The organism is Mycobacterium simulans (genome assembly GCF_900232995.1).
Taxonomy (GTDB): domain Bacteria; phylum Actinomycetota; class Actinomycetes; order Mycobacteriales; family Mycobacteriaceae; genus Mycobacterium; species Mycobacterium simulans.
In genome coordinates this window covers 1-110,632 of sequence record NZ_OCVX01000005.1, presented here as the reverse complement: position 1 = coordinate 110,632, position 110,632 = coordinate 1, and the positions used below count along the sequence as shown (strand labels likewise).

Genomic DNA, 110,632 nt, shown 5'->3' with positions numbered 1-110,632 from the left:
GGCCGGGCGAGTTCGGCATATTACTGACCGCTGACCTCCAGGACGGCGGCCAACTCGATCAGTTTCGCCTCGTGCTTGTTGGCGTGATGCTGGCAGAACAGAAGCTCGGCTCCGGAAGGCAGCTTTGCCCGCACCCGCGCCGCCGCACCGCAGCGGTCGCAGCGGTCTGCTCTGGTCAGCTCGGGACCGGTCAGAGTTGCGTTCATGGCTTCTCCGTTCTGGCGTGTGTTCAACTCTGTCAGACGCTCAGGGTTTTCGCCTTGTTCCCCGACCGTTATCGGGTGTGTCGTTTCTCACGCGTCTTCGACTGGAAAGTCCGGCATCCTGGCTACGATGTGCGCGACTTCAGACGTCTTGGTGCATTTGTGTGGGATCCAGGATTGGTCGCGTGCGCGCCGTCGCGGCGGGATCCTGCCCGAGGCCGGGGACGAGTTCATCCACCTGTCCACGCCCGCGCAAGTACATCTGCCGGCCAACCGGCTCTACCGCGGCCGCGGTGACCTGGTTCGGCTGGACATCGATCCGACGGCGCTTGACTCACCTGTGCGTTGGGAGCCGGGGGTGCCAACGGATCCAGACTCGATGCTGTTTCCACATCTGTACGGCCCGCTGCCGGTGCGTGCTGTGATCCGGGTCGTTGCCTACCCACCGGCGGCTGATGGCACCTTCCCGCCGGTCTACCCAAGCTCCCTATGACCCTAGGTAGGCGTCGGCTTCGATCTCCACCAATAGTTCGGGAGCGATCAGTGCCGAAACCTCGACCATGGTGGCCACCGGACGGATGTCGCCGAAGATCTCTGCGTGCAGGTCACCGACCTCACGCCAGCGTGAAATGTCGGTCACGTAGATACGGGTCCGGACCACGTCGGCAAGTGTGGCGCCCGCCTGTTGAAGCGCAATCTCGATGCGGCGCAAAGCATCTCGAGTCTGAGCGGCGAGGGTGTCGCCGCTGCCGGTCGTTCCGGCTACCGCCACCTGGGGGCCGACACGAACCGCGCGCGAGTAACCGACGGCCGATTCGAAGTCGGATTCGGACGAGACGTTGTGACGGCTGGCTGGCATGCGGTCACACTAGGCCAGCGCGGCCGGCGGCGCGCCAGCCGATCGGTGAGCTCAGTCCAGGTAGTCGCGCAATACCTGGGAACGGCTGGGGTGGCGCAACTTCGACATCGTCTTGGACTCGATCTGACGGATGCGCTCGCGGGTAACGCCGTAGACCTGGCCGATCTCGTCGAGGGTACGAGGTTGGCCGTCGGTGAGACCGAACCGCAGCCGTACTACGCCGGCCTCCCGCTCGGACAGCGTGTCCAGCACGGACTGCAGCTGGTCCTGCAGCAACGTGAATGACACCGCGTCCACGGCGACCACCGCTTCGCTGTCTTCGATGAAGTCACCGAGCTGGCTGTCGCCCTCGTCGCCGATGGTCTGGTCCAGCGAGATCGGCTCGCGGGCGTACTGCTGGATCTCCAGCACCTTCTCCGGCGTGATGTCCATTTCCTTGGCCAGCTCCTCAGGCGTGGGCTCGCGGCCCAGATCCTGCAGCAACTCGCGTTGAATGCGGCCCAGCTTGTTGATCACCTCGACCATGTGCACCGGAATGCGGATAGTGCGGGCCTGATCGGCCATGGCCCGCGTGATGGCCTGGCGAATCCACCACGTGGCGTAGGTGGAGAACTTGTAGCCCTTGGTGTAGTCGAATTTCTCGACCGCGCGGATCAGGCCCAGGTTCCCTTCCTGGATCAGGTCGAGGAACGCCATGCCGCGGCCGGTGTAGCGCTTGGCCAGCGAAACCACCAGCCGCAGATTGGCCTCCAGCAGATGGTTCTTGGCGCGATCGCCGTCGCGACAAATCCACATCATGTCGCGGCGCTGGGCGGCGGGCAGCTTCTCGCCGCGATCGCTCAACTCGCTCATCAACTGGGTCGCATAGAGACCGGCCTCGATCCGCTTGGCCAGCTCAACCTCTTCCTCGGCGTTGAGCAGCGCCACCTTGCCGATCTGCTTCAGGTAGGCGCGAACCGAGTCGGCGGACGCAGTCAGCTCGGCGTCCTTGCGCGCCTGACGCAACGCTTCGGACTCGTCTTCGTCCCAAACGAAATCCCCGGAGGCCTTGTCCTTTTCGGAAGGCTCGGCGATTTCCTCTTCCTCCTCGGCGGCAGCCTCGCCGGCCCCGCCAGCCGAGGCGGTCTCGACGTCGTCGCCGTCGTCGGCCTCACCCGCGTCGAGGTCGGCGTCCTCGGCGTCGGGCGCTACGTCCTCGAGGTCATCGAGACTGAGGTCGGCGGCATCGATGTCGAGCTCGTCACCGGGCTCGACATCGATGTCTGGTTCGATCTCGAGGTCCTCGGCGACGTCCAGGGCGGCGTCGGCATCCGTCGCGGTCTCTTCCGCGGAATCCTTGGGCGCCGCTGCTTTTGTCGCGCGGGCCGAGGGTGCCTTTGCCGCGGCCTTGGCCGAACTGCGGGTCTTCTTCGGGGCGTCGGCGGTCGCGGTGTCTTCAGAAGTGGACTTACCGGCCCGGGCTGTCTTGGTCGCCCGCTTTGTCGGGGCAGAGCCATTGGCGGCCTTCGCTGGCGTCCGCTTCGCGGGGGCCTTGGCCGGAGACTTGGTGGCGGTGCGTTTCACCGCTTCGTCGGTCGCCGGGCTTGCCTTGGTCGCTGCCACATACACCCCTTCGGTTGGACTCACTTCCGGTGGGTTTGGGCATGCTTGACCGAAAGTGTCTGCTATGTCGAATGTCGGCGTTGATATCAGCGTGAATACTCGCGCGCTATCGGTTGGGCGGCCGCCGACGACCATTGTAACTTCACTGGGCACTTATACCGGCCGAGCGGGCAAAATTCAGTGCGTCACGTCTGCCGCGGAAGCCATGGCCGCGCCGACTATCCCGGCCGTGTTTTGCAATGCGGCGGGAACCACCGGGGTGCGGTTTTCCAGCAGCGGAACCCATTTGTCGGCCTTGCGGCTGATGCCGCCGCCGGCAATGAACAGGTCCGGCCAAATGGCGTTTTCAATGGCGCGGAGTACGCGTGTCACCTGTTTGGCCCACTTCTGATAGCTCCAGTCGTAGCGGTCTTTGACCGATGACGCTGCGCGTTGCTCGGCCTCCTTGCCGCCGACCTCGAGATGACCCAACTCGGTGTTAGGTATCAACGTCCCGTTGTGGATCAACGCCGATCCGATCCCGGTTCCGAACGTGAGCAGCACGACCAAGCCAGTGTTGTCCCTGCCGGCGCCGTAGCGTTCTTCGGCCAGCCCGGCCGCATCGGCGTCATTGAGAATCGTCACCTGCTGGTCGTCCAACTCGGCGCTGATGACGTCGCGCGCGTTGGTCCCGATCCAGGACTTGTCTACGTTGGCCGCTGTCTGGACGATGCCGTGGGTAACGACGCCGGGATAGGTCACCCCGAGTGGTCCCGTCCATCCGAACCCATGCACGACCTCGGCGATGGTCTTGGCGACCGCCGACGGGGTGGCCGGCTGGGGGGTCAGCAGCTTGAGCCGGTCACCGATCAACTCTCCGGTGTCCAGGTCGACGATGCCGCCCTTGATGCCACTGCCGCCGACGTCAATGCCGAACCCTCGGCGCTGCGGCGTGCCGTTCCCGGGCTCGGTGCTGGTCATCGAAGCTCCTCGGCGAGATTGTGGTGTCCGCTCACCTTAAGCCGTGTGATGCGATAGGCCTGTGACACCACCCCACAATGACCCCGCGGCGTTGCGCTCGGTGGCGGAAACCCTTGCGGCGGAGGCAGCTGCGTTCGTGCGGTCTCGACGCGCCGAGGTGCTCGGCGCGGATACCGACACTGGCTGGATGCGAACCAAGACCACCCCTACCGATCCGGTGACGGTGGTAGACACCGAGACCGAACGGCTGCTGCGTGATCGGTTGGCTCAGCTTCGGCCCGGTGATCCGATCTTGGGGGAGGAGGGTGGCGGGCCCGCCGATTTGGGGGCCAGCTCTGCCGAAGCGGTCACCTGGGTGCTTGACCCCATCGACGGCACGGTGAATTTCGTCTACGGCATCCCGGCGTATTCGGTGTCGATTGGGGCTCAGGTTGGTGGCGTGTCAATGGCCGGCGCGGTCGCCGACGTCGTCGCCGGCAAAGTGTATTCGGCGGCGAGCGGCCTGGGAGCACACGTCACCGACGAGCAGGGCACACACGCGTTGCGCTGCAACGGCGTCGACGATCTGTCGTTGGCGTTGCTGGGCACCGGCTTTGGGTACTCCCCGCAGCGCCGCACTACGCAGGCTGCGCTGTTGGCCCGGATGCTGCCGGTGGTGCGCGATGTGCGTCGCATCGGTTCAGCGGCGTTGGACTTGTGCATGGTCGCGTCCGGCCAGCTGGATGCCTACTACGAACACGGGCTGCAGGTATGGGATTGCGCGGCAGGTGCGTTGATAGCGGCCGAGGCGGGAGCCCGGGTTGTGTTGCCCGCGCAGAATGTGACCGGCGCGCCAGTGGTGGTCGCGGCTGCGCCGGGTATCGCCGATGAGTTGTTGGCGGCCCTAGCGCGCTTTGACGGCCTGGAACCCATCCCGGACTGAGCCGTCAGCAGCTGTTGGCGTGGATCTTTGCCAGGAGCGCGTGATCTGCTGGCTCGGTGGCACCGGGGCGCAGCGTGGCGAGCACGGCGTCGATGTTGTCGCTATGCGCCAGGGAGGTGAATTCGGTGCCGAGCGCGAGGTCGACGGAGTCGTCGGCGCGGCTGTCGTGGAAGAGCTCGGTGCACGGCGCAACCAGCCATACCGCGGCCGCGGTGGCTTGCCCCGCAGTGCCGAAGCGGATTTGGCCCTGGCAGGTCAGCCTGGTGCCGGCATAGATCGGGTCATTGGCCGATGTCGGCTGGGCGAAGCCGAGATCCTGCAGCGCGCCGGCGATGTCGGCGGCCTGACCGCCGCGGCCGCTGGCGTTGAGGACCCGCACCCTGGTATCGCTGAGTTGGGCCGGTGCGACGTCGGTCATTTCACTGCGTGACACTTGCTCACCGAGCGTGGTCGGGCCCGACCCCGCCGTTTGCGGGGGTGGGTTGCATACTGCGGCTTCGCGAACATCCACCGGTCGCGACAGTGCGACTGTCCACACCACACCCGTCACCACCACCAGGAACACCACCACAACGATGGCGGGACGGGGATTGCGGCGCCGAAATGGCCGACCGTGCTTGTCAAAGGCGGTACCCTCGGTGATTTGTGCGACCACAGGTGCACTCTAGTGCGCCGACGATGCGTGCCGGTACGGCACGTTGAGGAGGCGGACCGTCAGGCTAAGTGCGCCGACGATGCGTGCCGGTACGGCACGTTGAGGAGGCGGACCATTGGGCTGGGTCGCACGCCAAACGCACCGTTTAGGGCCAAACACAAGGGTCAATCCAGTGGTGTGACGCAAATCACACCGGAATCGCGCGGGATACGGGCACGAATCGTTTGGTGGATGCGTTCGACGCTGGTACAAAGCGTTGCTTGAACTTACGAGGGCATGTGAGGGGACAAGACAATGCCTACCGACTATGACGCTCCGCGGCGTACCGAGACTGACGATGTCTCAGAGGACTCGCTGGAGGAGCTCAAAGCACGACGGAACGAGGCGGCGTCGTCGGTGGTCGACGTCGACGAGTCGGAATCCGCAGAATCGTTTGAACTGCCTGGGGCCGACTTGTCCGGCGAAGAGCTGTCGGTGCGCGTCATTCCTAAGCAGGCTGACGAGTTCACTTGCTCGAGCTGCTTCCTGGTGCAACACCGCAGCCGGCTGGCCAGCGAGAAGAACGGCGTGATGATCTGTACCGACTGCGCGGCCTGATAGCCGCACTCAGCTGCGCAATGCCGACAGCACCCGCTCCGGGTGACGGCAGCTCACCAGCCAGTACGGCGTCGGGTCGTCGGGGTCGTCGAGGACCAGCAGAATCATCGGCCCGACCCACGCTCGATGCAGGACGAAGGCGGCCGGGTCGAGCTGGCGGCCCAGCGCTGCGGACTTGGCGGTCCGGGCGATTTTGGCGGAGCGAGCGATGACCGCGATGGGAAGATGCGCATCCGCAGCCCAGATCTGGACACCGCTGGGGCCGTCGGTGACCCGGATTTCGATCCTGCCCAGCCATAACAGCGTCCCGGCCGCGACGCTGAACAACGTGGCGAACGGTACCCAGTTGGGTAGGGCGGGCACTCCCTGGTTGACTTCGACCGCGATGAGTGCCGCCAACGCGAAGCCCAGTGGCCACCACCACCAAGGCACCCACAGTCGCTCGCGATATCGCACACTGTGCGGCGCGACGCGGGTACCGGACACCCGGTCAAGGGTAATCTGTGGCCCCGTGTCGACCACTCTGGCCATTGTCCGGCTCGACCCCGGGCTTCCGTTGCCCAGCCGCGCTCATGACGGCGACGCTGGCGTAGACCTCTACAGCGCCGAAGACATCGAGCTGGCACCGGGGCAGCGCGCCCTGGTGCGGACGGGTGTTGCGGTAGCCATCCCGTTTGGCATGGTTGGGCTGGTTCATCCGCGCTCGGGGTTGGCGTCGCGTGTCGGACTTTCGATCGTCAACAGCCCGGGCACCATCGACGCGGGCTATCGTGGCGAGATCAAGGTCGCGCTGATCAACCTCGACTCTGCCACGCCGATCGTGGTGCATCGCGGCGACCGTATCGCCCAATTGTTGGTGCAGCGGGTCGAGTTGGTTGAGCTGGTTGAAGTCTCGTCGTTCGACGAGGCCGGACTGGCGCAGACATCCCGTGGCGACGGTGGTCACGGTTCCTCCGGCGGACATGCGAGTTTGTGACGACCGGGCGACGATGCAGAGCGAAGCGATGAGGAGGAGCGGCGCTCATGGCGGCATTCGGTAGACGCACGCGCAAAGACGACAACGACAACGGTCCCGGCGAGTCAGTAGAAGCCGAGGTCGAGGCCCAAGCCGCCGCAGACGGCGCCGACGAGGAACTTCAGGGCCCGTTCGACATCGAGGACTTCGACGACCCCAAGGACGCCGAACTCGCACGACTCGATCTGGGTTCGGTGCTGATTCCCATGCCGGCGGCGGGCCAGGTCCAGGTTGAGCTGACCGAGACCGGGGTGCCCAGCGCGGTGTGGGTGGTCACGCCAAACGGTCGGTTCACGATCGCGGCCTACGCGGCGCCCAAGACCACCGGCCTGTGGCGCGAGGTGGCCAGCGAACTCGCCGACTCGTTGCGCAAGGACTCGGCCCAGGTCTCGATCAAGGACGGCCCGTGGGGCCGGGAAGTGATCGGCACCGCTTCCGGCGTGGTGCGCTTCATCGGCGTCGACGGCTACCGCTGGATGATCCGGTGCGTCGTCAACGGCCCGCACGAGACCATCGATGCGCTGACCACCGAGGCGCGAGAGGCGTTGGCGGACACCGTGGTTCGCCGCGGGGATACGCCGCTGCCGGTTCGGACGCCGCTGCCCGTGCAGTTGCCCGAGCCGATGGTGGAGCAGCTGCGACAGGCCGCTGCCGCCCAGCAGGCCTCTGAAGCAGGATCTGCACAAGCCTCCGCGCAACAATCTGGCGAGCCGGTGGCACGCCGCGGTGCCGAGGGATCGGCCATGCAGCAGTTGCGCAGTACAACCGGCGGCTAAGGCACCTCGGCGAGAGCGGCCAGGCACGCGGCGCCCAACGCGGCAGCGTCGGCGCCGATCTCGTGCAGCGTCACCGTCCTCAGCCCGGCCCGCGGTGCTGCGCTCACCCACTCGATACCGACCTGTAGCGGATGAACCGGATCGTCGACCGCGGCGGCCACCCCCAGCGGTGTGGCCAGCCGGGCCAGCTCGGCGCGGCTGGGTGCCACGTAGGCGGCCGCTTCTTCCATTGCTTCGGGCAAGTGCGGCCATTGGGCCCGCCACGATCGTGTCAGCTCCGCGGCCAGCCAGGGCGGGCTGGACGCCCGCATTTGCGCCGTCGTCGCCGCTAAACCATCGCAGCGCAACCGCAATGCCGTATACCGCGCGGCGTGTGCCGCCGGTGCCGATCCGGGCTGTCCGGTCCAGGCCGGCAGTGCGGCCAGGACGGCGACTGCCAGATCGGGATGGGCAAGCGCCCATGTGGCGGCCACCGCGGCTCCGATCGAGACACCGCCGACGCCTATGGGGCCGCTACGCGCGGCGTCATCCAGGGCAGTCAGATAGCTGTCGATCAATTGCTCCGGCTGTGGGGGAGGTGTCACCGGTACCGCGCCGACCTCGCGCAAGGGCCCGGAAAAGGCCCGACAGACGTAGTCGTCGTCGGAGCCGGTTCCAGGCAACAACACGGTCGTGACGCCGCGCAAATCGACAACCACCCACTGATAGTGCCGGGCATCCACAAGTGCCCCCAAATCAGCGGTTTGGTCCGCTGGCGTCTGGGAACCAACAGGTCTACGGTGACCGTTGGCATAGATGGACAAGCTTTTCTTGCGTAACGACGGTGAAGTGTCAGGAGAGGCCATGCGGGCCCAAGGTTATTTGCGCCGGCTCACCCGTCGATTGACGGAGGATCCGGAGCAACGCGACGTCGAGGAATTGTCCGAGGAGGTCGCCAATACCGGCGCGCAGCGCGCGATCGATTGTCATCGTGGCCAGGAGGTCACGATGGTGGGCACGCTGCGCAGTGTGGAGACCAACGGCAAGGGTTGCTCGGGTGGTGTTCGTGCCGAATTGTTCGACGGCAGCGACACCGTCACGCTCGTTTGGCTTGGTCAGCGCCGGATACCGGGTATCGACTCGGGTCGTACGCTGCGGGTTCGTGGCCGGCTAGGCAAGCTGGAAAACGGCACCAAGGCCATCTACAACCCGCATTACGAAATTGAGCGGTGACGATTCCCGCTTTTGGGCCCAGCGGTTAGGGCCCGGCGGTATCTCGTGAGCACTAACCGCGTCAGCGCCGAGCGCCTGCTGGCACAGGCCGGCGGGGTGAGTGGCCTCATCTATTCGTCACTCCCGGTCGTGACCTTTGTGATTGCGTCCAGCGTCGCTGGCTTGCTGGCGGCGATCGGGTCCGCCGTGGGTGTGGCCACCTTGGTATTGCTTTGGCGGCTGATTCGGCGGGAGTCGACGCAGCCGGCGGTTGCCGGCTTCTTCGGGGTCGCGGTGTGTGCGCTGATCGCATACCTGGTGGGCCAGTCCAAGGGCTATTTCCTGCTGGGTATCTGGATGTCGCTGTTCTGGGCGGTCGTTTTCGCCGTGTCGGTCGTGATCCGCCGGCCGGTGGTCGGTTACCTCTGGAGCTGGGCTAGCGGGCGTGATCGCAGCTGGCGGGATGTGGCCCGGGCGGTCTACGCGTTCGACGTCGCCACGCTGAGCTGGACGCTGGTATTCGCGGCCCGGTTCGTAGTCCAGCGGCTGCTCTACGACGCCAACATGACCGGTTGGCTGGGGGTGGCGCGGATCGGGATGGGCTGGCCGTTGACGGTGCTAGCAGCGCTGGTGACGTATGCGGCCATCAAGGCTGCCCTGCGTGCCATGCCAGCCGCTGCAGATACCGATCTCAGTCGCGAGTAGTTCCGACGACTCGGAAGTCTCGCGGCGGTACGATCAATCGCCATCAGATGCGTGTATGCATCATATGCGTTGACTAATCGTATACGTTCATATATCGTATGCATCAACGTATCGTATTACGCAGGCTGCGGCCAATGACGTCTGTGCGGTTTTGCGAGCCGCTGCGCGAATCCGCGGCTCATGGGGTTCCGATGTCGGCGCCGGCAACCCGCAACGAGATTGGTGCCGGCCGGATTGGCCAGGGACGACGGCATTAACTCGGCGCCCCAAACTTTCGAGGAGATGTTTCCGAATGGCGTTCACTACAGACTTGACAGCGACGGTCATGGCGGGGTGCTTGGTCGCGGCCACCGGCGGTGCATGCAGCACGTCCACCGCGGCTGTCAGGCCAACCACCGCGGATCCGATCGCATTGGTCACGATCACCCAGCCAGAATTGTTACGGGATTTCGTCGCCGAGCAGGACCCGATGGGCGTCGTAACAAACGGGGTGTACACCTTCCTTCGGCAGCCAACGACCAGCGGCGTGGCCATCACTGGATATCGGAGCGAGGTGGCGGCAGACGGCACAACCTCCAAGATCGCCACATTCGCGTACAACCCGGCCGCCGGCACGTACAGCAGGGTCCCCTACCGAGAGTTGGTGTGGTCACCCAGGCAGGCAACGTGGGTGGAAATCGACCCTATCGAGACGCTGTCACCCGGACCCACCGGGAGTCGCGGTTGGCCCACGGTCAAGAGCGTCGCCGAGTTCGGGACCAGCTATTACACCTTCAGCTACGACGACCTTGGCGGGCAAGCGCTGCAGGATGGATTGGAGGCGGGGTTCGCCGAGGGGGTAGCTCTTCCGCAGAGCGTGCAGGCCGGGAAGTTCAGCCCGGGCGCGCGGGTCTACCTGAGGACCGAGACGACCGTCGACCCTTTCTACACCATTCATCGGGTCAAGATCGGGAACACCGGGACCGAGCACCTACTGCCCGTTTACGCCTGCGGCAAGCCGTCGTCAGAGTGTCGGACGCCAGCCACCAGTCTTGTGATGGCTGACCAGCAAGGCGGGCAGTTCACCAATTTTGCCGGCACCGTACGACTTGAGTTGGGCGGCGATGGGCACGCAAGGCTGCGGCCAGTTGAAACCCCTGATATGTCGTTCGCCAACCTGACCTATCGCATCGCCGAGACGGACGGGCCCAAACGCATCACCTTCCAGGCGTCCACTCCCGACGACGCTGACAAGTTCGGCAAGGCAATCGGTATCACGCTGGATCGCTTTGCATTGTTCGAGTACGACGGTCTGGTGACGATCGGATTCGCCGAACCCGCCAACAGCACAACCACCACAATCGGCGGTTATAACCGGATTGCCGCCAACGATTTGCTCACTCAGTGGACACCACCGCTGCCGGCGATGCTGTCCTAATTTCGCCGCTGCGGTTAGCTGCTGGGGAGCAACAGCCGGCTCAGTTCCTCTTCCGCCTCGGCGACGGCTACGAAGAGCAACTCGTCGCCACCCTCCAGTGGTTCATCGCCTTCCGGCACGATGACACGTGGCCCGCGCAGGATTGTCACCAGCACGGCATCGCGCGGCAGTTGCAGTTTGCGCACCGGCTTGCCGCCCCAGGGCGTGTCGTCGGGCAGGGTGATCTCGACCAGGTTGGCCTGACCTCGTCGGAACTCCATCAGACGCACTAGGTCGCCGACGGCCACCGCCTCCTCGATCAGGGAGGCGAGCATGCGTGGGGTAGATACCGCCACGTCCACCCCCCAGGCGTCGGTGAACAGCCACTCGTTGCGTGGATCGTTGACCCGCGCCACGACCCGTGGCACCGCGAACTCGGTCTTGGCCAGCAGGCTGAGCACTACGTTGACTTTGTCATCACCGGTGGCGGCGACCACGACGTCGAAGTCCTCGAGATGTGTCGACTCCAGCAGGCTCAGCTCGCAGGCATCGCCCAGTCGCCAATGCGCGGCGGGCATGGCATCGGGGTCAAGGTGGTCGGGGTTGCGCTCGATGAGGGTGACCTCGTGCCCGTTCTCCAACAGCTCGCGGGTCACCGAGCGGCCGACGGCCCCGGCCCCAGCCACAGCGACCTTCATTTGCGGCGCTCCTCAACCCCGGCTGCGCCGGCGTCTTCGTCGTCGCGCTTCATTTGCCTCCGATCTCGAAGTCCTCACTGGGCGGCAAGGCCGCGATAGCCACCGCCTCGGCGGCCCGCCCGGAGATGGCGGCTACGTAGACCTGATCACCGGCCTGCAGGACCGTCTTGGGTTCGGGCAAGATGCCGGTGCCGAACCGGATGAGGAATGCCACCCGGGCGCCGGTGGCCTGCTCCAAATCAGTAGCCCGGTGCCCGACCCAATCCTCGTGCAAGACGACCTGGGCGACGGCGACGGTTCCCGTCGGATCCCGCCATTTGGCGGTCTCGGTCTCCTGGGTCAGCGCGTTGAGCAGTCGATCGGTGGTCCAGGGCACTGTTGCAATCGTTGGGATTCCGAGGCGCTCATAGACCTCGGCGCGTTTGGCGTCGTAGATGCGTGCGACGACGCGCCGTACACCAAAGGTCTCCCGGGCCAGCCGTGCCGAGATGATGTTGGAGTTGTCACCGGAGGACACCGCGGCAAACGCGTCGGCCTCCTCGATGCCTGCTCGCAAGAGCACATCGCGGTCGAACCCCTGGCCCAGCACCCGCTCCCCGGCGAACTCCGGGCTGAGCCGATTGAAGGCCGTGCTGTCGCGGTCGATAACCGCGACATCATGACCTATCCGGGACAGCCCGTCGGCCACCGAAGATCCGACCCGGCCGCACCCCATCACAACCACCCGCACTTGAGGTCCTCTCGGCTGTGTCCTGTGCGTCGTACTCTCGCGTAGGGAACGCTACCGCCAAAGCCACGTGGGCTTACTCTTGGCTCTCGTGTCCAAACTTTCAACCGCCGCGCGCCGGCTGCTTATCGGCAGGCCATTTCGCAGCGACCGGCTCAGCCACACGCTGTTGCCCAAGCGGATCGCCCTGCCGGTATTCGCCTCAGACGCGATGTCGTCGGTCGCGTACGCCCCGGAGGAGATCTTCCTGGTGCTCTCGGTGGCCGGCCTGGCTGCTTACTCGATGGCGCCGTGGATAGGCCTGGCGGTCGCCGCGGTCCTGCTCGTCGTGGTGTCCAGCTACCGCCAGAACGTGCACGCTTACCCGTCCGGCGGCGGCGACTATGAAGTTGTCACCACCAATCTCGGAGCCAACGCCGGCCTCGTTGTGGCGAGCGCGCTTATGGTGGATTACGTTCTCACCGTTGCGGTTTCGATATCGTCGGCGATGTCGAACATCGGCTCGGCGATCCCGTTCGTGTACGACCACAAAGTGTTGTTCGCGGTTGGTGCGATCGTGCTGATCATGGCGATGAACCTGCGCGGGGTCCGGGAATCCGGACTGGCCTTCGCCATCCCGACCTACGCATTCATCATCGGAATCGGTGCCATGCTCGGCTGGGGGCTGTTCCGGATGTTCGTGTTGGGCAACCAGCTACGTGCCGAATCCGCCGGTTTCGAAATGCACGCCGAACACGGCAAGGTCCTCGGTTTCGCGCTGGTGTTCCTGGTGGCGCGCTCGTTCTCCTCCGGGTGCGCGGCGCTGACCGGTGTCGAGGCCATCAGCAACGGAGTGCCGGCGTTCGAGAAGCCCAAGTCGCGCAACGCGGCAACGACGCTGTTAATGCTGGGCATCATCGCGGTGAGCATGTTCATGGGCATGATCCTGCTGGCCGTGGAGACCGGGGCCCAAGTCGTCGATGATCCCGACACACAGCTGTCCGGTGCTCCGCCGGGCTATCAACAGAAGACGCTGGTAGCGCAGCTGGCACAGGCCGTTTTCGGTGGCTTTCACCTCGGGTTCCTGCTGGTCGCCGGGGTCACCGCGCTCATCCTGGTATTGGCCGCTAACACTGCGTTCAACGGTTTCCCGGTGCTCGGCTCGGTCTTGGCGCAGCACAGCTACCTACCGCGGCAACTGCACACCCGTGGTGACCGGCTGGCGTTCTCCAACGGGATCCTGTTCCTGTCGGTGGCGGCCATCGCGGCGGTTGTCGCGTTCCGAGCCGAGCTCACCGCGCTGATCCAGCTGTACATCGTCGGCGGGTTCATTTCGTTCACGCTCAGTCAGATAGGCATGGTGCGGCACTGGACCAGGCTGTTGCGCACCGAAACCGATCCGTCGGCGCGGGCCAAAATGTTTCGCTCGCGGGTGGTCAACACGATTGGTTTCATTGCCACCGGCGCGGTGTTGTTGGTGGTGATGGTCACCAAGTTTCTAGCCGGGGCGTGGATCGCCATCGTCGCGATGGGGGCCCTGTTCCTGCTCATGAAGGCGATTCGGCGCCACTACGACGGGGTGAGTCGGGAACTGGCTGAGCAAGCCGCCGCCCACGACAACGAGGTCGTGCTGCCCAGCCGCAATCACGCCTTGGTGCTGGTGTCGAAGTTGCATCTACCGACGCTTCGCGCCGTGGCCTATGCGCGAGCGACCCGCCCCGATGCGCTCGAAGCCATCACGGTCAACGTCGATGACGCGGAAACCCGCGAGCTGGTGCACCAGTGGGAGGAAAGCGATATCACCGTCCCGCTGAAGGTCATCGCGTCCCCGTACCGCGAGATCACCCGTCCGGTGCTTGATTACGTCAAACGCGTGAGCAAGGAGTCACCGCGCACCGTTGTGACGGTGTTCATCCCGGAGTACGTGGTGGGCCGCTGGTGGGAACAGTTGCTGCACAACCAAAGTGCGCTGCGGCTCAAGACCCGGCTGCTGTTTATGCCCGGAGTCATGGTGACTTCGGTTCCCTGGCAATTGACTTCGTCGGAGCGGATCAGTGCGTTGCAACCGCATGTGGCTCCCGGTGACGCGCGTCGAGGCATCTTCGATTGACCCGCGCCGGCGACGATGCAGAGCGAAGCGATGAGGAGGAGCGGCGCCAGTGACCCGCGCCGGCGACGATGCAGAGCGAAGCGATGAGGAGGAGCGGCGCCAGTGACCCGCGCCGGGCGCCCGCATCCGCTTGCAGGGAGCTGACGTTGGTTACCGGTGCCCCCGCGAACGGCGGCAGCTGCGTGGCGCACCATGAAGGCCGGGTGGTCTTCGTCCGCTATGCGTTGCCCGGTGAGCGGGTGCGGGTGCGGGTCACCGCGGACCACGGTTCGTATTGGCATGCAATGGCTTTCGAGGTAGTTGACGCCTCGCCCCATCGAGTCGAATCGCTGTGTCCGATCGCCGGAGTGGACGGCGCCGGGTGTTGTGATCTGGCCTTCGCCGACCCGCAAGCGGCCCGGGAGCTCAAGGCGCAAGTCGTGGCCAACCAGCTGCAGCGGCTCGGCGGGTACAGCTGGCGTGGTGAAGCGCAACCGCTTTCGGATGCTGGCCCAACGGGTTGGCGCACCCGGGTCGGCCTCGACGTGGGGGCGGACTGCCGTCCCGGCTTTCACCGCTATCACAGCAACGATCTGGTGACCGACCTGCGCTGCGGGCAGTTGCCCGCCGGCATGCTGGACGGGCTTGCGGCGTCCGACTGGCCGCCGGGCGCTCACCTGCACGTGGCCGTCGACGACGACGGACAGCGACATGTGGCGCGTACCGTGCGGCAGCGCCCTCGCAAAAGGACCAGCAACGCGACCACGGTGGTGGAGGGCGCCTATCACGCGGTGCAGCGGGTGGGCCGTCGCACCTGGCAGGTGCCGGTGACGGCTTTCTGGCAGGCGCACCGCGACGCCGCGGTTGTCTACAGCAGGCTTGTCGCCGACTGGGCGCAACCGGCGGCCGGCATGACTGCCTGGGATTTGTACGGTGGCGCAGGGGTTTTCGCCGCAGTGCTAGGTGAGGCGGTGGGGGAGTCCGGGCGAGTGCTCACTGTCGACACTTCGCGCGGGGCCTCGGGGGCCGCACGTGCCGCGCTGGCAGATCTGCCGCAAGTGGAGGTGGTCACCGATTCGGTGCGGCGCGCGCTGTCGGCGCAACAAGCCGGCGCCTCGGGAGCTGATGTGGCGGTGCTGGACCCGCCGCGGTCGGGGGCCGGGCGCGACGTGATCGGCTTACTCGCCGCCGCGGGCGTACCGCGGGTGATCCATATCGGTTGTGAGGCAGCGTCTTTCGCTCGCGATATCGGTCTCTACCTCGGCCACGGCTACGCCGTCGAGAAGATCATGGTGTTCGATGCCTTCCCGCTGACGCATCACGCCGAATGCGTAGCCCTGTTGAGGCGCCGCTGACCCGCTGACGCTAACGACGTGATTGCTCCTGCCAGCGCTCCAGCAGTGCGGGGATCTCGTCGAGTAAGAACGTGTAGAAGTCGCGCATCTGGGTGAGGCGGTGTCGGGCCAGGCTGTCGTCGTCGGTCGCGGCGATGCCGGCATTGGCGGCCGCCAGCACCGCCGAGGTCGCGTGGTTCTGGGTGGTGTACTGAATCGCCCACGCGTCGTCGCGCAACCGGTAGTGGTCGCGGCGACTGCCGGGAGCGGGCACTCGCTCGACCAGGCCCACCGAGGTGAGCATCCTGATGGCGCCCGAGATTGCGCCCGAGCTGGCTTGAAGCTGGTCGGCCAGCTCACCCATGGTCATCGTGGGCTTCTCGGTGAACAGCAACGCGGAAAGTACACGGGCGGTCATGCGCTGCATACCGTGGTCGGCGAGCACCAGGGCGAGCTGCTCGGCGACCTCTTGCTGGCGCATGGCGGTCATATACGCAATCTTAACGGTCAGAGTCTTCAAAGATCTCTGAAACTTTAGTAGTCTTTGGGTCGGCGCTCCGGGAAGACTGGTCGGAACCAGGTATTGGCATTCGCGCGGTGACGACCGGTGGCCCGGCGCACGGCGCTCGCCCGGAAAGGGACGGCGCGAGTTATGACGACGCTCAACCATGCCGCCGCATCGGCGTGTGTCGGGACCGAGGTGATCCGCGTGCGCGGGCTCACCTTCAGCTACCCGAAGGCAACCCAGCCGGCTGTGCGCGGCATGGACTTCACCGTCGGACGAGGCGAAATCTTCGGGTTTCTCGGCCCCAGCGGCGCGGGCAAGTCCACGACACAGAAGCTTCTCATCGGCCTGCTGCGCGACCACGGCGGCGAGGCCGCGGTGTGGGGCAGAGAGCCGTTGGACTGGGGACCTGATTACTACGAACGCATCGGGGTTTCGTTCGAGCTGCCCAACCACTACCAGAAGCTCACCGGGTATGAGAACCTGCGCTTCTTCGCGTCGCTGTACGCCGGCGCGACGGCGGACCCGATGCAGCTGCTGGACGCCGTAGGTCTCGCCGATGCCGCCCACATCCGAGTGGGCAAGTACTCCAAGGGAATGCAGATGCGGCTGACCTTCGCCAGGTCGTTGATCAACAACCCGGAGCTGCTATTCCTCGACGAACCCACCTCCGGGCTGGACCCGGTGAACGCCCGCAAGATCAAAGACATCGTCCTGAACCTGAAGGCGCAGGGCCGCACGGTCTTTCTCACCACGCACGACATGTCCACCGCCGACGAACTGTGCGACCGGGTGGCGTTCGTCGTTGACGGGAGGATCGTCGCGCTGGACGCCCCCACCGAACTGAAGGTCGCGCGGAGCCGGCGGCGAGTGCGGGTGGAATACCGGGGCGACGACGGCCGCCTCGAGAGCAGCGAGTTCGCCATGGATGGGCTGGCCGACGACCCGGCGTTCCATTCGGTGCTGCGAAACCACCACGTCGAGACCATCCACAGCCGGGAGGCGAGTCTCGACGACGTCTTTGTCGAGGTCACGGGGAGGCGGCTGACATGACCCGATTGGCACGGGCGCTGCTGCTCGAGCTGACGCTGCAGGTGCGGCAGAAGTTCCTGCATGCCGCCGTTTTCTCCGGACTGATCTGGCTGGCCGTGCTGCTGCCGATGCCGGCCGGCCTGCGCCCGGTCGCCGAGCCCTACGTCCTCGTCGGTGATATCGCGATCATCGGCTTCTTCTTCGTGGGCGGGACCGTGTTCTTCGAGAAGCAAGAGCGCACGATCGGCGCGATCGTGTCTACGCCGCTGCGGTTCTGGGAGTACCTGTCCGCGAAAATGACTGTGCTGCTGGCGATCTCGCTGTTCGTCGCGGTGGTTCTGGCCACCGTCGTGCATGGGTTTGATTACCATCTGATGCCGCTGGTGGCCGGGGTCATGCTCGGCACGCTGCTGATGCTGCTGGTGGGCTTCATCAGCTCGTTGCCGTTCGCCTCGGTGACCGATTGGTTCCTTTCGGCGACCATCCCGCTCACGATCATGCTGGTGCCGCCGATCGTGTACTACTCCGGCCTGTGGCCCAACCCGGTGCTGTACGTCATCCCCACCCAGGGGCCGCTGCTGTTGCTCGGTGCGGCATTCGATCAGGTGAGCCTGGCGCCATGGCAACTCGGGTACGCGGTCGGCTATCCGATTCTGTGCACGGCTGGGTTGTGGCGGGCGGCCAAGGCGCTGTTCGGTCGCTACGTCATCGAAAGGTCGGGTGTCCTATGAGGGCGATATCGGGCCTTGCAAGCCCACGGGCGTTGGTTGCATTCGGCCGCAACGACATTCGCGGCACATACCGCGATCCGCTGCTGGTCATGCTCGTCGTCGCGCCGGTCATCTGGACCACCGGAGTCGCGCTGTTGACACCGATGTTCACCGAGATGCTGGCCGAGCGTTATGGATTCGACCTGGTCCCGTATTACCCGCTGGTTCTCACCGCGTTCCTCTTGCTGACCAGCGTCATCATCGCCGGTGGGCTGGCGGCGTTCTTGGTGCTGGATGAGGTGGATGCGGGCACCTTGACGGCGCTCCGGGTCACCCCGGTGCCGCTGTCGGTCTTTTTCGGCTATCGCGCCGCAACGGTGATAATCGTGACCACGGTGTATGTCGTCGCGACGATGTCGCTGAGCGGGATCCTCGAACCGGGCCTGGTGGGTTCACTGATCCCCATCGGCCTATTGGCCGGACTGTCGGCGGTGGTGACCCTGCTGCTCATTATTGCGGTGGCAAGCAACAAGATTCAGGGTCTGGCTATGGTCCGCGCCTTAGGCATGCTCATCGCCGGGCTGCCCTGCATGCCGTGGTTCATTCACTCCGGCTGGAACCTCGCGTTTGGCGTCTTGCCGCCCTACTGGGCTGCCAAGGCATTCTGGGTCGCTAGCGATCACGGCACCTGGTGGCCGTATCTCGTCGTGGGTGCCGTCTACAACCTGGCCATCGCCTGGCCGCTGTTTCGCCGCTTCCAGGCCAAGCGCACGTGAGCGCTGGCCCTCAGCCCAACACGAAATACCGCAGCCACAAGTAGATGGCCGACAGCGCGATCGAGACCGCGGTCACCACAATGCCTTTGCGGGTGAATTCCCAGAATGAGATGGGAGTGCCTGCGCGCCGGGCGATTCCAAGCATGACGACATTGGCACTGGCTCCGACCGCGGTTAGGTTGCCGCCGAAGTCGGCGCCCAGCGCCAGCGCCCACCACAGCGTGTTCGGGTGGACCTCGCCCGGCATGACGGTGATCAGTTCGGTGACGATCGGAGTCATTGTGGCGACATAGGGGATGTTGTCGATGATGCCGGACACCGGCGCGGAGATGCCGAGGATCAGGGATACCGTCAGCAGTTCGTTGCCGTCGGTCAGGTCGATGGCCGCCCGCGCCAGCTTGTCGACGACGCCGGTCTTCACCAGAGCCCCGACCATGATGAACAACCCGGCGAAGAACAGCAGGGTGTCCCACTCGACGTTCGAGAGGTATTCCGACCGTTTCAGTCCCGAGATCATGATGAGGATGCCGGCGCCGAGCAACGCCACCACGGACGGCTGGACGTGCAGCACCGGATGGGCGACGAAGGCCACGAAGACCAGTAGCAGTACGACGCCACACTTGATGAGCAGCCGGGGGTCGCGGATGGCTTCGCGTTCGTCTAGCGACATGACGTCGTCGACCCGGTCAGACTCGACCGTGATGGAACCGAACAACCACGGCAGCAGGGCGACGAAAGCAACCAATACGACGAGCACGATCGGCGCCATGTGGATGAGGAAGTCGTTGAACGTCAATCCCGCTCGGCTGGCGATGATGATGTTGGGCGGATCCCCAACCAATGTCGCCGCGCCGCCGATGTTGGACGCGAAAACCTCGGCCATGAGAAACGGACCCGCGTTGATCGCCAGGCGGTCACACACCAACAGTGTCACCGGTGCGATCAGCAACACCGTCGTGACGTTGTCCAGCATGGCCGACCCGAAGGCCATGACCAATACCAACAGGATCATGATGCGCCGCGGGGAGGCGTTCGCGCGTTTGACGGCCCAGATCGCGACGTACTCGAAGACGCCGGTATGCCGTAGCACGCTGACGATGATCATCATGCCCAGCAGCAGAAAGATGACGTCCCAGTCGACTCCGGTCTCGGCCGAGTAGAACGCGTCGTGGGAGCCGACGACCTTTATGCCGAGCATGATGCCCGCTCCCGCCAGGGCTACCAGCGTCTTGCTGATCCGGTCGCTGGCGATAAGCGCATAGGCGACCACGAATACCGCTACGGCGACGACGCTCATCGGCTGTCCTCCGGATCTTCCTCGCTAGCGTCAGACGAATACGAAGTAGCGCACCCAGAGATAGATCGCCGCCAGCACGAGGGACATCGTGGTGACCACGATGCCCTTGCGGGTGAATTCCCAAAATGAGATGGGATTATCCGACCTCATCGCGGCGCCCAGGATGACGACGTTGGCGCTGGCCCCGATGGCAGTGAGGTTGCCGCCGAAATCGGTACCGAGGGCGAGTGCCCACCACAGCACGTCCGGATTGCTGTGGTCCACGAGGGCCGGAATCAAGTTCGCGACGATCGGTGCCATGGTGGCGGCATAGGGAACGTTGTTGACGATCCCGCTGACCACCAACGACGCGGCCAGGATCACCATGGTCGCCAACAAGGTGTTGCCGCGTGTTGCCGTCACGGCCAGTTCCGCGACCCGCTCGACGACACCCGTCTTCACCAGAGCGCCGACCATGACGAACAGGCCGGCGAAGAACAGCAACGTGTCCCACTCGACGCTAGAGAGGTAGTCGGAGTGCTCCAGCCGGGAGACGACGACCAAGATGCCGGCACCGATCAACGCGACCATGGACGGCTTCATATGAATCGCCGAGTTGGCGATGAAGGCGGCGAACACCGCCACCAGCACCACCCCGCACGTGATCAGCAGCCGGTGATCGCGAATGGCCTCTTTCTCCTCCAGCGACATGACGTCGGCCACTCGTGCGGGATCGGCGTCGAATGCACCGGGAAAGAGACGCGGGAGCATCAGGATGAACACCGCGATCACGATGATCACGATCGGCGCCAGGTTGATGAGGAAGTCGTTGAAGGTCAGGCCGCCCTTGCTGGCGATGATGATGTTGGGCGGGTCGCCGACCAATGTCGCGGTGCCGCCGATATTCGATGCGAATGCTTCGGCCATCAAGAACGGCACCGGGTTGATCGCCAGCCGGTCACATACCAGCAGCGTTACCGGTGCGATCAGCAGGACCGTGGTGACGTTGTCCAGTAGGGCCGACGCGACCGCGGTCACCAGTACCAACAGGATCATGATGCGCAGCGGCGAGCCGCGGGCCCGCTTGGCGGCCCAGATCGCGACGTATTCGAACACGCCAGTCTGGCGCAGCACGCTGACGATGATCATCATGCCGAGCAGCAAAAAGATGACGTCCCAATCGACCCCGGTTTCGTGGGAGTAGAAGACGTCATCGGAATCGATGATCGGCAGGGTGACCACGATCGCCGCGCCCGCGAGCGCTATGAGCGTCTTGTTCACCCGGTCGCTGGCAATCAGCGCGTATGCCACCACGAATATGGACAGCGCGACGACACTCATGCAGTTACCTGTGTTCTCGCGCGCAGACTGGGTATTTCCGAGGCCGTCGAGGTCAAGACGTCAGTGCCGCCGCAAGCAGGCGCGACGCGGTGACCATCCCGAGCAACCGTCCACTCTTGACCACCGCGATGAGGGGGCTTCGCGACCGGGCCATGAGTGCGGCCACCTCGATGATGGTGTCGTCGGCGTTAGCCGGCGGAACGTCCACCAAGTGGTCCGGCAACACGTCGCGGACCTTCTTGCCGCTCAACTTTTCCGCGCAGCGGTCGGCCATCGATTCGTTGAGCACACCGGCCAGCGAGGGATCATCCTGCACGTAGCGGGGCACGACGAATCGCACGACCTGGGAGGCAGGTAGCACGGCGTACGGCTTTCCTGACGCGTCGGTGACCAAAAGCCCGGGCAACTGGTGCTCGGCGAGCATCCGGGCCGCGTCGAGTGCGTTTGAATCGATGCTGACGACCGGAAACTCCTCGGCCATTTGCTCGGCGCGCATGTGTTGACCATACGACGCAATAGGGGGTGCAGTGCGGCCGACACCAACCTTCATATCGAACTCCGGGGTCGCAGGACAAATACGCCGACCAGGCTTCCCGGCTCTCCGGGCAACGAGGCTACCAAACGCCGCGCCCAGTCATCGCGGAGGTCGTTGCCACGAATCCGGGATGAGCTTGCGGTTGCTGCGTAGACTAGCGGGATGCTGGAACAGATCCGCGGACCCGCTGATCTGCAGCACCTTTCCCAACAGCAACTCAAGGACCTGGCTGCTGAGATCCGTGAGTTCCTGATCCACAAGGTTGCCGCCACCGGGGGACACCTGGGTCCGAACCTGGGCGTCGTCGAATTGACGTTAGCGCTACATCGCGTCTTCGACTCGCCACATGATCCGATCATCTTCGACACCGGCCACCAGGCCTATGTCCACAAGATGTTGACCGGCCGCTGCCAGGACTTCGAAAGCCTGCGTAAAAAGGGCGGACTGTCGGGCTATCCGTCCCGCGCCGAGAGCGAACACGATTGGGTGGAGTCGAGTCACGCCAGCGCGGCGTTGTCCTACGCAGACGGGCTGGCCAAGGCCTTCGAGTTGACCGGGCACCGCAACCGGCATGTGGTCGCGGTCGTCGGCGACGGCGCGCTCACCGGCGGCATGTGCTGGGAGGCGCTGAACAACATTGCGGCCTCGCACCGGCCGGTGATCATCGTGGTCAACGACAACGGCCGCAGCTACGCGCCGACGATCGGGGGCGTCGCCAACCATCTGGCCACGCTGCGGTTGCAGCCGGCGTACGAGAAGGTTTTAGAAAAAGGCCGCAACGCAATGCGCGCTATGCCGCTGGTAGGCGAGGTGTGTTACCAGTTCATGCACAGCGTCAAAGCCGGCCTCAAGGACTCCCTGTCACCGCAGCTGCTGTTCACCGACCTGGGTTTGAAGTATGTCGGCCCGGTCGACGGGCACGACGAACGCGCGGTGGAGGTCGCGCTGCGCAGCGCCCGCGGCTTCAGGGGCCCGGTGATCGTGCACGTCGTCACCCGCAAAGGGATGGGTTACCCGCCGGCCGAGGCCGACGAGGCCGAACAGATGCACTCTTGCGGCGTGATCGATCCGGCGACCGGGCAGGCCGCGAAGGTACCCGGCCCGGGCTGGACGGCAACGTTTTCCGATGCGCTCATCAGCTACGGCCAAAAGCGCCGCGACATCGTGGCCATCACCGCGGCCATGCCCGGACCTACCGGACTGACGGCGTTCGGGCAGCGCTTCCCCGATCGGCTGTTCGACGTCGGCATCGCCGAACAGCATGCGATGACGTCGGCGGCCGGACTGGCGATGGGCGGGATGCACCCCGTCGTGGCGATCTATTCGACGTTCCTGAACCGGGCCTTCGACCAGATCATGATGGATGTGGCGCTGCACAAGCTGCCCGTCACCATGGTGCTGGACCGGGCCGGCATCACCGGTTCGGACGGGCCGAGCCACAACGGCATGTGGGATCTGTCGATGCTTGGGATCGTGCCGGGCATCCGGGTGGCCGCCCCCAGGGATGCCACCCGGTTGCGTGACGAACTCGGTGAGGCGCTCGACATCGACGACGGGCCGACGGCGCTAAGATTCCCCAAAGGCGATGTGGGCGAAGATATTCCGGCACTGGAGCGGCTCGGGTTGGGCGTCTCGGGTGTCGACGTGCTGGCGGTGCCGGCCAGTGGCCTGAACCACGATGTGCTGCTGGTAGCGGTCGGCGCGTTCGCGTCGATGGCGTTGGCGGTGGCCAAACGGCTGCACAACCAGGGGATCGGTGTGACCGTGATCGACCCACGGTGGGTGTTACCGGTCTCCGACAGTGTTCGCGAACTGGCAGCACAGCACAAGCTGCTGGTGACGCTGGAGGACAACGGGGTGGCCGGCGGTGTGGGTTCGGCGGTGTCGGCGGCCCTGCGGCGAGCGGAAGTCGATACGCCCTGCCGCGATGTCGGACTACCGCAGGAATTCTATGAGCATGCGTCCCGGGGCGAGGTGCTCGCCGATCTGGGACTCACCGACCAGGACGTGGCCCGCCGCATCACCGGTTGGGTTGTCGCACTTGGTAATTCGCTTACCGAACCGCAGATCAGCGAGCGGCTCGACTAGCTGTGAGTCGACGGCTCGGTCCTGTCCGTGATCGAATGCCTCAGTGATATTCACCGTCGGCACTACGCACCGGCCCGCGACCGACCTCGGCTATCTGCTGCACAAGCATCCTGGGCGCGCGCAGTCGATGGACGTTAACAGCGGAACCGCGCACGTCTTTTATCCAGAGGCGAGTGACGAGCGGTGCACCGCCGCAGTGTTGCTCGAGGTCGACCCGGTCAGGCTGGTCAAAGGTCGCCGCGATGATGCGTTCGCGCTCGCGCAGTATGTAAATGACCGACCTTACGTCGCATCCAGCCTGCTTGCGGTCGCAGTACAGCGGCTGTTTCGCACCGCGATGGCCGGTCGTTGCGACGCGCGTCCAGACCTTGTGACGCAACCCATTCCGCTGCAGCTACACCTGTCCGCGCTGCCCTGCCGCGGCGGTGCCGACCTGGCTCGCCAGTTGTTTGAGCCGCTGGGATGGCGGGTGGGCCCAACGCCGGTACCGCTGGACCCCGAGCTGCCGGAGTGGGGCGACGCACCCTACGTCGACTTGAAGCTCACCGGAAGCCAACTGTTGTCCGACGCACTCAACCAGGTCTACGTCCTGCTGCCAGTCCTTGACGACGCCAAGCACTATTGGGTCGGCCCGGACGAAGTAGACAAGCTGATCCGCGCCGGCGCCGGCTGGCTTGCCGGGCATCCGGCCAGGAATCTGATCAGCCGGCGCTACCTGGCGCATCAGCGCCAGCTGACAGCGGCGGCGATGGAGCGCCTCGCCGACCTCGACGACGCGCCGGTGGAACAGCTGGACAACGCGGTTGAGCCAACCGCCCAACGGCCCCTCGCGGCGGAGCGGTGCCGGGTTGTGCTTGACGTTTTGCGAGCGGCTGGGGCATCTCGCGTCGCTGACCTGGGCTGTGGTGACGGGCGGCTGGTGCGTGACCTGCTCGCCGACCCTTCGTTCGCGCTCATCATCGGCGCGGACGTCTCGGCGACGGCACTCGCCTATGCCGAACGGCGGCTCAACGTCGCCGAGATGTCGCAGCGCCAGTCGTCGCGGCTGCGGCTGTTCCAGTCGTCGCTGACGTATCGGGACGAGCGGCTGGCCGGGCTTGACGCCGCAGTGCTGATGGAGGTCATCGAGCACGTCGACCCGCCCCGGCTGCCCGCGCTGGCCCGGTCCGTGTTCGGTGCGGCCCGGCCCGGCCTGGTGCTGGTGACGACGCCGAACGCCGAGCACAACGTGCGGTTCGCGGGTCTGGCTCACGGCGCGTTTCGGCATCCCGATCACCGGTTCGAGTGGACCCGACCGGAGTTCCGGTCGTGGGCTTCGGGGGTGGCTTCGGCCTATGGGTACGGCGTGCGGTTCCTGCCGGTCGGCGACGACGACCCCGAGGTCGGGCCCCCTACTCAGCTCGCCGTATTCGATCGTGAGGCGGCATGACGACCCTGGCGGTCCCGGAGCTCTCGCTGGTGGTGCTGATCGGTGTCAGCGGTTCGGGCAAATCGACGTTCGCGCGGGCGCATTTCAAGCCGACCGAAGTGCTGTCGAGTGACTTCTGCCGCGGGCTGGTGTGCGACGACCAGAACGATCAGGCCGCGTCCAAGGACGCTTTCGAGGTGCTGCACTTCATCGCCGGCAAGCGGCTCGCCGCGGGCCGGCTGACGGTGGTGGACGCCACGAACGTTCAACCTGAGGCGCGCAAAGAGTTGGTTGCCCTGGCCCGCGCCCACGACGTGCTGCCGGTCGCCATCGTTCTTGATCTGCCCGAGTCGGTGTGCGTCGCACGCAATGCCGCCCGACCCGAGCGCGATTTCGGCGGCCGCGTGGTGGCACGCCAGCGCCAGCAGCTGCGACGCGGCCTGCGCGGCCTCAAGCGCGAGGGATTCCGGGCCGTGCACGTGCTGGACGGTGTGGAGGCCGTCGCCGCCGTGACTGGGATCGAGCGGACTCGTCTGTTCAACGACCTGCGGCACGAGACTGGGCCATTCGACATCATCGGGGACGTGCATGGTTGCCGGGCCGAGCTGGAAAGCCTGTTGTCGACCCTCGGCTACAAGTTGTCGCGGGATGCTCAGGGCGGCGCGGTCGATGCTGTGTGTCCCGACCGTCGGGCGGTGTTCGTCGGCGACCTGGTGGACCGCGGCCCGGATACACCAGGCGTGCTGCGGCTGGTAATGGGGATGGTCAACTCCGGCAACGCCTTCTGCGTGCCCGGCAACCACGAGGACAAGCTGCTGCGCGCGCTGCGTGGCCGTGACGTGAAGATCAGCCACGGGCTGGCCGAGTCGCTGGCGCAGCTCGCCGCGGAAACGGCGGAGTTCCGGGCGGCGGTGGAATCTTTTCTGGACGGCCTGATTTCGCACTACGTGTTTGATCACGGCCGACTGGTGGTGTCGCACGCGGGTTTGGTCGAGAGGATGCACGGGCGCGGCTCGGCGCGGGTTCGGGCGTTCTGTTTGTACGGCGAAACGACCGGTGAAACCGATGAATACGGGTTGCCGGTGCGCTACCCATGGGCGGACAACTACCGCGGCCGTGCGCTGGTCGTCTACGGCCATACGCCGACGCCAAAACCCGAGTGGGTGAACAACACCATCTGCATCGACACTGGATGTGTGTTCGGCGGCTCGTTGACCGCACTGCGCTACCCCGAGCGCGAGGTGGTCTCGGTGCCGGCTGCACGCGAGTACTATGTGCCGGCGAAGCCGTTGACCAACGTAGCTGCGCCACAACGTGATTCGGATATGCTGGACATCCGCGACGTCACCGGTCGCCGGGTGATCGAAACCGGAGGACACGGCCGAGTCAGTGTAAGGGCCGACCACGCGGCCGCGGCCCTCGAGATAATTAGCCGGTTCGCTGTCGATCCGCGGTGGCTGATCTACCTGCCGCCGACGATGAGCCCAGTAGCGACGTCAGCGTGTCCTGGTCTGCTCGAGCATCCCGCCGAAGCGTTCGGGGCCTACCGAGGCGTGGGCGTGACTGACGTTGTGTGCGAGGAAAAGCACATGGGGTCACGGGCTGTGCTGCTCGTTTGCCGGGACTCGGCGGTGCCGCATTTCGGGATCGACGGCGCGGGGGCGGTGTGGACGCGCACCGGTCGGTCGTTCTTCCCGACCGAGTTAACGTCAGCTCTGCTGGACCGCCTGCGCAGTGCCGTCGCAAACGCGGGTCTATTCGAGGAGCTCGATGCGTCTTGGGTGCTGCTGGACGCCGAGCTGCTGCCCTGGAGCGCCAAGGCGGGCGAACTGCTGCGCGACCGGTACGCGGCCGTCGGTGCCGCGGCGCGAGCCTCGTTGCCGGTGGCAGCATTGGCGCTGTCACAGGCCGTAGACCGAGGCATCGACGTCGGCGCCCTGCTGGAACGCACCCGGGCTAGGGCGGAGACCGCCGATCGGTTCACGGCAGCCTATCGCCGATACTGCTGGCCTACCCGGGGACTAGATGGTGTCCAGGTGGCACCATTCCAGCTGCTCGCATCGGGTGACGGAAGCGGCGGGGGCGGGGCGACGTACCAGGATCGACCGCACGCCTGGCACCTCGAAGTCGCCGACCGGCTGGTGGCGGCTGACGACCGGCTGGTAGCTCCAACACGGCGGCTATTCGTCGACATTGACGACGAATCCTCGGTGTCGGACGGGGTGCGGTGGTGGGAGCAACTCACCGCGGCCGGTGGTGAGGGAATGGTGGTCAAGCCGGCGGCAAACCTGGTGCGGACCGCAAAAGGATTGGTGCAGCCCGGGCTGAAGGTGCGTGGCCGCGAATACCTGCGGATCATCTACGGGCCGGACTACACCGAACCCGCCAACCTGGAGCGACTGCGGCAACGCAACCTCGGCGCCAAGCGCTCGATCGCACTGCGCGAGTACGCCCTGGGCCTCGAAGCACTCGAACGCGTCGCCCGAGGCGAACCGCTGTGGCGCGTCCACGAGTGCGTGTTCGCGGTTCTTGCACTTGAGTCGGAACCCGTCGACCCCCGCCTCTAGTCGCCCTGTGGCTGCACCGCCGCGGCCAGAACCCGAACCACCAGTTCTCGTTGCCACGCCCGCGCCTGGCCGGCGCACAAGAAGTCGTCGATAGCACTGACCGCGTCTGGCGAGCGTTTCGGGGCGCCGTCCCAGTCCCAGCACAGCCGTCGCACCAGGTCGGGTGAGACCAGGTTCTCCGTCGGAACCCCCACCCGTTGGGACACCTCCGCCAGCGCCGCACGCGCCGCGTCCAGCCGGGTGGCCGCCTCGGGCTTGCGTCTGCTCCACCGCGCCGGCGGCGGCGGACCATTCGGCGGTTCCGTCACCTCCGGCGGATCTTGGCTTTGCCGCGCCGTTTCCAGTGCCGCCAACCACATCGCTGCGCTGCGGCGCTGGTTACGCCCGCCGAACACCGGCAACGCGACCAGGTCGTCGACCGACTTCGGGTCGGCGATGGCGGCGTCGATGATGGCCGAGTCCGGCAGGATGCGTCGAGGCGCGATGTCGCGTCGCTGGGCGATACGGTCACGCGTGGTCCACAACTCGCGAACCGCCGCCAGGCCCCTCCGGTCATTGACACGATGGATGCCCGATGTTCGCCGCCATCGGTCCGGCCGGGCTGCCGCTGGGGTGGCCGTCCGGAGATGTTCGAATTCCTCTGTGGCCCAGTCGGTTTTGCCTTGCTCGGCGAGCACCCCGGAGATCGCCGGGCGCAGTTCGATGAGTAGTTCCACATCGAGTGCCGCGTAGTTGAGCCAGGCCGACGGCAGCGGGCGTTTGGACCAGTCGGCCGCGCCGTGGCCCTTGGCCAACCCCAGGCCCAGCAGCCGCTGGACCATGGTCGCCAGGTTCACGCGCTCGAATCCGGCCAGGCGTCCGGCCAGCTCGGTGTCGTACAGCGCGGACGGCTGCAGGCCGACTTCGGCCAGGCACGGCAGATCCTGATCCGCGGAATGCAGAATCCATTCATCTTTGCTGAGGACCTCGGCGATGGGCTGCAGCACGGTCAGCGGGTCACCGCCGTGGCTGACCGGATCGATGAGCACGGTGCCGGCGCCGGCCCGCCGGATTTGGATCAGGTAGGCCCGGTTGGAGTAGCGGAAACCAGACGCCCGCTCGGCATCCACCGCGAATGGTCCATGGCCGCGGTCCAGCAGTGCCGCGGCGGCCGTGATCTGCTTGGCGGTGACCGAAAGTTCCGGCATCCCGTCGGCGGGGTGGAGCAATGGGACGGGCTCGGGCTGGCTGCTGCCCGCCGGCTCATTCTCCGGCATAGACAGCTCGGGATACATATCAGGCGCGTGACCGCGAGCCCAGGTCGGTGACCCCGGCCGGCGGCAAGCCCGCGGCGTGCTCCAGGACATCGCAGAACGCCTCTACGTGACCACCCACATCGGGGGTGGTGGCCGTCCACGACGCCCGTAGCTCCAACTGGTGGGCCCGCGGCGGACCGGAGATGTCGCCGTAGCGCACCGAGGTGGTGGCGGTGACGGTGCCTCCCAGGGCGGTCATCTGTTCGGTGCGCGTTTCCAGCGCCTCGACCAGCCAACTCCACGCCACCTCCGGCAGCAGCGGGTCGATCGCCTCGTGCGAGTCCAGGTCCGCCTGGACGTAGGCGACCAGGCGGATGGTGCCGTCCCAAGCGTCCGAGCCCTCGGGGTCGTACAGCAGGATCAACCGGCCGAATGCGTCGCCTTCGGATCGTTCGGGGACGATGTCGAGGTCGGGATGCTTGATCTCGGCGCCTAACGCGTAGCTGTACGGCGCCAGTCGCTGGGGTGGGCGAATGGGGCCGAGCTCGATTTCCGGTCGCACGGTGACGGCGTTCATTGCGGCTACCGCCTCGCGGAATGGTTCCGGTTCTGTTGAGGTCATGAGCGCCGCTCCTCCGCCTCGCTTCGCTCTGCATCGTCGCCAGCGCGGGTCACAAATTTCGACGTTAGACCTATCGCCCGACACGCGTCATCAGGCGCGCCGAATTGCGTTGAGTGCCGATCGCAAGCGCGGCGCTGGCGCCGGGCGCGGCGGGTCGGCACCATCGGGCTCAGCTGTCCTGGCCGCCAACAAAGCGCGCGGGCCGCTTCTCGCGATGGGCGGCTAGACCTTCGCGCACGTCGGGACCGCTGAACCCGATGAATTCCAGGCCAAGCGAGGTTTCGAAGGTGGGCCCGAACATGCGGTACCAGTGGTTCAGGCTGCGCTTTGTCCAGCGGATCGCGGTTTGGGCGCCCTGCGCCAGATTATCGGCCAGCCGCGTTGCGGTGGGGAGTACCTCGTCGTCGTCGACGCAGGTAGAGACCAACCCGATGCGCTCGGCTTCTTCGCCGGACAGCGGCTCGCAGGTGAGCAGGTAGTACTTGGCCTTGGCCATGCCCACCAGCAGCGGCCAGCAGATCGCGGCGTGATCACCCGCGGCCACCCCGAGTTTGGTGTGCCCGTCGATGATTTTCGCGCTGCGGCCCGCCACCGAGATGTCGGCGAGCAACGCCACCACCAAACCCGCGCCCACGGCGGGGCCCCTGATGGCTGACACCAGCGGTTTGTCGAAATTGACCAGGTTGAGCACCAGATCGCGAGCCTCACGCAAGATGCGAATCCGGCCCTTGAAGCCGCCCATGGTTTCGTCGATCAGGTCAAAGCTGCCGCCGGAGGAAAATGCTTTGCCTTCACCGCGGACCAGGACCACCCGCACGTCCGGGTCGCGGTCGATCACCGGCCAGATGTCGGCGAGGTCGCGATGCATCTGCGGACCGACCGAATTCAGCCCGGGCGCGTCCAGGATCAAATTCAGCACACCGTTGTCCTGAGGCTCACAGCGGAGGCTTGGGAAGTCGTCGTAAGTGACTGGCATCGGGTCGATGTTACGGGGTCGGTACGTGGCAGCATTGAGTTCGATGAGTACCCGTCGCGACCTTCCGCAGTCGCCATATCTGGCTGCGGTCGCCGGTCGCAAACCCAGCAGGGTGCCGGTGTGGTTCATGCGGCAGGCCGGCCGGTCGTTGCCCGAATACCGGGCGCTGCGCGAACGCCACACCATGCTGGCGGCCTGCTTCCAGCCGGAAGTGGCTTGCGAGATCACCCTGCAACCGATACGCCGCTACGAAGTCGATGCCGCGATCCTGTTCTCCGACATCGTGGTACCGCTGCGCGCGGCGGGCATCGATTTGGACATCGTCGCCGACGTCGGACCGGTGATCGCCGACCCGGTGCGGACGAACGCCGATATTGACGCGATGAAACCCCTTGACCCGCAAGCGATTCAGCCCGTGCTAGAGGCGGTTTCGTTGTTGATCGATGCGCTGGGTGAAGTCCCGCTGATCGGATTCGCCGGCGCGCCATTCACGCTGGCGTCCTACCTGGTCGAGGGGGGACCAAGCCGCCACCATCCCCGTACCAAAGCGATGATGCTGGCCGAGCCGGCGAGCTGGCACGCGCTGATGACCAAGCTGACCGACCTGACCATCGCGTTTCTGCACGGCCAGATCCACGCCGGGGTGGACGCCATTCAAGTGTTCGACTCGTGGGCGGGAACGCTGTCGCTTGCCGACTACCGACAGTACGTGCTGCCGCACATCGCGCGGGTCTTTGGCGCGCTGGCCGAATACGGCGTGCCGATGACACATTTCGGGGTGGGGACGGCCGAACTGCTGGGTGCGATGTCGGAAGCACTAAAGCCAGCGACAGCCACCGTCGTCGGCGTGGATTGGCGTAGCACGCTGACCGATGCCGCCGCCAGGGTGGTGCCCGGCACGGCGCTGCAGGGCAACCTCGATCCGGTTGTGGTCCTGGCGGGCTGGCCGGTGGTGGAACGTGCGGCACGCACCGTCGTCGACGACGGACGCCGCGCCGTCGACGCTGGCGCGGCGGGCCACGTCTTCAACCTCGGCCACGGGGTGCTGCCGGAGACCGATCCCGGCGTGCTGGCCGAGCTGGTGTCGCTGGTCCATTCGTTATGACGTCTCGCTCGTATTGCGTTGTTGGCGGCGGGATTTCGGGGCTGACGGCGGCGTATCGGTTGCGCGTGGCCGCCGGTGATGACGCGACGATCACGTTGTTCGATCCCGGCGACCGGCTCGGCGGGGTATTGCGCACCGAGCGGGTTGGCGGACGGCTCACGGACGTGGGCGCGGAAGCGTTCGTGCTCCGCCGACCCGAGGTCCCCGCGTTGCTGGCCGATCTGGGGTTATCGGGGCGTCAGCTGGGCACCACCGGCGCCCGCCCGCTGATCTACAGCCAGCGGGAATTGCACCCGCTGCCGTCGGACACGGTGGTCGGAATCCCGTCGTCGTCGACGTCGATGGCGGGGCTGGTCGACGATGCGACGCTGGCGCGTATCGACGCCGAACCAGGCCGCCCATTCGGCTGGCAACCGGGCAGCGATCCCGCGGTGGCCGAGTTGGTGGCCGACCGGTTCGGTAAGCAGGTAGTGGCCCGGTCGGTTGATCCGCTGTTGGGCGGGGTGTACGCGGGCTCGGCGGCGACGATCGGGCTGCGCGCGGCGGCCCCGACGGTGGCCGCGGCCCTGGATCGGGGGGCCGCGTGCTTGACCGACGCGGTGCGCCAGGGGTTGCCGCCGAGTACCGGTGCGCCGGTGTTCGGCGCGCTGGACGGCGGCTACCAGGTGTTGCTCGACGAGCTCGTCCGGCGTAGCCGCCTGGAGTGGGTGCGGGCGGCGGTAACGAAGGTTGAACCCGGTTGGCTGGTGCACGACGCCACCGGTGCCCGCCGGCACGCCGATGCGGTGATCCTGGCGATCCCGGCGCCGCGGGTGACCCGCCTGGTGGACGGCCTAGCGCCGCGCACCTTCGCCGCCGCGAGCCGGGTCGTGAGCGCCTCGTCGGCGGTGGTGGCGCTCGCGGTGCCGCGCGAGACCCCGTTTCCGGAGTGCTCGGGTGTGCTGGTGGCCAGCGGGGAGTCGTTGCACGCCAAGGCGATCACCTTGTCGTCGCGCAAGTGGGGTATGCGGGGCGACACCCAGCTGTTGCGCCTGTCGTTCGGGCGGTTCGGTGATGCCCCCGAAATTTCAGCTGTTCGCGCGTCTGACGACGAGCTGCGGGCATGGGCGGTGGACGACCTGGCGACCGTGTTCGGTGTGGCCGTCGAGCCGATCGACATCCGGGTACAGCGCTGGATCGAAGCGATGCCGCAGTACGGTCCCGGCCACGCCGATCTGGTCGCCGAGGTGCGCGCCGGGCTACCGCCGGGCCTCGCCGTCGCCGGCAGCTACCTCGACGGAATTGGCGTACCTGCCTGTATCGGGGCGGCCGGTAGGGCGGTGGCGACCGTGGCACCATAGGTTTCATGGCCAAACTCGACTATGACGCCCTGAACTCGACGCTTCGCTATCTGATGTTCTCGGTGTTCTCGGTGCGGGCCGGAGCGCTCGGCGACGAGCGCGGCGCTGTGATCGACGATGCGGCCACGTTTTTCAAGCGGCAAGAGGAACGCGGCGTCGTGGTGCGCGGCCTCTACGACGTCGCGGGCCTGCGCGCGGATGCCGACTTCATGATCTGGACCCACGCCGAGCGTGTCGAAGCGCTGCAGGCCACCTACGCCGACTTCCGGCGCACCACCACCCTGGGGCGGGCTTGCTCGCCCGTGTGGAGCAGTGTGGCCCTGCACCGGCCGGCCGAGTTCAACAAGAGCCACATCCCGGCGTTTCTGGCCGGTGAAGAGCCCGGCGCCTACGTCTGCGTGTACCCGTTTGTGCGGTCCTACGAGTGGTACCTGCTGCCCGACGAGGAACGCCGCCGCATGCTCGCCGAACACGGTATGGCGGCCCGCGAATACAAAGACGTCCGGGCCAACACGGTGCCGGCGTTCGCGCTCGGCGACTACGAGTGGATCCTGGCCTTCGAGGCCCCGGAACTGGACCGCATCGTCGACCTGATGCGGGAACTGCGGGCCACCGACGCCCGCCGGCATACCCGTGCTGAGACGCCGTTTTTCACCGGGCCGCGGGTGCCGGTGGAGCAGTTGGTGAGTTCGCTGCCATGACCCAATTTGACCCGGGCGATCCGACCCGTTTCGAGGAGATGTATCGCGACGAGCGGCTGTCTTACGGGTTGCCCTCCGCCACGCCGTGGGACATCGGCGGCCCCCAGCCGGTGGTCCAGCAGCTAGTCGCGCTGGGCGCGATCCGAGGCGAGGTGCTCGACCCAGGTACTGGGCCGGGGCACCACGCGATCTACTACGCATCCAAGGGCTATTCGGCCACCGGCGTCGACGGATCGGCGGGGGCTATCGAACGCGCCCAAGCCAACGCGCAGAAAGCCGGCGTCTCGGTGGACTTCCAGGTGGCCGACGCGACCAAGCTGGACGGGCTGGACGGCCGGTTCGACACCGTCGTCGACTGCGCCTTCTACCACACCTTCAGCACCGAGCCCGAGCTACAGAAGTCCTACGTGCAGGCGCTGCGGCGGGCTACCAAGCCGGGAGCGCGGCTCTACATGTTCGAGTTCGGCGCACACAACGTCAACGGGTTCAGCATGCCGCGGTCGTTGTCTGAGGACGACTTTCGTCAGGTGCTCCCGCTGGGCGGCTGGGAGATCACCTACCTGGGACCGACCACCTACCAGATCAATATGAGCGTCGAGACATTCGAGATGATGGCCGCGCGAAATCCAGACATGGCCGATCGGGTGCAGTCCGTGCTGGAACGGTTCCGGGCGATGGAACCGTGGCTGGTCAACGGTCGGGTGCACGCCCCGTTTTGGGAAGTGCACGCTACCCGGGTGGATTGAGTTTCGCCGAAGCTGTAATTCTGCAGACAAAGTGCGAGTAGACACCTGCAGAATTACAGGCTCGGCGCTACACGCTGCCGGGGACCAGTCGCAGCGAAATGGAGTTGATGCAGTAGCGCTTGTCGGTTGGCGTGGGGTAGCCCTCACCCTCGAACACGTGGCCCAGGTGGCTGTCGCAGTTCGCGCACAACACCTCGGTGCGCTTCACGCCCAGCGAGTAGTCAGCGCGCAGGAACACCGCCTTTGAGTTCGCCGGGTCGAAGAACGACGGCCAGCCGCAATGGGATTCGAATTTCTCTGTGCTGCGGAACAATTCGGCTCCACAGGCCCGGCATTGGTAGATGCCCTGGATGTTGGTGTCGGTGTACTCGCCGGTGAACGGCCGCTCGGTGCCAGCTTGGCGCAGCACCTCGAATTCCTGCGGGGTGAGCTTCTTACGCCACTCGTCGTCGGTGAGCTGCAGCTTGGGGGTCATGCGTCTACGCTAGCGCGCCCGGCAGTCAGCCACGCCGGAGCCAGGTGGGATCTAAGCCGCTATCCAACCGGTTCTCCGCCTTCGCGTCCAGATAGCGAAAGTAGAGCACGCTGAAGATCACGATCAGCAGCAGTGACCAGCCATACGTGATCTTCAGGTACTCCAGGGCCCGGCCCCACCTCATCCAATGGAAGAGCAGCCAACGGTCCAGCGTCATGAAGCCGTAAATGCCTAGCCACGCCGGCCAGTTGCGGATCACCGAGTTGGGCAGCACGACCGTCATCAGGAACGGGAACAGCATCATCGAGTAGTAGCCCTGGGCCAGCGACATGACCAGCCATGACCACAGCAGCAGCACGCCCGACGAGGTGGCGAACCAGAACAGGGGATCGCGGGTGCGGTAGTAGCGATACAGCAGCCATAAGGCGCCGAATGCGATCGCCGTGAACAGCAGCCGCAGCGCCACAATCAGCCAGGTGGGCAGGCCGAAGTAGAGGCCATTGCCCTGGATCGAGCTGTTGAAGTAGTCGCGGGTGCCCAGGATGTAGGGCAGGGTGCGGGTGAAGAAGTCCATCGGGTGGCTCACCAGTGGCAGCGCGGCCAGGTTGATGACGATCGGGACGACGAGGGCGGCCACCAGCGCCCGCCATTGGCGGTTCAGCAGCGGCAGTAACAGCAGGGGACCGAGTAGGGGTTTGAGCACCAGCGTCAGCCCAATGGCCAGCCCGGCCCACCACTGTCGACTAACGCTGCCGTCCAGCAGCCAACGCAGAAACAACACCTCCAACAGCAGGATGCAGCCGTTGATGTTGGTGAACACCAAGGTATTGGTCACGGTCTCGGTGCAGAACATGGCCAGAATCAGCGCGGGCGCGGCCACCGAGGACAGCGTGAAGTTGAACATCCGCAGCAAAAGGTATGCGGCGACCAGGATGGCCAGGGTATTGATCGAGATGAACAGGTAGCGCGACGGCGCGAACGGCAGGTAGCCGAACGGCGCCATCAGCAGCGTGCCACCGGGCGGGTACAGGTAGTGCGGGTCGACGTAGTCGAAGTGCTCGTTGTAAATGTCCCAGCCGTGCCGGAAGTTCAGGACCGCGCGGTAGACCGGCTTGAAATCGTCGGTGATGTTGCCGTTGGTCGTGAGCACGATGCTGCGGTGCAGCACCGACAGGATTGCTGCCGGCCATAACACGGCTCGCAGGATCGCTGCCGTTGTCGGGGGACCGGTGGGGGGACGGAATGCGGCCAGCAGGGATTCGCGCCGGCCGGCTTGGGTCGAGTCAACTGCCGTCACCAGCGCACCGTACACCGGCGCGCCCGCTCACCAACTATCAGGCGGGACAGTAGGTGTCGGTGCCGGGCAGCTTGCCGGAGTCCAAATAACCGACCAGTGGCGGCACCGTGCATGACGAATAGATGCTGGCGCCGTGCCCGATGCCCTGCCACATCACCCGCTTGCTGGCGGCGTTCGCGTTGATCACGGTCGCCGCCGTCGCTGCGACGCCCTCGTTGCCGACGATGGGATCGTTTTGCACACCGAGTAACAGCACGTCGACCTTGAGTTGCTTGGGCGCTTGGGCGGGTGAACTGCTGGGCCAGTGCACGCATTTGACGAGGTTGAGCGCCGCGACCGTGCCGAACTGGGGGTAAAGCTTGGCCCATGCGACAACCAGCTCACGAACCCGGTCCGGGGTGGGGCGGTTGACCGCGTCGCTGCAGACGCTGACGAACTGGCCGTCGGTGTCTTCGGTGGCGTCGGCGCGGTTGATCAGGTTGGACAGCGGATTGATGTCACCCGACCGGGCGGCCGCCAGCGCATTGGCCAGATTCGTGGTGGTGCTGATGCGGTCGCCGGTGGGAAAGCCCAGTGCCGTGGTGATGGCATTGGCGATGGACGCCACCGAGGCGCGGCCGGGCGCTTTGCCGGACCGGGCGTCGGACAGCAACGCGCTGACCGCGCCCTTCGGGTCGGGGCCCAATGCGCAGTTCACCGCGATGCATTGCGCAGCAAACGCGTCAAGCGCCGCCTGCTGGCCCTTGACCTGTTGCTCGGCGGCAGCTTCGGCGTTGACTCCCAACGCAACCGGGGAGTCCAGGATCAGTCTGGCCACCTTGTCGGGGCGCGATCCCGCGTAGGCCAGCGCCACCTGGGTGCCGTTGCCGATGCCGACCAACGCCAGCGCGGGAACATCCCAGAGGTTGCGCAGTCGTTCGATGTCCGAGGCGGCATGTTGGTTGTCGTAGGCGGACTCGCCAGGGGAGAGGGCGTCGGTGCAGTTGGTTGTGGCGGTATTGGAGATTTCGGAGAGGTTGGCCACCGGATCGTCGCCGGATTGGAACTGCGCTTGGTCGCGCATGTCTTCACGGTCGAAGTGGTCGCGGCAGTCGATCGGGCTCGACATGCCCATGCCGCGGCGGTCGACGGCGACGATGGGGTGACTTTTGAGGACGTCGGCGCCGGCATGCGACAGCCAGACCGGCAACTGCGTCGACGACGGCAGATCCGAGCCCGTGGTGAAGACGAGCGGCCCCGCATCCTTCGGGGTCTGACTCGAGCGGGCGCGTACCACGCCGATGCTCACCGTCGCGGATCCACCGTTGACCGGATCGAGGTCGGCGTCGTAGCTGGCGCATTCGAGCTTGATGCCCGGTGCGGCGGGGACTCCAGCGTCCGCGGTGACCCGCGAGGTGCAATCGCGCCACGACAAGTCGTTCTTGGGTGCTGCGATCGGCGGCGGACCGCTGGGCGGCGGTGTGGTGGTGGCCGCGCCTTGCGGTTTAGCGCCGGAGTTGGTGGCGAAACGCGGGTCGGCGCCAAAGACCGGGACGCAGCCGGTCAGCACTGTGGTGACCGCGAACAGGATCGTGGCGGACCTGATGTGCCGACTCATGCCGACCACAGTAGCCGTGCGGCGACGATGCGGGCCGTGCAGAGGCCCGAGGAGAAGCCGGGCAATTCGGCCCGCCCGGCCCGGGCAATTCGGTTAGGTCTTGACGTAACGGGTGTATAGGTAACCGGCATCGTCGGTGAGGACGTGCGCACAGCGCATCCGACTCAGCAGCTGCCCGGGGCCCGTCGCGATGCGTCGAGCCAGGCCGCCGACGACCAAAGGTGCGATCGTCAGGCAGAGCTCGTCGAGCATGCCGCGGTCAATGAACGAGCCGAGCAGCATCGGCCCACCTTCGGTCAGGATGCGGGATAGGCCGCGAGCCGACAGGCACGCCAGCACCGCCACCTCGTCGACCCTGCCGGGATCGTCGCCTGAGCAGTCGATTACCTCGGCGGCGCCGGCGAGGCGACGGCCCATCTCGTCGGCGGACGCCGCACACGTGAGCACCAACGGTGGCACCTCGGTCCGGGTGAATACGCCAAGGTCGCGGTCGAGTTGACCCGACTTGGTGACGATCGCCAGTTGCGGTACTTCGCTTTGCTCCCGGGCCTGTCGCCGTTGGCGCTGGGCGACGCTCAGGTGTGCGCCGGAGTAACCCTCGATGCGTACGGTGCCCGCGCCGACCAGGATGACGTCGGCGAGTTCGCGCAGCAGGTTGAAGACGAATCTGTCGCCCGGACCGGCCAGCGCGCCGCTGGTGCCGTCGGCGGTAGCGCCGCCGTCGAGGCTGGTGATGAAATTCGCCCGCAGCCAGGCGCCGTTGCGTCGCTCCGGATAGCCGTAGAGCTGGGAGAGTTCGCCGTCGTCGAGTTCGCGCTCGGATCCGAGCAGCGTCAGTGCCGGCTCGGCGGCCCCGCCTACTTGAGAGTCGGGCATGAACTTGATTGCAACACGCCGCTACAGTGCCTGCATGCACGGGGTCGGTCGCCTGGTGGATCGCTATCCGACGGTGTCACCGGAGCGGCTGATCGCCCAACTACGGCCGCCCCCAACGTTCGCGAAGGTGAGCTTCGCGACGTATCAACCCGACCCCGCCGAACCCACCCAGGCTGCCGCGGTCGCGGCCTGCCAGGAGTTCTGCCGGCGAGCCGTCGAGCGGCGCGCCGGGCGCAAGAAACTTTTCGCCAGGCGGGAGGTGCTCCCGGGTGTCGGACTGTATCTCGACGGCGGATTCGGGGTAGGCAAGACGCACCTGCTGGCGTCGGCCTATTACCAGCTGCCCGACGCACCGCCGCATCCCAAGGCGTTTGCGACATTTGGGGAGCTGACCCAGCTGGCCGGGGTGTTCGGCTTCGTCGAATGCATCGACCTGCTGGCCGACTACACGGCGGTGTGCATCGACGAGTTCGAGCTGGACGATCCGGGCAACACCACGTTGATCTCGCGGATGCTCTCGATGCTGGTCGAGCGGGGTGTTTCGGTGGCGGCCACCTCCAATACGCTGCCCGAACAGCTCGGCGAGGGCCGGTTTGCCGCCCAGGATTTTCTGCGCGAAATCAACACGCTGGCAAGGATTTTCACCACCGTGCGGATCGAAGGGCCGGATTACCGGCACCGCGACCTACCGCCGGCGCCGCAGCCGTTGTCGGACGAGGAAGTGGCCGAGCGCGCCGCCGGCGTGCCGGGGGCGACTTTCGACGACTTCGATGCGCTGTGCGCACACCTGGCCACCATGCATCCGTCGCGGTATCTGACCCTCATCGAGGGTGTGACCGCGGTGTTCTTGACCGGTGTGCACGGCATCGACGACCAGAACGTTGCGCTGCGGCTGGTGTCGCTGACCGATCGGCTGTATGACGCCGGCATCCCGGTGGTGGCTTCCGGGGCGAAGTTGGACACGATTTTCAGCGAGGAAATGCTGGCCGGTGGCTACCGAAAGAAGTATCTGCGGGCCACTTCCCGGCTATTGGCGCTTACGAGTGTCACGCTGGCGTGACCCTAGCTGCCGAGTGTCACGTCAGCGTGACACTCGGCGGCAGGTCTGAGCGCCCGCCGCATGACGTAGTCGTCCTCGAGATGGGTTCCCAGTTGAAATGTTCTGGTGCCGTTGATCGTAAAGCCACTCTTGGTGTAGAAGCGTTGTGCGCGTTGATTTTTCTGGTTAACCCCGAGCCACACGTAGTCCAGGTCCCAGTCGGCTCCGACGGCCAGCGCAGCGTCCATCAGTTTGGTTGCTGTCTTTGTGCCGTGAAAGTCGGGTACTACGTACAGCTTGGAAAGCTCGGCGGAGTGTCCGGAATCATCGCGAATGAGCATGGCGTAACCGATAATTCGGCGGTCGTGCCGAGCGATGATAACCGCGTGCCGTGGATCGCTGAGGTATGCAACAAAGCGAGTCGGGGAGAGGTGGGCGTCGATGAACGACGAGACATGCTCTTCGGCAATACCCGGCGGACACGCCAGGGGAAAGGTGCATGCCGCAACAGCGGCCAGCTCGTCGATGTCGACGGAATCCGTTGTGGCGATGTAGACGGTCAGTTCAAAGATTCCATTGCGCAAGGTGCTCGCCGGTCTTCCGGTCCAGCAGGACGACAACGGAGACCGGGTCGCGGTAGGCGTCCCAGTACACCCCGCCGCGGACAACCGATCCTTGCGGTGCGTTCCCCAGCGCGGCGTCCAGCCAATCGGGTGCATCGCATGGCCGCGGTTTGTAGGCGTCGGCGAAGGGCGTGACGCCGTCGAAGGCGAAATTGGTCGCCATGATGTAGGAATTGGGCACCCGGACCGCGCGGACCGTCACGTCGGCGCGGGCCACCGAACTGCCGGGGAAGCTCTTGACCGGCACGCCGCTACGCGTGTAGCCGAAGCCGGGCGGAGGGTCGACCGGTACCACGTTGCTGACGGTGACGTCGGCGACGTAGGTCCCGGTATCTACCCGCAGCGTGTCGCCGATGTGGCCGATGGGCGCGTCGCCGGCCCACGCGCGCGGCGCGGCGATGTCCACTGCAAGGACGCCCGCGGCGGTGACGAGGAACGTGGACAGGACGATCAGCCAGCGGCGCATCTTCGCATGATGACACACGCCCTGATGCGAAGGGGAGGGCTGCTTGACACCAAGCTGCCAGGAACTACTGCCAGGCTGATGCCTATGCACGTCGATCCCTGGCACCTGGACGTGAGCTCCGCGACGGTCATCGTGGTACTGGCCACCGCGTACTGGTATTGCTACCGGCGGGTCGCCGGGCGGGCAGGTGAGCCCTGGTTCTTCGGGATGGGTATCGGGCTATGGGCCTTGGCCACGCTGAGCGCGATCGGCAGCTACGCCTATTTGTTGTTCTGGGTGCGCGCACTACAGGTGCTGATGTTGCTTTTCGTGGTGCCGTTTCTCCTCGTGCTCGGCAAGCCGGTCACCGTGATGCGCGACGCGTTGGGCCCGATTGGTCGTGATCGCATTGATCGGCTGTTGGCGACCCGGTGTGCCCGGGTGCTGCTACACCCGGTGACCACGTCGCTGGCCATGCTGGCCACGCCGTGGCTGCTCTACATGACGCCCTGGTACACCGCGGCCCTGCAGAACGAATGGGTCGGTGCGCCTACTCGAATTCTTTTGGTAGCCATAGGTTTCGGATACTTTTATGCTCGGCTGCAAGCGGACCCCGTCCCACGCAAGTACTCCCAGTTGATCTCGTTGCTGATCTCGGTGGCCGAGACACTGGGCGACGGGGTGCTGGGGTTGGTCGTCTGGCAGGGCCCGTTGATCGCCACGGCGTATTACTCGGGATTGCACCGTTTCTGGGGTCCCGATCCGCGGCTGGATCAGACGATCGGCGCCGGCGTGTTATGGATTCTCGGAGATGTTGTCGGATTGCCGTTTGTGTTGCTGCTGATGCGCGCGCTGTCCCATGACGAAAAGAAGCACGCCGCCGTCGTCGATGCCGAGCTGGACCTTGCCGAAGCGGTTGACAGCTCGGTGGGCGCGCAATCGATGCTGTGGTGGGAGAGTGATCCGCAACTTAGTGAGCGGTTCCGGCCCCGCCGCTGAGTGATTCGAGTGCGTCAGCCAGGTCGACCTCGACACGTTCCTTGTCGACGCCGCATTGGTGCAGGGGTCCCGCCCCGTCTTCAAGTTCGAGCAGGGCCAGCAATAGGTGTTCGGTGCCAATGTAGTTGTGGCCCAGGCGAAGTGCCTCACGGAAGGTCAGCTCGAGCACCTTGCGCGCCGGACCGCTGAATGGGATGAGTGCGGGGGTTTCGGCTGCTGCCGGCGGGAGCGTTATGGCCGCGCGCAGGGCCTCGACGTCGATCTTCTGCCGCTGCAGCAGCACGGTGGCCAGCGCGGCCGGATCGCTGAGCATGCCAAGCACCAGGTGGTCGGGGGTGATCTCGCCGTTGGCGGCTTGGTGCGCGGCGTTCTGGGCGGCGACCACGGCGTTGCGGGCGCGTGGGGTGAAGCGCCCGAAGCCCTGATTGGGATCCAACGTGGTGGCCTCGGCACGCGGGACGAATCGCTTTTGGGCGGCCTGCTTGGTGACGCCCATGGCCTTGCCGATGTCGGTCCAGGAGGCTCCCGAGCGGCGCGCCTGGTCGACGAAGTGCCCGATCAGGTGATCGGCGACCTCGCCGAGGCTCTCGGCCGCCAACACGGCATCGGCCAGTTGATCGAGCGCGTCGGTGTGGACGTCCTTGATGGCGTTGATCAGCTCGTCCAGACGGACGGGATAGGCGATCTTCGTCGGTTCAACCATGGCGTCAACTGTAGGTTGACGATTAGGCAGTGTCAACCTTGGGTTGACGCCAGCGCAGGGTCATTCAACGTTCACGTTCCGTTTGCATCAGTTTGGAACCATCGGTCGGTCATGAGATTCCTCTTAGGGCTGGCCAGCCTCGTCGCCGTGGTCGGCATGGCCGCGCCGGCGCATGCTGACGCCAACCAAGATCGGGCCTTCTTGGTCGCGCTCGGGGCTGCCGACCTGACCTACCAGAATGCCGATAACGCGGTCGCGGCCGGCAAGAAGGTATGCGACCTGGCCAAGGAAGGTAAGTCGGCGGTCGATGTTGTCAAATACCTCCAACAACAAAACCCGGGATTCTCGCAGACCAACGCCGCCCGGTTCACGGCAATCTCGGCCGGTGTTTACTGTCCCGAGCAGCTTCCCGACAGCACCAAAAGCGGCGGCTAGCCGGCGTCGCGTCGAGATGCGGGGTAGTCGTCGTCTTGCGACAATCAATCGGCCATGAGACTTCTGCTTGCACTGACCGGCGTCGCCGTCGTTATCGGCGTTGCCGCACCGGCGCATGCTGACGGCACCGATGACGGGTTTCTTGCCGCACTGAGGCAAGCCGGGCTCACCTACGAGACGCCTGATGGAGCGGTAACGGCCGGCAAAACCGTGTGCAGAATGGCCGACGGCGGCAAGCCGATGGCCGAGGTGGTCAAGGTCGTTCAGGATGCGAACCCGGGACTGAACGCGGAAAACCCGCCAAGTTCACGGCCATCGCGGCCAACTCGTATTGCCCTAAGGCCCTGGCATATCAAGGCGGGAACGGGTAGCCGAGGTCCACGCCCGACCGTCGAAGTAGCGCACCACGTTCGGGTCGCTGAGGTCGGCGTACCAGCCGGGCGCACTCGTCGGTGCCGGTGGAGTCTGCCAAGCGTGCGGGACGTTGGGCTTCAACTTCGGCTCGTCTGATAGGCGAACCATCAACACGATGAACGCGGCGATGGCAGCGGCGGCTATCAGGCCGCCCACGATCAACATCAACAAGGGAGCCATGACTCAACGTAGCGCTATCGAATCATCTTCGCCGCGGCGGGATTACAGCCCCGGCAAGCAAATGGGGGATCCACCGCAGGTGTTGGCCGGAGAAGGATCTCCCGATCAGAAACTTCGGGTTAAAGCGTTGACTCACCGTGCGATTGAGCCGGCGGCCAGGTGGTGCGCATGAGCTCGCAGAACTCCGCGGGAGTGTACGTGCGGTGCCAGTGCCGAAGGTAGGTGTCCTTCGGGATGATGAGTACCTCTACGTCGCTCTCGGCAATGACGGTGGAGTTTCGGAAGTCGCCCCGGATCACGCCGGTGATGCCAAGAGGCTCCCAGGGGTCGACCGCGAAAGATTCGTAGCCTCCCGAAGGTCGCCCGCGAAGCCCCGGCGTCAGCGGAATGTAGACGAACGTCGCCCGTGCGCCGACTTCCGTCAGACACTCGCCGTGGGAGAGGCGTCCCAGACGCACATTGCGAAAGCCAAGGTCGGAATCGATATGGTCGGTCCGATAACCGCGCGTCGCGACTTTGCGCAGGAAGGTCACGCGCTTCTCGCGATCCCAGTCGATCGCGTTGGCTGCAAGGAAATGCCGGCGTTCCAGCTCGGGAGCGCTGCGCAGCGCCGGGACGCACACCACACGGTCCTTCAGCCCCGGACTCCGCGTGACCACCAGCTCGGCCACCAGCGGTGCGAATTCGGGATTGTCCTCGGTGTGCTCGAGCAGTATGCACGTGCGCGCAGCGTCGTCTGCGCCCGCGATGCCCACGAAGCTCTCCAGAACGTCGGCCTGGATGTCGTCGACCACGACCGCAGCATTGTGCGCCGCGCGCCGCATCGCCTCATCCGATCCGAAGCTGCCCCGGAAGAAGGCGAAGCGCAGATCGCCTTCGTGCGTGACCTCGGAGACCTCGAGGTTGGCCTCGCCGGCGTTGAGCGGACTGTCTCCCTCGAGCAGGAATGTCCGTCCGTCTCTGTCGTGCAAGGCGTACACGGCGTTCGCGGTCTTTTGGTCGATGAAGATCTGGTAGCTGCCGGAGGTCCTGAGCTGGGTTCCACGCTGCCGCAGGGCGTCTGCGCAGCGCAGGCAGCGAAGCGTGTCGATCACGTCGACAACGAACTCGCGGGCCTCCGGGTCCGTGGCTTCCAGCCAGGCGAAGGCGCTGCCGTCGAAGTCGGCGTAGTGGCGCGAGAGCAGGGCCGCCCGGTGCTCTTCCAGCGCCGCCGCGCTGGCGGTCCGTTCTAGGGCCACCTCGTGATGAGCTCGTTCGTCGTCCGTGCGGATCTTTTTCAGGAGCTTCTCGTGGTAGAGGGCTTCGAGGGGGTGGCTCAGGACATGGAGCATCAGCTCGCGCAGCGCTTTGGTGTCGTTCAGTTTTGCGACGGGCACGGCGCTCTTGCTGTGCGCGTCGGCCAGCGCGATGAGTTCCCGCAGGATTCGTTGCGGCGGTCCTTCGAAGATGTCGGCGGTGGTCATCCGCAGCACGTGCCAGGCCAGGTTCCCGCTGTTTTCATTCCAGAGAATGTCGATGATCTCGTCGAAGGCCGTCCCGAAAGCTTCGTGAGCGACGAACTCCGCGTGGACAATCCGCCCGAAGGGATTCTGGTCGGACATCCCGATGTCGTGGACATAGGCGAGCAGACAGCCATAGCTCTTCATGCGCTCCAGGCGCAGCGGGCTGCGCTCGGGGATTTTGACTCCCGACACATTCCCGATCAGGTCGACGATGCGAGAAGCGATGTCGCGCATGTGAATCACACCGTGGTCGGTGAAAAGCGCGAGGTGGCTGAACGGGTCTTGCAGGAAGCTGGGATCCGTCGCCACCTCCTCGAGAGTGAGGCTGGCGTTCACTTTCGAGTAGTAGTTGTGCTCGATGAGCTCTCGGATGCGCGGGACAAGCAGCAGATTCGCGAAGGAGTCCGTGTCCTGCTGCGTCATGCCGTTTCCACCAGCTTCGAGACGGCGAGGTCGATCAGCTTCGAAATGGTTTGCGCCGGTTGGGAACTGAACTTGCGGCCCACGCGATCGGCGACAATCGCGCTCAGCGAGCAGGCGCGATGTCCCAGCACCGCTGCCAGACCATAGATATCGGCCGTCTCCATCTCGAAATTCGTCACGCGATGCGAACCGTAACGGAACTCCGCCAGTTGCGGCAGCCAGCCCGAGCGTCGCGCCGGAGCGCGCAAGAAACGGTCCTGAGGCGCATAGAAACCCAGACAGGTCACGGTGATTCCACTGTGGCAGCCAGCCGGCGGGGCCGACTCGACGAAGACGCGGTGCAGCTCCGGATCTGCGCTCACTACGTACGGGTGCTGCGGAAGTTCCAGGAGCTCCAAGTGCTGAATCAAGGTTTGTCGAAGGTCTTCTTCGGCGGGAGGGGGAAGTTCGTAGAACAACAGCAGACCGTCCAGGCCGACGGCGTGCGAGGAGGCGACGAAGGAATCGAGCGCCACATCCGGCTGAAGGCTTCCGGCGGTCCCGACCCTCAGGATTTGGAGCGCGGTGTGCTCGGGTTTTTGCCGTCGCCCGTCGAGGTCGAGATTCACCAGCGCGTCGAGCTCGTTGAGCGCGATGTCGATGCTGCCGGCGCCGATACCGGTGGACACGACCGATAGCCGGGTTCCGCCGACGTAGCCGGTGTGGGTAGCGAACGCCCGGTTTCGCACCTTGAGTTCGATTTCGTCGAAACGCTCGGAGACGATCGGCACGCGCTCGGGGTCGCCGACCAGGATTACCTTCCGGGCCAGATCCTGAGGGCGGAGCCGCAGGTGATAGACGGAGCCGTCGGGATTGAGGATGAGTTCGGATTCGTCTAGCTCTGTAGAGCTCGTCATCGAGTCACCTGCCAGCTCCGAGTCGACTCGCACGCTTCGTCCGATGGAGGCTACGAGCATTCGTGCTTGACAATCTCACGTCCAAGCCGTCGGGTCCAGGCCATCCGCATTTCGCATGCGCTCTACAGCGACACAACAAATTCGCAGTTCAGATGTCGGGTGGAGGAGTCCTCCGGCGCAAGTCCGTCGACCGTGTTGACGGCCGATAGGCCGTCTCAGTGCTTTGGTTTTGAGACACAAGTTCGCGACTGAACCGTCCGTCTGTCGGGCGCTGCAAGACCCCAGGTCGCTTTGGGAGTGTCCTTTGGGCCGGAGTGGGTTAAATCCGGTCCAGTACGCGACGGTCCGGAACGATCAAGTCGACGGACTGCCGCGTGACTATGCTCGCTTAGTCAAATTGGGAGGCGTCCGGGATGAGGATTGTCACGCGTGCCCGAATGATCCCGTCGTCGCTCTTCGCCCAAATCCTCGCCTCACCTGTTGCCAGACTGCCCACCCGCGCGATGCTCAGGAGGCCAGCGGCGTAGAAGGCAGCAAGGTCAGCGGCGAGGTAGCCGACATGGTTTTGCCCGACCATCACAGCAACCGCGTTGGGGTCGTGTTCATTCCACGGCTCGGGGACGAGGATGCAGCGGAGCGACTTTAGGGTCACGCCACTTTCGGTGATCGGCATACCAGCTTCCTCGAAAACCCGGCGAATGTCTTTGACGCGGTAAGTCTCCCCAACAACCTCGATCTGCTCTTCGAGGGGATAGCGGGGCTCCTCAAGTGTCGCCGCAGCAACGACATCGGCAAGTGGAGACGATTTCCGACCGTTCGTCCTCATCGGGGGTATTGCCTGGCGCGTGAAGGCAGGAACCAATGATGAATTGTGCGTGTTTGGTGGAGCGGGCACAGCCGACGCGGCGGGCTGTGGCGCGGGAATTTGCATGTAGTGATCTGTCCACTTGGAGCCGTCCCACCAGCGGAGCTGGTTGGTGCCTGCGGGGTCTGGACACCACATAGGCGGAGGCAACGGCTGTGGGAACTGGCTGGGCTCCACATCGTCTCCTAAGCGCTTGGCTAGCTAATGCTACGAGCAGCGACGAAATTGCGATACGGCGATTTGTCCGGAGTAGTCGCCTGGACCTGGTTGCGTCAAGTGCGTGAGTTTTCGTCTGTCCAGCCACCGGCACGGATTGTCGCAGCGTGCGCCTATGGTGAGGGCCGGTTGCACCGACGCAGATGGCGGGAGGGCCGGCGTGATGGCCAAGCGTGGAGACAACAAGGCCGCAAAGCAGCGAAGGCAACAGCGGGAGAAACAGCGCCGTCAAGCGAGCGCCGACCGAGAACCGGGTCCGGAGGCGTTTGGCATCAGGATGCCGCCACCGGCCGCACCGGGTGGTCCCGCCCGACGGCCTGATTTCTCGGAGGTCGATTGGGACAAGCTGAAGGCCAGGTACCCCGACGACGCGCACAGGCTGATGCGAGCGATGTTTCTTGCGCTTATTGGTGATCGCGCCAAGCAAGCCAAAGACTTCCTGACGTGGGGTTTGCGGCCGAACCCGATTCATCGCGGGAGCCGACTCGCGCGCGACAATGCTTCGGTCACGCTTGAGGATGAGCCAAATCTGGTTAGTTCCACGGCGCTGTACCCCGTTATGAACGCATGCGAGCATCTGGTGGCGGCGGCAGAGGTGATCGCGCTCGCACTGGCGCAGGGACAAATACGAACCTCAGCGACGGCGGCGCTTTGCCGAATCGCTATGGAATCGTCGGCCAAGACAATTTGGCTAATCAGCGAGACGGACACGGAGGAACGGATTCGCCGCTGCTACGGGTTCCTGAAGGCGGAGCGTGGCCGACAAGAGGAGTTCGAAAAACTTGAGGCCGAGGCTCTGGCGGCGCGTACGGATCCGCTGGCCGAAGCAGATCTGGCCAACTTTGCCAAGCGCCGTGCGCGGGTGGCCGCGCGGCAGGCCAAGATCGCGGCGCTGCCCGCGGAGGCGATCATCGGGCCGAGCGGGGGACCGCTCCAATTAGTTGAAGGTGCGGAAGCTTGGATGGGCAAGCATCTACCGCGCAAGGCTGACCCCGAGTTGGACACCGTGATGCACCCGCGCAGCGCCAAGAGCTTCTACTCGCTCGGCTCGGGGTTTGTGCATGGGTTCAAGTGGCTGATGGGCTATGTGCTTGACGACAAAGTATTAGACGACTCGCCTCTACTGGCGATCACTCTTGACTGTTTTGGCAACGCCATCCGCATGACCGAGTCCGCAGTGTCGCTGTACGAGGCACAGTCGATTGGACCCCGACCCGACCCCAGGAGAGTCCGTAACTATCCGGCAGGTCTGGCAGACGCCGTAGCGTCATTGGCTCCGCTTTATCGGCCAGCCGAAAACCCGCAGTGATCCGCGCGGTTAAGGCCGCAGCGGAGCGGGGAGCGCAAGTCAAAGCGCCAGGAAGTGTCTGTTCTGAGCTGCCGGCAGCACTGCTAACACCGACGTGGTTGCAAACGTGATCGGCTTAGGCAACCCTTAGTTGCGCATATGTTGCGCGGAGTTCGTCGAGATGGCCTAGATACTAGATGTGACCTGCACGAACTCTGGTGCGCGATACTGGGATTGAAGTAGGCGATCTCGGGGTTTTTCGGATTTGGGTCGTGACCTGCTCGGATAGGCTCTGAACTGGTAACACACTGGACAGTATCGCGTGCGTGAAGCGGAATCAAGCGGAACATGATGTATGTTCGTATGGCACGTATTTGGCACGAATATGGGTTACTGGGTTCGCCCCAGTCGGCCCCCGGCAGGGCGGGTCGGATTTGGCGCGCAATTTGGCACAGAGCACCGACACCAAGCGGGATAAGCGCGCGTTCGGGAACATCCGAAAGTTGCCGTCCGGCCGCTTCCAGGTCCGCTACACCGGCCCTGACGGCAGCTACATCACCGCACCGAAGACCTTCGCCGCGAAGATCGACGCCGAAGCCTGGCTAACCGACCGTCGCCGGGAGATCGACCGCGGCCTCTGGGACGCCGCAGCGGCTACCAAGCAACCTGAGCGCATCACCTTCGGCGCCTACGCGACCGCGTGGCTCGCCGGGCGCCAGGTCGCCGGCCGACCGATCAAGGCCCGCACCCGCGAGCACTACCAAGCCATCCTCGACGACCATCTGATCAAGCCGTTCGGCACTCGGCAGCTCGCCGCGATCAAACCAAAAGACGTCCGCGAATGGTACTCGGTGACGCTGACGGAGCAGCCGACGATGCGCTCGCATGCGTACTCGCTGCTCCGCACCATCATGAGCAGCGCGGTCAACGACGAACTGATCGATGGCAACCCCTGCCGAATCGTCGGCGCCGGCCGGGCCCGGCGCGTACACAAGATCCGGCCCGCCAGCGTCGAGGAGTTGGCGACACTGACCGCGGAAATGCCCGAGCGGCTGCGGCTGATGGTCACCCTGGCGTCGTGGTGCGCATTACGGTTCGGGGAAACCATTGAACTCAGGCGCCGCGACATAGACCTGTCGAACGAGGTGATCCGCATCCGCCGGGCCGCGGTACGCACCAAGGCGGGCACGTTCGAAGTCACCACGCCCAAATCTGACGCCGGCATCCGTGACGTCGCAATCCCGCCGCACATCATTCCGCAAATCGAGCAACATCTATCGAAACATGTTATTGGTAAACGTGATTCGCTACTATTCCCGAACGAGCGCGGCGAACATTTGCAACCTTCAACGTTAGCGCGGCATTGGTACCGAGCACGCACGGCGGCGGGCCGCGAAGATCTCCGTTGGCACGACCTGCGGCACTCTGGTGCGGTGCTGGCCGCGGCCACGGGCGCCAGCCTGGCCGAGCTGATGGCACGTCTCGGGCACTCGACGCCCCAGGCCGCGATGCGCTACCAGCACGCCGCACAAGGGCGCGATCGCGAGATCGCCGCATTGCTGTCCAAGATCGCCGAGAATGGGGGAGCGCCGTGACGAGTGGCCCGAATGACTTGCCCTATCCCGACTTCTTGATTCGATGCACAGGCCATGGTGGGTCAGATCGCGGGACTATCGAAGCAAAGTTTAGATGGGAGGGCGTTGAATGGCTGCCCGTTTACATTCGCGGGAAGCTCAATGTCGTAAGCACCCACCTACGTGGCAATTCCGTAGACGACTGGTGGTCGGTCGCGATCGACGACAACGACGCTGACATCGAGGAGATACCGATCGACTTTCGTCGACCGAAGGACGCCCCGGCACTCCGCGAAAAGTACGAAATAAATTGTGGGGCAAGGAATTGTCGGAACCGAATACCCGTTCCTAAGGACGCTCTTCAGTTCGCATTCATGGCGACAGTCCTCGCTGTTAGGCAGGCTTCTAAACCTGGTCTAGGCGACTGGATCTACAAGTTGGCGGAACTCCCTGCGGGTGTGGATCGAGAACGAGGCGTGGTTACCTACACCTTCGACGGACTAAGAGTTGCGCTCGCCTACACCAAGTCGTGGTTCGGGGTGCGCACAAGTCACGCGAGATTTGGTCGACACGTCGGCCAGTAACTCACTTCCGTAAGCTTCCGCGTGTAGCATCGTTGACGGGGCTTTGCGGTTGCAGCCCGTCAATTCAGCCGGATGAGCATCCGGGCAGTTTGTCATGCCCAGGAGCATCCGATGCAAGTTTCAAAGCCGCCATCGCAGCGTCGCTACGCCAAATTGGCAGAGGCTGCCGAATATCTCGGCGTCACCGACCGCACCATTCGACAGATGATCGCCGACGGAAGAATCGTCGGCTACCGTAGCGGGAATCGCCTTGTCCGCGTTGACCTCAATGAGGTCGATGCCGCGATGAAGCCCTTCGGTGGTGCGGCGTAATGGCCGCCACCACGGGACCACCCGAAGACGGCGGCGGCGCCGGCCCCACAACCGACGCCACGCCTGAGAGTTCTGATAGCGCCACCACCAAAAGCCTCGACCGCGATCCTATCGCGAATAGGCGACAAGAGGGTGTCGGCTCGCAGCAGGTCAGCTGGTGGAGCGTTCACGAGTTCGTCGCGGCCGTGCTCAATCAGGTGAACGATTGGCCGACGCTCGGCACGCCGGCCTGGTGCAGCCTTTCGCACGAGGACCCCCGTAAGTGGGCGGCGGTGCTCGACGGTGGCCAGCACCACGCACTTCGGCTAGAACTCAACCAAGAGGCCGGGGCCGACGCTAGTAAGGACATTGCGGGCTCGGTTGACTGGTCGAGGCTCAGCCGAGAAATCCAGCAGCGCAACGCCTTCTACGCAGAGCGGCCCTGGCTCCGGCGGGTGCCATCGTGATTCCTTACGGCACTGACTATCCAGAGGCCTCGTGGATCGACCGGGACGGGCAGCCGATCACAGTCGACGGTGCCGAACTGCTCGACGGCGTGCACCGCTTCGCTGGCCGATTCCTTGCGTTCCCGACTCCCCACCACTTGGTGGTAGTGGTGCTGTGGATCGTCCACACATGGGCCGTCAAGGCGTTCTACGTGACTCCGCGGCTGGTGCTCGACTCTCCTGAGCCGGGCAGCGGGAAGACCAGGGTTTTGGAGATTTTGGCCCTGTTGTGCCGTGGTGCCCGGCTTACTCTGTCAACGACCACGGCCGCGCTGTACCGGCGCATCGCCGCGGCCGCGGACCAACCGCCGACTGTGCTCCAAGACGAGGCCGACGCGGTGTTTGGCCGCACCACCACGCCACAGGCCGAGGACTTGAGGGCACTGTTTAACGCCGGCTACAAGCGCGGCGCCACGGTCGATCGTTGCGAGGGCGACGCGAAAAACATGAAGGTGCGCCAGTTCCCGGTATTCGCGCCGGTCGCACTGGCGGGCCTGGTGAACGGCTCAACCGAGAAGAACATGCGCACAGTCCTGGACCGCGCCGTCATCCTGCACATGCGCCGCCGAGCACCCGATGAATACGTTGACGAGTTTAGGGAACGCGATGCCGCGGCCGAAGCCGAACCCCTGTGCCAGAAACTCGAAGCCTGGGCGACGGCCAATCTCGACACGCTGGCGGCTGCCCGCCCATCGATGCCTGAGGGTGTGCGGGACCGGCCGGCCGAAGTCTGGGAAGCGCTGCTGGCAATCGCGGATGCTGCCGGCACCGACTGGCCCGAACGTGCGCGCGCAGCCTGCCGGCACTTCGTGCTCGATGCCGAACCCGATGCGCTGTCTTTGGGCATGCGGCTGCTGCGCGACGTGAAAACCACATTCGCCGACCAGGACCGTATGCATTCCGCCGAGTTGGTTACCACACTGACCTCTGACCCCGAGTCCGAGTGGCGCGACCTGTGGGGTAAACCGCTTGACCAGAATCGTCTAGCAAAGGAACTCAAACGGTACGGCGTGCGATCACGAGATGTTCGCATCGGTGGCATGAAGGCCAAGGGTTACCTAGTCGACGGTGACGACGGACTCGCCCAGGCGTGGCGCCGCTACCTGCCCGCCGTACCTGCGCGAGACAAACGAGACACGGGCGACATTGCAGGCCAAGGCGATTCAGCGCCGAGACAGAGCCGAGACAGGCGAGACAGTGCCGAGGCACCCGAAACCATTTCTGAGCTGCGGCTATTCGATGATGTCTCGCCTGTCTCGGGTGTCTCGCCCGAAGATGGAACGCCGGAGCGCAACGGTCACTGCAGGGGCCAATTCATCCCGCCGACCGGGGCCGGTCGCTGCTGCGAGTGCGGCTTCCACGTTGCGACCCAAGGCCACCGGGACGGCTGCCCAGCAAAGATTCGTGCGCCTATCGGCGGGATCACACCGGCAACTCCGGGCATGACCGACCGGGTTGTCGCTGCCCTGGCGAAGGCGGTGGAGCGGTGAGCATCGTCGACCTGTTCGCCGAATTCCCGGGTAGCACCTCCGCCTGCCCGGCGCGCTTGTGCCGGGGTGGTCACACCGACGTCTTCGACGCAGCCGGCCCCCCGCCAAAAAGATCAGCAGGGGGGTACCCCCCTGACCCGCGAGTGGATCAGGAATTTTTTTATTCGGGACCCGAAAATTCTCAGCACCCGGAAAGGGAACCAGCAGTGGCCGAACCTGAGGATCGCGACGACGAGGAAATGATGATGACGTCCGACGACACCGAGGCGATCCGCAAGCACCGCATCGCGGCCACCGTCCTGGCGCACGGCCTGGCCGGTGACCGCTTCGACAACGTGGCGAGCTGGGGCATGCAAGAGGCCGCGATTGAGGCCGGCGCCCCCGACGCGTTCATCCCTATGCTGACCTACTGGTTAGAAATGACCCGCCTGCTACGGCGGCACCTGCCAGATGATGTGCGCGAGAACCTCGTCGACCAGCTGCGACGCGAGATCGCCAGCGCCGCGGCGGCGTTAGAGGACGGCGACCAATGAGCGCGGGCACGGTGCCGGCGGACGATCCGCGCCGGCATGTCCGGGTGCGCCTGCGGGCCGCGCAGTGGCTCGTGTGGGCTCTGCAGGGTGGCGGTCCCGGCGCGCAGATGGCTTGGGATGCCGCGGTTGACGAGTTCGGTAGCGAGGCCGAGATCGGGGAGGCGGTACGGCAGCTTCAGGGCGAGACTACGTCCGACTCGGTGGAAGATCTGCAAGCCGAGATCGCCTACTTGACACTGTGTTTGGAGAATGTGCGGGTGTCGCCTCCCGAGCCGCCGACTGGGGATTCGGCGTGATCAGCGTCAAGCACGGCGTGGTGCTCGATCCGGCCGAGCTGTCCTTTATAGCCGGCGTGCTTGACGAGTTGTGCCGGCGTATCAGCGCGGAGCCGGGTCGGCGGCCAGCGCCGAAGTTGGAGCAGTTCGCCGCACAACTGCGAAAGTGTTCTGCCGGCGCAACAAACGCAACGAACGGCGTAACAAATGTTGGCGTCCGGCAGGATTCGGGTCACGCTGGGCCGTATGACCTTGACCTACTCGACAGCGCGGAAGCCGGGCGCATTCTCGGTATTTCGGCTGCCGGTGTTCGAGCCGCTGCGCGCCGTGGCCGCCTGCCCGCGCATCGCCCCGGCGGGCGCTGGTTGTTCCCGGCCGCGGCTGTTGTGGCCCGCGCCGAGCGGAATGCGGCCCGAAAGGCGAGCTGATGCCTGACGTTCGGTCGATTCGCGGTGTCGAGTTGTTGAAGGTCGGCACATGGGACGCGCATACCGTGTCGGGGGAGCCGTGGACCGTCACGGCAGCGGATCTGCGTTCCGCTGTGGAGGCGTACGACGCCTGCCTGGTGGTGCCGGTGGTCAAGATCGGGCATGGCGACGAGCGATTCAGCGGCGAGCCCGCAATGGGCACCGTTTCCAAGCTCAGGCTCAGCCGCGACGGCAAGACACTGCTCGGCGATTTCGAGGGTGTACCGGCCCGGCTCGCGGGGATCATGGCCAGTGCCTATCCGCATCGCAGTGTCGAGGCGCTGCTCGACTTCGAGGCCGAGGACGGCACCAGATACCCGCTCGTCATCGAAGCTGTGGCGTTGTTGGGTGCGGCGGCTCCGGCGGTCAAGGGACTGCGCTCGATCGAGAACCTGTACGGCGTCGCGGCAAGCCGGGTGTCGATTCCGGTGGCGGGCAGCATGGGCCGCCCGCGCATCGTCCCGGGCGTGGCTCGTCTCGACACCCTCCGCGCCGTCAAGGTCGCCGCAGCCCGGCGGCGCCGCACTCACCGACTCACGACGAAAGGGTAAGCATGTCCACACCATTGACGAATGTCGAGATTTATGAAGGTCGCGACCTCACGGCCGAAGCAACCGGCGCCGTGACGGCCAAGACCTTCGTGAAAATCTCCGGCAACCGGGTGTCTGGCGGCAACGTCGCCGTGGCCACCGCGGACGCCGCCGGCCGTGTGGCCGGTGTCGCCAAAGAGGACGCCACCACCGGCAAGCTCCTCGGCGTCGCCCGCGGCGCCAGCCGCGTGCTCAGGGTGACAGCCGGCGGCACTATCGCCGCATTCGCCGAGGTAGAGGTCGGCACCGGCGGCAAGGCCGTCACGAAGTCGGCAGGCATCGCGGTCGGGTACGCCATCACCGGCGCAACCAATGGCACCGACGCCGAGATCTCGCTCTACTGAAAGGACTTGACCAATGCCTAGTCTCATTCCAGAGCTGAACGGTCGCACTCTAACGGTCGATTTCGCGCTCAAACAGCAGACCATGATCCGCAACCGGATCGCCAAGCTTGCCGACGAGCAGATCTTGTTACCCAAGCTGTTTTCGGCACTCGGGCAACAGGTTTCGGGAGGCGGAATCTTATACAGTGTTGTCAAGGCGTCAGATTTCTACACGACAGACGTCGAGAAGCGTTCGCCCGGCAACACCTACAAGGTTGTCGAGGGCGTCGACCCTGAGGAAAGGCTGGCGACAGTTGAGGATTGGGGCGGTCGCTTCGAGGTGAACGACGAGCAGCGGGACCGCAACATCGTCAGCTACTTGGACCAGCAGACAACGCAGCTCGCGAACACGATCGCGAAGAAACTCGATACCGGCGCTATTGCCGCAGTCGAGGCCGCCATCGGCGGCGAGAACACTGTGCCGGGCCACACGTGGGATGACGTCGTCATCTTCGGACCCGACGCATCGCTGACCGCGTCGACGGACGTGCCCACGGCCGACCTGTCGGCCGCTCAGTTAGCCAGCGACCTACAGGAACTCGGTGTGAAACACGATCTGCTCATCGTGCACCCCAATGAAGCGCATAGCCTACGCGTCTCGTACGGCGACAAGCTCGACGAAATGCTTAAATCCGCTGGGCTGGAATTGTTCTCGAACCCGCGCATGGCCGCCGGCAGTGCGTACGTGTGCGAGCGCGGCAAGGTCGGAGTCGTAGGATTCGAGCGGCCGCTCACTGTCGACGTAATCGATGTGCGCGAGAGACGCACGACGATTGTCCAGGCCTACGCCGTTCCCGCATTTGCGACCGAACGGCCTTATGCCCTAAAGAAACTCACCGGACTCGCCTCGTAACCGAAAGGACCGCAATGGCACTCACCCTTGACGACGACCAGGCCGCGCGCCTATTGGAACTGCTCGGCCTGCCCGCGGACACGTCGGATATCGACCTGGTGCTTGCCACCGTCGAAGACCTGGCCAACCAGACCAGCGCGCCGAAGCCATCCGACGTTGCCGCATCCGCCAAAGCCCACGGGCTCGAGGTCATCGACGCTGACACACTCACCGCGTTGCGCAACGACGCCGCTGAAGGCCGGCGCCTGGTCGTGGCTGCGGCTCAGCAGCGGATCACCGCGGCGGTAGACAAAGCTGTGGCGCGCGGCGCTATCACGCCGGCCCGCCGCGAGCACTGGATCAAGCTGGCGAGCGCCGACGAGGCAATGTTGGACGTCTTGGCCAGTACACCCGATGAGACGGCGGTGGCGCTGACTGAGATGGGCCACGGAGTCGACAGCGACGGCCCGCACGGCGGCGACGCAGACGCATGGTTCCGGTGAGATGACCCGTGCGCACGCTCGCAGTGGCGACCAGGCCGAGGCAATGACCAAGGCAGAGCTGATCGCGGCTATCGACGCCGCAGCAGCCCAGACCAGGTAGCGCGGGGCGCGCCGGGCGGCCCCTTTCCTCTGCCCGGCCCCCGCGCTACCACCCCCGAAAAAATCAAAGGGGGCGGGGGGTCGTCGGACGTGACGACGTCACGACTTTTTCACACAACGAGCCCCGAAATTTTGCTAGATAAAGCGAATTGCGCTGTGTTTCAACGTTTTTTCACGCATCGCTACCTATGCGAACGTTGTTGCAACATACGGGGGTTTTCACGCACGATGACCAACCCGCGAGTTCGGCATCAGCCGGTTACGGCTGCCGCGTGAGGAGCGTGCGGAAGTCGTTGCCTCACTACGGGAATCAGGGCTGAGCATCCGGGCGATTGCGTCGGCGACCAACGAGCCGGTGATGACGGTTCAGAACGAATTGGCACGTGTACGAACTCGTACACCTGGCGACCCCGGAGCGGAGGTTGAATCCGGGCCGCAGCGCAGTGTTGCCGACAAGATTCACGACCTACTTGCCGATGAGCATGAGCTGGCTGAGGAGTTATTCGACGCCGAGCTCAGCGGCGTACATGTCGCCGACGAGCCGCCCGGCGGGACTGACCACCGAAACGCCCGGCCAGACAGACCGCGTGGCCGCCTCAATCAACAAGGCACGCAAGCAATCCGAACCCGCAACGGTGATCGGCCTCGACGGCAAAAGCCTTACCCCCGCGGCGGATTGGACGGGCGCCGGTTAGGAGGAGGCCCCTGCGGTGGTGTGGCCGAATCGTTGGAACGCGGCCTGGCGGGTGATGCCGAGGGCTACGCCGATTGCTGCCCAGGTGTCCCCGGCCTCGCGGGCGGCTTCCACCGCGGCCCGCAGCTCGGACTCCGCCGTCTCAACCGCTTCTTTCGCGGCGATGATGCGGCGCATGTGGCTGGCGTTGCGGGCGTAGGCCGGGTTGGGCTCGATCGTGTCGAGCCATTCGTCGATGTCGGTCTTGTGCTTCACACTCATGTCATCACCTCAGGTAGCCGTAGAACTTCGGGCGTAGCACGTCGGCGTGGATGATCCGGGGCGGTTCGTCTGCTGGGATGATCAGCTCTAGCAGGCGCCCGCTCTGGTCGGGGCCGATCACCAACAGTTGAACTTCGCCGTGGTAGTCAAGTTCCACGTAGCGCAGCGCGTTGCGATATGCGTGGAGCATGGCGTCGTCGCTGATGCCGTGCTTACGGGCGCTAGCCCTTACCTCCACGTGTAAACCTTACCTTTACAACAGGCCGCTGTAAAGAATGGCTTTACAAGCACTGTCGGCTACTCGGGAAGCTTGAGCCGGTCTATCGCTTCTCGCTTGCGGGTGTCTGCCACGGCCACGTAGATCGCGGTGGTGTTGAGCTGGGCGTGTCGCATTAGCTCTTGCACCACGCGGATGTCGGCGCCGCGGGTAACCAGCTCGGTGCCGAAGTAGTGGCGCAGGCAATGCGGTGTGCCGGGTACTCGGCATCGGATCATGTGCAGGCGGAGGCGCTGAGAAACGGTGCGCCCGCCGATATGGCTGGACCGCTGCGAGGGAAACCAGTAGCCCAGGCGGGGCATGCTGCGGGCAATGTCGAGGATGGCCGGGTGGGCCGGGATCACACTGCGGTGCCCGCCCTTGCCGGTGACGGTGATCGTTTTGGCCTGCCAGTCGAGATCGGCTCCCTGGAAGCGGCCCACCTCGTGCACCCGAAGTCCCGCCAGGCCGGCCAGCCGCACCATGGCGCGCAGTGACCGGTTGCCGGCCGCCTGGGTGTCGAGGTGCCAGAACTGGTCATTGGTGATGGGTCGGGGCACCGTGCGGGGGCGCCGCGGCAGCCGGATATGAACGGTTGGATCATCGGGGCGCAGGCCAGCCCGAACGCACCAGCCGTAGAACGCGCGCAGCTTGGACAGGTCGCTGCCGATGGTGAACGCTGATCGTTCGCCGGGGTCACGGCCGACCCAGGCCGCGATCTGATCGGCGGTGGCCTCGATAGCCGGGGCGGCGATGGCGCGCTCCAGCCGGACAAGGGTCTGTCGCCGCTCCAACACGGTTCGGCGGGTCTTGCCCTCGGCGAATTGGACTGCGATCCACCGGCATGCCTCCGCGGATGGCTCGGCATGGCGATAGACGCGTCCCGTAGTGCTGGTGTCGCCGACCAGGCGCAGCGCGGCGCTCATATCGCCGTGACCCTCACCGCGTCGTCGATGCAGGCGAACGCGTGCCTGCAGTGGGCGCACCGTAGCTCGCCGCGACGCAGGTCCAGCGCCCGGTGCCGCCGCAACCAAGCGGTCCGATGCTGCCCGCACATGAACATCCGCTCGCAGCCGTGCAGGTCCACCAGCCAGTAGGCGGGCCGCCGGCATCCCTCCCCGGGAAGCGTTTTCCGCTCGCAGCGGATCGGGTCACCGAATGCCGCAACGATGCCCTCGAAGGCGGTGGGGGTCGCGTTCATCGGGTCACCTGCGCGCGCTGGTCACCCTCGACAACCGTCGCCAGCCGCTCACAGAAACCGAGGGCGTCGGTGATCTTCTCGGCCAGCTCAGTCGCGCGGTTACGGCGCGAGCCGGGCGGCAGGGTGTGCGCGGCGTCGAGCGCCGCTGTCCGGGCGTCGAGCAGGCGGCGCCGGGCGCGGGTGAGGTGGTCGTGGGCGGTGGTTTTTATCGGCTCCGGCAAAAACCTTTTATCGGTGGTGTTCATGTGGTCTAGCTACCTCTCGGGTTGAACCGAGACCGCCTGACTTATTTGGCACGTATCTGGCACGACGCCAAATCCGAGGCTCGGAAAGTGCCTCTGACCTGCAATAACTCTGGTGCGCGATACTGGGATTGAACCAGTGACCTCTTCCGTGTCAGGGAAGCGCTCTCCCGCTGAGCTAATCGCGCCTTTGGGGATCGAATTGGAGGTGGAGACGGGAATCGAACCCGTGTGCACGGCTTTGCAGGCCGTTGCCTCACCACTCGGCCACTCCACCGCGGGGGATTGATGCCACTTGCACCTTCGAGCGGATGACGGGATTCGAACCCGCGACCCTCACCTTGGCAAGGTGATGCGCTACCAACTGCGCTACATCCGCGCGCAACGGACGAGATCGTCGCCCGGTGCGAAGCACGACGATAGTCCACGTGAGCGGGCCCACACAAATCTCTAGGTACTTTGGCCGCGTCGGCCGTGGCTGGTCAAGGTAGCGCGTTCGATCGATGTGCGCATCGTGCTAGTCTTCGACCTCGTTCGCCCCTCGGCGCCGGTCCCGTGGCTCAGTGGAAGAGCGTCCGCTTCACACGCGGAAGGTCGCTGGTTCGATCCCAGCCGGGACCACAAGCTGTTTTCGCAGGTAAGAGGCGGTATTGCCTCACGCGACGGGCCGTTTGGGCTATCCATGGGCTATCTCGTCTCGCCTGGCGGGTTTGCTGGCGATCCGCCCCGCCCATCGACCGGCGGGGGAGTGGCATCAAGTTACATCGGTGGCATTTATGTGCCAACAGATGCTAGTCTGAGCGGTACGCATTGGGCACCTGGGCGACAGGTCATAAAACGCGCCGATAACTGAAAATCCGATTGGTTTATCAAATCTGATTTTTCGAAAGGCGCTACCGTGTCCGCAATTCCATCACAGAAATCACGTTATCTTTCTACTGCCGAAGCGGCTGCCTACCTGGGCGTATCCCAAAACACACTACGTTCCTACGTTCATAAAAAGATCGTGCCGGTTCATCGTCTGGGGCCAAGATTATTTAGATACGATGCAAACGAACTGGACGTTGTTGTGAAAACCATGGGACTATGAGCTGTATCCCGGCCTGATGGGTCGATAAACAGACTTGCTAATGCGTCGCGCGGGGAAACGCTGGATTGCATCATCCAATGGGACAGCGATTTTGGGGTCGCTAAGGTGCTGCGTGCCTGTTGCTGGCCGCTGCCGCACCGGATGACGGCTCTGGCGGGGCCTGTTGCCGACCGTTGCGACGCGCCGCAGAATCCCTCGACCGATGTTGGTGGCCGGGGTTACCGTGCGCTGTTAGCGGTCGAGGTGGAACGGAGTCGGCATTATCGAACACAACCCTGTCCCGGCTTGGTTGCAGATTGCCCAAGCAGCGGGAACTACGATCGGCGTGATCTTCACTACCCTCGGTGTGCTGACGGCGCTCTACGTTGCGGTATGGCGCGAGCCGCGCAAGGCAGACGAAGACCGCGCCAGTCGCGCCGAACAAGCTGCAGCCGAACGGGAGCGACATGACACCCAAATCGCGGCGCTGAGACAGGCCGAAGATGAACGACTTGCCGCCCAAGCCCGCAGAATAGTTCCGGCGATTTTCCGAGGGAACATCGTAAGTAACATCCTCTGGAACCTCAGAATTGATAATATAAGTGCCGACGTCATCTCTGAATTAAAAATCGACATCATCATCCATGACGGAAACGGAAATCCCGTTCCGCATGGCTATCGGTTGGCCACCAAAGAATCACTTGCTGAAATCATGGCAACTATATTGCTCCCCGAATTCACGCGTGGCATGAATATGCTTGCCGCTACATTTGACCAATACATCGCGCACTTGAAAGCTTCGCTGCTATCCGTTGCGGAAAATTTGCAAACTCAGGAGGAAGCTAATGCGTTCATTTCGGCGGTTACGGCCGAATTTGCAAATGCAAAGTTGGACGTCAACGAACAGACAGCCGCCATGCTTCAGGCGCAGTTTACCCATGCGGTCCAAACACGGCTAACCGATGACTGGCCGACTTTTCTTGCTCCTGGACAGTTCGCAGCAATAGCCATTGAAACCACGAGACCCGATTACACACCCCACCTGCAAATCCAGTTTGAAGATTCATCACACCTAGTCTGGCGACGTACCGACACTGAGGGGCCGAAGCGCGTCCACGATGCCCCTGCGCCCGCACCGGAGCAGCCTTCTCCCGCACCGACAGCCAGACCAAAGCGCTGGTGGCAGTTTTGGCGGTGACCCCGCCTGCGCGATGCTGACGACTCCAACAGCGGGACACGACCAGAACGCATCCGGCAATAGGCTGCAAAACAGAGCAATTCACGCCTAATAAGTCCGACACGCCGGTATTACCGGGTCATGCCGCAACATCGCGGCGTAGCATTGCGCGCAATCAGTTTCAATCTACTTTCTATTGCTGTTGCGAACTTAGGCGGACTTGAAAAATGAACACCCTTACTGCCCGCGAAGCCGCTTTGGCTGCGTACCCGATTTTCGGCGGTACCCAGCCGCAATACGGGATCAACGTCAAAGGCGATGTGCTGGTCAACCAGCTCCGCGATGGCACCGACCTCAACGCGGTGTGGGATGAAATGCAGACCCTGTTGAGCCTGTGGAACACTGAAAGATCAAGTCTCACTGACCTGTTGACGTTCAGAACGACTGTCAGCGGCGAAGCCGTTGCGCAGGACATGACGCTAGGAAGCTTCGAAGAGGCGTCCGAGCTGGGCGTCCCCCGCAGTGCAGGACAGCCGAACGCTTTGCCCCTTGGCTACACCTTCCGTGATTTCGATTTAGCATCCCGTTTCTCGTGGAAGTTTTTGCGTGATGCGGACACCAGGCAGGTAGACGCGATTATCAACGGCATTTTTGCTAGTGACAACCAACTTGTTACTGGGACGATTTTGCGGAGGTTATTCGATCCCACTGAGAAGCGCAATGAACATGGAATGCGGGTGTTCGGTTTATACAACGGAACCGATGGGATCACACCACCAAGATATCTAGGGCGCACGTTTGATCAAAGCACGACGCATTACATTCCCAGTCAAGCATCACAGATCGACGCTGCCGATATCGAGGATTCAATTCGTCTGATTACTAGAAAAGGGTTTGGCACCGCGCCAGGATCAAAGCTGCTGGTACTCGCCAATCCTGATGAAAGTGAGCTGATTCAGGCGTGGCGAGCTGGTGAGCCGAGTCGCCCGAGCGGACCTGACGCGAACTATGACTTTATCCCCGCCAACGACGCGCCGCCGTTCCTCACACCGCATGGTGAATTGGTGGGTTCCCAAGTGCCAGGCCAGATTTGGAACGTCAAGGTTGAGGGAAGTTACGGACCGGCGCTGTTGGTGCAGAGTGATTTTGTGCCGTCAGGGTACGTCGCGGTCGTCGCAAGCTATGGGCCGAACAGCCCGCTCAACGTGATGGGCTTCCGCCAGCATCCCAACCCCAGTTACCAGGGCCTTCGCCATATCCCTGGTGCTGGCGTCTACCCTCTGGTGTCCTCCTACCACCAACGTTCCTTCGGGGTCGGCGTGCGTCAGCGGGGAGCCGCTGTTGCGATTCAGGTGACGAATTCGTCAAGTTATACCGCGCCGAGCGCTACACAGATTCCGGTGTAGCCGTGAGCGGTTTGCTTTCCGCCTGGTTTGGCGAACAAATTTTTGGAGCCAGATGCATCCAAAACCAGCGCGGTGCAAGTGAATTCAGTCATGGTCCCGGCCTGACACCGCCCGGTCTGGAAAACGCTCCGCCATCCGAAGGCGGCAGGTATCATGGCAAAACGCCCAATCCGAAATCAACTGCGCGCCAACGGAAAAAGCGTTAGATGACCAACCGCCGGCCAAGATCCAAATCCGCGTCATCGGGTCGGGTCTACCGCAGGGATACCCGTGGCCGGTTCACCGCGACCGGCACCACGTCCGAGGTTTCGACCGAAGCCGCCGACCTCAAGCGCCGTGTGCGCCGTCGTGCTTTGGTGGCCGGTGCGGCGGCTGTGACTGCCATTGCGGCCAGTCAGGTGCACCCGGCTAGCCGCACCCGTTCTGCGGTTGCTCGTCGCCGCATCGTCAAGGCGCACGTGGCCCGTGCCGCGTCGGATCACCGCAAGTCGGTCACTCGACGCGCTCGCGTTCTGCCTCACCGCGTGACACCTGGGGCTGCGTTTCCCAAGTCAGCTCGCAAGGCCGCTCACGTCGAAGCCCGCAAGCTGACCAAGGGTTACCGCCGCCAGCTCAAGCGCACTCGCAAGGCGCGGCGGCGCTCCCGGTGAGCACCTACGACCGGCCCGAGGTGCCCTATAGCTGCCAACCGGCACCCTTGCGTCAGCGGCTCAATCGGCCACCGCGTAACCCAAACAACACTGCACCGCGCCCCATCACCTTGCCCCGGCCACGCTAGGACGGTTAGTTAGTCGAAGCCAGTTCAACCGTCCCTTACGTATTTCTTTGCGATGTCGTGGATTCCGTAAGTCTTCACGCGCAGTGAGCCTTTTAGCAGGTTGAAATCAAGGATCGTTTTTGTTTCGTGCAATTGAAGTCGGCTATCGCGATACGTGACCTTGCCTGTGTGGAGAGTTCGAGGCATTCGCTCTGCCACCAATGGATCGAAGTCTGTGCCGGTGGGCGGCCCGCCCGGCCAGTCTTTAATGATTTCGTTTCGGATCTGCCTTTCGGCTTCTTTGCGTTCAACCGCACTGTCCCACAAAGTGCGCCATTCTTGGCCAGGTGCCAAGATGGGAATCATGGGCGGGATAGGAATCTCGTACAACTCGCCACCGCTCAAATTGTTCGGAAGAGATTGGAGTGGCGGTTCAATAGTTGGAGTTACTTCGTACGCCGGAGTGCTGCCAAAGTTCTTGATGACTACCTCAAGGAGTTGCCAATCGGTTGGATTGGGTTCTGCATACATGACTACGGTTGGTTGAGCCATTTCATCTCGCGTACGCTGCGCTTGCGCTGCATCTTCTTCGCGTGCTTCTTGCGCGAGCCGAGCCTCCTGAGCCATTTGGTCGCGAAACTGCTTTGCTTGTTGTTTGAGCGCTTGTCTAGACAGTTCTGCCTGATGCTCCAAAGCTTTACGCGATAACTTGGCTTGTTGTCTGAGAGATTTTCGACTTTGTTTTTCTTGACCAAGGCGTGTTTGTTTTGCTTCCTGGACTTGCCTCTTCGCATATACAAACGCACCCGCAGCGATAGAGGCAGTCACCCATGCTGCTATCGCACCCCAAACCTCCGGACGGAAAAACCGGTTGAACCATTGGTAGGCGCTCCCCAATGTGCCAGCGACGCACAGGGTTCCCAGGATCGCGAGGCCGCCTAGGGCGGCGCCAACTCCGAGCCGAAACAGCCCCACCTGCCGGATGGTGGAAAAGACGACGACCTTGGCCCGCGCGTCGAGCGTGTGGCCCTTATCCGCGATGCTCTGCCAGTTCAGTCCCACAGTGCATAGCGTAGGTAGCCCCGTGAGGCCGCGACAGCCTGGCTAGGCTCGATAACTTGGGCTAGCGCCGCTGTTCGAGCGCGTTGACTCTGGCGGTGAGAGCGTCGAGATTCGTGGCTAGCATCCTTACCGACTGGTTCCACGCCGAGGCCAACATGATGGTCTCCAGGAGTGCTGCTCCGCTCTTTTGCATCACAGCATCCAGATGCTGAAGAGCTTGATCTTGCGCCACTCCGTGCTCCAGGGAGTTCGCTAAGTAGTCGCGGAAGGCCACGCTGTTCGGCCACTCCGGTGGGATATGGCCGTTCCGCAGTGCCTGCGCGCCCTGGGGATCGGGGGCGACGGCGTAGTTGGGTTGGGTCATTAGACCTCGCTTTCGGTATTGGTGATCCAACCGCGAACCGTACCTTCACCCATCGACACCACCGCGGCGCCAAGTCCAACGGAGAGCCACCAACATCGCCAGTGGCGGGTGATTGGAACCGCGCGCTCGTTCAAAAAACAAGAAAACAGATGATTTCAAATTGCAATACAATAAGCTTCAAGTTGATTTGATTTGGTCGTTTACCCGCCACGCCGAAGAGGCGTACCCTTGAATTGCCGGGTAGTGCCGGGCATTCTGTATGTATGGCTCGATACACCCCACCAGGAAAATATAAAAAACCGCAGGGCCGGCTGCTTTCCACTGCGCAAGCTGCGGAATATCTTGGTATTTCCGTGAGAACACTGTTCAACTACCGGCAGGCAGGCAAGTTGTCAGCGTATCGAGTCGGTGAAAAATTATGGAAATACGATCCTGCTGATCTGGAAAACTTCGTCAGTAAAAAGGCAAGCGCGTAACCCTTATATCTAGAACTGAAAGGACTTCATAATGAGTACGATTCTTTTCAATGATCAAGAACGACGGATCTACGATCTATCGATAGCACAAAAATACGATCCCGAGCGGGCGGTTTTCGCTCACCGAGTGGTCGCGAAGATATCCGACACCGAATGCCGGGCACACCAAAGAAGGCTTTTGACCGGCGTTGTGCTCCCTATCGATCCCGAAGATAAAGACATTGTTGACTTCACAACATATTCCAAAGCGATAGCAGATCAGATTGAAGCCGCACGACGCCAGGTCGAATCGTGGGTCGAACACTACTACGAGAAAACAGCGCCGGGCCTGATGGGCGCTCACTTGCTGTTCGGTGCCGAATCACGGTTACGGCAGATCGTCGCCAAAGCGCTTGCGGCATATCATAACTATTTTACCGATCCCGCCTACTTGCCAAAGATTTATGTGGGCGGGAGCTACAGCGGTCCTATCGTGTACGCGACGAGCAGACCGGGTGAGCGTTTTTTGATTCGTCGCAACCGAACTTTCGACTCGGTAGCCGAAGATTTGAAAAATGATATCTGGTGTGATCTGGATATCAACGGAAACGGTCACTGTATTCGGGCAATGCGATACACGCAAGAGAACATGCAATACTGCGAAAATATAGAAATCAACACGTCGTTGCTGTTCCCCTTCGCAGTGGGTGACATGGTCATCTTTGCACGCTTCTGCCGTGCGTGCTGGACGGCATTTGCTGAGCAAGAAAAGATTATCAGGCAGGACTGCAAGATATTTTCGCCGTTCGCTGATGGCTTCGGTGAGGTTGGTTAAAGAATCACGGATTAAGAATAAACGCAGATCGAATCAATTGTCGCAGTGCTATTCGGTCAGATCGACGGCGCGCCTGTCCGAAGTTATGAGAGCGCAGCAGTAACGTCCGATAAAAGGGAAGCCCGCTCGGCTGTTGGCGACCGAGCGGGCAGCAGATCGAATTTGCGAAGGACCGATCTAATGACTATTCAAGCACAGCCGCCTGATAATGGCGAGCGCGAAACGCCAAAACCTGATTTGCGGGTGGTCAGCGGTGCGGACGAATTTGTTGCTTATGCGCTGGCCTGGCGTGAAGCCGGATACCCGCCGCTGATCCTGGGTGGCGATAACGGCAAGAGGCTGTTGGTGCGGCACGTCACCGGCTACTCGCCTGACGACGCCACCGAAGCCGACATACGGTCATGGCCCAACCGTTTCCAGCGCCACGGCGAAGTCAACCTTGGCATCCGCTGCCCGGCCGGGGTAATCGGCATCGACGTGGACGCCTACGACGGCAAACGGGGCCTGGCGACCCTGGCCGAGCGCGAGACCGCATGGGGTTCACTGCCGCCGACCTTCATCACGACGGCCCGCGATGACGGTTCGGGCATCCGCTGGTATCGAGTGCCTGTCCGCTGGTCGGGCCGTGACCCGAAAGCGCTCGACGGCTCAGATGGGCATATCGAGCTGATCCAGCGCCACCACCGCTACGCCGCTGTGCCACCATCTGGCCACGCCAACGGCTCGGACTACCACCTATACGGCCCTGGCGGCGAGGAAATCACGCTTGGGATACTGCCGCCTCCGTCCCAGCTTCCCGAGCTGCCACAGGCCTGGCTCGACGGGCTAGCAACCCCCGCCAGGGCCGGTGGGGTACGCATCGCCGAAGCTGACGTGCCTGCCTGGCTAGACGAGACTGGCGGCGAGGACTACCCACACGGGCTAAGCCAGGTACTCACCGGCTTAGACAACGAGTTAGCCAAGGGGACCAACCGGCACAAAGCCATGTTCTCGGCCTTGTGCTGGGCGCTCAAAGAGGCTAGGGCGGGCGGCTACTCGGCACGGCATGCCCGTGATGAGTTAAAAGACAAGTGGCTCAAGGCTATTCGTGATCCTGATGACGGCACCCACGATGAAGCCGAGTTTAACAACATGCTGCCCGCGGCCATAGCCAGAGCTGAAGCCGACAATTCGGAAGAGCGTTGGTTGCGGATGCGCCGCAACTATGGGGAGGACACCCGCGCTAACCCAGATGTAACAGGCTTGTTATCGCGCGTCAAAACACAGGCCAACGGCGGGGGTAGACAACCTTCGTCAAAAGATAACAGTGGCAACCAGATTCACGATGAAGCCGACTCGAAAGATGACGAGCAGCCCACACGCTTTCTTGGCGTCAGTGCCGCTGAGCTAGCCGCGCCCCTCGCGCCGATGCGCTGGTTGGTGCGCGGTGTGTGGCCGCAACGCTCTGCAGGTGTGCTGGCCGGTGAGAAAAAGACCTTCAAAACATGGAACTTGCAAGCGATGGCCATCGCGGTTGCTGCCGGTGTTCCATTTTTAGATCAGTTTGAAGTCATCTCAGCGCAGCCAGTTTTATATTTGTGTGGCGAGGGCGGTCGCGATGCTTTCGCTAATCGTCACCAGATTATCGCAGCGCGGTACGGAATTAGCCCTGACGACCTGGCCGGTTTGCCGTTTATCGCTGTATTTGACACCGACGAATTAGATAATCCAGAACTGATCGAAGGTATCCAACGCCATCTTGATACGTTGCAACCGGCGCTCGTCATAATTGACCCTCTGTACGCCTACCATCCGTCAAATATTGAAGCATCGAATCTATATGTACGTGGGCCCATGCTTGCCAAGCTGCGTGAGCTGATTGAAGATTACGCCGCGCTAGTGATCGGTGATCACTTCAAGAAGAACGTCGGCGATGCGTTCGATTTGGATAATATTTCGATGGCCGGTCTTTCCCAGTGGTCGGACACATGGGTTTTGCAGCGTCACCGCGTCAACCCTGATCTAATCCAAAACGACTATAAGTTAGAGGTTGAATTCTCCACTCGCCGCGGTGGTGGATGGCGCTGGGAAATCGACTGGCATTTAGAACGTGACGACGCTGATCCTGACATGGTGGCGTGGAAATCGTGTAGCTGGAGAGTAAACAGTCCGGCCAATAGCACATCTTCGACGCCGCAACGCGACCTTGAGCTACGCATTGTGCGTGAGGTTGTCGCAACACCGTGGGCCATGAGTCGCACCGATTTGCATAAAAAAATCGGTGGCCGGACAAAGACTGTGCTTGATGCTGTTAATCGATTACTCGACAGGTTGGAGCTGTCCGAGCGCAAGGCGGCCAAAGGCAGGGCAATGCTGCTCGGTCCTGGCAAAGTCGTAGTGCCTCTGCCGCCGATCTTAGGGGCTGCACCGTGATCGGAGTGCGCCCGGCCTGGTGGTCGGTTCCCAACACCGGGAACCGCGGGAACTCCGATTGCATTTTCGCAGCTAGAGCGGTTCCCACTACCGGGAACTATGGGAACCTCGCAGTGTGGGACCACCGTAGAGGGAGCGTCAGCGACCCTCTGCGGTTCCCCGGTTCCCTCTCTATAAGGGAACCGAAAACGGGAACCGTAGGGAAAACGGCCTTCACCTGCGGATATGGCCTGTTCATGCCGCTTGACGGTTCCCGACTCGGGAACCGACGCGGAACCGCCGCTCAGCAAACTTCGGGACGCAAAGTTAGGAAACGATGATGAGTGAGAACGCATCGAATGACGAACCTATGAAGAGCGCCGTCTGGGATCGCAAACTGGCAGATCATCCAAACCAGCGTTGCAAGGCACATCGCAAAAATGGTGAACAGTGCCGGAAATGGGCCATCGCTGGGTCAACCGTGTGCCGCACGCACGGCGGAGCCGCCAAGCAGGTTCGTAATGCGGCTCGCGTTCGTCTCGCTAACGCCGCTGACCGCCTGGCGCGGGAACTGCTGAAAATGGCAACCGATGACAAGGTTTCAGATTCGGTCAAGCTGGCAGCGATCAGAGATGCTTTAGATCGTGGCGGCGTAAGCGTTAAAGCCGAAGTTGAACTAACCGCAAAGCCTTACGAAGATATCTTTGAAAGTATCCAGCTCACAATGCATTTGGGTGGCTCTCGTGCCGAGCATCGTCGTTCAATGGGCATCCCAGATGCCACCCCCGCCCTGGTGGCTCCTACTCACGACGACCACATTGAGGCAGAGATCGTTGATGATTTCGATGATGCTGACATGGGCGATTTGTACGGCGCTAGCCAACCGATCACTCCCGACGACGACGAACGTGCCTCTGTGTTCGATACAGCGCCAGCGCGTGACGGTCTGATGACGATGGAAGACGGCATGAGCGAGATAGCTCGACTGCGACGTGAGGCGGCGCAACGCACCCGCCAAGAGCAGCGAGCGTTGCCACCAGGTAATTCAGCACGCCGATAGCCCGCGCATAGCCCAAATCGGGGCTGTAGTGGGTCGATAAGGCTTTGACCTGCATAAACGGAGATATTCCCGGCTGGTATTGCAACAGCCGGGTAAGTGCACCTAATTGCCAAGCCTGTGGGCTTGTCGGTCGGTTGGTTTAGGATCCACCTACCCCGGAAGCCGGGGCAACAATGCCCTATCGTGCTGGAAAGGTTTGCGAAAATGCATATCTGGAATCGAAGGACGATGTGACACGCGATTGGGGGTTTCGTGATGAGTATATTTGGGCGTTTGTTCACAGTGAACACAAAAGATTGAGGAAGAGAGAAAAGAAAGAAAAAGTACAGGCTAAGACTACGCCGCTACTTTCGGAGGAAGACGAGCGCATAATTGTTCAACAATATATTAGAACTGGCCAAGGCATTGAAGCGCTTCAGACGCTTGGTCGTCGTGTTGTTAAAGACGCAAAAAAACAGCGTGCATCCTATATAAAACAGAAGGAAAAGGAACTTTCTTCGTTCGCGGCAGTTTGTGAATGTCCCGCTTGCGGGTGTTTTGATGTCCATTGGCTCACATCGTCAGGACGGGAATGCAAACAGTGTCAGCATCACTGGTATCAAGAACTCAGTCCACGACGAGCGCCGGTTTGGTCGCGAGTGCTGACAGGGCCAAAGCAATCTCGGCGTCGCGACCGCTGACCATGTGCTGATACCGCAAGCTGGCGCTCTGCGTCGTGTGCCCAAGGTGGTTCATCGTCTCCACGAGGTTGCCGACCCGCGCTACCTGGGTACCGGCGAAGTGACGCAAATCGTGCAGGCGCATTCCTGAGATGTCAGCAGCAGCGCAAGCATCACGGAATGCAGGTCGCACAACGCGATCCATGACATGACAGCCACCACGAACCGGCACAAACAACCGGCCACCCTCAGATTCGGGCTCGGCGAACCGCTCCAAATGCTCATGGATTGCAGCCGCGATATGCGGCGGAATTCCCACCTTGCGCGTGCGATGGGTTTTCGGCGTGGATAGATGGCAACCTTTGCGATGGCTTACGCCGCGAGCAACCACGATGATGCCTGGTAGTGCGGTGTCGTCGGCATTGACGTAACGGATATCCTTGCGGCGCAGCTCTGTTACTTCGCCGAATCGCAGGCCGCACCATGCCGAAATCAGTACCAACGCTTTAAATTTCGCTTCGATCTTGTCTGCGATGATCGCTAGTTGCTCTGGCGTCGGTATGACGGCTTCGTGGTTGTTTTCCACAACAGTTGCGCGTTCGATGTTGCACGGATTCTGTTGCAGCAGTTCATCTGTGACCGCCGTCTTGCAAATCGTGTTGAGCAATCCGTAGGCGTTGGCGCGTGTCTTTTGGTGCGCTGGGTCTAGGCCGCTATACCAGGCGCGAATCGTGGTCGGTCGCAGATTGCTTACCAGGATCGAACCAAGCTTGGGCGCAATGTATTTGTCAAAGCTGGCTTGGTACTGGATTCGGGTGTTTTCTTTGATCTGGCGGTGCTCGATCCAGTCTTTTGCATATTCGGAGAGCGTAGGTTGTGACTTCAATTTTTGGTGGGCGACGGCACTCCGTTGCGCTGGGCTCATCCATTGCAGCTCAGTCGATACGTTGCTTGCCATCGCTGAGCGCAACCCCGCCTTGGCGTTCTGGATATCGCGGCGCTCAGCGGTCAGCCACTCTTCGGCTTCGATCTTGAGTGCGAAGGTTTCCGGCGCGAAGTGCCGCACGTTGTCGGGGCCGATGTAGGACGCCTGGTAGCGACCGCTGGCGCGTTTCCTAATCCATCCCCACCCGCGATGATTTTTCTTACCGGACATCGAAACCCCAACGGATTGCACTTGCCAAGCTAGGCGACCAATATTGACGATCTTCAGTAGGCTTCCATCTCAGCGAACCGGGGTGTTCGGGGAATACGAGATAGGTGATATCAGGTTGAAATTGGCGGGGCGGGACGAACGGCCACGAAAGTTGTTGTGCCTTAGATGAATACAATTTCGTCAATTCATCTTCGGCGTCATCGCCTAACCCAATCACCAGTGTCGGTTTGACGATCGTTAGTTCGTCACGCAGGAAGCGCCGGCAGTTGTTGATCCACTCGACTTGCGATGGTTGATCGTTGACCGGGTGGCAATGAACAACGTTGGTAATGAAGATGTCGCCTTTGTTCTTTCCTGCGATCCTTAGAGCGTCATCGATATAGCGACCACTGCCACCCGTGAACGGAATTTTCGTCTCCATGCACTTACGGCACAGACTCTGGCCAACGATGGCGACGGGGGAGTCAACGGAGCCGTAGCCGGGTGCCGACTCGGTTTTTCCGGGCTCGTTCATGCCGTCGCAATCGTGACACTCCTTGATTTGGTCAGCTATGAGGTTCATGCGTTGTCTTTTCGTGCCGGACATGGCGTATTTTCCTCTCGCTTACAACTTGAAACCATCTAGTTTGCTAATCTCCCAGCGGTGAAACTGTGCTGAGCTGCTAGTTTGCAGGGCTGGGCTATCCATGGGCTATCCGTAACGGCATACTGCTGGTGTTTGTTGTTGTCCGTTGTTACTAGGATACCAGCCAAAAGCCTTGCAATACAAGGGGATAACGCTGATCAGCAGCTTACCGTCTCAGCAAATAAATCTAGTTCGATCCCAGCCGGGACCACAGCTATCGTTGCTGCTCAAGCGTTGTTTTTGAGGATCATCCCTCGTCGTTGGGCCAAGTACGTGCTTGATCCGCCATACTAGGGTCGTCGCCCTTGGGTGTGCACCCCGTACTGCGTCGAAGCACAAGAGCCGTTCTTTGCACAGGTGCGCCGCTGCTGCGCAATTTAGGCTGCAGCACTTGCTATTTCGCATATTCGCGTTGTTAGCTGTGCCGCATGACGACACACGCGATCGCGCCGCCTCCCGATGCCCGGCGAGTATTCGACTGGGAATCCGGCGGCACCGGGTGGGCTCGGTGGTTCGACGGCACTGCGCGCGCCGCGGGGCCCCGACGAACTCAAGCGGCTCTGATGATCGCCAGCGCCGCAAGCCCAGCTCGCAACGCTCGCCAGCGGGCCCGCCGGCTCGGTCTGCGACTGTCCCAGCGTGGCGCCGTATTCACGCTCAACGACGACGACGGGGCCACTGTCGAGGTCACCCCGCTCGCCGCGGTTGAGGCGTACCTCGGGCAGCGGTACACCCCGTGCCGACCCGGCCCGCAACGCACCACCAGTGCGCCGGACATCTGCGCCCTCTCCGAGTTGCGGTTCTGACACATCTCCGCCTACGAGCGACTTGCGCGCCTCAGCTATGGCGCGCAGGTCAGCGGCCCCGAAAGAAATGGGTGTACCCCCCAGCCTAACTCCGGCAACGGTAGCCAGTTTTCTTATCCAGCGAGGCGAATTGTTTCGGCCAAAACCTTATTTCGTTCGAATTACGTTGCGACACAGGCGATTCAGATGCATTTGGCGAGGCGGATCGCCGAGCACGGGCGCGGCATGGGATGGTCGTCGATTTTCGCTAGGGAAGGATAAGGCGCTCGGACCCTTCGTCGGCGGCCCTGAGGTGGGCCAGGAGACGGTGGCCGAAGTCGCTGATGTCGTGGATCAGGATGTGGCCGCTCCGCTCTGCTGGCAGCCACGTGCCGTCGCCGGCGTCAACGGTTGTCGTCGCGATCGCGACCCCGGTTTGAATGAGCGCCGCCAGCACCGGAACGGCCTCGGCCTCACTCGCCGCCCTCATCACCTCGCCTCGCCGATCGTCGTCCTGGTCCGGTGAGGACGTGGCGGCTTCCGCCAACCGGCGAAGTGCGCGGATATGCACGGGTTCGAGCTTGGTCAGCGTGGACACGATGAGCGACGCCGGTTCGACCTTGTCGTCATCCTCGAATGCGGCAGCAGCAGCCCGTGCGAGGAGTCGGCGCTTGGCCTCCATGCTGGTGTGTGCGGCCGCCTCGATTGCTTGGTTGAGCAGCGGTTCAAGTTCCGGATTCTCATCGATGCGCATCAAAACGGTGTCCGAGCCGACGTCCTCGCATATCTCACGCGCGGTGATCTCGGCGCGATGCCGGACGCGTTCCACGATGGCGTCGAACAAGGTTTGTATCGGACCTCCGACTACCGGGATGGCGGATATGCCGCCGCTGATCAGGACAGCGATGACAGGTCGGGGCTTGTTCATGAAGTCGATACTCCGGTGTCGGATGGTGATCGCCGGTGTAAGACACGCCCCGGCAGACGGCGCGACCTCAGCTCGGCTTATGGCATGCCGGGCGGCTTTCCATCGCGCGTCGCCGGGCGGCGGTAGCGTTCCCTGACGTGGCTGTTTCTGTCCCGAGTGTCTCCGCGGTGAACCGTGCGGGCGATGTCTTACGCAGGTTGCGAGTGGTCGGGAATGTCGTCAGTGTCGCCGCTTGGATGGAGGTCGGCCCCGAGCAGATCTTCGCTGCATTGGACACGCTGGAAGCGTGGCGCGCGGCGCATGCTCGTCCCCTTGGCGCTGCGACGAACGGACTGCGGTCCCGTGTCCAGACAGTGGGTTGCGGTCATATCGAGGTCTCGCAGCGGCTGAAACGTATTCCCACCATCATCGACAAGCTCGGTCGTGAACCTGGCATGAACCTTGGTCGGATGCACGACATCGGGGGCTGCCGTGCCGTCCTGCGAAGCCTGGAGGAAGTCCAGCGCGTCCAATCCAGATATGCGGGTGACCCTGTCACCGTTCGGACCAGGGACTATGTCGTGAAACCAAAGCCGGACGGCTATCGCGCAGTACACGTAATCGTCCGCTACCAGGGTCGTCTGATCGAAGTGCAGCTCCGCACGCAGGTCCAGCATGAATGGGCTTACACAGTCGAAAGTGTCACGTCACGGTTCGGGTTGGATATCAAAGTTGGCGGCGGCCCTGCGCCGGTGCGAGACTGGTTCGCAGCGGTATCAGAGGCGATGGCGCTTGAAGAAGATGGCCAAACTGTGGGTACAGAGCTACTGCATCGTGTAAATACACTGAGAAGGGCCGCGCAACCCTACCTGCAAGGAGTACGTCGATGACTGCATCGCTGAATCACTTCTTGCTCATGTTCGATCACAGCCGCGCTGAGCTAGTCAAACTGACGGAATTCGGGACCGATGTAAAGAGCGCGATGGCCGAATATGCCCGGCTAGAACGTGAGCACATCAAGGAGTCCGACTCGATCGAGATCGTGCTGATCGGCTCGGATTCGTTGGATACCGTGAAGGTCACCCACGCGAACTACTTCGACGGCACAGTCGCAGTCTCGAAGTATTTCGCCGGCATCTGAAAAACTGGCCCGCTAGCAGCGGCCCCTGGAATTCTGTTCGACGAGCGTAGCGGCCATCGCAACCGCGCGCATCTCGGCGTCGTCGATGACTGTGTATCGCTCGGTGGTGGCGATCGGCTCGTGGCCGAGGAGTTGTTGCACGGCGCGGAGGTTGCGGGTGCCGCGGTAGGAGCGGGCCGCGAATCGGTGCCGAAGTGTGTGCATGGTCCAGCCGTCGGGTAGTGCTGCGGCAACGATCTTGCCGACGGTATGCGGGGCGAGGTGGCGGCCATTTACCTAGTAATTCCAGCCAGTTCGTGTGCCACCGCATCGAATGCGCGCAGCGTGTCCAGCATGTGCGGCTCATGAGAGTGCGGCTGGGTGGATAACTTTGCGGCGATCGTCTCCGTGGTGCGGTTGACGTAGATCATCTGACCACACATGCCCAGGCACAACACGACATTGCTGCCCGGGTAGGGGAACCACATTTGGTTGCGGTACATCCCACCGGGCAATTCGGTGTCGTCGGGGCTGGCGGCGAATGCCTGACGCGAGTCCGGGCCGCCATTGAGGGTGTCGGCGACCCACGCCGCCGGCACCACCTGTTCGCCTGTCAATGAGACACCGTCGTGCAAGAACAGCGACCCGAACCGGATCATGTCGGTAAGGCACGCGTTGATGCCGCCGTCGAAAAAGCCAGTGCCGACGGCGTCTACGGCGATGGTGGCGTCGCATTGGGCGCCGATGCGACGCCACAGCAGCTCCGACATCAGTTCGGGCATCCGCTGGCCGCCCGCCGCCTCGCAGATCCAGCCCAGTACATCGGTTTCGCACGAGCGATATTCGAACGGGCCGCCGTGAGCCGACTTCTGCCGCAGGGTCAGCAGGAAGTCGTACAGCGTGGAGCGGACATCCGGACGGCTCTTGGGTGCCCAGCCGATCGCCTGATCGAGGACGTGTATCTGCGCGGCCGGGTCGTCGTAATCTTCGGAGAAGGCGATACCCGACCGCATGTCCAGCAGGTGGCGCACCGTCGCACCGTCGTAGCCACAGTTCGCCAAAGCGGGAACGTATGCCGTGACCGGCGCGTCAAGCTCGATCGCACCGGCCCCGTACAGCGCGCCTACCACCGCGGCCACCAGCGACTTGCTCAGCGAGAACAGCAGGTGGCGGGTCTGGGACACCATGCCGTCCAAGTACTCCTCGGCCACCATCGAACCGCGGTGGGCGACCGCCCACCCGTCGGTAGCGGTGGCCGCCATCACCGCGCCGACGGTGGTGGCAGACCCGTCAGTGCTGGTCACCCGGATCTCGGCCAACGGAGCGCTGGCCGCGGGCAACGCCGCGGCCGGCCCGGTCCCGCGCGAGATCACCGCGGTCGGCACGAAGTCTTCGACGTGCTGGAATGACCAATGCGAATACGGCGCCGACAGCCAGTTGTCCAGTGAGATACCGCCCGGGACTGTCACGCTCGTGCGACGAGCCGCGAGACGATCGGCGCGGCCGGCGTCAGGGGTGTTGAGACGTACTGCGCCTTGATGCCTTTGACCCACCGCTGGCAGCGCTCGGTGAGGTGGTAGTCGCTGGTCTGCAGGTGTCCGCGGGTCACGAGCACGCCGAGTTGGGCGCCCGCGCAGCGTAAGTCGCCAGGCGCCGCGACGCGCATATAGAAGGCCTCGGACTCGTCGAGCAGCGTCGCCCAGTCGTTGCCTTGGCGCGCAAAGGAGACGCGCCCGTCATCGTTGAGGCGCCACACACCGGTGCGTGGGGTCGCGGTGAACATCTCGATATCCGGCGAGGTCTCGCTGATTATCAGCTGACCCCAGACCTCGTCGTCGCCATAGCCTTGCTCCCAGCGTGAGTTGATTTCGTCGATGTCGAGCTCGTACTCCACGTCCATGTACTCGAGCAGGTGGAAGAGGAACAGCGGCATGTCGGCGTAGGCCTCGGTGGTCAGGTTCGTCATCGGGCTCGCGCCGCTGAGGCGCGGGTTCACCTCGCCGAGGTAGAGCTCGTCGGAGTCCAGGTCGTGCAACAGGTCTACCTCAAAGTAACCGCGGTACCCCTCGCGGCGCAGGATGTCTCCCAGCTTGCCGACCATCTCTCGCGCCGCATGCGTCTGTGCGGGCGGCAGCACCCCGCGCCAGATGTCATTGCCGCACCAGCTGCCCTTGCCCGGAGTCAGCTCCGGGTAACCGACGAGACTCGTCATCGCGGGGCCGATCACGGTGCCGTGGCGAGTCACGACGCCCTCGATGCACACCTCGACATTGCGGATGCGCTTCATCACTTTGACTTCTTGCTCGACCAGGTCGCCGGCGTGATCGTCCCAGTCGCGCTGGCCACGCACAAATAACACCGTGCTGCCGGCGTCGCCGTAAGCGGCCACGACGACGAGGTCGTCCCCCAGCCCGGCGCTCTGCGCGAGCGCCGACAGCTCGTCATAGCAGCCGACGCGCCCGATCACGTGAGGCACGCTCGGCACGCCCGCCTCGTCGGCCAGCCGTGTCATGACGAGCTTGGAGCCCAGGCGATGGCGCAGCTCCGCCGGGGGGTGCATGACCTCCAGCCCTGCCTGGCGCGCGAGGGCCTGGGTCTCCTCGTCAAGCATCACGAAGCAGGCCTTGCCGCCGGGCCCTCGTCGCGCGATGAACTCGAGTGTCTCGGGATCACGGAGGAGGTGGTTGCACACATCCCCCATGCACCCGAAATCAATGCGGTCGCGCCGCCGGGGCACGAACACGCGCGAATGTTCGCCCTCAAATGAGTCGTAGTAGGTCAGGTAGAAGAAGTTTCGTACCCAGCGGTACATGCCCAACAGGTTGAACGGGGTAGGCGAGATGAAGTACAGCGGCACGGTATTGGTGTGAAAGAACGCGCGCACGTCGGAGATACCGTGCAGCACGCGACGCGGCTCGGGCGCAGGTCCGCCGGCGGGCACTATCACGCCAGCCGCGGTGACGTCGACGGCTGGGCCCGGCGCAGCGACCGCGAGGGGGGCAGGGGCGCTGCGGTCAGCGCGACGGCGGTGAGTTCACATGGCTTCATGCCAAGAGTGTGCGCCCGCCCATGGCCGCGTGGAAATGTGGAACGCCGCTCGTGAGCGAGACCAGTTGTACCGCGGATGCCGCGGGCAGCAGCGCCGCGTTGCCGTTTGACCTGGTGCCGGCCCGCGACCAAGCGTCTTGAGGTTGATGAGGCCAGATCCCTCAAAAGGTTAAAAATTGTCCTCAACCGCCACGGCAGCAATCAAGTGCTCCGGCGATCTTCATAAGTTACATGCGTGAAAATGCAGACGCCGCCCGGCGGCTGTGCAATACGATCACCGACATCGGTGGGGACGTGTGACAAGACGACAACCTTGATAGGCCGGGGGATGCATGGGAGCGTAGGACGTTGACCCCGATCCGCCGAGCTATCCGGTTGTTCATTCCGCTCGTCCCCGCCAATACGGAGCGCGAGCAGGAAGGTAACGTTTCCACGAAATCGATAGATGCAGCACAGCGATCGTCGCATATTCCGCGTCGATGCTTCATAGTGCCGGCGAACGTCGACGAAAACCCGAGTCGGTACGATCGGGCGCCAGATGCCGTCCAGCGCTTGGACATTCGTTACGCGCCGGCCGGTGAGGCCGATGCACACCCGATCGCGATGCTGGCCGACGAAATCAGTGCTATGCCGTGGGCTGTCACACCATGACGAGCACAACAGCGGCCGAACAGCTCGACAGCGATCACCCGTGGCCGGGGCTCGAGTCGTACCAGGAAAGCGCGCGAGAGTTCTTCCACGGGCGTGACCATGAATTAACGTCGCTGCTGAGCCACGTTCTTGAGGCGCCGATCACCGTCTTGTACGGAGCGTCCGGTCTGGGCAAGACGTCGCTGCTGCGGGCGGGCCTGTTCCCGTTGCTGCGCGAGCACCACTTGCTGCCGGTCTATGTGCGCTTCGACTTCGAGCCGGGTGCGGCACCCTTCACTCGCCAATTACATCAATCGGTCTATAACACGATTCGAGCCGATGTGCCCGATCCGGTGCTGCCTTTTCAAGATGAATCCCTTTGGGAATACCTGCATCGCGCCGACCTTGAGCTTTCCAGCGCGCAGAACTATCTACTTACGCCCGTGATTGTCCTCGACCAGTTCGAAGAGCTCTTTACGCTCGGTGCACGGGTCCCGCATCTGGTCCGGGAATTCCGCAATGAGCTGGCTGACCTGGCCGAGAATCGTATTCCCATCGACCTGGCGGCGCGAATCGAAGACGACGGGGATGTGGCGGCGCGATTCCATTTGCGGAAGCGCAATTACAAGCTATTGATTAGCTTGCGTGAAGACTGTCTCCCCGAACTTGAAGGGTGGCGCGAGCTTATCCCGGAACTCCGGCACTCGCGGATGCGTCTGCTGCGTATGCGGGCACCCGAGGCAGTCGATGCGGTGCACAAACCAGCCGAAGAGATGATGCCCCGTTCGCTGGCGCGCCGGGTGGTGGGAATCATCGCGGGCGAGGATCTCCGCCGCGCCCGCGATACCGCATATGCCGACGTCGATCATCCCGGCGGCGACTCGGGCGTTTGGGGCGCGTCGGGCGCTCCAGAGGGCGCTCCAGGGGTGGAACCCGGGCTGCTCAGCTTGTTCTGCCGTGAGCTCAATGAGGATCGGAAGCGGCGCGGCCAGAGCCACTTCGACGAGCGGCTGGTCGAGGACGGCAGGCGTGACATCCTGTCGAACTACTACCTGTCATGCGTAAGGGATCTGCCGCCGCGCGTCGCGCAGTTCATCGAGTCGGAGCTAATCACCGAGAAGGGATTTCGCAACAGCTACGCCCGCGAGGACGCGGTGCCTTTGCGTCTCACCGACGACGAACTAACCAGGCTAATCGGGGCGCGGCTGCTACGGCTCGAGGAACGCTACGGCGCGCAACGCATCGAACTCACGCACGATGTGCTCACCGGTGTCATACGCGAACGCCGCGACCAGCGACGCGCGGAAGAGAAGGCGGCGTTGGCAGCCCGTGTGGAAAGCCGGCAAGCCGAACTCGAAGCCACTCAGCGGCGCGCGGCCACGCTGCGGAAGCGCTCACGGATCCTCGTTGCGGTGTTGGCGGTCACCGCCGTCGTCGCCCTCGTGGCCGTGATGCTGGGTGTGCAGGCCGTCCAAGCCCGACACCAGGCGCAGACCCTTTTGCAGGGCAAGCTGATCGCCCAGCGGCAGATTCTGATCGCCCAGGCGCAGGACATGCTGGCCGGTACCCAGCCGGGTGGGGACGCGCGGGCGTTTCAGCAGATTCTGGCCGCGCGCGCCCTGCCCGTTCCGTCCGACGACGGCCCGCTCTACACCGCGGTGGCCCAGCGAGCCAGCACCCTCAAAATCATCACCGGCCACGTCGGCGCGGTAAACGGGGTGGTGTTTAGCCCCGACGGTCACCGGCTGGCCACCGCGGGCCTCGACAAGACGCTGCGGGTCTGGGATGCCGAGACCGGCCAGCAGGTCGGCGCCCCCCTGACCGGGCACGAGGACAACGTGATTGGGGTGGCGTTTAGCCCCGACGGTCACCGGCTGGCCAGCGCGAGCCTCGACAAGACGGCGCGGGTGTGGGATGCCGAGACCGGCCAACAGGTTGGCGCCTCCCTCCGGGGCCACACCGGCTCGGTACTCGGCGTGGCGTTCAGCCCGGACGGCAGCCGGCTGGCCACCGCGAGCACCGACCGGACGGTGCAGCTGTGGGACGCCCGGACCGGTGACCCGGTCGGGGCACGCCTCGTCGGCCACACCGGTTCGGTGGTCAGTGTGGCGTTCAGTCCCGACGGGCAGCGGCTGGCCACCGGCAGCGACGACCAGACCGTGCGCGTGTGGGACGCCCGGACCGGCCAACCCGTCGGCGCCCCCCTGGTCGGCCACATCGGCCCGGTGCTCAGCGTCGCGTTTAGCCCCGACGGTCACCGGCTGGCCTCGGCGAGCATGGATAAAACGGTCCGGGTATGGGACGCCGACACGGGTCGAGGGATCGGCCCGCCGCTCAGCGGCCACACTGGGCCGGTGCAAAGCGTGGCGTTTAGCCCCGATGGGCACCGGTTGGCCACCGCGAGCGCCGACCAGACCGTGCGGCTGTGGGACGCCGACACCGGCCGCGACCGCGGCCCATCGCTTAGCGGCCACGGCGGCATCGTGAATGGCGTGGTGTTCAGTCCCGACGGGCGCCGGCTGGCCACCGCCAGCAGCGACGGTACGGTGCGGCTGTGGGACGCCGGCCAACCATTCGGCGCCCCGCTCGCCGGGCACACCGGCGCCGTGAACAGTGTGGCGTTCAGCCCCGACGGTCGACGCCTGGCATCGGCCAGCGACGACCAATCGGTGCGGCTCTGGGACGCCGCCACGGGCCAGGCGGCCGGCATGCCCCTTCTCGGCCACACGGGCAACGTGAACAGTGTGGCGTTCAGCCCCGACGGGCGCCGGCTGGCCTCCGCCAGCGCCGATCAAACGGTACGGCTGTGGGACACGGGGATCCGACAACAGGTCGGCGCGCCCCTCATGGGCCACACCGGCTCGGTGCTCAGCGTGGTGTTTAGCCCCGACGGGCGCCAGCTGGCTTCGGCCGGTGCCGACCAGACGGTGCGGCTGTGGGACGCCGCCAGCGGCAAGTCGATCGCCGCCCTCACCGGCCACACCGGCAAAGTTGACAGCGTGGTGTTCAGCCCCGACGGGCGCCGGCTTGCCTCCGCCAGCGACGACGGTACGGTGCGGCTGTGGGACGCTGGCACCGGGCAATCGGTCGCCACCCTCACCGGCCATGCCGGCCCGGTACTCGGTGTGGCTTTCAGCCCCGATGGGCGCCGGCTGGCCACCGCCGAAAGCGAAGGCACAGTGCGGCTTTGGAACGCTGGAACCGGACAATCGGTCGGTGACCCTCTGAAAGGGAACGGCGGCGCCGTGAATGCCGTGGTCTTTGGCCCCAACGGACGTCGGCTTGCCGCCGCCGAAAGCGAAGGCACGGTGCGGCTTTGGGACGCCACAACCGGCCAACCGTTCGGGGCCTTCCACGAAGGCCACACGGGCCCGGTGCTCAGTGTGGTGTTCAGCCCCGACGGGCAAAGGCTGGCCTCCGCAGGCGCCGACACCACAGTGCGGCTCTGGCCAGCGGATGCATCGCCGGAGATGTTGTGCGCCAAGCTGACTACCAACATGAGCCGCGAGCAGTGGCGCGACTGGGTGTCGCCCGATATGGCCTACGTCAGGCTGTGCCCGGGACTGCCCATCGCCGGTGAGTCCTGAAGCCGGGCTAACAAAACCCCGGGCTTGTCGATGACATCGTCCGCGGTTGGGCAGCCGGCGGTTACGGTGGTCCGCCGGGGCCCATCATGCCGCCGGGGCCCATTATGCCGCCGGGGCCCCTCATGCCGCCGGAACCGCCCATCATGCCCTTCATCATTGCGGGCATTCCCTCGTACACGAACCCGCTCACCTCGCGGGCGTGGGCACGGATGGCTTCGGTGAGCGCGGGATCGCCGGACGTTTCCTCGGCGATTACACCCGTGGGCGTGAGCGTCAACTCGCGGCGGTAGCCGCCGGCGTTGCGGAACAGGGTCGGCAGGCTCTGGCTCATACACATGACCTCGGCGCCTTGGTCGATATGCGCGTACATGCTCGACACGTGCGCCTGCAGCTTCGCGACGAGATCGGGAGAGCGTGATTGGGTTATGGTACGCACTCCACCGGGGATCTCCTCGACGGTGCGGGTGAATTCCGAGTGCCGGTTGAACATGTCCATGTAAAGGCTCATGTCGGCCGGGCTGGCGCCCATCATGCCGCCATCGGTGAGGCGGATCCGGAGGACGGGTGATCCCAGGACGCCGTGCAGCGAATACCCAATAGCGACAGCCGCGCCCGCGCCGAGCACAGCGAGCACCGCCCGCCGTGTGAACCTAATCATGCGACGGTCGTTCGTGCGTCGCCGTCGGCCGCGCCGCCAACTCCGCGGTCGGATGTTTGCGTCCGAACCGGCGTAGCCGCAGCGAATTGGTCACCACGCTCACCGAAGAGAATCCCATCGCGGCGCCCGCAATAACCGGGTTGAGCAAGCCCAGCGCGGCCAGGGGGATCGCGGCCGTGTTGTAGCCGAAGGCCCAGCCAAGATTCTGGTAGATCGTGCGCAGGGTCCGTCTGGAGAGCCGGATTGCAAGCACGACACCGTCGAGCTGGTCGGACATCAGGGTGATGTCGGAGGCCTCGATGGCCACGTCGGTTCCGGTGCCGATCGCAATGCCCAGATCCGCCTGCACCAGCGCGGGGGCGTCGTTGACGCCGTCGCCGACCATTGCGACTACCCGGCCCTCTTGTTGTAGCCGCCGGACCTCGGTGACCTTGTCTTCCGGTAGTACCTCGGCCAGCACTCGGTCGATGCCGACCTGCTTGGCGATCGCGGCCGCCGTGCGGGCGTTGTCGCCGGTGATCATGGCGACCTGCAACCCCATGGCGTGCAGCTGACGGACTACATCGATGGCGTCGTCCTTGACGGTGTCGGCTACCGCCAGCACACCCACTACCTGGTCGTCCCGGCCGACGAACACCGCAGTGCGGCCCTGTTCTTCCAGCTCGACCGCTGCCGCGGCAAGGTGGTCGGGCAGGACCAGATCGTGTTCGTCGACGAGCTTGCGCCGCCCGACCAGCACGCGGCGGCCGTCGATTTCGGCCCGCACCCCGTGCCCGGCCAGGTTGGTGAACGCCTTGGCGGCCGGAATCTGCAATCCGCACTCCTGGGCGGCGGCGACGATCGCCGCGCCGATGGGGTGTTCGGAGCCCGACTCGACCGCGGCGGCAAGCCGCAACACAAGATTGGGTTGGCGCCGCTTGGCGGCAATAACATCGGTGAGCCGCATCTGGGCGCGGGTGAGGGTGCCCGTCTTGTCGAACACCGCAGTGTCGATCTTCTTCGACGCCTCCATCACCTGGCCGCCCTTGACCAGGATCCCCATTTCGGCGCCGCGTCCGGTGCCGACCGTGATCGCGGTGGGGGTGGCCAGGCCCAGCGCGCACGGGCACGCGATGATCAGCACCGCGACCGCGGCCGTCATGCCCGCCACCGGGTTGGCGGCAAGCAGTGTCCACCCGGCGAACGTGAGGGCGGCAACACCGACGACGGCCGGCACGAACACCGACGAGACGCGGTCGGCCAGCCGCTGCACCGGAGCCTTGCCGTCTTGCGCCTGTTGGACCAGGCGAACGATCTGCGCCAACGCGGTATCCGCCCCGACAGCGGTCGCGCGTACGGTCAGCAGCCCATCGATGTTGACCGTTGCCCCGGCGACATGGTCGCTCACTGCCTTCTCGACCGGGACCGACTCGCCGGTGAGCATCGACTCGTCGACGGCGGCGCGCCCGTCGACGACCTCGCCGTCGACCGGGATCTTTTCTCCCGGCCGTACTCGCACCAGGTCTCCGGTTTGGACCTGATCAACCGGCACCAGGCGCTCTTCGCCGTCCACAATCAGTCGGGCTTCCTTGGCGCCCATCTCCAGGAGCTTGCTGATCGCCTCCGATGCCTTGCCCGTGGCCCTGGCCTCGAAATAGCGGCCCAGCACGACGAACGCGATGATCAACGCCGAGGTGTCGAAGAACAGCGGTCCGCCGGCGAACAACTCATACGTGGAGTAGGCAAATGCGGTCAACGTCCCCAGCGTGATCAGCGTGTCCATGTTCGCGCTCAACGCCCGTGCCTGTTGGACCGCACCCGTGAGAAACGGCCATCCGGCGACGAATTGCACCGGTACCGTCGCGGCGAAAGCCAACCACCCCGCCCACGGGTAAGCGCCGAAAGCCATCGTCGAAGCAAACGACAGCAGTCCCAACGGCAAGGCCAGCCACAGCCGTCGCAACCACTTTCGCCGCTGGCGCCTGGCGTCCTCGCCCGGCGCCTTGCACGCGGTGTCTCCCTGGCATCCGGTGCTGGGCCGTTTCGCGGGCGGCCGGTCGGGCGTGCGCCCTAGCGCGCGACGGATCCCGTCCGCGACTTTCCGCACTACGCCGGTGTTGCGTGCAACCGCAGAATGCGGCGGGCGCGTTGGTACCGACTCCGCGGGGATGCGCCGCGCATCGGCGATCGCCGACAGGACGGCACCGGTGTCGCAGCTCGTAGGCGAGTACAGGATCACCACCGATGCCGTACGCGGATAGGCATATACCGCGCACACGCCCGTTACTTTGGCGACCGTGTCCTCGATCGCGACGGCTCGCACCGCGTCGAAACGAAATCCGGTGGCGTGCACACGCATCCGTCCCGCGGCATTGGAGACGACATTCAGCGTCACGTCGGAATCCTTGAGGGTGTCAGTGGTCATGGTCGTTGTCCGAGTCCGCCACCAGCAGCGGTGTAACTGGTTCGCCGACGCGCTCTTTGGCCTCGGCGATGACGTCGGCTGCCTTCAACCGGGCCTGCTCAGCGCTCTCGCTGGCCTTGCGCTCGGCCTCGCGGGCCACGCGCATGCCCCAGGCGGTGACGGTGACGGCCGCCGCGCGCAGCGGAACCTTCGCCACCCCCTTGCGCAGCGCCTCATAGGCCGCAACCCCGACTACGCCGGTCACCACGGTGGGCACCGCCTTGGCCAAGAGTCCATGCAACACCATCATCTAGAACGCTCCCTTCATATCGTTGCCCCGTCACATGGCGGCGGAGGAGTTGACTGTCGCTGGTCTGCTGGCTTGCAGACCTGCAGCCGCTTGAACCCGCCGACGCGGGATCAAGGGCCCCTTAGTTGCACGCCCAGGTCACGATCCATCCGCCGCCGAGTCTGGTCATGGCGTCGTTTTCTGCCATCCGGCGCGTGCTGCCGACTCCCCCGTAATAGGTCGAGCCGTCATGAGCCACTGCGCCGCAGCGGGTGAAGCTGCTGAGCACTTTGCAGCTGGAGACGCCGCATCGGTTCAAGGCGGCGCTCTCCGCGTATGCCGGATTTCGGTGGCGCCACGCTTTGCCCATTGCGCCGTTTGGGGCGTAGGCGATCGCACCGTAGTAGGTAATTGGAGGGAGAGGCGGCATGCCCGAGATCGAGCCGTTGTCTGGCTGCGCGCCTGCCGGCGGAATGAGCGTGATGGCGATGGCGGCGTCAGCGGCCAGGCCGGCGACGGCAACCGCGGTGTGGTGTCGATGGTGTGTCCTCATTTCGTGACCCTTTCTGAGGGCCGCAAGTTCAGCGGTGGGCCCACCTCGATCGCTTCCAATCCGGGTGTCCCGCACTGCTGGCGGCTGCCGTAAACCCAGTGTTATCCTTCCAGTGCACTGGAAGGTCAAGGGGGAGTCGCATGAAGATCAGCGAGGTCGCCAAACTCACCAACACCAGCACCAAGACCCTGCGCTTCTATGAGGACTCGGGGCTGCTGCCGCCGCCTGCACGCAGCGCGTCCGGGTATCGCGACTATGGACCCGAGATCGTGGATCGGCTGCGGTTCATCCATCGGGGCCAAGCGGCCGGGCTGAGTTTGCAGAAGGTACGTCAAATCCTGGCGATCCACGACCGCGGCGAGGTGCCGTGCGCGCACGTGCGACAGCTGCTGAGCGCCCGTGTCGACGAAGTCCGCGTGCAGATTGCTGAACTCGTCGCCCTCGAAGGCCACTTGCAGGCCCTTCTTGACCATGCGTCGGATGGCCCGCCCACCGAACACGACCGTTCCACGGTGTGTTGGATCTTGGAAAGCGACCTGGATGTGGCCGCACCCGTCGAAGTCGGCCATGCTCGCGACTAGATCGGCACCGCAAGGGCGGGGCGCCGGAAGCCGATAGCAGGTCCGCGAAAGCCGTTGACATGATGGGTTATTCGGCGATTTGTTGGCCATCCCGGTGAGGAGAACAGCGCACGTCCAAGTCGTCGCCTTAAGATGGGCGCCAACGGAAGGGGTTGCCAAGTGGGCGACAGCGACGCGCGCGGGCGGTCGAGGACTGATCTGTGGTTGCCGGCGCTCCTGCTGAGTTTGGCGGGTGTGGGCTGGTGGTGGTCAGTGGTCAGTGCTCGCGGCATGCGCGGCGACGACATGTCAATGGCGGCCATGTCATCGATGTCGTTGGCCGCGTTCCTGATCGCGTGGGCGGCCATGATGGCGGCAATGATGCTTCCCGCGGTCCTGCCCGCCGTCCGCCGCTACGGCCGCGCCGCTGCCGGCAACGCCGCCGCAGTGGTCATCTTCGTCGCCGGATACCTGGCCCTGTGGAGCGCGGCGGGCATTCCCGCCTTTCTGGCGGATGGTCGCCTGAACCCGATGGACCACACCTGTGCTTGGGTCGGCCGCGTGGCCGGCGCTGTGGCGGTGGCCGCGGGGCTGTATCAGCTCACGCCGCTAAAGGCGATGTGCCTGCGGCACTGCCGCTCGCGCATGCCCTGTTTCCTCCCCCATGACAACCACCCTGACCGTCCGACCCGAGCATTTCTTGCCGGCGGCCGCTACGGCATGTCTTGCATCGGCTCCTGTTGGATGCTGATGGCGCTGCTGATCGCCTTCGGCACAATGCAACTGGCATGGATGCTGGCATTTACTGTTCTGATCTGGCTAGAGAAAATAGCCCCTTTCGGCGATCGGGTCAGGGGTGTGGCGGCGGCGATGTTCGTACTTCTGGGTGTTGTCTTGCTGGTGCACCCGGCGTTGGTCATCCATCTCGTCTAATCAATGCACGTCGCGGCTACCACGACACAGCGCAGCCGCAGTATCTCGCCGAGCGTGGCGAATCTGTAACGCCTCGGCGGAAATGTCGTAGCCGTCAAGCGCTTTCAGGCCCGCCGCCGCTTAATCGCGACCATTTCCCGTCTAGCTCATTACGTCGTGGAAGCCGCGCTAAGGATTCGGGAGTGGCGAAGCCATCCGATGGCGACAGCCCGGACAGGGCAGTCAATGACTTAACCCCGGCAAACTTGGGAGGCACGCTGCCCGACACGAAATGTCTGGGCGGGCGCCGCGTGGTCGGTCTGCCGGTTGGCGACCCGTTCCCAGGAGTCCTTCCGCCCCCTTAGCTCCTGCGGTCACTGCAGTCAATGCCAGCCAGCTTTTGACGAACTTTGCCCAATATGGAGGGTTACCACCAGCGTCGCCGGCTTCTGTATTAGGTTGCACTGCAACTGCTTTCATTGTCGCGCTATTTGCCGATAACTCGACGCTCGCTCTTAGCCGCGACGCCACGGCTTCACTTGCCTGATCGCCACGTGCGGACCAATTGATTCTCGTGCGACGCCCTTGACATTCCAGTGTGCTGGAAGGATAACACTGGGTTCATGGCAGCCACCTGCACTGCGGGACACCCGGATCGGCGGCAATTCGAGGTGAGCCCACACCACGGAATTGCGGCCCTTGGAACGGGGCGCGAAATGAGGACAAACCATCGGCACCACACCGTGCTTGCAGTGGCCGCGGCGATAGCCGCTGACGCGGCTGGTGCCGCGGCCTGGGCCGTCGCGGGGACGGTGACCGGTGTGCTCGCGATCGCTAACACGATCTGCCGAGGGCCGGCCAAAAACCTGACCAGATAGCCAGACATGTGGCGTAGTCACCCATCCAAAAGCCCGCCGGATCACGGTTCGAGCGGAAAGGAAGCCATACCATGCACACCCGCACGACTAGTCACGCCAGCGCCCTGGTTACCGCCATCGTGGCGCTAACCGGCGCCGCAATGCTGCATGGCGGCGCAGCAGCGGCCGATCCAAACCAAGACGACCAGTTTCTGGCACTGCTCGATAAAAAAGAAATCCCCGTCCTCGCGAACGCGCCACGCGTCATCGCCGCAGCCCACAAAGTGTGTCGCAAACTCGATGGCGGCATGCCGGTGAACGACATAATGGACGGGCTTCGTAACGATGCGTACAACAGTGACCCGACTATGCGCCTATACCCCGCCCGCGTCACGACCACCATAACCCGATTCATCACCGCGTCAGTGGAGATCTACTGCCCATACCATCAAAGCAAGGTAGCTTCCATCAGGGCTAATCTCGCGCCGGGATGGACCGAACCGACACACCGGGTCGCAGCGTACACGCATAACGCAGTTAACTCAGGAAGCGATCTGCGGGGGCCGCCGCCGGTGTCGGAGACGACCAACACGCCGGCGGCGTGGCAGGAACCGACGGGCACCGGTACGGTGCGACTACCGCACTCGATACATGGCGGCGTTCTTGTGGCGGGCCGCTTCCGGGACGACCGGACGGACTATGACGTGCCCGGCACGATGCTCACCTCGCTGATCGGAGTGGTTCCCGCGGGGGATCCCCTCTTCCCGAACCCGCCGCCGATCCCCCCCCCCCCCCCCCCCCCCCCGCCCCCCCCCCCCCCCCCCCCCCCCCACCCCCCCCCCCCCCCCCCCCGCCCCCCCCCCCCCCCCCCCCCACCACCCCCCCCCCCCCCCCCCCCCGGTTTTTTTCCCCCCCGTCCCCCCGGGTCCCCCCCGCCCCGCCGATACCGCCGGTGCCGCCATTGCCGGCGGTACCGGCGGGCAGGGCGGCAACGGCGGCAGCGCCAACGGCGGCGGGTGGGCAGCATCAGCGGTGGCGGTGGCGCTGGTGGCGTGGGCGGGGCCGCCAGTTACTTCGGCAGCGGTGGCGTTGGCGGCGTTGGCGGCGATGGCGCGGCCGGTGGTCATGGCGGCGCCGGGCCAGTATTGATCGGCAATGGCGGCAACGGCGGCGTAGGGGGAGCCGGCGCGGTCGGTGGCGATGGCGGCGCCGGCGGCACATTGCTGGGCGACGGCGGAAACGGCGGGCAGGGCGGCCCGGCGGTGGCCGGCATTCTCGGCGGCCTGCCCGGGCAGGGCGGCAATGGCGGCAATGCCAACTGGTTCGGTTCCGGTGGAGCCGGTGGGCAGGGCGGCACCGGTCTGACCGGGACGCCCGGCCAACCGCCGGGTCCCCCTGGTGCGACCGGTAATCCCGGTGCGGACAATGTCGGTACTGGCGCCCAAACTGGTGGCAATGGGGATCCAGGTGCCAACGGCACCAACGGCACCAACGAGAGTGGCGGAACCGGCGGCAAAGGCGGACTCGGGCAGTCGACCGACGGCAACAACGGCACCGGCGGCAAAGGGGGAGATGGCGGTACCGCCGGCACCAACGGGGGCAGGGGCGGCAGCGGCGGTGCCGGCGGCACCGGCCAGACCAACGGCGCCGGCACGGCGACCGGAGGTAACGGTGGCCAGGCTCAAGCGGGTTCGACCAATGGCGGGAACGGCGGTGACGGCGGCGCTGGCGGCCTAGGCCAAAACACGGGCAGTGGTGACGCGGTGGGCGGCGCCGGCGCAAACGGCGGTGCCGCCAGCACCGTAGTGGGGCCAAATGGCCAGAACGGTGGCACCGGTGGCGCCGGCGGCAACGGCGGACGCGGCGGGATGTTCATCGGCAATGGCGGCGTCGGCGGCACCGGTGGGACCGGTGGAACCGGTGGTGCCGGCGGCGCGGGCTTCAACGGCGGTGACGGCGGGACCGGCGGGGCGGCCCAGAGCGCCGGCGGGACCGCCACCGGAGGCGCCGCCGGAACGGCCGCCGCCGCAGGCAGCATCGGCGGCAACGGCGGAACCGGCGGCACCGGGGGCGTCGGCGGAAACGGCGGTGCGGCCGGGTCGTTCATCGGGTTCGGCGGCGCCGGTGGTGCCGCCGGTGCCGGCGGTACCGGCGGGGTCGGCGGCATCGGTGGCGCCGGAGGCAGTGGTGGCACCGGCGGCGCAGCCATCACCACCAATACCGGCACGGCCACCGCTGCCAACGGCAACAACGGCCTGGTGGGCCTCGCCGGCGGCTCCGGCGGTGCCGGGGGTGCCGGTGGCACCACCGGTGGCAGCGGCGGAGCCGGCGGGCTGATCGGATTTGCCGGCGCCGCGGGCGTTGCCGGCGTCGGAGGTGACGGCGGGATGGGCGGCCAGGGTGGCGACGGCGGCAGTGGCGGAAACGGCGGGAACGCTACCGGCGGAGCCGGCAGCAAGGCCGGCACGGGTGGAAATTTCGCGTTGGGCGGCCAGGGCGGAGCCGGCGGCGCAGCCGGAGGGCCGGGCGGCAGCGACGGAAACACGGGTCTCCTGGGCGTTCCGGGCAACCAAGGCGTGTCCGGGATCATCACCATCCTCACGTGATGTCTGTTTGGTGGCACTAGCGCAGGTACCGTCAGTGTCATGCAAGCCAAGCGTGAGCCGGCTGCCGATTCGCTTGCGCCGCAGTATCCGATCGAATCGGTCGACAATGCGCTCAAGCTGCTGTTGCTGTTGGGTGAGCAGCCGCAAATCCGGCTGAGCGAGGCAACCCGCTATCTGGGTGTGGCGTCGTCCACCGCGCACCGGCTGCTCGCGATGCTGACCTACCGAGGGTTCGTCCGGCAGGACCCGGTGTCCAGGGCCTACCTGCCCGGGCCGGCGTTAACCGGTGTGGCGTTTGCGATATTCGGCCGCATCGACATCCAAGGCACCGCACTGCCGGTCATGCGCCGGCTCAGCGAAACCTTGCGAGAGACCATTCACCTCGGTGTACTCGATGGCGCCGGTGTCGGGTTTATCGCCGCGGTTGAGGGCCCGGCCGCCGTGCGGGTGGCCTCCCGGTTGGGGCGCACGATGCCGGCGCACTGCACGTCGACGGGCAAGGTCTTGCTGTCCCAACTACCCGAACCGGAACTGCGCCAACTACTTCCGCACGAGGTGTTAGAGGGCATCACCGCACGTTCGATCGTCAGCCGCACCGAGCTGGAGGTCGAGCTCACGCGCATCCGCGAGCGTGGCTACGCCGTCAACCGCGAGGAGAGCGAGGAAGGCGTCGCCTCGGTTGCGGTGCCGATACCGACCCGGGCCCCGGGGCTGCGGCTGGCGCTCAATGCCGCGGCACCGCAAAACCGGCTGCCTGCGTCGAAGTATTCTTCGGTGGCCGCCGCACTTACCAAGGCGGCCAAGGAGATTGGCGATCAGTTGGGGTGATCATCGCCCAGCCGGGCGACTTCGTGCCGCCAGGCCGCGTCGGTGTTGAACGCAGGCCCCAAGTCCGGCAGGTCGTCCCAGTCGTGGTCGTCGATGTCGTGCGGGGTGCCGCCAGCCGAGCGCACCCGCAACGACATTCGGGCCAACTGGTCGAGGCTGATCGCCTGTAGCACCGCCTGCTGAATTGTGTCTGCGGAGCTGGTGATGCCGTGGCCGCGGCAAATTACGATCGGCGCGTCGCCCATCGCCGCCACCATCTCCTTGCCCAGTCGCGAGTTTCGGATCAGCACAGCGCGTTCGTAGACGGGCACGCCGCGGCGTGCAAGCCAGGCGCCGGGAATGTCGTAGGCGCCGTATATCGGCCGGATCGTGATACCGGCCAGATCGGCGGCGACGACGGCGGGCGGGTGCAGGTGCGCGACGGCCCGATACGCCGGGTTGGACAACAGGGTTTCGACGTGGATGGGCAGTTCGTTGGGGACGCGGTAGCCGTCGAGTTCGCCTGCGGCGCCTGCGGTTCCGTCGAACCTGATCAGCCGGATGTCGCTGGGCCTGGTGAATGCCACCCCCGTGTCGGTGTCGCTGCGGCACCGGATCAGCAGATGCTCGTCGTCGACCCGCAGGCTCAGATGGCCGAGGATGCCGTCGACCAGACCCCGGGCCGCGGCGACCCGGCAGGCTTGGGCCACCAGTGCGCGCTGCTGATCCACGTCGCTCATGACCGCGCTCCGATACCGAAACCACCGTCGGAGTGGATGGTTTCGCCGGTGATCCCGCGGGACCGGTCGGAGGCCAAGTACACGTAGCTCCACGCGTGGTCTGCCCCGGAGAGTGCGACGTTCAGCGGCGTGCGTGCGGCCAGATCCTGTGCCCGGTTGGGAGTTTTGTCGAGGCGTTCGGTGTCTAACCCCAGGCTGGCAAGACCGCGCAGATCGGTGTTGAGCGTTCCACCCGGCGCCACCCCGTTGACCCGGACCTGTGGCGCCAGCTCGTGCGCCAAGGCCGCCACCAGCCCGCGCACCGCGAACTTCGACGACACGTACAGCACGCCGCCGCGCCCGGGGTAGTACGACGATGTGGATTCGGTGAGCACGATCGAGGATCCGGGCTGGGTCCGCAACTCCGCGACGGCGGCTTTCACCGACTGCAGATGGCTGAACACATTGGTCCGGAACATCTCGTCGAACGCGACCTTGAGGGCATCGGCGTCGATATCGGTAATGCCCTTGTAGAAATCGAAGATTCCCACACAGTTGACCAGGGTGTCGAGCCCGCCGAACGCGGCTACGGCGGCGGCGACGGCGGTTTCGTTGGCATCTCGGGTCACGGCGTCACCTTCGACCACGGGAACGGCGGGTAACTCTCGTCGCAATAGCTCGCACTTGCCGTGATCACGTTCCAGCACAGCAACTTTCGCGCCTTCCGCGTGAAACGCGTCTACAACGGCGCGGCCGATCCCCGAACCGGCGCCCACGACCATTGCGCGCTTGCCGTCCAGCCACCCGTTCATGGCTGCGGATCGGATTCGTCGGGCAGCAGTGGGGCATTGGATTTGCCGACCATGGCCGCTAGCGTACGGGCGTTCTGCCAAGTCAGCGCCTCGACCTCGAGTGGGTCCAGGCTGATCCACTGCCCGGTCTTGGGGGCGGTGATCAGCAGCCGCGATCCGTTGCGGGTGTCGACCCGCTGGACTATTACTTCGGTGAATTCGTTTGCGACAGTGATGGGCTCGCCGACAGGGTTCACAGGAACACCGCCAGGTTTTGCATCCGTATCACCGACTCGTCCACAAAGATTTTGCGGCGGGCCAACTTCCATCGATCGTCGCACCAGCGTAGTAGGTCTTCGCGACCGCACGAAACCAACGCGCTCTCGTTGACGTCGCCGCGGCTGCGGAACAGCAGTTCGGCCGATTCCACGACCAGGTGCCGGTCATCGTCGCCCTCGAAGGTGCGCACGTTGGTGATGAAGTGGCGCAATCGCGATGGCGGGTCTTCGGTCCAGGCGTGTTCGGTGGCGAAACGCGCGACCCGATGGGTTAGCGAGTACTTGTCCTCGTCGAAGTGGGCCATCCCCGGTGACGTGTCGAACCCGGCGCCGCGGGCCGTCGTGACGCGGACCGGCATGACGTAGCGGATGTCGTCGGTCAGGGTGTCCAGCCATGTCTCGTAGTCCTGGGCGTCCAGCAGGTAGGCCTCGTCCACCAGGAACCGGTTCGCCTGAAGGTGCCGAATATCGTTGTATTCCAGGGATTTTCTCATGTGCTTATCGCCTCGGCCCACAGGTTGAGCAGCTGGCGCTGGTTGTATTCGTTGTAGCCCACCTGCGCGCGTCCGGGTCCATGGAACGACTCGGCGGTCAGTGCCTCGATGACCGGGCGGTCGTCGGACAGCAGGCCCATGCGGCTGTTCAGCAGCAGCCGGCGCGCCATCGAGCCGCCCGCGGTGGTGGTCAGCGACACCCAGTTCTCCACGTCGTCCTGCTCGAACATGCCGGTCGACCCGAAGCACATCAAATAGGCCTGGTACGAATCCTTTTTGAAGTCCGCGGGCGCGGCGGAGTCGACCGCGAACCACGAACACACCTCGGTTTCGTTCTCGCTGATTGGCTGCCACTGCCGGATCGAGATGAACGGCAGTACCTGATCGCTTCCGGGCAGTTTGGGCCAGTTGTGCACGAAACTCAGGTTCGGGAAACAGGTGGCGGCCGAGATCATAAAGCCGTCCTCGCCGACCACACGCTGCTGCCGTGGCGTCCAGACCTCTTTGATCCGGCCGATCATCTCGTCGGGGTAGCCGACGTAACGCATGCGCTCGTTGAAGCTGCCCGGCGGCAGCTTGTATGTGGTGCCGCCCCCGCGACCCGCCCAATAGGTGGCGCCGTCCTTGCGCTTTTGCGCCTTGGGCTCGCGGAACAGACCGATATCGACGATGGAAGCGTGCGTGTGCGGCGTGTGATACATGTCGCCGGCGAAGTTCTCCGCGCCGATCTTCCAGTTGGCCTTGATCCGCCAGCGTTGCGGTCCGCGCAGCTGCAGGCCGTGGGCGCTCTGTTTGGTGTAGTAGTCCAGATAGAACTTGAAGTCGCCCAGGAAATCCTCCAGTGGCTCCGCGGCGGCGTCCAGGTTGATGAAGATCAGGCCGTTGTAGCTCGCCAAATTCGGTGCGGGCAACAGGGTTTGATTCTTCTCGAACCCCTCGTCGCCGCCGTAGGCTTCCCGATGGAACGGCAGGCCGGTGAGTCGGCCGTCATTGCGGTAAGTCCAGCCGTGGTATGGGCAGCGAAAGTTGGAGGCATTGCCCATCTCGGCGCGGCACAGCTGCATGCCGCGGTGTAGGCACATATTGAATAAAGCGCGTACCTGTCCGCTCGAATCGCGGGCGATGATGAACGAATCGTCGAGCACCCGGCGCACCACGTAGTCGCCGTCCTGCGGGATCTCCGACTCGTGGGCCACGAACATCCACGCACGGCTGAACAGTCGTTCCTTCTCCAGTGCGAACAGCTCTTTGTCGTTGTAGATGTGTGCCGGGATCATGCCCCGGCGGACGGTACCGAATACCTCGCGGTGATCTATCACTGTCTGCACACTATATCTGCTATACAGAAATGGCCTCTGTTCAATAGAACCACAGCGCATCGGCCCGCACAGTATTCTCCGGTCAGATTCACAGGTCTTTCCCACCGGATGTTCACCGTGTGAAGGCGGTGCAGGTGATTACCGTTGGCGGTAATCGGGTCTAAGCAGGGTCTAAGCAGGGGGAGACCGATGCCATTCGGATCGCGAGTGCTGACAGTCATCGGGCGTCAACGATGGCTGGATCGACCCAGTTATCGCCTCGAGCACGTGCTCAGCTTCGGCTTCAACGCGCTAGGCGGCGCGCGGGATCGGGTCGCCAACGCGCTGAACGGAGTTTGGCTTGGCCATCCGGTGCATCCGCCGCTCGCCTCTTTTGCCAGTGGAGCCCTCGGTACGACGGTGGCCCTGGATGTCATGAGCATGCTGCCGGGCACGAGCTCCGGCGAGGTCGGTGAAACTTCGCGGATCGCATCGCGCGCCCTCGGAGTGGGGATCCTGGCCAGCATCGGCGCGGCGATCACCGGCGCCACCGATTGGCAGCACACTCACCAGGAAGACCGCCGCGTTGGGCTGGTACACGGTGTGGTGAACTCGGCCGCGACCGTGCTGTACGCGCTGTCGTGGTGGGACCGGCGCCGTGGCCGCCGCCTTCGCGGGCCTGCGCTCAGTGCGCTCGGTTACGGCATTACCGTCGGCGGCAGCTACCTGGGTGGGGCGCTGGTGTTCGAGTCCGGCATCGGGATTGACCAGTCGGGCGAGCGGCTGCGCACTCAAGAGTGGACGCCGGTGCTGCCAGCGACCTCGTTGCAGGACGGAAGGCCGCAACGTGTCGAGGTCGACGGGGTAGGGCTGGTGGTGTGCCAGACCAATCCGGGTGAGGTGGCGGCGTTCGGCGAGTTCTGTCCGCATCTGGCCGCGCCGATGGCCGACGGCTGGGTCGACCGCGGCCGCGTCGTATGCCCCTGGCACGGATCGCGGTTTGCGCTGGATTCCGGAGAGGTATTGCGCGGCCCGTCGGCAACCCCACTGCCGTGCTACCAGGCCCGGTTGGTCGACGGAATGATCGAAGTTGCGGGGAACGGAGTAACCAAGTGAATGCCTATGACGTGCTTAAAGAACACCACGTCGTGATCAAGGGATTGGGCCGCAAGGTCAGCGAGGCTCCGGTGAACAGCGAAGAGCGCCATGCCCTTTTCGACGAGATGCTGATTGAGCTCGACATCCACTTCCGCATCGAGGATGACCTGTACTACCCGGCGCTGGCTGCGGCTAGCGATTTGATCGCGGTCGCTCATGCCGAGCATCGACAGGTGGTGGACCAGCTGTCGGTGCTGCTGCGTACCCCGCAGAGCGCGCCGGGCTACGAGGAAGAGTGGAACTCGTTCAAGACCGTCCTGGAGGCCCATGCCGACGAGGAGGAGCGCGACATGATTCCCGCTCCGCCGCCGGTGCGGATCAGCGACGCCGAGCTCGAGGCGTTGGGTAACAAGATGGCCGCGCGTATCGATCAGTTGCGCGGGTCGACCCTGTACAAGCTCCGCACCAAGGGGAAGTCGGCGCTGCTGCGTGGGATATAGCCCTTAGCGGCGACTTCCAGGCAGGGCCAGTCCCTCTCTATGCCGAGCTCGTCGAGCATTGCCTTAGTTCCCGGGTCCCAGAGATCTTTCTCAACGGCGCAGTCGCCTAACGCTTCTGGTAACCCGTTCGCGCGGGCAGCCTTTCACGTCGGCGTCAGCGATCGTGGAGCGTGAGTCGGCCGTCGAGCGCACTTCCACCATTCGCTCGTGCGACGGGTGAGCACCACGTCCCCCTACTCGGCACCGAGACGGTGTCCTTCCCGACAGGGATGTCCAGGCTTTGTCCCCTCCAACGGAGCCAAAAGGAGATCCAGCGCGGGTAGCCTGACGCTGTGTGGAGGCCGCACCCCAGCGAGTCGCGTCGCAAGGTGACATCACCGCGGAGATCGCCGCCTTAGCTGTCGAAGCAGCCGAATACCAGCGCCTGGGTAGGCAAGAATTCCAGCCGCAGCTCGACTACCCGCCGTATCGCAGCAGCGTCCTGCGCCATCCCGAATTTCCGCCATTGACCGTCGACCCCGACGAGATCGAACGCTGGGCACCGTGCTTCGGCCATCAGGACGTCGCCCCTGGCGACGCCGACCTGACTGCCGGGCATCCGGGGGAGCCGATCGGGGAGCGCATCATCGTGACCGGCCGGGTGCTCGACGAATTCGGCAGGCCGGTGACAGGTCAGCTGGTCGAGATCTGGCAAGCCAACGCCAGCGGTCGTTACCACCACCAGCTCGACCAGCATCCGGCCCCGCTCGACCCGAACTTCATCGGCGCCGGGCGTTGCCTGACCGGGCCCGACGGGTCCTACCGCTTTCTGACCATCAAGCCCGGCCCCTATCCGTGGCGCAACCATTTCAATGCCTGGCGGCCGGCCCACATCCACTTCTCGCTCTTTGGAACCGCTTTCACGCAGCGGCTGGTCACCCAGATGTACTTTCCCGGCGATCCGTTGTTCGGGTTGGATCCCATCGCCTCATCGATCGTCGATCCCGTTGCGCGCCAACGGTTGGTCGCCGAATACGATCACGACCTGACCCAGCCTGAATACGCGACCGGCTACCGTTGGAACATCGTGTTGTCCGGCGGCCGGCGGACCTGGACCGAGGGTGCAGATGATGGGTGAATTAGCTTGTACCCCAGGGCAAACCGTGGGCCCGTTCTTCGGCCTCGGGCTGCCGTATCCGCGCGACAGCGAATTGGTATGCGACGCGTTTCCCGGTGCCATCCGGTTGCACGGCACGGTTTACGACGGCGCCGGCGTCGGGGTCCCGGATGCCCTGATCGAACTCTGGCAGTCAGACAATGCCGGTCGGATCCCGCGTGCGACCGGCTCGGTGCGCCGTGACGGATGGACGTTTACCGGATGGGGCCGAGCGGCAACCGACGCGGACGGTCACTACGGCTTCACCACGGTGGTACCGGGAGTGGCGAGCAGACGCAGAATCGCACTGCGGGAGCCTCCCGCATGCGATTCTGCGTCTGCTCGCCGGGAAGCGGGAGCGGCCGACGTCGGGCGGGCACCATTTTTCGCGATCACCATTTTTGCGCGGGGACTGTTGCACCGACTGTTCACGCGCGCCTACCTGCCGGACGGCGACTTGGCCGCCGATCCGCTGTTGTCCAGCGTCGACGCCCAGCGGCGGCATACCTTGGTGTGCGGCGCCGAGAGCCATTCGGGGCGTGTGGGATACCGCTTCGATATCCACTTACAGGGCCCGAACGAGACCGTATTCCTTGCCTATCGAACTTACCGAGACGATGCGCGATGACCAATCTGTTGTGGCCCGGGGACGAGCGCGCCGGCGAGCACATGACCGATCAGACGCTGCTGCGGTCGATGGTTGCAGTGGAATCCGCGTGGTTGGGTGCGCTGGCCGCGTCCGGCCTGGCACCCGTCGACTGTGCCGGCGCCGACCTGTGGCACCTCATCGGTCAGCATGACTGCGAGTTGCTCGCTGTCACCGCCGAGGACGGCGGCAACCCGGTCATCGGCCTGGTTGGCCTGCTGCGCCGACGGGCCGTGCCGGCGGTCGCCCCGTGGATCCACCGGGGACTCACCAGCCAGGATGTCCTCGACACCAGCCTGATGCTGGCGTTGCGCGCCGCCGTCGACCACCTCTTATCCCAAGTCGTCGAACAGATTTTGACGCTATCGGCACTCGCGACGGCGCATCGGGCCACGCCGATGGTGGCCCGTACTCTGACCCAGCACGCGGCGCCAACGACCTTCGGCGCCAAGGCCGCTGGTTGGCTCAACGGTGTCGTGGATGCCCATCAGCGACTGGACGCGCTCGTCACCCCGGCACAGTTCGGCGGTGCCGTCGGAAACTGGTCGGCTACAACGGAATTGGCGACCCTGCTCGGCGATGCCGCGGACTCTTCTCAGGTTGCGGGACGCGTAGTGCGAAGCGCCGCAAGCGCTTTGGATTTGGAATTCCGGCTACCGTGGCACACCACTCGGTCACCGATCACCGCGGCCGCCGACGCCTTGGTCGGATGCACGGACTGCTGGGGCCGCATTGCCTCCGATGTCGTCACCCTGGTTCGCCCGGAGATCGCCGAACTCGGCGAGCCCGTCAGTGACCAGCGTGGCGCGTCGTCCTCGATGCCCCACAAGCGCACCCCAGTGCTGTCCCTCTTGATCCGTCGGGCCGCGATTGCGGCACCGCAATTGGCGGCGACGCTGCATACCGCCGCCGCGCTGGCCAATGATGAACGGCCCGACGGTTCCTGGCACGCCGAATGGGACACTCTGCGCACCCTGGCCCGGCGGACCGTGGTCGCGGGTTCCCAATGCGGCGAACTGCTGGCCGGCCTACAGGTGCATCCCGACCAGATGACCAGAAACCTCAACGCATTCCTAGAGAGCGGGAACGTCGTCGGCGAGCAACGCGCGATCGCCGAACTGACCGCGACGCAGCCGTCGGCAACGTACTTCGGCGCGGCCGACCGGCTGATCGATGAGAGCTTAGAGCGGGCAAAGGCGGCGCTGGCTGGTCAGCTGTTGTAGATGCTGGCCTCCCAGATGTGCACCAGCGTGTCGATCGCTTTGTCTTCGGGGATCGCGCCCTCTTCGTGGGTGAATGTTGATTCCATGACGCGCTCGTTCAATAAGGTCAGCGCGGTGGCCAGATGGTGGGGCGAGACATTGTCCGGTGCGACGCCTCGGTCGCGCTCTGCCTGAATCGCCGCTGCGGTATAGGAAACCCACTGATGCATGAGAGTCGCCCACAGTTGCCGGACCTCGGAGTTGCCGGTTTTGGCCGCGGCACCGGCAACTGCAATCCCGATGTTGGCCTTGGCGATCTCGAAGAACGTTTCGATGCGCGGCCGCCAGTGCGTCGTGGGGTCGCCGGAGAGTTTGTCGCCGAGCGCCTTGAGGGCCTCGCGCGCCCGGATGCTCACTTGATCCATCAGCGATAGCAGCACCGCGTTTTTCGACGGGAAATAGAAGTAAAAGGTGGGCCGGGAAATGCCGGCACCCTTTGCGAGCTCGTCTACGGAGAAGTCGCCGAGGGGACGTTCCTGCAGAAGGCGTTCGGCGGTGGCCAGGATCGCCTGTTCGCGGTCGTCGCCCGACAGATGCGACGTGCGACGGCTTCGGGAGGCGTGCACGTAGTCAGTTTGCGTCACGCTACCCACCCTACGGCTGTGTCGATGATTGTCAACATGGCGTCGAGTAGTACCAACGCTTTGTTGATTAAGTTCGACATTAGTGTTGACTCACTCGACACCATGTTGATACATTCTCGTGACAATCACGTTCTCCCAGGTCGCTGAAGGGAAATCCGATGTCTTTCTTGACTGCGTATCCAGAGATGCTGTCCGCGGCAGCGGTCAACCTCGAGTCGATCGGCGCCGCCATGAGCGCTGGCAACGCGGCCGCCGAGGCCGCAAACCCGGCGGCGGCGATCTGAGCGGCCCCCGGGACAAGGGGTAGCAACGATGGACTACGGACTCCTGCCGCCAGAGATCAACTCCGGGCGGATGTATGCCGGCCCGGGGGCGGGTTCGTTCTTGGAGGCCGCGGAGGCCTGGGGTGGGCTGGCCGCGGACTTGCGCTCGACCGCGGTGTCTTACCACTCGGTCATTTCCACACTGACCAGTGGTCCGTGGCTGGGCCCCACGTCGGTGGCCCTGGTGGCGGCCGTCACGCCATATGTGGCGTGGCTGCAAAGCAGTGCCGCGAACGCCGAGCTGGCGGCCAGCCAGGCCGCCGCGGCCGCGGCCGCGCACGCGACAGCGTTTGCCATGACGGTGCCCCCGCCGCTGATCGCGGCCAACCGGACACGGTTGACGGCCTTGGTGGCTACGAACTTTTTGGGACAAAACGCGTCGGCGATCGCGGCGACTGAGGCGCTCTACTCCGAGATGTGGGCGCAAGATGCGACCGCGATGTATGGCTACGCGGTTGCCTCGGCCGCGGCGGCCGAGTTGACCGATTTCGAGGAGCCGGCGCACATGGCCGACCTGGCCGGGTTGGCGAGACAGGCCGCCGCGCTGGGCATCACCGCCGCACGATCCGCCGATACCGGTGTGCGCGACGCGCTGTCGAATCTGACCACCGCGGTGCCTGGCGCCTTGCAGAAGCTCGCCGCACCCGTCGCGAACTCAATGCTCGACGACCTTGTTCAGCTCTACACGAAGTACATCGCACCTTTTATGCCGACGGTGACGTCACTCGCGAACAGCACGAGTGCGGTTACCGCCGTCACGTCGTTCATGAAAGGTCTCGCTCCAGTGGCCCAGGCGGTGCAGGGCGAGGTTGCGGCGCTGGCCAGCGGGGTGGGGTCGGCACTGACCGGTGGGTTGGGTGCAGCCGGCTTAGGCGCCGGCGGGGCCGGCTCCGCGGCGTCAAGCGTGTCCGCGAGCCTCGGGCGCTCCCTACCGCTGGGGGCGTTGTCGGTGCCGGGAAGCTGGACTGCGGCGACTCCACTGACCAGCCCGGTCGCGGCGGCCATGGGCACCAGCGCCATCGCCGCGGCGCCGGCCGAACCAGTCTTGAATGGGTTGCCCATGGCCCCGTTGGGCGGCATGGTCGGACAGTTTGGCGGGCGCAGTGTTCCGCAATACGGATTCCGCCCGTCGGTGATGTCCCGGCCTCCGGCGGCGGGCTGAAAACCGCTCACTCGAACCGGCCTATACGCCCGCGGAGACCCGCGGAGAAAGGAGATGCAATTGATCAACTACCAGTTCGCTGACATCGAGGCCCACGGCGGCACCATCCGTGCCCAGACCGCGTCGCTGGAGGCCAAGCACCAAGCCATTGTGCGCGATGCGGTTGCCGCGGCGGACTTTTGGGGCGGTGCCGGTTCGGCGGGGTACACGGCGTTCGTCACCGACCTAGGTCGCAACTTTCAGCTGATCTATGAGCAGGCCTTCGCTCATGGTCAGAAGGTCCAGGCCGCCGGCAGCAACATGGCTGGAACCGACAGCGCCGTCGGCTCCAGCTGGGCCTGACGCCGTCAAGCTGGTTTGTAAGCGATGATGGCAACCGCGGTTAGCCGCTCACGGTTCCGGCGAAATGTACGGCGCATCAACAGAATTCGCTTGCGGGCGTCAGGATTGGTGAGCACGTTCTTGGCGAATCGCAGTGCACCGACGAGGCCTTCGTCGGCAATGACTCGCCGTGGCTGCAGCAGTGCCATCGGCGCGGTCGCAACGTGCTCGACGACCAATCCATGGCCGGTCAAGAGTTGCGACCACTCGGCGATGGTCAGCGGACGGGCGTTGACCTTAATCGCACGGGCAAGTGACTGCCGGACATCAGCGCTGATGTCCGCTGCGACATCGTCGGGCGTTAAGGCGAGTTCGTGAATCGCGTAGCGACCACGTGGCCTCAACACCCGGGCGGCCTCGGCGACAATGGCGTGCTTGGCGGTATCGCTCTGCATGCTCAGCATCGCCTCGCCGATGACGACATCGGAGCTGGCGTCGGGCAATCCGGTATCGGCCGCATCGGTGACGCGGACTTCGATGTGGCCGTCACGGTCGCCGCCGAGAACGCCGCGGACCACCTTGGCCGCGTCGGGATCGCTTTCCGCGCCGACGTAGGACCGTGGGTGCCGGGCGACGATCTCGGCGGCGGTCCGGCCCAGGCCGGGGGCCAGTTCGAGCACGTCCGCGCCGCTCACGTCGGCGCGGGCCAGCAAGGTGCGGGTGAGTTCGACACCACCGGGGCGAAGTACGCGTTTGCCCAGGCGCGCCAACAGCCAGTGCCCCTGGACGTTGTCGTCGGTTCGATTCGACAGGGGGAGGGGCCGTTCGGAATCGGGTCGCTGGCCGGACATCAGACGTCGTGCCGTCGGAGGTCAAGTTCGTTGTCGGCCATGGGCTTTGCCCTTCCGCACTTTCCAAGCCCTCGCAAGCCCGTTTAAGCCTTTTCAAGCCCGTTCAAGCGCCTACCCAATTTTTACAAAAGCTCTTGTATAAACTCTAGCGCGTGACGTACCTCGCCGAAGCCGGGTGCCGACGCGCTGGACCGACCCGCCGAAAGCGGGCGAATTTCCAGGAGGTGAGTGTCACGGTGAGCAATACGGCCAGGTCGCATAAAGAATCCCGGGGTCGACGTCGTGCGGTGCTGCGCGTGCTGCGGGGCTCGCGCGCGCCGATGAGCATCGTCGCGATCGCCAACCAGCTGGGCGTGCATCCCAATACTGTCCGTTTTCACCTCGAGCACCTGGTCGCCGACGGGTACATAGAGCGGGTTGAGCCCGGGCATCGGGGGCCGGGGCGTCCAGCGCTGATGTTCCGGGCGGTTCGGCGGATGGACGACGGCGGGCCGCGACATTACCGGATGCTCGCCGAGATCCTTACGATCGACCTTGCCGCTCAACATGATCCAAGCGCCAAGGCCTTGGCCGCAGGCCGGACGTGGGGTCAAACGCTGGAACCTCCGGCAGGTGCCGGCGGTGCTGAGGAGTCGATCGAGCACTTGGTCGAGGTGCTCGACGAGCTGGGGTTCGCCCCGGAGCGGCGAACGTCCGGCGGCAAGAATACGGTGGGTCTGAGACACTGCCCTTTCCTCGAACTCGCCGAAGCCCGAGCCAACGTCGTATGCCCGATCCACCTCGGACTCATGAAAGGTGCCCTGGAAACCTGGGCGGCGCCGGTGGCGGTCGAGCGGCTTGAGGCGTTCGTCGAGCCGGACCTTTGTCTGGCGCATCTGCGGCCCGGGGGGGCCGCCACATGAGCACCGGACAGGCGATCGAGGTCGCCGTCACCTTCGTCTGGCTGGGCATGGTGCTGGCCATCTCGTTCCTGGAGGCCCCCCTGAAGTTCCGGGCGCCCAACGTGACCCTGCAGATCGGACTCGGCATCGGCCGCTTGGTCTTCCGCGCGCTCAACACCATTGAGGTCTGCTTCGCGCTTGTCATCCTGGCGATCGCGGCGGCCGGACCAACACCGGTACGGATCGTCGTCGCGTTTGCCGTTGCGTTGGCCGCGCTGGCCGTCCAGCTGATCGTGGTGCGGCCCAGCTTGACCCGTCGTTCCGACCAGGTGCTCGCCGGGCTGGATGCGCCCCGTTCCCGGGGCCACTACGCCTACGTCGGCCTCGAGTCGGTCAAGGTAATCGCGTTGGTCGTGGCGGGGGTATTTTTGCTAACCGCGTGATGCCCGGGGCCTTGTTGCAAGAGGCTGGTTTTCCGCACACGATGGAGTAAGCAGACGGGTTTTGTCGCGCATCCGTCGACCGGTCTGGGGGGGCACCGCATGGATGCATGGTTGATCTGGTTGATCATCGCCGTGGGGTTGCTGGTGGTCGAGATGTTCACCCTCACTGCCGCGGTCGGAATACTCGGGGTCGCCGCACTGATCACCGCGGGCTTCGCCGCACTCGGATTGAACGGTCCTGTCCAACTCCTGGCGTTCACGGTTACCGCCGCCCTCGGGATAGTGCTGATCCGTCCCGTCGTCCGTCGGCACATGTTCCGGGCCCAGGGCCAGCGTTTTGGCATTGACGCATTGATCGGAAGACACGCCTATGTCCTCTCCGAGGTGTCAGGGCTGAGCGGCAGGGTGCGTATCAACGGTGAGGAATGGACGGCGCGCTCGTACGACGAAAACCTCGTCATACCCGCCGGAGCAACCGTGGACGTGCTGGAGATCAGCGGCACTACCGCACTCGTCTATCCCCGGGAGTAACCCATGGCAACGTCAGTATCTGTAATCGCCGGACTGGTCGTCGCACTGTTCGCCGCGTTCACCGTCTTGCGGACTGTGCGTATCGTGCCCCAGGCCCGCGCCCGCAACGTCGAACGGCTCGGTCGCTACCACCGCACCTTGAAGCCGGGCCTCAACTTCGTCATTCCGTATATCGACCGCGTCTATCCGAAGATTGACCTACGGGAACAAGTGGTCTCGTTTCGGCCACAACCGGTGATCACCGAGGACAATCTGGTCGTCGAGATCGATACCGTGATCTATTTCCAAGTCACCGACGCGCGAGCAGCCGCTTACGAGATTGCCAACTACTTGCAGGCCGTCGAACAGCTCACGGTCACCACATTGCGCAATGTCGTCGGATCGATGGACCTGGAGCGCACGCTCACCTCCCGCGACACCATCAACAGCCAACTCAGGGGTGTGCTCGATGAGGCAACCGGCAAGTGGGGACTACGGGTAAACCGCGTCGAGATCAAGGCCATTGACCCGCCGCAGACCATCAAGGATGCGATGGAGAAACAGATGCGGGCCGAGCGCGACAAGCGCGCCGTAATCCTGGGCGCCGAAGGGCAACGCCAGTCTCAGATCCTCACCGCCGAAGGCGACAAGCAGGCCGCCGTTTTGCGCGCCGAGGGTAACCGGACCGCGCAGATCGTCCGGGCCGAGGGTCAGGCCCGCGCCATCGACGAGGTGTTTCAGTCCGTGCACCGCAACGATCCAGACCCGAAACTCCTTGCCTACCAATATCTCCAAATGCTGCCGCAACTGGCTCAGGGGGCCGGAAGCACATTCTGGGTGATCCCGAGCGAGGTCACATCGGCGCTGCATGAGGTGTCTCGCGCATTCACGCAGGCGTTGCCCAAGTCATCGGCTACCCGCGAAGACACCTCCGAAGACTTGGCAGCGCGCGCCGCCGCCGACACGGCTCAGGCGGCACAGGCCGCCACCGAAGCACGCGAAGACGCCGCCGATGCCCACCGTTACCGGACAGCGTCACCGTCGCGTCCGTAAAGGGCAGGCTGAGAAAGATGGGCAAACCTTCACCCGGGCGACCCGCGACGATACCGAGACGTGCCCGTGTCCTGCTGATCGCCGGAGCCGCACTCGCCGTGGTGGTGCTCATCGGGCCGAGGCTGCTGGACGCATACATCAACTGGTTGTGGTTCGGCGAGGTCGGGTTCCGCAGAGTCTGGGTGACTGTGCTGTCCACCCGAGTGGCGATCTTCGTTGCGGTGGCGCTCATCGTGGGCGGTCCTCTTTTTGTGGCCATGCTGCTTGCCTATCGCTCCCGGCCGGTTTTCCTGCCCGCAGACCAGCAGAAAGACCCGATGGTGCCGTTTCGGAACGAGGTGATGCGCCGGCCGCGGCTGTTCGGGTTTGGCATTGCCCTCGCTGTCGGCGCGCCGTGCGGTCTTATTGCTCAGTTGGACTGGGCAAAGGTTCTGCTGTTCCTTCACGGCGGGCGCTTCGGCATCGAAGATCCCGAATTCGGCCATGACATTGCGTTCTTCGTCTTTGATGTGCCCTTCTACCGGAGCATTCTGAATTGGCTCTTTGTGGCCGTGGGTCTGGCCCTTGTGGCGAACTTGGTCACGCATTACGTGTTCGGCGGTGTACGCCTGAGGACCGGCAAGGGCATGCTGACATGGCCCGCACGTGTTCAGCTTTCGGTGCTGGCCGGCAGCTTCATCCTGCTCAAGGCGATTGCATACTGGTTCGACCGCTATCAGTTGCTGTCGGGTAACCGTAAGGAACCCACGTTCCGCGGCGCCGGCTATACCGACATTCACGCCGAGCTGCCGGCCAAGCTCGTCCTGCTAGCGATCGCGGTGCTGTGTGCGGTGTCCTTTTTCGCGGTGATCTTCTTGCGAGACTTGCGTGTCCCCGCGATTGCCGCCGCACTGCTGCTGCTGTCCTCAATATTCGTCGGCGGCGTATGGCCACTGCTGATGGAGCAGTTCTCGGTGCGGCCGAATGCCGCCGATGTCGAGCGCCCGTATATCCAACGCAACATCGATGCGACCCGTCAGGCGTTCCGGATCGGCGGCGACTGGGTCGAATATCGGGACTATCCGGGCATCGGCACGAAAGCTCCTCCCGACGTTCCGGTGGACCGCACAACCATCGCCAATGTGCGGCTGCTGGATCCGACTGTCCTCTCGCGAACCTTCACCCAACAGCAGCAGCTCAAGAACTTCTACAGCTTCCCTGCGCAACTCGACCTCGATCGGTATCGCATCGACGGCGAGCTGCAGGACTACATAGTCGGCGTTCGGGAGCTGTCCCCGGACAGCCTCACCGGGAATCAACGGGACTGGATCAACCGGCACACCGTTTACACCCATGGCAACGGTTTCGTTGCCGCTCCGGCCAACCGGGTGAATGCCGCGGTGCGCGAGGCCGCCCAAGCCTCCGAAAGCAACAGTGGTTACCCCCTTTACACAGTCAGCGATATCGCGTCGCGGAGCTCGGGTAGACAAATCATCCCGGTCGATCAGCCGCGCATCTATTTCGGCGAAGTGATCGCACAATCCGATCCCGACTACGCCATCGTCGGCGGTGCACCCGGGTTCGAGCCCCGCGAGTACGACACCGACACCTCGAAGTACAGCTACACCGGCGCCGGTGGGGTACCGATCGGAAACTGGTTCAACCGCATGGTCTTTGCTACCAAGTTCACCGAGCGCAACATTCTCTTCTCGCGCGCGATCGGCTCGCAGTCGAAGGTGATCATCTACCGCGACCCCAAGCAACGCGTGCAGCAGGTGGCCCCGTGGCTCACCACCGACACCAACGCCTATCCGGCCGTGGTCAACGGACGCATCCTCTGGATCGTCGACGCCTACACGACACTAGACACCTATCCGTATGCGCAGCGCGCCTCACTTGAGGGCCCGGTAACCACCGCCGCCGGCGCGCTCACGCCTGGCAAGCAGGTGTCGTACGCGCGCAACTCCGTCAAGGCCACCGTCGATGCCTACGACGGCACCGTGACGCTGTACGAGTTCGATCGAGACGACCCCGTCCTGCAGGCATGGATACGTGCCTTTCCGGGCAGCGTGAAACCGGAACAAGCGATACCTGCTGAACTGCGTGTCCATTTCCGGTATCCCGAGAATCTGTTCCGCGTTCAGCGCGAGCTGCTCGCCAAGTATCACGTCAACGAGCCGCGAGAGTTCTTCACTACCAATGCATTCTGGTCGGTGCCGAGCGACCCGACCAGTGACACCAACCCCAACCAGCCTCCGTTCTACGTCCTCGTCGGCGACCAGCAGACGACAAAGCCGTCGTTCCGGCTAGCCACTGCAATGGTGGGCTATAACCGAGAATTCCTGTCCGCCTACATCTCGGCGCATTCGGATCCAGAAAGCTACGGCAAACTCACTGTGCTGCAACTGCCCACAGACACGTTGACCCAGGGCCCGCAACAAATACAGAACTCGATGATCTCCGACACGAGGGTGGCGTCCGAACGGACGCTGCTGGAGCGGTCCAACCGGATCCATTACGGCAACCTGCTGACGCTGCCAATCGCCGACGGGGGCGTGCTCTATGTGGAACCGCTGTACACAGAACGGATTTCGACGAACCCGAACAGCGCCACGTTCCCGCAACTTTCGCGGGTACTGGTAGGTGTGCGCGAACCTCGCGCCGAGGGCGGGCTCCGGATCGGCTACGCCCCGACCCTGGCCGAAGCGCTCGACCAGGTTTTCGGCCCCGGCACGGGCCGGGTCGCCACCGCGCCCGGCGGCGACGCGGCCAGGGAACCACCTCCCCAAGCCGCACCACCCGCTCCGACGCCGGCGCCCCCGGCCGCTCCACTACCGGCGCCCGGCCATGCAACAACGGCCGACGAATTGAGGCAAGCCATAGAGGATGTGCGCGCGGCGCTCGACCGCTTGCAGCGCGCGCTGGACGCAAATCAAACTGGTGGCCGCTAGACCGCAGCACCTTTGGCGTCGACATGATCGGGCGTTACGTCGGAAGATAAGCATGACGGTTGCTGCTACTCAATGGCCAAAGCTTGATACCGAACGGCTGATAAGGACCCACCAATGGAATCCATCTCGCTGACCAGCCTCGCCTCTGAAAAGTTGGCCGAGGCGAAACAGTCGCATAGCGGTCGAGCCGCCCACACCATCCACGGTGGCCACACCCACGAGCTCCGGCAGACGGTGCTGGCTCTACTTGGCGGACACGACCTGTCCGAACACGACAGCCCGGGTGAGGCGACGCTGCAGGTGATGCAAGGCCACGTGCGGCTCACAGCTGGCGATGACACCTGGGACGGCAAGACCGGCGACTACGTCGCGATTCCGCCGCAACGGCACTCCTTGCTGGCGGTCGAGGATTCGGTGATCATGCTGACCGTGCTGAAATCCCTGCCGGACGCTCACTAGGGGTGCTATCCACGGAGTGGTCGCGGGCCTTCGGCCTGCGGGTACCCATCGTCAACGCACCGATGGGTGGGGTCGCCGGCGGGCGGTTGGCCGCTGCGGTTACCGCCGCCGGCGGTCTGGGGATGGTCGGCATGGGCAGCACCGCCACCAGGGCGTCGCTCGCGGAGCAGTTGCAGCATGTCAGCGGCAAGTTCGGAATCGGCTTGGTGGACTGGGTCATGCGCAAGGAGCCAGGGCTGTTCGAGGACGCGGTGGAGGCGCGGCCCGCGCTGCTTTCGGTTAGTTTCGGTACCGACTGGGAATGGGTCGCCAAGGCGCACGAGTCCGGAATCGCCACCGTCACACAGGTTTACGACAGCCTGGTAGCCCGTCAGGCAGCCGATGCAGGTGTTGACATTCTGGTTGCGCGCGGGGCCGAAGGTGGCGGTCATGGGGCAGTGGGGCTGGGGAC

At 64.4% G+C, this 110,632-nt stretch carries 115 protein-coding genes, 4 tRNA genes and 7 pseudogenes; 71 read left to right on the top strand and 55 right to left on the bottom strand.

What is annotated here, in order from left to right; all coding sequences use genetic code 11:
• Positions 1–20: 20 nt before the first annotated feature.
• Positions 21–206, bottom strand: a complete 186-nt coding sequence (locus MSIMFI_RS19140; protein ID WP_186242568.1) for a DUF7455 domain-containing protein — start codon at positions 204–206, stop codon at positions 21–23.
• Positions 207–333: 127 nt separating this feature from the next.
• Here MSIMFI_RS19140 and MSIMFI_RS19135 point away from each other — a divergent pair, with 127 nt between their 5' ends.
• On the top strand, positions 334–696 hold the full coding sequence (locus MSIMFI_RS19135; protein WP_191498697.1) for a DUF952 domain-containing protein: 363 nt from the start codon (positions 334–336) through the stop codon (positions 694–696).
• Here the strand turns inward: MSIMFI_RS19135 and MSIMFI_RS19130 are convergent.
• The 3 genes from MSIMFI_RS19130 to ppgK form a co-directional block, all read right to left on the bottom strand.
• Entirely contained in the window at positions 691–1,062 is a 372-nt protein-coding gene (locus tag MSIMFI_RS19130; RefSeq protein ID WP_191498696.1) for a RidA family protein, read from the bottom strand. The two genes, MSIMFI_RS19135 and MSIMFI_RS19130, sit on opposite strands and share 6 nt — an antisense overlap.
• A gap of 51 nt (positions 1,063–1,113) precedes the next feature.
• The gene (locus tag MSIMFI_RS19125) at positions 1,114–2,664 is read right to left on the bottom strand and encodes an RNA polymerase sigma factor (protein WP_191499081.1); all 1,551 of its coding nucleotides are present in this window, start codon (positions 2,662–2,664) and stop codon (positions 1,114–1,116) included.
• Positions 2,665–2,841: 177 nt separating this feature from the next.
• Positions 2,842–3,624 carry a polyphosphate--glucose phosphotransferase gene (gene ppgK / locus MSIMFI_RS19120; RefSeq protein WP_191498695.1) on the bottom strand — a complete coding sequence of 261 codons (783 nt, stop codon included), beginning with the start codon at positions 3,622–3,624 and terminating at the stop codon, positions 2,842–2,844.
• Positions 3,625–3,685: 61 nt separating this feature from the next.
• Between ppgK and MSIMFI_RS19115 the strand changes: the two genes are divergently transcribed.
• The gene (locus MSIMFI_RS19115; protein ID WP_191498694.1) at positions 3,686–4,546 is read left to right on the top strand and encodes an inositol monophosphatase family protein; all 861 of its coding nucleotides are present in this window, start codon (positions 3,686–3,688) and stop codon (positions 4,544–4,546) included.
• Positions 4,547–4,550: 4 nt separating this feature from the next.
• Here MSIMFI_RS19115 and cei read toward each other — a convergent pair whose 3' ends face one another.
• On the bottom strand, positions 4,551–5,201 hold the full coding sequence (gene cei / locus MSIMFI_RS19110; RefSeq protein WP_191498693.1) for an envelope integrity protein Cei: 651 nt from the start codon (positions 5,199–5,201) through the stop codon (positions 4,551–4,553).
• 294 nt (positions 5,202–5,495) lie between these two features.
• Here cei and MSIMFI_RS19105 point away from each other — a divergent pair, with 294 nt between their 5' ends.
• A complete protein-coding gene (locus tag MSIMFI_RS19105; protein WP_003875246.1) occupies positions 5,496–5,798 on the top strand; it encodes a DUF4193 domain-containing protein in 303 nt (100 codons plus the stop codon).
• 9 nt (positions 5,799–5,807) lie between these two features.
• On the opposite strand, the gene MSIMFI_RS19100 is transcribed toward MSIMFI_RS19105, so the two are convergent.
• Positions 5,808–6,284: a DUF3093 domain-containing protein gene (locus MSIMFI_RS19100; protein ID WP_191498692.1), complete on the bottom strand. Its 477-nt coding sequence runs from the start codon at positions 6,282–6,284 to the stop codon at positions 5,808–5,810.
• A 25-nt stretch (positions 6,285–6,309) separates the two neighbouring features.
• Between MSIMFI_RS19100 and dut the strand changes: the two genes are divergently transcribed.
• Positions 6,310–6,774 (top strand): dUTP diphosphatase, encoded by a 465-nt coding sequence (gene dut / locus MSIMFI_RS19095; RefSeq protein WP_186242575.1) that lies wholly within the window; start codon positions 6,310–6,312, stop codon positions 6,772–6,774.
• A gap of 47 nt (positions 6,775–6,821) precedes the next feature.
• Positions 6,822–7,589 (top strand): DUF3710 domain-containing protein, encoded by a 768-nt coding sequence (locus MSIMFI_RS19090; RefSeq protein WP_191498691.1) that lies wholly within the window; start codon positions 6,822–6,824, stop codon positions 7,587–7,589.
• Here MSIMFI_RS19090 and MSIMFI_RS19085 read toward each other — a convergent pair.
• On the bottom strand, positions 7,586–8,287 hold the full coding sequence (locus MSIMFI_RS19085; protein ID WP_191498690.1) for an alpha/beta hydrolase: 702 nt from the start codon (positions 8,285–8,287) through the stop codon (positions 7,586–7,588). The two genes, MSIMFI_RS19090 and MSIMFI_RS19085, sit on opposite strands and share 4 nt — an antisense overlap.
• Before the next feature lie 145 nt (positions 8,288–8,432).
• Between MSIMFI_RS19085 and MSIMFI_RS19080 the strand changes: the two genes are divergently transcribed.
• The 3 genes from MSIMFI_RS19080 to MSIMFI_RS19070 all read left to right on the top strand — a co-directional run bounded on the left by MSIMFI_RS19080 (position 8,433) and on the right by MSIMFI_RS19070 (position 10,902).
• Complete coding sequence (locus MSIMFI_RS19080; protein WP_191499080.1) at positions 8,433–8,801, top strand: OB-fold nucleic acid binding domain-containing protein; 369 nt, start codon at positions 8,433–8,435, stop codon at positions 8,799–8,801.
• Between the two features lie 45 nt (positions 8,802–8,846).
• Positions 8,847–9,485 (top strand): DUF3159 domain-containing protein, encoded by a 639-nt coding sequence (locus MSIMFI_RS19075; protein ID WP_191498689.1) that lies wholly within the window; start codon positions 8,847–8,849, stop codon positions 9,483–9,485.
• 292 nt (positions 9,486–9,777) lie between these two features.
• Positions 9,778–10,902, top strand: a complete 1,125-nt coding sequence (locus MSIMFI_RS19070; RefSeq protein WP_191498688.1) for a hypothetical protein — start codon at positions 9,778–9,780, stop codon at positions 10,900–10,902.
• A gap of 14 nt (positions 10,903–10,916) precedes the next feature.
• Here the strand turns inward: MSIMFI_RS19070 and MSIMFI_RS19065 are convergent, their stop codons facing one another.
• Both MSIMFI_RS19065 and MSIMFI_RS19060 read right to left on the bottom strand, forming a co-directional pair.
• On the bottom strand, positions 10,917–11,579 hold the full coding sequence (locus MSIMFI_RS19065) for a potassium channel family protein (protein WP_191498687.1): 663 nt from the start codon (positions 11,577–11,579) through the stop codon (positions 10,917–10,919).
• A 49-nt stretch (positions 11,580–11,628) separates the two neighbouring features.
• On the bottom strand, positions 11,629–12,309 hold the full coding sequence (locus MSIMFI_RS19060) for a potassium channel family protein (RefSeq protein WP_191498686.1): 681 nt from the start codon (positions 12,307–12,309) through the stop codon (positions 11,629–11,631).
• Between the two features lie 88 nt (positions 12,310–12,397).
• Here MSIMFI_RS19060 and MSIMFI_RS19055 point away from each other — a divergent pair, with 88 nt between their 5' ends.
• Both MSIMFI_RS19055 and MSIMFI_RS19050 read left to right on the top strand, forming a co-directional pair.
• The gene (locus tag MSIMFI_RS19055; RefSeq protein ID WP_191498685.1) at positions 12,398–14,395 is read left to right on the top strand and encodes an APC family permease; all 1,998 of its coding nucleotides are present in this window, start codon (positions 12,398–12,400) and stop codon (positions 14,393–14,395) included.
• Positions 14,396–14,478: 83 nt separating this feature from the next.
• Entirely contained in the window at positions 14,479–15,729 is a 1,251-nt protein-coding gene (locus MSIMFI_RS19050) for a class I SAM-dependent RNA methyltransferase (protein WP_191498684.1), read from the top strand.
• Between the two features lie 10 nt (positions 15,730–15,739).
• Here MSIMFI_RS19050 and MSIMFI_RS19045 read toward each other — a convergent pair whose 3' ends face one another.
• Positions 15,740–16,189 carry a GbsR/MarR family transcriptional regulator gene (locus MSIMFI_RS19045; protein WP_396820542.1) on the bottom strand — a complete coding sequence of 150 codons (450 nt, stop codon included), beginning with the start codon at positions 16,187–16,189 and terminating at the stop codon, positions 15,740–15,742.
• Positions 16,190–16,360: 171 nt separating this feature from the next.
• On the opposite strand from MSIMFI_RS19045, the gene MSIMFI_RS19040 reads away from it, so the two are divergent.
• From MSIMFI_RS19040 to MSIMFI_RS19030, 3 genes are read left to right on the top strand one after another with little or no spacing between them, the layout of a single operon-like run.
• Positions 16,361–17,266: an ABC transporter ATP-binding protein gene (locus MSIMFI_RS19040; RefSeq protein WP_191498682.1), complete on the top strand. Its 906-nt coding sequence runs from the start codon at positions 16,361–16,363 to the stop codon at positions 17,264–17,266.
• Entirely contained in the window at positions 17,263–17,976 is a 714-nt protein-coding gene (locus MSIMFI_RS19035; protein ID WP_191498681.1) for a fluoroquinolone export ABC transporter permease subunit, read from the top strand. Before MSIMFI_RS19040 ends, MSIMFI_RS19035 begins: the two co-directional genes overlap by 4 nt.
• The gene (locus MSIMFI_RS19030; RefSeq protein WP_191498680.1) at positions 17,973–18,731 is read left to right on the top strand and encodes an ABC transporter permease; all 759 of its coding nucleotides are present in this window, start codon (positions 17,973–17,975) and stop codon (positions 18,729–18,731) included. Before MSIMFI_RS19035 ends, MSIMFI_RS19030 begins: the two co-directional genes overlap by 4 nt.
• A 10-nt stretch (positions 18,732–18,741) precedes the next feature.
• On the opposite strand, the gene MSIMFI_RS19025 is transcribed toward MSIMFI_RS19030, so the two are convergent.
• From MSIMFI_RS19025 to MSIMFI_RS19015, 3 genes are read right to left on the bottom strand one after another with little or no spacing between them, the layout of a single operon-like run.
• Positions 18,742–20,028: an ArsB/NhaD family transporter gene (locus MSIMFI_RS19025; protein WP_191498679.1), complete on the bottom strand. Its 1,287-nt coding sequence runs from the start codon at positions 20,026–20,028 to the stop codon at positions 18,742–18,744.
• A 30-nt stretch (positions 20,029–20,058) separates the two neighbouring features.
• Positions 20,059–21,348: an ArsB/NhaD family transporter gene (locus MSIMFI_RS19020; RefSeq protein ID WP_191498678.1), complete on the bottom strand. Its 1,290-nt coding sequence runs from the start codon at positions 21,346–21,348 to the stop codon at positions 20,059–20,061.
• Between the two features lie 52 nt (positions 21,349–21,400).
• Positions 21,401–21,844: a CBS domain-containing protein gene (locus tag MSIMFI_RS19015; protein ID WP_191498677.1), complete on the bottom strand. Its 444-nt coding sequence runs from the start codon at positions 21,842–21,844 to the stop codon at positions 21,401–21,403.
• A gap of 201 nt (positions 21,845–22,045) precedes the next feature.
• Between MSIMFI_RS19015 and dxs the strand changes: the two genes are divergently transcribed.
• Genes dxs through MSIMFI_RS19000 form a run of 3 tightly spaced genes read left to right on the top strand, consistent with a single transcriptional unit; the run spans position 22,046 to position 27,946 of the window.
• Complete coding sequence (gene dxs / locus MSIMFI_RS19010) at positions 22,046–23,971, top strand: 1-deoxy-D-xylulose-5-phosphate synthase (RefSeq protein WP_191498676.1); 1,926 nt, start codon at positions 22,046–22,048, stop codon at positions 23,969–23,971.
• A 43-nt stretch (positions 23,972–24,014) separates the two neighbouring features.
• On the top strand, positions 24,015–25,400 hold the full coding sequence (locus tag MSIMFI_RS19005) for a 3' terminal RNA ribose 2'-O-methyltransferase Hen1 (RefSeq protein WP_191498675.1): 1,386 nt from the start codon (positions 24,015–24,017) through the stop codon (positions 25,398–25,400).
• On the top strand, positions 25,397–27,946 hold the full coding sequence (locus MSIMFI_RS19000; protein ID WP_191498674.1) for a polynucleotide kinase-phosphatase: 2,550 nt from the start codon (positions 25,397–25,399) through the stop codon (positions 27,944–27,946). The genes MSIMFI_RS19005 and MSIMFI_RS19000 overlap by 4 nt, the downstream gene beginning before the upstream one ends.
• Here the strand turns inward: MSIMFI_RS19000 and MSIMFI_RS18995 are convergent.
• The 3 genes and pseudogenes from MSIMFI_RS18995 to MSIMFI_RS18985 all read right to left on the bottom strand — a co-directional run bounded on the left by MSIMFI_RS18995 (position 27,943) and on the right by MSIMFI_RS18985 (position 30,779).
• Positions 27,943–29,220, bottom strand: a complete 1,278-nt coding sequence (locus MSIMFI_RS18995; protein WP_191498673.1) for a ribonuclease D — start codon at positions 29,218–29,220, stop codon at positions 27,943–27,945. The genes MSIMFI_RS19000 and MSIMFI_RS18995 overlap by 4 nt on opposite strands.
• A 1-nt stretch (position 29,221) precedes the next feature.
• Positions 29,222–29,856: pseudogene (locus tag MSIMFI_RS18990) on the bottom strand (DUF3000 domain-containing protein).
• 116 nt (positions 29,857–29,972) lie between these two features.
• On the bottom strand, positions 29,973–30,779 hold the full coding sequence (locus tag MSIMFI_RS18985; protein ID WP_191498671.1) for an enoyl-CoA hydratase/isomerase family protein: 807 nt from the start codon (positions 30,777–30,779) through the stop codon (positions 29,973–29,975).
• Positions 30,780–30,822: 43 nt separating this feature from the next.
• On the opposite strand from MSIMFI_RS18985, the gene hemE reads away from it, so the two are divergent.
• From hemE to MSIMFI_RS18965, 4 genes are read left to right on the top strand one after another with little or no spacing between them, the layout of a single operon-like run.
• Positions 30,823–31,884 carry a uroporphyrinogen decarboxylase gene (hemE, locus tag MSIMFI_RS18980; RefSeq protein WP_191498670.1) on the top strand — a complete coding sequence of 354 codons (1,062 nt, stop codon included), beginning with the start codon at positions 30,823–30,825 and terminating at the stop codon, positions 31,882–31,884.
• On the top strand, positions 31,881–33,224 hold the full coding sequence (locus tag MSIMFI_RS18975) for a protoporphyrinogen oxidase (RefSeq protein WP_191498669.1): 1,344 nt from the start codon (positions 31,881–31,883) through the stop codon (positions 33,222–33,224). The genes hemE and MSIMFI_RS18975 overlap by 4 nt, the downstream gene beginning before the upstream one ends.
• 5 nt (positions 33,225–33,229) lie before the next feature.
• Positions 33,230–33,925 (top strand): hydrogen peroxide-dependent heme synthase, encoded by a 696-nt coding sequence (hemQ, locus tag MSIMFI_RS18970; RefSeq protein WP_191498668.1) that lies wholly within the window; start codon positions 33,230–33,232, stop codon positions 33,923–33,925.
• Positions 33,922–34,671 (top strand): class I SAM-dependent methyltransferase, encoded by a 750-nt coding sequence (locus MSIMFI_RS18965; RefSeq protein ID WP_191498667.1) that lies wholly within the window; start codon positions 33,922–33,924, stop codon positions 34,669–34,671. The genes hemQ and MSIMFI_RS18965 overlap by 4 nt, the downstream gene beginning before the upstream one ends.
• 67 nt (positions 34,672–34,738) lie before the next feature.
• On the opposite strand, the gene msrB is transcribed toward MSIMFI_RS18965, so the two are convergent.
• From msrB to MSIMFI_RS18945, 4 genes are all read right to left on the bottom strand, one after another.
• Positions 34,739–35,146: a peptide-methionine (R)-S-oxide reductase MsrB gene (gene msrB, locus MSIMFI_RS18960; RefSeq protein ID WP_186242600.1), complete on the bottom strand. Its 408-nt coding sequence runs from the start codon at positions 35,144–35,146 to the stop codon at positions 34,739–34,741.
• Between the two features lie 25 nt (positions 35,147–35,171).
• Positions 35,172–36,458: an arabinofuranan 3-O-arabinosyltransferase gene (aftC, locus tag MSIMFI_RS18955; RefSeq protein ID WP_191498666.1), complete on the bottom strand. Its 1,287-nt coding sequence runs from the start codon at positions 36,456–36,458 to the stop codon at positions 35,172–35,174.
• A gap of 22 nt (positions 36,459–36,480) precedes the next feature.
• A complete protein-coding gene (locus MSIMFI_RS18950) occupies positions 36,481–38,040 on the bottom strand; it encodes an alpha/beta hydrolase (protein WP_191498665.1) in 1,560 nt (519 codons plus the stop codon).
• 93 nt (positions 38,041–38,133) lie between these two features.
• Positions 38,134–38,916 (bottom strand): pyrimidine reductase family protein, encoded by a 783-nt coding sequence (locus tag MSIMFI_RS18945; protein WP_191498664.1) that lies wholly within the window; start codon positions 38,914–38,916, stop codon positions 38,134–38,136.
• Here MSIMFI_RS18945 and zapE point away from each other — a divergent pair.
• Positions 38,915–39,976 carry a cell division protein ZapE gene (gene zapE, locus MSIMFI_RS18940; protein ID WP_191498663.1) on the top strand — a complete coding sequence of 354 codons (1,062 nt, stop codon included), beginning with the start codon at positions 38,915–38,917 and terminating at the stop codon, positions 39,974–39,976. The genes MSIMFI_RS18945 and zapE overlap by 2 nt on opposite strands.
• A gap of 2 nt (positions 39,977–39,978) precedes the next feature.
• On the opposite strand, the gene MSIMFI_RS18935 is transcribed toward zapE, so the two are convergent.
• The gene (locus tag MSIMFI_RS18935) at positions 39,979–40,539 is read right to left on the bottom strand and encodes a GNAT family N-acetyltransferase (RefSeq protein ID WP_224770337.1); all 561 of its coding nucleotides are present in this window, start codon (positions 40,537–40,539) and stop codon (positions 39,979–39,981) included.
• Positions 40,520–41,044, bottom strand: a complete 525-nt coding sequence (locus MSIMFI_RS28370) for a hypothetical protein (RefSeq protein WP_224770336.1) — start codon at positions 41,042–41,044, stop codon at positions 40,520–40,522. Before MSIMFI_RS28370 ends, MSIMFI_RS18935 begins: the two co-directional genes overlap by 20 nt.
• Before the next feature lie 84 nt (positions 41,045–41,128).
• Between MSIMFI_RS28370 and MSIMFI_RS18930 the strand changes: the two genes are divergently transcribed.
• Positions 41,129–42,022, top strand: coding sequence for a cytochrome c oxidase assembly protein (locus MSIMFI_RS18930; protein ID WP_224770335.1), 894 nt, complete (start codon positions 41,129–41,131; stop codon positions 42,020–42,022).
• Here MSIMFI_RS18930 and MSIMFI_RS18925 read toward each other — a convergent pair.
• Complete coding sequence (locus MSIMFI_RS18925) at positions 41,994–42,725, bottom strand: Clp protease N-terminal domain-containing protein (protein WP_191498662.1); 732 nt, start codon at positions 42,723–42,725, stop codon at positions 41,994–41,996. The genes MSIMFI_RS18930 and MSIMFI_RS18925 overlap by 29 nt on opposite strands.
• 111 nt (positions 42,726–42,836) lie before the next feature.
• Here MSIMFI_RS18925 and MSIMFI_RS18920 point away from each other — a divergent pair, with 111 nt between their 5' ends.
• Both MSIMFI_RS18920 and MSIMFI_RS29350 read left to right on the top strand, forming a co-directional pair.
• Positions 42,837–43,160 carry a DUF732 domain-containing protein gene (locus tag MSIMFI_RS18920; protein ID WP_186242608.1) on the top strand — a complete coding sequence of 108 codons (324 nt, stop codon included), beginning with the start codon at positions 42,837–42,839 and terminating at the stop codon, positions 43,158–43,160.
• A 54-nt stretch (positions 43,161–43,214) separates the two neighbouring features.
• Positions 43,215–43,394, top strand: a pseudogene (locus MSIMFI_RS29350) (DUF732 domain-containing protein); the annotation flags it as partial.
• A 102-nt stretch (positions 43,395–43,496) separates the two neighbouring features.
• Here the strand turns inward: MSIMFI_RS29350 and MSIMFI_RS18910 are convergent.
• The 5 genes and pseudogenes from MSIMFI_RS18910 to MSIMFI_RS29795 all read right to left on the bottom strand — a co-directional run.
• Positions 43,497–43,754, bottom strand: coding sequence for a DUF2510 domain-containing protein (locus MSIMFI_RS18910; RefSeq protein ID WP_191498661.1), 258 nt, complete (start codon positions 43,752–43,754; stop codon positions 43,497–43,499).
• A gap of 119 nt (positions 43,755–43,873) precedes the next feature.
• Positions 43,874–45,679, bottom strand: coding sequence for a hypothetical protein (locus MSIMFI_RS18905; RefSeq protein WP_191498660.1), 1,806 nt, complete (start codon positions 45,677–45,679; stop codon positions 43,874–43,876).
• Positions 45,676–46,575 (bottom strand): nucleoside phosphorylase, encoded by a 900-nt coding sequence (locus tag MSIMFI_RS18900; RefSeq protein ID WP_191498659.1) that lies wholly within the window; start codon positions 46,573–46,575, stop codon positions 45,676–45,678. The genes MSIMFI_RS18905 and MSIMFI_RS18900 overlap by 4 nt, the downstream gene beginning before the upstream one ends.
• A gap of 388 nt (positions 46,576–46,963) precedes the next feature.
• A complete protein-coding gene (locus MSIMFI_RS18895) occupies positions 46,964–47,401 on the bottom strand; it encodes an HIRAN domain-containing protein (protein ID WP_224770374.1) in 438 nt (145 codons plus the stop codon).
• Between the two features lie 90 nt (positions 47,402–47,491).
• Positions 47,492–47,578 (bottom strand): annotated as a pseudogene (locus MSIMFI_RS29795) (DUF2510 domain-containing protein); the annotation flags it as partial.
• Between the two features lie 241 nt (positions 47,579–47,819).
• Between MSIMFI_RS29795 and MSIMFI_RS28360 the strand changes: the two are divergent.
• The 13 genes from MSIMFI_RS28360 to MSIMFI_RS18830 all read left to right on the top strand — a co-directional run bounded on the left by MSIMFI_RS28360 (position 47,820) and on the right by MSIMFI_RS18830 (position 57,766).
• Positions 47,820–48,965, top strand: coding sequence for a hypothetical protein (locus tag MSIMFI_RS28360; protein ID WP_224770334.1), 1,146 nt, complete (start codon positions 47,820–47,822; stop codon positions 48,963–48,965).
• Positions 48,966–49,390: 425 nt separating this feature from the next.
• Positions 49,391–50,539: a tyrosine-type recombinase/integrase gene (locus MSIMFI_RS18885; protein WP_191498657.1), complete on the top strand. Its 1,149-nt coding sequence runs from the start codon at positions 49,391–49,393 to the stop codon at positions 50,537–50,539.
• A gap of 674 nt (positions 50,540–51,213) precedes the next feature.
• The gene (locus tag MSIMFI_RS18880) at positions 51,214–51,414 is read left to right on the top strand and encodes an excisionase family DNA-binding protein (protein ID WP_191498656.1); all 201 of its coding nucleotides are present in this window, start codon (positions 51,214–51,216) and stop codon (positions 51,412–51,414) included.
• Positions 51,414–51,860: a DUF2742 domain-containing protein gene (locus MSIMFI_RS18875; RefSeq protein ID WP_191498655.1), complete on the top strand. Its 447-nt coding sequence runs from the start codon at positions 51,414–51,416 to the stop codon at positions 51,858–51,860. The genes MSIMFI_RS18880 and MSIMFI_RS18875 overlap by 1 nt, the downstream gene beginning before the upstream one ends.
• The gene (locus MSIMFI_RS18870; RefSeq protein ID WP_224770333.1) at positions 51,857–53,389 is read left to right on the top strand and encodes a DUF3631 domain-containing protein; all 1,533 of its coding nucleotides are present in this window, start codon (positions 51,857–51,859) and stop codon (positions 53,387–53,389) included. The genes MSIMFI_RS18875 and MSIMFI_RS18870 overlap by 4 nt, the downstream gene beginning before the upstream one ends.
• A 206-nt stretch (positions 53,390–53,595) precedes the next feature.
• Complete coding sequence (locus MSIMFI_RS18865) at positions 53,596–53,922, top strand: hypothetical protein (protein WP_191498654.1); 327 nt, start codon at positions 53,596–53,598, stop codon at positions 53,920–53,922.
• Positions 53,919–54,218, top strand: a complete 300-nt coding sequence (locus MSIMFI_RS18860) for a hypothetical protein (protein ID WP_191498653.1) — start codon at positions 53,919–53,921, stop codon at positions 54,216–54,218. Before MSIMFI_RS18865 ends, MSIMFI_RS18860 begins: the two co-directional genes overlap by 4 nt.
• Positions 54,215–54,625: a helix-turn-helix domain-containing protein gene (locus MSIMFI_RS18855; RefSeq protein ID WP_191498652.1), complete on the top strand. Its 411-nt coding sequence runs from the start codon at positions 54,215–54,217 to the stop codon at positions 54,623–54,625. Before MSIMFI_RS18860 ends, MSIMFI_RS18855 begins: the two co-directional genes overlap by 4 nt.
• A complete protein-coding gene (locus MSIMFI_RS18850; protein WP_191498651.1) occupies positions 54,625–55,215 on the top strand; it encodes a hypothetical protein in 591 nt (196 codons plus the stop codon). Before MSIMFI_RS18855 ends, MSIMFI_RS18850 begins: the two co-directional genes overlap by 1 nt.
• Positions 55,216–55,217: 2 nt before the next feature.
• On the top strand, positions 55,218–55,598 hold the full coding sequence (locus MSIMFI_RS18845) for a capsid cement protein (protein WP_224770332.1): 381 nt from the start codon (positions 55,218–55,220) through the stop codon (positions 55,596–55,598).
• 13 nt (positions 55,599–55,611) lie between these two features.
• Positions 55,612–56,490 (top strand): major capsid protein, encoded by an 879-nt coding sequence (locus MSIMFI_RS18840; RefSeq protein ID WP_191498650.1) that lies wholly within the window; start codon positions 55,612–55,614, stop codon positions 56,488–56,490.
• A 14-nt stretch (positions 56,491–56,504) separates the two neighbouring features.
• Positions 56,505–56,972, top strand: coding sequence for a hypothetical protein (locus tag MSIMFI_RS18835; RefSeq protein WP_191498649.1), 468 nt, complete (start codon positions 56,505–56,507; stop codon positions 56,970–56,972).
• A gap of 482 nt (positions 56,973–57,454) precedes the next feature.
• Complete coding sequence (locus MSIMFI_RS18830) at positions 57,455–57,766, top strand: hypothetical protein (RefSeq protein WP_191498648.1); 312 nt, start codon at positions 57,455–57,457, stop codon at positions 57,764–57,766.
• On the opposite strand, the gene MSIMFI_RS18825 is transcribed toward MSIMFI_RS18830, so the two are convergent.
• The 8 genes from MSIMFI_RS18825 to MSIMFI_RS18790 all read right to left on the bottom strand — a co-directional run bounded on the left by MSIMFI_RS18825 (position 57,763) and on the right by MSIMFI_RS18790 (position 60,104).
• The gene (locus MSIMFI_RS18825) at positions 57,763–58,020 is read right to left on the bottom strand and encodes a hypothetical protein (protein ID WP_191499076.1); all 258 of its coding nucleotides are present in this window, start codon (positions 58,018–58,020) and stop codon (positions 57,763–57,765) included. The genes MSIMFI_RS18830 and MSIMFI_RS18825 overlap by 4 nt on opposite strands.
• A gap of 10 nt (positions 58,021–58,030) precedes the next feature.
• A complete protein-coding gene (locus tag MSIMFI_RS18820; protein ID WP_191498647.1) occupies positions 58,031–58,264 on the bottom strand; it encodes a hypothetical protein in 234 nt (77 codons plus the stop codon).
• A 59-nt stretch (positions 58,265–58,323) separates the two neighbouring features.
• A complete protein-coding gene (locus MSIMFI_RS18815) occupies positions 58,324–59,208 on the bottom strand; it encodes a tyrosine-type recombinase/integrase (protein ID WP_191498646.1) in 885 nt (294 codons plus the stop codon).
• Entirely contained in the window at positions 59,205–59,483 is a 279-nt protein-coding gene (locus MSIMFI_RS18810; protein WP_191499133.1) for a hypothetical protein, read from the bottom strand. Before MSIMFI_RS18810 ends, MSIMFI_RS18815 begins: the two co-directional genes overlap by 4 nt.
• Positions 59,480–59,728: a hypothetical protein gene (locus MSIMFI_RS29790; RefSeq protein ID WP_191499132.1), complete on the bottom strand. Its 249-nt coding sequence runs from the start codon at positions 59,726–59,728 to the stop codon at positions 59,480–59,482. The genes MSIMFI_RS18810 and MSIMFI_RS29790 overlap by 4 nt, the downstream gene beginning before the upstream one ends.
• A gap of 110 nt (positions 59,729–59,838) precedes the next feature.
• Positions 59,839–59,913, bottom strand: a tRNA-Val gene (locus MSIMFI_RS18800).
• A gap of 15 nt (positions 59,914–59,928) precedes the next feature.
• A tRNA-Cys gene (locus MSIMFI_RS18795) sits at positions 59,929–60,002 on the bottom strand.
• A gap of 29 nt (positions 60,003–60,031) precedes the next feature.
• Positions 60,032–60,104 (bottom strand) — tRNA-Gly (locus tag MSIMFI_RS18790).
• Between the two features lie 170 nt (positions 60,105–60,274).
• On the opposite strand from MSIMFI_RS18790, the gene MSIMFI_RS18785 reads away from it, so the two are divergent.
• The 5 genes from MSIMFI_RS18785 to MSIMFI_RS18765 all read left to right on the top strand — a co-directional run bounded on the left by MSIMFI_RS18785 (position 60,275) and on the right by MSIMFI_RS18765 (position 64,027).
• Positions 60,275–60,346 (top strand) — tRNA-Val (locus MSIMFI_RS18785).
• A gap of 277 nt (positions 60,347–60,623) precedes the next feature.
• Positions 60,624–60,815, top strand: coding sequence for a helix-turn-helix domain-containing protein (locus MSIMFI_RS29785; protein ID WP_191498645.1), 192 nt, complete (start codon positions 60,624–60,626; stop codon positions 60,813–60,815).
• A 325-nt stretch (positions 60,816–61,140) separates the two neighbouring features.
• Entirely contained in the window at positions 61,141–61,992 is an 852-nt protein-coding gene (locus tag MSIMFI_RS18775; protein ID WP_191498644.1) for a hypothetical protein, read from the top strand.
• A 206-nt stretch (positions 61,993–62,198) separates the two neighbouring features.
• Positions 62,199–63,377: a hypothetical protein gene (locus MSIMFI_RS18770; RefSeq protein ID WP_224770331.1), complete on the top strand. Its 1,179-nt coding sequence runs from the start codon at positions 62,199–62,201 to the stop codon at positions 63,375–63,377.
• A gap of 206 nt (positions 63,378–63,583) precedes the next feature.
• On the top strand, positions 63,584–64,027 hold the full coding sequence (locus MSIMFI_RS18765) for a hypothetical protein (RefSeq protein WP_191498643.1): 444 nt from the start codon (positions 63,584–63,586) through the stop codon (positions 64,025–64,027).
• Between the two features lie 152 nt (positions 64,028–64,179).
• Here the strand turns inward: MSIMFI_RS18765 and MSIMFI_RS18760 are convergent, their stop codons facing one another.
• Both MSIMFI_RS18760 and MSIMFI_RS18755 read right to left on the bottom strand, forming a co-directional pair.
• Positions 64,180–65,196, bottom strand: a complete 1,017-nt coding sequence (locus MSIMFI_RS18760) for a hypothetical protein (protein WP_191498642.1) — start codon at positions 65,194–65,196, stop codon at positions 64,180–64,182.
• Positions 65,197–65,257: 61 nt separating this feature from the next.
• Entirely contained in the window at positions 65,258–65,560 is a 303-nt protein-coding gene (locus tag MSIMFI_RS18755) for a hypothetical protein (RefSeq protein ID WP_191498641.1), read from the bottom strand.
• Between the two features lie 263 nt (positions 65,561–65,823).
• Here MSIMFI_RS18755 and MSIMFI_RS18750 point away from each other — a divergent pair, with 263 nt between their 5' ends.
• The 4 genes from MSIMFI_RS18750 to MSIMFI_RS18735 all read left to right on the top strand — a co-directional run bounded on the left by MSIMFI_RS18750 (position 65,824) and on the right by MSIMFI_RS18735 (position 70,301).
• Positions 65,824–66,036 carry a helix-turn-helix domain-containing protein gene (locus tag MSIMFI_RS18750; protein WP_191498640.1) on the top strand — a complete coding sequence of 71 codons (213 nt, stop codon included), beginning with the start codon at positions 65,824–65,826 and terminating at the stop codon, positions 66,034–66,036.
• Between the two features lie 31 nt (positions 66,037–66,067).
• Positions 66,068–66,850, top strand: coding sequence for a hypothetical protein (locus MSIMFI_RS18745; protein WP_191498639.1), 783 nt, complete (start codon positions 66,068–66,070; stop codon positions 66,848–66,850).
• A 180-nt stretch (positions 66,851–67,030) separates the two neighbouring features.
• On the top strand, positions 67,031–69,262 hold the full coding sequence (locus MSIMFI_RS18740; RefSeq protein WP_191498638.1) for an AAA family ATPase: 2,232 nt from the start codon (positions 67,031–67,033) through the stop codon (positions 69,260–69,262).
• Between the two features lie 319 nt (positions 69,263–69,581).
• Complete coding sequence (locus MSIMFI_RS18735; RefSeq protein ID WP_191498637.1) at positions 69,582–70,301, top strand: hypothetical protein; 720 nt, start codon at positions 69,582–69,584, stop codon at positions 70,299–70,301.
• A 606-nt stretch (positions 70,302–70,907) separates the two neighbouring features.
• Here MSIMFI_RS18735 and MSIMFI_RS18730 read toward each other — a convergent pair.
• On the bottom strand, positions 70,908–72,116 hold the full coding sequence (locus MSIMFI_RS18730; RefSeq protein ID WP_191498636.1) for a tyrosine-type recombinase/integrase: 1,209 nt from the start codon (positions 72,114–72,116) through the stop codon (positions 70,908–70,910).
• Positions 72,106–72,702, bottom strand: a complete 597-nt coding sequence (locus MSIMFI_RS18725; protein ID WP_191498635.1) for a uracil-DNA glycosylase family protein — start codon at positions 72,700–72,702, stop codon at positions 72,106–72,108. The genes MSIMFI_RS18730 and MSIMFI_RS18725 overlap by 11 nt, the downstream gene beginning before the upstream one ends.
• 467 nt (positions 72,703–73,169) lie before the next feature.
• Here MSIMFI_RS18725 and MSIMFI_RS18720 point away from each other — a divergent pair, with 467 nt between their 5' ends.
• Positions 73,170–73,547 (top strand): hypothetical protein, encoded by a 378-nt coding sequence (locus tag MSIMFI_RS18720; RefSeq protein WP_191498634.1) that lies wholly within the window; start codon positions 73,170–73,172, stop codon positions 73,545–73,547.
• A gap of 182 nt (positions 73,548–73,729) precedes the next feature.
• Here MSIMFI_RS18720 and MSIMFI_RS18715 read toward each other — a convergent pair.
• Positions 73,730–74,454, bottom strand: a pseudogene (locus MSIMFI_RS18715) (hypothetical protein).
• Between the two features lie 236 nt (positions 74,455–74,690).
• Between MSIMFI_RS18715 and MSIMFI_RS29780 the strand changes: the two are divergent.
• A complete protein-coding gene (locus MSIMFI_RS29780; protein ID WP_224770358.1) occupies positions 74,691–75,323 on the top strand; it encodes a RelA/SpoT domain-containing protein in 633 nt (210 codons plus the stop codon).
• Positions 75,320–75,574, top strand: coding sequence for a hypothetical protein (locus tag MSIMFI_RS18705; protein WP_085248784.1), 255 nt, complete (start codon positions 75,320–75,322; stop codon positions 75,572–75,574). Before MSIMFI_RS29780 ends, MSIMFI_RS18705 begins: the two co-directional genes overlap by 4 nt.
• 12 nt (positions 75,575–75,586) lie before the next feature.
• On the opposite strand, the pseudogene MSIMFI_RS18700 reads toward MSIMFI_RS18705, so the two are convergent.
• The 3 genes and pseudogenes from MSIMFI_RS18700 to MSIMFI_RS18690 all read right to left on the bottom strand — a co-directional run.
• Positions 75,587–75,844 (bottom strand): annotated as a pseudogene (locus MSIMFI_RS18700) (tyrosine-type recombinase/integrase); the annotation flags it as partial.
• A 2-nt stretch (positions 75,845–75,846) separates the two neighbouring features.
• Positions 75,847–77,022 carry a serine hydrolase domain-containing protein gene (locus tag MSIMFI_RS18695; RefSeq protein WP_191498630.1) on the bottom strand — a complete coding sequence of 392 codons (1,176 nt, stop codon included), beginning with the start codon at positions 77,020–77,022 and terminating at the stop codon, positions 75,847–75,849.
• Positions 77,019–78,500: a biotin carboxylase gene (locus MSIMFI_RS18690; protein ID WP_191498629.1), complete on the bottom strand. Its 1,482-nt coding sequence runs from the start codon at positions 78,498–78,500 to the stop codon at positions 77,019–77,021. The genes MSIMFI_RS18695 and MSIMFI_RS18690 overlap by 4 nt, the downstream gene beginning before the upstream one ends.
• 748 nt (positions 78,501–79,248) lie before the next feature.
• Between MSIMFI_RS18690 and MSIMFI_RS18685 the strand changes: the two genes are divergently transcribed.
• Entirely contained in the window at positions 79,249–82,818 is a 3,570-nt protein-coding gene (locus tag MSIMFI_RS18685; RefSeq protein ID WP_191498628.1) for an nSTAND1 domain-containing NTPase, read from the top strand.
• A 61-nt stretch (positions 82,819–82,879) separates the two neighbouring features.
• On the opposite strand, the gene MSIMFI_RS18680 is transcribed toward MSIMFI_RS18685, so the two are convergent.
• The 4 genes from MSIMFI_RS18680 to MSIMFI_RS18665 all read right to left on the bottom strand — a co-directional run bounded on the left by MSIMFI_RS18680 (position 82,880) and on the right by MSIMFI_RS18665 (position 86,701).
• Positions 82,880–83,476: a hypothetical protein gene (locus MSIMFI_RS18680; protein ID WP_191498627.1), complete on the bottom strand. Its 597-nt coding sequence runs from the start codon at positions 83,474–83,476 to the stop codon at positions 82,880–82,882.
• The gene (locus MSIMFI_RS18675) at positions 83,469–85,814 is read right to left on the bottom strand and encodes a copper-translocating P-type ATPase (RefSeq protein WP_191499074.1); all 2,346 of its coding nucleotides are present in this window, start codon (positions 85,812–85,814) and stop codon (positions 83,469–83,471) included. The genes MSIMFI_RS18680 and MSIMFI_RS18675 overlap by 8 nt, the downstream gene beginning before the upstream one ends.
• Positions 85,815–85,869: 55 nt before the next feature.
• Positions 85,870–86,166, bottom strand: a complete 297-nt coding sequence (locus MSIMFI_RS18670) for a DUF1490 family protein (RefSeq protein WP_085248899.1) — start codon at positions 86,164–86,166, stop codon at positions 85,870–85,872.
• Between the two features lie 124 nt (positions 86,167–86,290).
• The gene (locus MSIMFI_RS18665; protein ID WP_085248791.1) at positions 86,291–86,701 is read right to left on the bottom strand and encodes a DUF4189 domain-containing protein; all 411 of its coding nucleotides are present in this window, start codon (positions 86,699–86,701) and stop codon (positions 86,291–86,293) included.
• A gap of 140 nt (positions 86,702–86,841) precedes the next feature.
• Between MSIMFI_RS18665 and MSIMFI_RS18660 the strand changes: the two genes are divergently transcribed.
• The 6 genes and pseudogenes from MSIMFI_RS18660 to MSIMFI_RS18640 all read left to right on the top strand — a co-directional run bounded on the left by MSIMFI_RS18660 (position 86,842) and on the right by MSIMFI_RS18640 (position 92,464).
• Positions 86,842–87,282: a hypoxia response transcriptional regulator gene (locus MSIMFI_RS18660; RefSeq protein WP_085248792.1), complete on the top strand. Its 441-nt coding sequence runs from the start codon at positions 86,842–86,844 to the stop codon at positions 87,280–87,282.
• A 270-nt stretch (positions 87,283–87,552) separates the two neighbouring features.
• Positions 87,553–88,194, top strand: coding sequence for a DUF2182 domain-containing protein (locus MSIMFI_RS18655; RefSeq protein WP_224770330.1), 642 nt, complete (start codon positions 87,553–87,555; stop codon positions 88,192–88,194).
• A 695-nt stretch (positions 88,195–88,889) separates the two neighbouring features.
• Positions 88,890–89,051: a hypothetical protein gene (locus tag MSIMFI_RS18650; RefSeq protein ID WP_169726206.1), complete on the top strand. Its 162-nt coding sequence runs from the start codon at positions 88,890–88,892 to the stop codon at positions 89,049–89,051.
• Between the two features lie 71 nt (positions 89,052–89,122).
• Positions 89,123–89,413 (top strand): annotated as a pseudogene (locus tag MSIMFI_RS29345) (DUF732 domain-containing protein); the annotation flags it as partial.
• 565 nt (positions 89,414–89,978) lie between these two features.
• Positions 89,979–91,636: pseudogene (locus tag MSIMFI_RS28345) on the top strand (PE family protein); the annotation flags it as partial.
• Between the two features lie 39 nt (positions 91,637–91,675).
• Positions 91,676–92,464, top strand: a complete 789-nt coding sequence (locus tag MSIMFI_RS18640; RefSeq protein WP_191498624.1) for an IclR family transcriptional regulator — start codon at positions 91,676–91,678, stop codon at positions 92,462–92,464.
• On the opposite strand, the gene MSIMFI_RS18635 is transcribed toward MSIMFI_RS18640, so the two are convergent.
• The 5 genes from MSIMFI_RS18635 to MSIMFI_RS18615 are packed head-to-tail and all read right to left on the bottom strand — an operon-like array spanning position 92,452 to position 96,002.
• Positions 92,452–93,183: a class II aldolase/adducin family protein gene (locus MSIMFI_RS18635; protein ID WP_191498623.1), complete on the bottom strand. Its 732-nt coding sequence runs from the start codon at positions 93,181–93,183 to the stop codon at positions 92,452–92,454. The genes MSIMFI_RS18640 and MSIMFI_RS18635 overlap by 13 nt on opposite strands.
• Complete coding sequence (gene hcaB, locus MSIMFI_RS18630) at positions 93,180–93,974, bottom strand: 3-(cis-5,6-dihydroxycyclohexa-1,3-dien-1-yl)propanoate dehydrogenase (RefSeq protein WP_191498622.1); 795 nt, start codon at positions 93,972–93,974, stop codon at positions 93,180–93,182. Before hcaB ends, MSIMFI_RS18635 begins: the two co-directional genes overlap by 4 nt.
• Positions 93,971–94,210: a dihydrodiol dehydrogenase gene (locus MSIMFI_RS18625; protein WP_191498621.1), complete on the bottom strand. Its 240-nt coding sequence runs from the start codon at positions 94,208–94,210 to the stop codon at positions 93,971–93,973. The genes hcaB and MSIMFI_RS18625 overlap by 4 nt, the downstream gene beginning before the upstream one ends.
• The gene (locus MSIMFI_RS18620; RefSeq protein WP_191498620.1) at positions 94,207–94,725 is read right to left on the bottom strand and encodes a 3-phenylpropionate/cinnamic acid dioxygenase subunit beta; all 519 of its coding nucleotides are present in this window, start codon (positions 94,723–94,725) and stop codon (positions 94,207–94,209) included. The genes MSIMFI_RS18625 and MSIMFI_RS18620 overlap by 4 nt, the downstream gene beginning before the upstream one ends.
• On the bottom strand, positions 94,722–96,002 hold the full coding sequence (locus MSIMFI_RS18615; protein WP_224770357.1) for an aromatic ring-hydroxylating dioxygenase subunit alpha: 1,281 nt from the start codon (positions 96,000–96,002) through the stop codon (positions 94,722–94,724). Before MSIMFI_RS18615 ends, MSIMFI_RS18620 begins: the two co-directional genes overlap by 4 nt.
• Before the next feature lie 231 nt (positions 96,003–96,233).
• Here MSIMFI_RS18615 and MSIMFI_RS18610 point away from each other — a divergent pair, with 231 nt between their 5' ends.
• The 5 genes from MSIMFI_RS18610 to MSIMFI_RS18590 all read left to right on the top strand — a co-directional run bounded on the left by MSIMFI_RS18610 (position 96,234) and on the right by MSIMFI_RS18590 (position 100,625).
• The gene (locus MSIMFI_RS18610; RefSeq protein WP_186242652.1) at positions 96,234–97,139 is read left to right on the top strand and encodes a Rieske 2Fe-2S domain-containing protein; all 906 of its coding nucleotides are present in this window, start codon (positions 96,234–96,236) and stop codon (positions 97,137–97,139) included.
• Entirely contained in the window at positions 97,136–97,621 is a 486-nt protein-coding gene (locus MSIMFI_RS18605; RefSeq protein ID WP_191498618.1) for a hemerythrin domain-containing protein, read from the top strand. Before MSIMFI_RS18610 ends, MSIMFI_RS18605 begins: the two co-directional genes overlap by 4 nt.
• Positions 97,622–97,955: 334 nt before the next feature.
• Entirely contained in the window at positions 97,956–98,738 is a 783-nt protein-coding gene (gene pcaH, locus MSIMFI_RS18600) for a protocatechuate 3,4-dioxygenase subunit beta (protein ID WP_191498617.1), read from the top strand.
• Positions 98,731–99,384 carry a dioxygenase family protein gene (locus MSIMFI_RS18595; RefSeq protein ID WP_191498616.1) on the top strand — a complete coding sequence of 218 codons (654 nt, stop codon included), beginning with the start codon at positions 98,731–98,733 and terminating at the stop codon, positions 99,382–99,384. The genes pcaH and MSIMFI_RS18595 overlap by 8 nt, the downstream gene beginning before the upstream one ends.
• A complete protein-coding gene (locus MSIMFI_RS18590) occupies positions 99,381–100,625 on the top strand; it encodes a lyase family protein (protein ID WP_191498615.1) in 1,245 nt (414 codons plus the stop codon). The genes MSIMFI_RS18595 and MSIMFI_RS18590 overlap by 4 nt, the downstream gene beginning before the upstream one ends.
• Here MSIMFI_RS18590 and MSIMFI_RS18585 read toward each other — a convergent pair.
• On the bottom strand, positions 100,613–101,248 hold the full coding sequence (locus tag MSIMFI_RS18585; protein ID WP_186245697.1) for a TetR/AcrR family transcriptional regulator: 636 nt from the start codon (positions 101,246–101,248) through the stop codon (positions 100,613–100,615). The genes MSIMFI_RS18590 and MSIMFI_RS18585 overlap by 13 nt on opposite strands.
• A 158-nt stretch (positions 101,249–101,406) precedes the next feature.
• On the opposite strand from MSIMFI_RS18585, the gene MSIMFI_RS18580 reads away from it, so the two are divergent.
• From MSIMFI_RS18580 to MSIMFI_RS18570, 3 genes are read left to right on the top strand one after another with little or no spacing between them, the layout of a single operon-like run.
• Positions 101,407–101,532 (top strand): PE domain-containing protein, encoded by a 126-nt coding sequence (locus tag MSIMFI_RS18580; RefSeq protein WP_186242656.1) that lies wholly within the window; start codon positions 101,407–101,409, stop codon positions 101,530–101,532.
• Between the two features lie 28 nt (positions 101,533–101,560).
• Positions 101,561–102,733 carry a PPE family protein gene (locus MSIMFI_RS18575; protein ID WP_186242657.1) on the top strand — a complete coding sequence of 391 codons (1,173 nt, stop codon included), beginning with the start codon at positions 101,561–101,563 and terminating at the stop codon, positions 102,731–102,733.
• Positions 102,734–102,793: 60 nt separating this feature from the next.
• Complete coding sequence (locus MSIMFI_RS18570) at positions 102,794–103,075, top strand: WXG100 family type VII secretion target (protein WP_224770329.1); 282 nt, start codon at positions 102,794–102,796, stop codon at positions 103,073–103,075.
• Positions 103,076–103,080: 5 nt separating this feature from the next.
• Here the strand turns inward: MSIMFI_RS18570 and MSIMFI_RS18565 are convergent, their stop codons facing one another.
• Positions 103,081–103,905: a class I SAM-dependent methyltransferase gene (locus tag MSIMFI_RS18565; RefSeq protein WP_186242659.1), complete on the bottom strand. Its 825-nt coding sequence runs from the start codon at positions 103,903–103,905 to the stop codon at positions 103,081–103,083.
• A gap of 224 nt (positions 103,906–104,129) precedes the next feature.
• On the opposite strand from MSIMFI_RS18565, the gene MSIMFI_RS18560 reads away from it, so the two are divergent.
• The 7 genes from MSIMFI_RS18560 to MSIMFI_RS18530 all read left to right on the top strand — a co-directional run.
• Positions 104,130–104,807, top strand: coding sequence for a helix-turn-helix transcriptional regulator (locus MSIMFI_RS18560; protein WP_390633594.1), 678 nt, complete (start codon positions 104,130–104,132; stop codon positions 104,805–104,807).
• Positions 104,804–105,229, top strand: a complete 426-nt coding sequence (locus MSIMFI_RS18555; RefSeq protein ID WP_191498613.1) for a hypothetical protein — start codon at positions 104,804–104,806, stop codon at positions 105,227–105,229. Before MSIMFI_RS18560 ends, MSIMFI_RS18555 begins: the two co-directional genes overlap by 4 nt.
• Before the next feature lie 99 nt (positions 105,230–105,328).
• Positions 105,329–105,760, top strand: coding sequence for an NfeD family protein (locus MSIMFI_RS18550; RefSeq protein WP_191498612.1), 432 nt, complete (start codon positions 105,329–105,331; stop codon positions 105,758–105,760).
• Positions 105,761–105,763: 3 nt separating this feature from the next.
• On the top strand, positions 105,764–106,792 hold the full coding sequence (locus tag MSIMFI_RS18545) for an SPFH domain-containing protein (RefSeq protein WP_186242662.1): 1,029 nt from the start codon (positions 105,764–105,766) through the stop codon (positions 106,790–106,792).
• A gap of 17 nt (positions 106,793–106,809) precedes the next feature.
• Complete coding sequence (locus MSIMFI_RS18540; protein WP_191498611.1) at positions 106,810–109,722, top strand: UPF0182 family protein; 2,913 nt, start codon at positions 106,810–106,812, stop codon at positions 109,720–109,722.
• A 114-nt stretch (positions 109,723–109,836) separates the two neighbouring features.
• A complete protein-coding gene (locus MSIMFI_RS18535; RefSeq protein WP_186242664.1) occupies positions 109,837–110,181 on the top strand; it encodes a cupin domain-containing protein in 345 nt (114 codons plus the stop codon).
• A 2-nt stretch (positions 110,182–110,183) separates the two neighbouring features.
• Positions 110,184–110,632 (top strand): nitronate monooxygenase (locus tag MSIMFI_RS18530; RefSeq protein WP_191498610.1); only part of this gene is annotated, 449 nt, incomplete at its 3' end.

Bases quoted from the DNA above. Each gene is read 5' to 3' on its own strand.
- MSIMFI_RS18640 (WP_191498624.1), top strand. From the start codon at position 91,676: ATGCAAGCCAAGCGTGAGCCGGCTGCCGATTCGCTTGCGCCGCAGTAT.
- MSIMFI_RS18615 (WP_224770357.1), bottom strand. From the start codon at position 96,002: ATGATCCCGGCACACATCTACAACGACAAAGAGCTGTTCGCACTGGAG.
- MSIMFI_RS18880 (WP_191498656.1), top strand. From the start codon at position 51,214: ATGCAAGTTTCAAAGCCGCCATCGCAGCGTCGCTACGCCAAATTGGCA.
- MSIMFI_RS18755 (WP_191498641.1), bottom strand. From the start codon at position 65,560: ATGACCCAACCCAACTACGCCGTCGCCCCCGATCCCCAGGGCGCGCAG.
- MSIMFI_RS29790 (WP_191499132.1), bottom strand. From the start codon at position 59,728: ATGAACACCACCGATAAAAGGTTTTTGCCGGAGCCGATAAAAACCACC.
- MSIMFI_RS18620 (WP_191498620.1), bottom strand. From the start codon at position 94,725: ATGAGAAAATCCCTGGAATACAACGATATTCGGCACCTTCAGGCGAAC.
- MSIMFI_RS28370 (WP_224770336.1), bottom strand. From the start codon at position 41,044: ATGCGCCGCTGGCTGATCGTCCTGTCCACGTTCCTCGTCACCGCCGCG.
- MSIMFI_RS18850 (WP_191498651.1), top strand. From the start codon at position 54,625: ATGCCTGACGTTCGGTCGATTCGCGGTGTCGAGTTGTTGAAGGTCGGC.
- MSIMFI_RS18590 (WP_191498615.1), top strand. From the start codon at position 99,381: ATGACCAATCTGTTGTGGCCCGGGGACGAGCGCGCCGGCGAGCACATG.
- MSIMFI_RS19040 (WP_191498682.1), top strand. From the start codon at position 16,361: ATGACGACGCTCAACCATGCCGCCGCATCGGCGTGTGTCGGGACCGAG.
- MSIMFI_RS19050 (WP_191498684.1), top strand. From the start codon at position 14,479: ATGAGGAGGAGCGGCGCCAGTGACCCGCGCCGGGCGCCCGCATCCGCT.
- MSIMFI_RS18535 (WP_186242664.1), top strand. From the start codon at position 109,837: ATGGAATCCATCTCGCTGACCAGCCTCGCCTCTGAAAAGTTGGCCGAG.
- MSIMFI_RS18995 (WP_191498673.1), bottom strand. From the start codon at position 29,220: ATGTATCCCGAGCTGTCTATGCCGGAGAATGAGCCGGCGGGCAGCAGC.
- MSIMFI_RS19020 (WP_191498678.1), bottom strand. From the start codon at position 21,348: ATGAGTGTCGTCGCGCTGTCCATATTCGTGGTGGCATACGCGCTGATT.
- MSIMFI_RS18900 (WP_191498659.1), bottom strand. From the start codon at position 46,575: ATGACGAGCTCTACAGAGCTAGACGAATCCGAACTCATCCTCAATCCC.
- MSIMFI_RS19015 (WP_191498677.1), bottom strand. From the start codon at position 21,844: ATGCGCGCCGAGCAAATGGCCGAGGAGTTTCCGGTCGTCAGCATCGAT.
- MSIMFI_RS18555 (WP_191498613.1), top strand. From the start codon at position 104,804: ATGAGCACCGGACAGGCGATCGAGGTCGCCGTCACCTTCGTCTGGCTG.
- MSIMFI_RS19080 (WP_191499080.1), top strand. From the start codon at position 8,433: ATGCGGGCCCAAGGTTATTTGCGCCGGCTCACCCGTCGATTGACGGAG.
- MSIMFI_RS18550 (WP_191498612.1), top strand. From the start codon at position 105,329: ATGGATGCATGGTTGATCTGGTTGATCATCGCCGTGGGGTTGCTGGTG.
- MSIMFI_RS18635 (WP_191498623.1), bottom strand. From the start codon at position 93,183: ATGAGCGACGTGGATCAGCAGCGCGCACTGGTGGCCCAAGCCTGCCGG.
- MSIMFI_RS19140 (WP_186242568.1), bottom strand. From the start codon at position 206: ATGAACGCAACTCTGACCGGTCCCGAGCTGACCAGAGCAGACCGCTGC.
- MSIMFI_RS18730 (WP_191498636.1), bottom strand. From the start codon at position 72,116: ATGTCCGGTAAGAAAAATCATCGCGGGTGGGGATGGATTAGGAAACGC.
- MSIMFI_RS18985 (WP_191498671.1), bottom strand. From the start codon at position 30,779: ATGCCAGTCACTTACGACGACTTCCCAAGCCTCCGCTGTGAGCCTCAG.
- MSIMFI_RS18545 (WP_186242662.1), top strand. From the start codon at position 105,764: ATGGCAACGTCAGTATCTGTAATCGCCGGACTGGTCGTCGCACTGTTC.
- MSIMFI_RS18675 (WP_191499074.1), bottom strand. From the start codon at position 85,814: ATGCGTGTGCACGCCACCGGATTTCGTTTCGACGCGGTGCGAGCCGTC.
- msrB (WP_186242600.1), bottom strand. From the start codon at position 35,146: ATGACCCCCAAGCTGCAGCTCACCGACGACGAGTGGCGTAAGAAGCTC.
- MSIMFI_RS18920 (WP_186242608.1), top strand. From the start codon at position 42,837: ATGAGATTCCTCTTAGGGCTGGCCAGCCTCGTCGCCGTGGTCGGCATG.
- MSIMFI_RS18745 (WP_191498639.1), top strand. From the start codon at position 66,068: ATGAGTACGATTCTTTTCAATGATCAAGAACGACGGATCTACGATCTA.
- MSIMFI_RS29780 (WP_224770358.1), top strand. From the start codon at position 74,691: ATGGAGGTCGGCCCCGAGCAGATCTTCGCTGCATTGGACACGCTGGAA.
- MSIMFI_RS18845 (WP_224770332.1), top strand. From the start codon at position 55,218: ATGTCCACACCATTGACGAATGTCGAGATTTATGAAGGTCGCGACCTC.
- hemE (WP_191498670.1), top strand. From the start codon at position 30,823: ATGAGTACCCGTCGCGACCTTCCGCAGTCGCCATATCTGGCTGCGGTC.
- MSIMFI_RS18670 (WP_085248899.1), bottom strand. From the start codon at position 86,166: ATGGTGTTGCATGGACTCTTGGCCAAGGCGGTGCCCACCGTGGTGACC.
- MSIMFI_RS19045 (WP_396820542.1), bottom strand. From the start codon at position 16,189: ATGCGCCAGCAAGAGGTCGCCGAGCAGCTCGCCCTGGTGCTCGCCGAC.
- MSIMFI_RS18905 (WP_191498660.1), bottom strand. From the start codon at position 45,679: ATGACGCAGCAGGACACGGACTCCTTCGCGAATCTGCTGCTTGTCCCG.
- MSIMFI_RS18965 (WP_191498667.1), top strand. From the start codon at position 33,922: ATGACCCAATTTGACCCGGGCGATCCGACCCGTTTCGAGGAGATGTAT.
- MSIMFI_RS18840 (WP_191498650.1), top strand. From the start codon at position 55,612: ATGCCTAGTCTCATTCCAGAGCTGAACGGTCGCACTCTAACGGTCGAT.
- MSIMFI_RS18580 (WP_186242656.1), top strand. From the start codon at position 101,407: ATGTCTTTCTTGACTGCGTATCCAGAGATGCTGTCCGCGGCAGCGGTC.
- MSIMFI_RS18680 (WP_191498627.1), bottom strand. From the start codon at position 83,476: ATGATTAGGTTCACACGGCGGGCGGTGCTCGCTGTGCTCGGCGCGGGC.
- MSIMFI_RS18575 (WP_186242657.1), top strand. From the start codon at position 101,561: ATGGACTACGGACTCCTGCCGCCAGAGATCAACTCCGGGCGGATGTAT.
- MSIMFI_RS18860 (WP_191498653.1), top strand. From the start codon at position 53,919: ATGAGCGCGGGCACGGTGCCGGCGGACGATCCGCGCCGGCATGTCCGG.
- MSIMFI_RS18750 (WP_191498640.1), top strand. From the start codon at position 65,824: ATGGCTCGATACACCCCACCAGGAAAATATAAAAAACCGCAGGGCCGG.
- MSIMFI_RS18540 (WP_191498611.1), top strand. From the start codon at position 106,810: ATGGGCAAACCTTCACCCGGGCGACCCGCGACGATACCGAGACGTGCC.
- MSIMFI_RS19025 (WP_191498679.1), bottom strand. From the start codon at position 20,028: ATGAGCGTCGTCGCCGTAGCGGTATTCGTGGTCGCCTATGCGCTTATC.
- MSIMFI_RS28360 (WP_224770334.1), top strand. From the start codon at position 47,820: ATGGCCAAGCGTGGAGACAACAAGGCCGCAAAGCAGCGAAGGCAACAG.
- MSIMFI_RS18835 (WP_191498649.1), top strand. From the start codon at position 56,505: ATGGCACTCACCCTTGACGACGACCAGGCCGCGCGCCTATTGGAACTG.
- MSIMFI_RS19065 (WP_191498687.1), bottom strand. From the start codon at position 11,579: ATGAAGGTCGCTGTGGCTGGGGCCGGGGCCGTCGGCCGCTCGGTGACC.
- MSIMFI_RS18770 (WP_224770331.1), top strand. From the start codon at position 62,199: ATGAACACCCTTACTGCCCGCGAAGCCGCTTTGGCTGCGTACCCGATT.
- hemQ (WP_191498668.1), top strand. From the start codon at position 33,230: ATGGCCAAACTCGACTATGACGCCCTGAACTCGACGCTTCGCTATCTG.
- zapE (WP_191498663.1), top strand. From the start codon at position 38,915: ATGAACTTGATTGCAACACGCCGCTACAGTGCCTGCATGCACGGGGTC.
- MSIMFI_RS18720 (WP_191498634.1), top strand. From the start codon at position 73,170: ATGACGACACACGCGATCGCGCCGCCTCCCGATGCCCGGCGAGTATTC.
- MSIMFI_RS18660 (WP_085248792.1), top strand. From the start codon at position 86,842: ATGAAGATCAGCGAGGTCGCCAAACTCACCAACACCAGCACCAAGACC.
- MSIMFI_RS18650 (WP_169726206.1), top strand. From the start codon at position 88,890: ATGAGGACAAACCATCGGCACCACACCGTGCTTGCAGTGGCCGCGGCG.
- MSIMFI_RS19000 (WP_191498674.1), top strand. From the start codon at position 25,397: ATGACGACCCTGGCGGTCCCGGAGCTCTCGCTGGTGGTGCTGATCGGT.
- MSIMFI_RS18950 (WP_191498665.1), bottom strand. From the start codon at position 38,040: ATGAGTCGGCACATCAGGTCCGCCACGATCCTGTTCGCGGTCACCACA.
- hcaB (WP_191498622.1), bottom strand. From the start codon at position 93,974: ATGAACGGGTGGCTGGACGGCAAGCGCGCAATGGTCGTGGGCGCCGGT.
- MSIMFI_RS19070 (WP_191498688.1), top strand. From the start codon at position 9,778: ATGGCGTTCACTACAGACTTGACAGCGACGGTCATGGCGGGGTGCTTG.
- MSIMFI_RS18655 (WP_224770330.1), top strand. From the start codon at position 87,553: ATGCGCGGCGACGACATGTCAATGGCGGCCATGTCATCGATGTCGTTG.
- MSIMFI_RS18665 (WP_085248791.1), bottom strand. From the start codon at position 86,701: ATGAGGACACACCATCGACACCACACCGCGGTTGCCGTCGCCGGCCTG.
- MSIMFI_RS18735 (WP_191498637.1), top strand. From the start codon at position 69,582: ATGAGTGAGAACGCATCGAATGACGAACCTATGAAGAGCGCCGTCTGG.
- MSIMFI_RS18595 (WP_191498616.1), top strand. From the start codon at position 98,731: ATGGGTGAATTAGCTTGTACCCCAGGGCAAACCGTGGGCCCGTTCTTC.
- MSIMFI_RS18925 (WP_191498662.1), bottom strand. From the start codon at position 42,725: ATGGTTGAACCGACGAAGATCGCCTATCCCGTCCGTCTGGACGAGCTG.
- dxs (WP_191498676.1), top strand. From the start codon at position 22,046: ATGCTGGAACAGATCCGCGGACCCGCTGATCTGCAGCACCTTTCCCAA.
- MSIMFI_RS19090 (WP_191498691.1), top strand. From the start codon at position 6,822: ATGGCGGCATTCGGTAGACGCACGCGCAAAGACGACAACGACAACGGT.
- MSIMFI_RS19035 (WP_191498681.1), top strand. From the start codon at position 17,263: ATGACCCGATTGGCACGGGCGCTGCTGCTCGAGCTGACGCTGCAGGTG.
- MSIMFI_RS18910 (WP_191498661.1), bottom strand. From the start codon at position 43,754: ATGGCTCCCTTGTTGATGTTGATCGTGGGCGGCCTGATAGCCGCCGCT.
- MSIMFI_RS18565 (WP_186242659.1), bottom strand. From the start codon at position 103,905: ATGTCCGGCCAGCGACCCGATTCCGAACGGCCCCTCCCCCTGTCGAAT.
- MSIMFI_RS18975 (WP_191498669.1), top strand. From the start codon at position 31,881: ATGACGTCTCGCTCGTATTGCGTTGTTGGCGGCGGGATTTCGGGGCTG.
- MSIMFI_RS18875 (WP_191498655.1), top strand. From the start codon at position 51,414: ATGGCCGCCACCACGGGACCACCCGAAGACGGCGGCGGCGCCGGCCCC.
- MSIMFI_RS18610 (WP_186242652.1), top strand. From the start codon at position 96,234: ATGCCATTCGGATCGCGAGTGCTGACAGTCATCGGGCGTCAACGATGG.
- MSIMFI_RS18740 (WP_191498638.1), top strand. From the start codon at position 67,031: ATGACTATTCAAGCACAGCCGCCTGATAATGGCGAGCGCGAAACGCCA.
- MSIMFI_RS19030 (WP_191498680.1), top strand. From the start codon at position 17,973: ATGAGGGCGATATCGGGCCTTGCAAGCCCACGGGCGTTGGTTGCATTC.
- MSIMFI_RS18895 (WP_224770374.1), bottom strand. From the start codon at position 47,401: ATGAGGACGAACGGTCGGAAATCGTCTCCACTTGCCGATGTCGTTGCT.
- MSIMFI_RS19130 (WP_191498696.1), bottom strand. From the start codon at position 1,062: ATGCCAGCCAGCCGTCACAACGTCTCGTCCGAATCCGACTTCGAATCG.
- MSIMFI_RS18815 (WP_191498646.1), bottom strand. From the start codon at position 59,208: ATGAGCGCCGCGCTGCGCCTGGTCGGCGACACCAGCACTACGGGACGC.
- MSIMFI_RS18685 (WP_191498628.1), top strand. From the start codon at position 79,249: ATGACGAGCACAACAGCGGCCGAACAGCTCGACAGCGATCACCCGTGG.
- MSIMFI_RS18810 (WP_191499133.1), bottom strand. From the start codon at position 59,483: ATGAACGCGACCCCCACCGCCTTCGAGGGCATCGTTGCGGCATTCGGT.
- MSIMFI_RS18765 (WP_191498643.1), top strand. From the start codon at position 63,584: ATGACCAACCGCCGGCCAAGATCCAAATCCGCGTCATCGGGTCGGGTC.
- MSIMFI_RS19105 (WP_003875246.1), top strand. From the start codon at position 5,496: ATGCCTACCGACTATGACGCTCCGCGGCGTACCGAGACTGACGATGTC.
- ppgK (WP_191498695.1), bottom strand. From the start codon at position 3,624: ATGACCAGCACCGAGCCCGGGAACGGCACGCCGCAGCGCCGAGGGTTC.
- MSIMFI_RS19135 (WP_191498697.1), top strand. From the start codon at position 334: ATGTGCGCGACTTCAGACGTCTTGGTGCATTTGTGTGGGATCCAGGAT.
- MSIMFI_RS18945 (WP_191498664.1), bottom strand. From the start codon at position 38,916: ATGCCCGACTCTCAAGTAGGCGGGGCCGCCGAGCCGGCACTGACGCTG.
- MSIMFI_RS18705 (WP_085248784.1), top strand. From the start codon at position 75,320: ATGACTGCATCGCTGAATCACTTCTTGCTCATGTTCGATCACAGCCGC.
- MSIMFI_RS18930 (WP_224770335.1), top strand. From the start codon at position 41,129: ATGCACGTCGATCCCTGGCACCTGGACGTGAGCTCCGCGACGGTCATC.
- MSIMFI_RS18725 (WP_191498635.1), bottom strand. From the start codon at position 72,702: ATGTCCGGCACGAAAAGACAACGCATGAACCTCATAGCTGACCAAATC.